90 protein-coding genes and 2 pseudogenes (1 of these 92 cut by a window edge) are annotated in these 107,073 nt (G+C 33.6%); 58 read left to right on the top strand and 34 right to left on the bottom strand.

Annotation, left to right across the window (positions count from 1 at the left end):
- From ACSSV5_RS03935 to ACSSV5_RS03925, 3 genes and pseudogenes are all read right to left on the bottom strand, one after another.
- Positions 1–347: pseudogene (locus ACSSV5_RS03935) on the bottom strand (IS1634 family transposase); the annotation flags it as partial.
- A 182-nt stretch (positions 348–529) separates the two neighbouring features.
- A complete protein-coding gene (gene secDF, locus ACSSV5_RS03930) occupies positions 530–3,574 on the bottom strand; it encodes a protein translocase subunit SecDF (protein WP_454244862.1) in 3,045 nt (1,014 codons plus the stop codon).
- 123 nt (positions 3,575–3,697) lie between these two features.
- Positions 3,698–4,540 carry a DUF2911 domain-containing protein gene (locus tag ACSSV5_RS03925; RefSeq protein ID WP_454244861.1) on the bottom strand — a complete coding sequence of 281 codons (843 nt, stop codon included), beginning with the start codon at positions 4,538–4,540 and terminating at the stop codon, positions 3,698–3,700.
- A 103-nt stretch (positions 4,541–4,643) separates the two neighbouring features.
- On the opposite strand from ACSSV5_RS03925, the gene ACSSV5_RS03920 reads away from it, so the two are divergent.
- Positions 4,644–7,403, top strand: coding sequence for a reprolysin-like metallopeptidase (locus ACSSV5_RS03920; protein ID WP_454244860.1), 2,760 nt, complete (start codon positions 4,644–4,646; stop codon positions 7,401–7,403).
- A 323-nt stretch (positions 7,404–7,726) separates the two neighbouring features.
- Here ACSSV5_RS03920 and ACSSV5_RS03915 read toward each other — a convergent pair whose 3' ends face one another.
- From ACSSV5_RS03915 to ACSSV5_RS03895, 5 genes are all read right to left on the bottom strand, one after another.
- Entirely contained in the window at positions 7,727–7,921 is a 195-nt protein-coding gene (locus ACSSV5_RS03915) for a transposase (protein WP_371815971.1), read from the bottom strand.
- A gap of 24 nt (positions 7,922–7,945) precedes the next feature.
- Entirely contained in the window at positions 7,946–9,448 is a 1,503-nt protein-coding gene (locus tag ACSSV5_RS03910) for a BCCT family transporter (protein ID WP_454244859.1), read from the bottom strand.
- A gap of 164 nt (positions 9,449–9,612) precedes the next feature.
- Positions 9,613–10,146 (bottom strand): DUF4136 domain-containing protein, encoded by a 534-nt coding sequence (locus ACSSV5_RS03905; protein ID WP_454244858.1) that lies wholly within the window; start codon positions 10,144–10,146, stop codon positions 9,613–9,615.
- A complete protein-coding gene (locus ACSSV5_RS03900) occupies positions 10,143–12,182 on the bottom strand; it encodes a urocanate hydratase (RefSeq protein WP_454244857.1) in 2,040 nt (679 codons plus the stop codon). The genes ACSSV5_RS03905 and ACSSV5_RS03900 overlap by 4 nt, the downstream gene beginning before the upstream one ends.
- A gap of 2 nt (positions 12,183–12,184) precedes the next feature.
- The gene (locus tag ACSSV5_RS03895; protein WP_211066112.1) at positions 12,185–12,337 is read right to left on the bottom strand and encodes a DUF5522 domain-containing protein; all 153 of its coding nucleotides are present in this window, start codon (positions 12,335–12,337) and stop codon (positions 12,185–12,187) included.
- Between the two features lie 78 nt (positions 12,338–12,415).
- On the opposite strand from ACSSV5_RS03895, the gene ACSSV5_RS03890 reads away from it, so the two are divergent.
- From ACSSV5_RS03890 to ACSSV5_RS03870, 5 genes are read left to right on the top strand one after another with little or no spacing between them, the layout of a single operon-like run.
- Positions 12,416–13,345: a 1-aminocyclopropane-1-carboxylate deaminase/D-cysteine desulfhydrase gene (locus ACSSV5_RS03890; protein WP_454244856.1), complete on the top strand. Its 930-nt coding sequence runs from the start codon at positions 12,416–12,418 to the stop codon at positions 13,343–13,345.
- 52 nt (positions 13,346–13,397) lie between these two features.
- On the top strand, positions 13,398–14,216 hold the full coding sequence (locus tag ACSSV5_RS03885) for a glucosaminidase domain-containing protein (protein WP_454244855.1): 819 nt from the start codon (positions 13,398–13,400) through the stop codon (positions 14,214–14,216).
- 40 nt (positions 14,217–14,256) lie between these two features.
- Positions 14,257–15,555, top strand: a complete 1,299-nt coding sequence (gene hemL / locus ACSSV5_RS03880; RefSeq protein WP_454244854.1) for a glutamate-1-semialdehyde 2,1-aminomutase — start codon at positions 14,257–14,259, stop codon at positions 15,553–15,555.
- A gap of 51 nt (positions 15,556–15,606) precedes the next feature.
- Positions 15,607–15,825 carry a hypothetical protein gene (locus ACSSV5_RS03875; protein WP_211066116.1) on the top strand — a complete coding sequence of 73 codons (219 nt, stop codon included), beginning with the start codon at positions 15,607–15,609 and terminating at the stop codon, positions 15,823–15,825.
- Positions 15,825–16,142, top strand: coding sequence for a type II toxin-antitoxin system PemK/MazF family toxin (locus ACSSV5_RS03870; RefSeq protein ID WP_454244853.1), 318 nt, complete (start codon positions 15,825–15,827; stop codon positions 16,140–16,142). The genes ACSSV5_RS03875 and ACSSV5_RS03870 overlap by 1 nt, the downstream gene beginning before the upstream one ends.
- A 150-nt stretch (positions 16,143–16,292) precedes the next feature.
- Here the strand turns inward: ACSSV5_RS03870 and ACSSV5_RS03865 are convergent, their stop codons facing one another.
- Positions 16,293–18,515 carry an NADP-dependent isocitrate dehydrogenase gene (locus tag ACSSV5_RS03865; protein ID WP_454244852.1) on the bottom strand — a complete coding sequence of 741 codons (2,223 nt, stop codon included), beginning with the start codon at positions 18,513–18,515 and terminating at the stop codon, positions 16,293–16,295.
- 121 nt (positions 18,516–18,636) lie between these two features.
- Entirely contained in the window at positions 18,637–18,987 is a 351-nt protein-coding gene (rplS, locus tag ACSSV5_RS03860) for a 50S ribosomal protein L19 (protein WP_371815934.1), read from the bottom strand.
- A gap of 124 nt (positions 18,988–19,111) precedes the next feature.
- Between rplS and ACSSV5_RS03855 the strand changes: the two genes are divergently transcribed.
- Together ACSSV5_RS03855 and ACSSV5_RS03850 are read left to right on the top strand one after the other, a co-directional pair.
- Entirely contained in the window at positions 19,112–19,630 is a 519-nt protein-coding gene (locus tag ACSSV5_RS03855; protein ID WP_454244851.1) for an adenine phosphoribosyltransferase, read from the top strand.
- 27 nt (positions 19,631–19,657) lie between these two features.
- A complete protein-coding gene (locus tag ACSSV5_RS03850) occupies positions 19,658–20,077 on the top strand; it encodes a PaaI family thioesterase (RefSeq protein ID WP_454244850.1) in 420 nt (139 codons plus the stop codon).
- A 16-nt stretch (positions 20,078–20,093) separates the two neighbouring features.
- On the opposite strand, the gene ACSSV5_RS03845 is transcribed toward ACSSV5_RS03850, so the two are convergent.
- Positions 20,094–21,068, bottom strand: a complete 975-nt coding sequence (locus ACSSV5_RS03845) for a carbohydrate kinase family protein (RefSeq protein ID WP_454244849.1) — start codon at positions 21,066–21,068, stop codon at positions 20,094–20,096.
- Between the two features lie 141 nt (positions 21,069–21,209).
- On the opposite strand from ACSSV5_RS03845, the gene ACSSV5_RS03840 reads away from it, so the two are divergent.
- Positions 21,210–22,697: a Gfo/Idh/MocA family protein gene (locus ACSSV5_RS03840; RefSeq protein WP_454244848.1), complete on the top strand. Its 1,488-nt coding sequence runs from the start codon at positions 21,210–21,212 to the stop codon at positions 22,695–22,697.
- 90 nt (positions 22,698–22,787) lie between these two features.
- Positions 22,788–23,594, top strand: coding sequence for a 3-keto-disaccharide hydrolase (locus ACSSV5_RS03835; RefSeq protein WP_211066121.1), 807 nt, complete (start codon positions 22,788–22,790; stop codon positions 23,592–23,594).
- 345 nt (positions 23,595–23,939) lie between these two features.
- Here the strand turns inward: ACSSV5_RS03835 and ACSSV5_RS03830 are convergent, their stop codons facing one another.
- The 3 genes from ACSSV5_RS03830 to ACSSV5_RS03820 form a co-directional block, all read right to left on the bottom strand.
- Positions 23,940–24,212 (bottom strand): type B 50S ribosomal protein L31, encoded by a 273-nt coding sequence (locus ACSSV5_RS03830; protein ID WP_211066122.1) that lies wholly within the window; start codon positions 24,210–24,212, stop codon positions 23,940–23,942.
- Positions 24,213–24,279: 67 nt separating this feature from the next.
- Positions 24,280–25,320 (bottom strand): methylmalonyl Co-A mutase-associated GTPase MeaB, encoded by a 1,041-nt coding sequence (gene meaB, locus ACSSV5_RS03825; protein ID WP_454244847.1) that lies wholly within the window; start codon positions 25,318–25,320, stop codon positions 24,280–24,282.
- 13 nt (positions 25,321–25,333) lie between these two features.
- Positions 25,334–25,900, bottom strand: coding sequence for a DUF2911 domain-containing protein (locus ACSSV5_RS03820; RefSeq protein ID WP_211066123.1), 567 nt, complete (start codon positions 25,898–25,900; stop codon positions 25,334–25,336).
- Between the two features lie 150 nt (positions 25,901–26,050).
- Between ACSSV5_RS03820 and ACSSV5_RS03815 the strand changes: the two genes are divergently transcribed.
- Complete coding sequence (locus ACSSV5_RS03815; protein ID WP_454244846.1) at positions 26,051–28,030, top strand: alpha-ketoacid dehydrogenase subunit alpha/beta; 1,980 nt, start codon at positions 26,051–26,053, stop codon at positions 28,028–28,030.
- 54 nt (positions 28,031–28,084) lie between these two features.
- Positions 28,085–28,774: an OmpA family protein gene (locus ACSSV5_RS03810; RefSeq protein WP_454244845.1), complete on the top strand. Its 690-nt coding sequence runs from the start codon at positions 28,085–28,087 to the stop codon at positions 28,772–28,774.
- On the opposite strand, the gene yidD is transcribed toward ACSSV5_RS03810, so the two are convergent.
- The 3 genes from yidD to folE are packed head-to-tail and all read right to left on the bottom strand — an operon-like array spanning position 28,775 to position 31,190.
- Positions 28,775–29,005: a membrane protein insertion efficiency factor YidD gene (gene yidD / locus ACSSV5_RS03805; RefSeq protein ID WP_211066126.1), complete on the bottom strand. Its 231-nt coding sequence runs from the start codon at positions 29,003–29,005 to the stop codon at positions 28,775–28,777.
- A gap of 18 nt (positions 29,006–29,023) precedes the next feature.
- A complete protein-coding gene (cysS, locus tag ACSSV5_RS03800) occupies positions 29,024–30,508 on the bottom strand; it encodes a cysteine--tRNA ligase (protein ID WP_454244844.1) in 1,485 nt (494 codons plus the stop codon).
- 4 nt (positions 30,509–30,512) lie between these two features.
- Complete coding sequence (gene folE, locus ACSSV5_RS03795; protein ID WP_454244843.1) at positions 30,513–31,190, bottom strand: GTP cyclohydrolase I FolE; 678 nt, start codon at positions 31,188–31,190, stop codon at positions 30,513–30,515.
- A gap of 132 nt (positions 31,191–31,322) precedes the next feature.
- Here folE and ACSSV5_RS03790 point away from each other — a divergent pair, with 132 nt between their 5' ends.
- The 17 genes from ACSSV5_RS03790 to rmuC all read left to right on the top strand — a co-directional run bounded on the left by ACSSV5_RS03790 (position 31,323) and on the right by rmuC (position 63,493).
- Positions 31,323–33,992, top strand: a complete 2,670-nt coding sequence (locus ACSSV5_RS03790; protein WP_454244842.1) for a T9SS type A sorting domain-containing protein — start codon at positions 31,323–31,325, stop codon at positions 33,990–33,992.
- A 12-nt stretch (positions 33,993–34,004) separates the two neighbouring features.
- Positions 34,005–34,319, top strand: coding sequence for a hypothetical protein (locus ACSSV5_RS03785; RefSeq protein WP_454244841.1), 315 nt, complete (start codon positions 34,005–34,007; stop codon positions 34,317–34,319).
- A gap of 28 nt (positions 34,320–34,347) precedes the next feature.
- On the top strand, positions 34,348–44,712 hold the full coding sequence (locus ACSSV5_RS03780) for a SpvB/TcaC N-terminal domain-containing protein (RefSeq protein ID WP_454244840.1): 10,365 nt from the start codon (positions 34,348–34,350) through the stop codon (positions 44,710–44,712).
- 2 nt (positions 44,713–44,714) lie between these two features.
- Positions 44,715–45,179: a hypothetical protein gene (locus ACSSV5_RS03775; RefSeq protein ID WP_211066177.1), complete on the top strand. Its 465-nt coding sequence runs from the start codon at positions 44,715–44,717 to the stop codon at positions 45,177–45,179.
- Positions 45,180–45,548: 369 nt separating this feature from the next.
- The gene (locus ACSSV5_RS03770) at positions 45,549–45,752 is read left to right on the top strand and encodes a hypothetical protein (protein ID WP_454244839.1); all 204 of its coding nucleotides are present in this window, start codon (positions 45,549–45,551) and stop codon (positions 45,750–45,752) included.
- 12 nt (positions 45,753–45,764) lie between these two features.
- Positions 45,765–46,652, top strand: coding sequence for an RHS repeat-associated core domain-containing protein (locus ACSSV5_RS03765; protein WP_454244838.1), 888 nt, complete (start codon positions 45,765–45,767; stop codon positions 46,650–46,652).
- 11 nt (positions 46,653–46,663) lie between these two features.
- Positions 46,664–47,326: a hypothetical protein gene (locus ACSSV5_RS03760; RefSeq protein ID WP_454244837.1), complete on the top strand. Its 663-nt coding sequence runs from the start codon at positions 46,664–46,666 to the stop codon at positions 47,324–47,326.
- 153 nt (positions 47,327–47,479) lie between these two features.
- Complete coding sequence (locus ACSSV5_RS03755) at positions 47,480–48,718, top strand: RHS repeat domain-containing protein (RefSeq protein WP_454244836.1); 1,239 nt, start codon at positions 47,480–47,482, stop codon at positions 48,716–48,718.
- A 644-nt stretch (positions 48,719–49,362) separates the two neighbouring features.
- Positions 49,363–51,507 carry an RHS repeat-associated core domain-containing protein gene (locus ACSSV5_RS03750; protein ID WP_454244835.1) on the top strand — a complete coding sequence of 715 codons (2,145 nt, stop codon included), beginning with the start codon at positions 49,363–49,365 and terminating at the stop codon, positions 51,505–51,507.
- A gap of 401 nt (positions 51,508–51,908) precedes the next feature.
- On the top strand, positions 51,909–52,409 hold the full coding sequence (locus ACSSV5_RS03745; RefSeq protein WP_454244834.1) for a hypothetical protein: 501 nt from the start codon (positions 51,909–51,911) through the stop codon (positions 52,407–52,409).
- 5 nt (positions 52,410–52,414) lie between these two features.
- The gene (locus ACSSV5_RS03740; protein ID WP_454244833.1) at positions 52,415–53,032 is read left to right on the top strand and encodes a hypothetical protein; all 618 of its coding nucleotides are present in this window, start codon (positions 52,415–52,417) and stop codon (positions 53,030–53,032) included.
- Between the two features lie 219 nt (positions 53,033–53,251).
- Positions 53,252–54,346, top strand: coding sequence for an RHS repeat domain-containing protein (locus ACSSV5_RS03735; protein WP_454244832.1), 1,095 nt, complete (start codon positions 53,252–53,254; stop codon positions 54,344–54,346).
- Positions 54,333–54,704, top strand: a complete 372-nt coding sequence (locus ACSSV5_RS03730; protein ID WP_454244831.1) for a hypothetical protein — start codon at positions 54,333–54,335, stop codon at positions 54,702–54,704. The genes ACSSV5_RS03735 and ACSSV5_RS03730 overlap by 14 nt, the downstream gene beginning before the upstream one ends.
- A 352-nt stretch (positions 54,705–55,056) precedes the next feature.
- Entirely contained in the window at positions 55,057–57,231 is a 2,175-nt protein-coding gene (locus ACSSV5_RS03725) for an RHS repeat domain-containing protein (RefSeq protein ID WP_454244830.1), read from the top strand.
- A gap of 2 nt (positions 57,232–57,233) precedes the next feature.
- Positions 57,234–57,626 carry a hypothetical protein gene (locus ACSSV5_RS03720; protein WP_211066171.1) on the top strand — a complete coding sequence of 131 codons (393 nt, stop codon included), beginning with the start codon at positions 57,234–57,236 and terminating at the stop codon, positions 57,624–57,626.
- Positions 57,627–58,435: 809 nt separating this feature from the next.
- A complete protein-coding gene (gene purL / locus ACSSV5_RS03715) occupies positions 58,436–62,119 on the top strand; it encodes a phosphoribosylformylglycinamidine synthase (RefSeq protein ID WP_454244829.1) in 3,684 nt (1,227 codons plus the stop codon).
- A gap of 6 nt (positions 62,120–62,125) precedes the next feature.
- Complete coding sequence (gene rmuC, locus ACSSV5_RS03710; protein WP_454244828.1) at positions 62,126–63,493, top strand: DNA recombination protein RmuC; 1,368 nt, start codon at positions 62,126–62,128, stop codon at positions 63,491–63,493.
- 65 nt (positions 63,494–63,558) lie between these two features.
- On the opposite strand, the gene ACSSV5_RS03705 is transcribed toward rmuC, so the two are convergent.
- Genes ACSSV5_RS03705 through ACSSV5_RS03690 form a run of 4 tightly spaced genes read right to left on the bottom strand, consistent with a single transcriptional unit; the run spans position 63,559 to position 68,176 of the window.
- The gene (locus ACSSV5_RS03705; protein WP_454244827.1) at positions 63,559–66,195 is read right to left on the bottom strand and encodes a hypothetical protein; all 2,637 of its coding nucleotides are present in this window, start codon (positions 66,193–66,195) and stop codon (positions 63,559–63,561) included.
- Between the two features lies 1 nt (position 66,196).
- A complete protein-coding gene (locus tag ACSSV5_RS03700; protein WP_454244826.1) occupies positions 66,197–67,024 on the bottom strand; it encodes a GLPGLI family protein in 828 nt (275 codons plus the stop codon).
- A gap of 32 nt (positions 67,025–67,056) precedes the next feature.
- Positions 67,057–67,845: a GLPGLI family protein gene (locus ACSSV5_RS03695; RefSeq protein ID WP_454244825.1), complete on the bottom strand. Its 789-nt coding sequence runs from the start codon at positions 67,843–67,845 to the stop codon at positions 67,057–67,059.
- 49 nt (positions 67,846–67,894) lie between these two features.
- On the bottom strand, positions 67,895–68,176 hold the full coding sequence (locus ACSSV5_RS03690) for a hypothetical protein (RefSeq protein ID WP_454244824.1): 282 nt from the start codon (positions 68,174–68,176) through the stop codon (positions 67,895–67,897).
- A gap of 471 nt (positions 68,177–68,647) precedes the next feature.
- On the opposite strand from ACSSV5_RS03690, the gene ACSSV5_RS03685 reads away from it, so the two are divergent.
- The 7 genes from ACSSV5_RS03685 to ACSSV5_RS03655 all read left to right on the top strand — a co-directional run bounded on the left by ACSSV5_RS03685 (position 68,648) and on the right by ACSSV5_RS03655 (position 73,997).
- Entirely contained in the window at positions 68,648–69,004 is a 357-nt protein-coding gene (locus tag ACSSV5_RS03685; RefSeq protein ID WP_454244823.1) for a helix-turn-helix domain-containing protein, read from the top strand.
- A gap of 393 nt (positions 69,005–69,397) precedes the next feature.
- Complete coding sequence (locus ACSSV5_RS03680; protein WP_454244822.1) at positions 69,398–70,279, top strand: sterol desaturase family protein; 882 nt, start codon at positions 69,398–69,400, stop codon at positions 70,277–70,279.
- A gap of 79 nt (positions 70,280–70,358) precedes the next feature.
- On the top strand, positions 70,359–70,937 hold the full coding sequence (locus ACSSV5_RS03675) for a hypothetical protein (protein WP_454244821.1): 579 nt from the start codon (positions 70,359–70,361) through the stop codon (positions 70,935–70,937).
- Positions 70,927–71,535, top strand: a complete 609-nt coding sequence (locus ACSSV5_RS03670) for an inorganic diphosphatase (protein ID WP_454244820.1) — start codon at positions 70,927–70,929, stop codon at positions 71,533–71,535. Before ACSSV5_RS03675 ends, ACSSV5_RS03670 begins: the two co-directional genes overlap by 11 nt.
- Positions 71,536–72,378: an alpha/beta hydrolase gene (locus ACSSV5_RS03665; protein WP_454244819.1), complete on the top strand. Its 843-nt coding sequence runs from the start codon at positions 71,536–71,538 to the stop codon at positions 72,376–72,378.
- 2 nt (positions 72,379–72,380) lie between these two features.
- On the top strand, positions 72,381–73,073 hold the full coding sequence (locus ACSSV5_RS03660) for a pseudouridine synthase (protein ID WP_211066191.1): 693 nt from the start codon (positions 72,381–72,383) through the stop codon (positions 73,071–73,073).
- Positions 73,074–73,172: 99 nt separating this feature from the next.
- Positions 73,173–73,997: a lysophospholipid acyltransferase family protein gene (locus ACSSV5_RS03655; protein WP_211066192.1), complete on the top strand. Its 825-nt coding sequence runs from the start codon at positions 73,173–73,175 to the stop codon at positions 73,995–73,997.
- Here ACSSV5_RS03655 and ACSSV5_RS03650 read toward each other — a convergent pair.
- The 4 genes from ACSSV5_RS03650 to ACSSV5_RS03635 are packed head-to-tail and all read right to left on the bottom strand — an operon-like array spanning position 73,994 to position 77,631.
- The gene (locus ACSSV5_RS03650; RefSeq protein ID WP_454244818.1) at positions 73,994–75,298 is read right to left on the bottom strand and encodes a dicarboxylate/amino acid:cation symporter; all 1,305 of its coding nucleotides are present in this window, start codon (positions 75,296–75,298) and stop codon (positions 73,994–73,996) included. The two genes, ACSSV5_RS03655 and ACSSV5_RS03650, sit on opposite strands and share 4 nt — an antisense overlap.
- A gap of 10 nt (positions 75,299–75,308) precedes the next feature.
- Complete coding sequence (gene aroC / locus ACSSV5_RS03645) at positions 75,309–76,373, bottom strand: chorismate synthase (RefSeq protein ID WP_454244817.1); 1,065 nt, start codon at positions 76,371–76,373, stop codon at positions 75,309–75,311.
- 12 nt (positions 76,374–76,385) lie between these two features.
- Positions 76,386–76,892, bottom strand: coding sequence for a KdsC family phosphatase (locus ACSSV5_RS03640; RefSeq protein WP_211066195.1), 507 nt, complete (start codon positions 76,890–76,892; stop codon positions 76,386–76,388).
- Positions 76,885–77,631 (bottom strand): Rossmann-like and DUF2520 domain-containing protein, encoded by a 747-nt coding sequence (locus ACSSV5_RS03635; protein ID WP_211066196.1) that lies wholly within the window; start codon positions 77,629–77,631, stop codon positions 76,885–76,887. The genes ACSSV5_RS03640 and ACSSV5_RS03635 overlap by 8 nt, the downstream gene beginning before the upstream one ends.
- Before the next feature lie 122 nt (positions 77,632–77,753).
- Between ACSSV5_RS03635 and ACSSV5_RS03630 the strand changes: the two are divergent.
- Positions 77,754–77,843, top strand: a pseudogene (locus ACSSV5_RS03630) (IS1595 family transposase); the annotation flags it as partial.
- Positions 77,844–77,984: 141 nt separating this feature from the next.
- Here ACSSV5_RS03630 and ACSSV5_RS03625 read toward each other — a convergent pair.
- Positions 77,985–78,758 (bottom strand): S1/P1 nuclease, encoded by a 774-nt coding sequence (locus ACSSV5_RS03625; protein WP_454244816.1) that lies wholly within the window; start codon positions 78,756–78,758, stop codon positions 77,985–77,987.
- 169 nt (positions 78,759–78,927) lie between these two features.
- Between ACSSV5_RS03625 and ACSSV5_RS03620 the strand changes: the two genes are divergently transcribed.
- The 11 genes from ACSSV5_RS03620 to ACSSV5_RS03570 all read left to right on the top strand — a co-directional run bounded on the left by ACSSV5_RS03620 (position 78,928) and on the right by ACSSV5_RS03570 (position 87,489).
- Complete coding sequence (locus ACSSV5_RS03620) at positions 78,928–79,533, top strand: LemA family protein (protein ID WP_454244815.1); 606 nt, start codon at positions 78,928–78,930, stop codon at positions 79,531–79,533.
- A 5-nt stretch (positions 79,534–79,538) separates the two neighbouring features.
- A complete protein-coding gene (locus ACSSV5_RS03615) occupies positions 79,539–79,979 on the top strand; it encodes a TPM domain-containing protein (RefSeq protein WP_211066198.1) in 441 nt (146 codons plus the stop codon).
- 1 nt (position 79,980) lies between these two features.
- Positions 79,981–80,781, top strand: a complete 801-nt coding sequence (locus ACSSV5_RS03610) for a TPM domain-containing protein (protein ID WP_454244814.1) — start codon at positions 79,981–79,983, stop codon at positions 80,779–80,781.
- Positions 80,782–81,222: 441 nt separating this feature from the next.
- On the top strand, positions 81,223–81,822 hold the full coding sequence (locus ACSSV5_RS03605; protein WP_247653596.1) for a DUF1016 N-terminal domain-containing protein: 600 nt from the start codon (positions 81,223–81,225) through the stop codon (positions 81,820–81,822).
- The gene (locus ACSSV5_RS03600; protein WP_454244813.1) at positions 81,803–82,207 is read left to right on the top strand and encodes a PDDEXK nuclease domain-containing protein; all 405 of its coding nucleotides are present in this window, start codon (positions 81,803–81,805) and stop codon (positions 82,205–82,207) included. The genes ACSSV5_RS03605 and ACSSV5_RS03600 overlap by 20 nt, the downstream gene beginning before the upstream one ends.
- An 89-nt stretch (positions 82,208–82,296) precedes the next feature.
- Complete coding sequence (locus ACSSV5_RS03595; protein WP_454244812.1) at positions 82,297–83,244, top strand: alpha/beta hydrolase; 948 nt, start codon at positions 82,297–82,299, stop codon at positions 83,242–83,244.
- Positions 83,241–84,059, top strand: a complete 819-nt coding sequence (locus ACSSV5_RS03590; protein WP_454244811.1) for a Cof-type HAD-IIB family hydrolase — start codon at positions 83,241–83,243, stop codon at positions 84,057–84,059. The genes ACSSV5_RS03595 and ACSSV5_RS03590 overlap by 4 nt, the downstream gene beginning before the upstream one ends.
- A 39-nt stretch (positions 84,060–84,098) precedes the next feature.
- Positions 84,099–85,412, top strand: a complete 1,314-nt coding sequence (locus ACSSV5_RS03585) for a DUF819 family protein (RefSeq protein ID WP_454244810.1) — start codon at positions 84,099–84,101, stop codon at positions 85,410–85,412.
- Positions 85,413–85,414: 2 nt separating this feature from the next.
- A complete protein-coding gene (locus ACSSV5_RS03580; RefSeq protein WP_454244809.1) occupies positions 85,415–86,116 on the top strand; it encodes a DUF4369 domain-containing protein in 702 nt (233 codons plus the stop codon).
- Positions 86,117–86,159: 43 nt separating this feature from the next.
- Complete coding sequence (locus tag ACSSV5_RS03575; protein WP_454244808.1) at positions 86,160–86,870, top strand: hypothetical protein; 711 nt, start codon at positions 86,160–86,162, stop codon at positions 86,868–86,870.
- Complete coding sequence (locus tag ACSSV5_RS03570) at positions 86,848–87,489, top strand: hypothetical protein (protein ID WP_454244807.1); 642 nt, start codon at positions 86,848–86,850, stop codon at positions 87,487–87,489. The genes ACSSV5_RS03575 and ACSSV5_RS03570 overlap by 23 nt, the downstream gene beginning before the upstream one ends.
- Before the next feature lie 317 nt (positions 87,490–87,806).
- Here ACSSV5_RS03570 and ACSSV5_RS03565 read toward each other — a convergent pair whose 3' ends face one another.
- From ACSSV5_RS03565 to ACSSV5_RS03545, 5 genes are all read right to left on the bottom strand, one after another.
- Positions 87,807–90,473: a restriction endonuclease gene (locus ACSSV5_RS03565; RefSeq protein ID WP_454244806.1), complete on the bottom strand. Its 2,667-nt coding sequence runs from the start codon at positions 90,471–90,473 to the stop codon at positions 87,807–87,809.
- A 9-nt stretch (positions 90,474–90,482) separates the two neighbouring features.
- The gene (locus ACSSV5_RS03560) at positions 90,483–90,911 is read right to left on the bottom strand and encodes a GxxExxY protein (protein WP_211066207.1); all 429 of its coding nucleotides are present in this window, start codon (positions 90,909–90,911) and stop codon (positions 90,483–90,485) included.
- A 27-nt stretch (positions 90,912–90,938) separates the two neighbouring features.
- Positions 90,939–91,829 carry a KilA-N domain-containing protein gene (locus tag ACSSV5_RS03555; protein WP_454244805.1) on the bottom strand — a complete coding sequence of 297 codons (891 nt, stop codon included), beginning with the start codon at positions 91,827–91,829 and terminating at the stop codon, positions 90,939–90,941.
- Positions 91,830–91,961: 132 nt separating this feature from the next.
- The gene (locus tag ACSSV5_RS03550; protein WP_454244804.1) at positions 91,962–93,938 is read right to left on the bottom strand and encodes a DNA methyltransferase; all 1,977 of its coding nucleotides are present in this window, start codon (positions 93,936–93,938) and stop codon (positions 91,962–91,964) included.
- Between the two features lie 4 nt (positions 93,939–93,942).
- Positions 93,943–94,140 carry a helix-turn-helix domain-containing protein gene (locus ACSSV5_RS03545; protein WP_454244803.1) on the bottom strand — a complete coding sequence of 66 codons (198 nt, stop codon included), beginning with the start codon at positions 94,138–94,140 and terminating at the stop codon, positions 93,943–93,945.
- Positions 94,141–94,534: 394 nt separating this feature from the next.
- Here ACSSV5_RS03545 and idi point away from each other — a divergent pair, with 394 nt between their 5' ends.
- The 5 genes from idi (at position 94,535) to ACSSV5_RS03520 (ending at position 97,757) form a co-directional block, all read left to right on the top strand.
- On the top strand, positions 94,535–95,074 hold the full coding sequence (gene idi, locus ACSSV5_RS03540) for an isopentenyl-diphosphate Delta-isomerase (protein WP_454244802.1): 540 nt from the start codon (positions 94,535–94,537) through the stop codon (positions 95,072–95,074).
- Entirely contained in the window at positions 95,071–95,478 is a 408-nt protein-coding gene (locus ACSSV5_RS03535; protein ID WP_454244801.1) for a 6-pyruvoyl trahydropterin synthase family protein, read from the top strand. Before idi ends, ACSSV5_RS03535 begins: the two co-directional genes overlap by 4 nt.
- Before the next feature lie 4 nt (positions 95,479–95,482).
- The gene (locus ACSSV5_RS03530; protein ID WP_454244800.1) at positions 95,483–95,935 is read left to right on the top strand and encodes a peroxiredoxin; all 453 of its coding nucleotides are present in this window, start codon (positions 95,483–95,485) and stop codon (positions 95,933–95,935) included.
- Positions 95,913–96,902 (top strand): type I phosphomannose isomerase catalytic subunit, encoded by a 990-nt coding sequence (locus tag ACSSV5_RS03525; protein WP_454244799.1) that lies wholly within the window; start codon positions 95,913–95,915, stop codon positions 96,900–96,902. The genes ACSSV5_RS03530 and ACSSV5_RS03525 overlap by 23 nt, the downstream gene beginning before the upstream one ends.
- Positions 96,903–96,977: 75 nt before the next feature.
- Entirely contained in the window at positions 96,978–97,757 is a 780-nt protein-coding gene (locus tag ACSSV5_RS03520; RefSeq protein WP_454244798.1) for a glycosyltransferase family 2 protein, read from the top strand.
- On the opposite strand, the gene ACSSV5_RS03515 is transcribed toward ACSSV5_RS03520, so the two are convergent.
- The 3 genes from ACSSV5_RS03515 to ACSSV5_RS03505 form a co-directional block, all read right to left on the bottom strand.
- Entirely contained in the window at positions 97,738–98,502 is a 765-nt protein-coding gene (locus ACSSV5_RS03515) for a lipopolysaccharide kinase InaA family protein (protein ID WP_454244797.1), read from the bottom strand. The genes ACSSV5_RS03520 and ACSSV5_RS03515 overlap by 20 nt on opposite strands.
- A gap of 255 nt (positions 98,503–98,757) precedes the next feature.
- The gene (locus ACSSV5_RS03510) at positions 98,758–98,916 is read right to left on the bottom strand and encodes a hypothetical protein (RefSeq protein WP_454244796.1); all 159 of its coding nucleotides are present in this window, start codon (positions 98,914–98,916) and stop codon (positions 98,758–98,760) included.
- Positions 98,906–99,442, bottom strand: coding sequence for a PIN domain protein (locus tag ACSSV5_RS03505; protein ID WP_454244864.1), 537 nt, complete (start codon positions 99,440–99,442; stop codon positions 98,906–98,908). The genes ACSSV5_RS03510 and ACSSV5_RS03505 overlap by 11 nt, the downstream gene beginning before the upstream one ends.
- Between ACSSV5_RS03505 and ACSSV5_RS03500 the strand changes: the two genes are divergently transcribed.
- The 5 genes from ACSSV5_RS03500 to ACSSV5_RS03480 form a co-directional block, all read left to right on the top strand.
- The gene (locus ACSSV5_RS03500; RefSeq protein WP_211066218.1) at positions 99,376–99,555 is read left to right on the top strand and encodes a DUF433 domain-containing protein; all 180 of its coding nucleotides are present in this window, start codon (positions 99,376–99,378) and stop codon (positions 99,553–99,555) included. The two genes, ACSSV5_RS03505 and ACSSV5_RS03500, sit on opposite strands and share 67 nt — an antisense overlap.
- Positions 99,555–99,965, top strand: coding sequence for an HYC_CC_PP family protein (locus ACSSV5_RS03495; RefSeq protein ID WP_454244795.1), 411 nt, complete (start codon positions 99,555–99,557; stop codon positions 99,963–99,965). Before ACSSV5_RS03500 ends, ACSSV5_RS03495 begins: the two co-directional genes overlap by 1 nt.
- An 88-nt stretch (positions 99,966–100,053) precedes the next feature.
- Positions 100,054–103,881 (top strand): efflux RND transporter permease subunit, encoded by a 3,828-nt coding sequence (locus ACSSV5_RS03490; RefSeq protein WP_454244794.1) that lies wholly within the window; start codon positions 100,054–100,056, stop codon positions 103,879–103,881.
- Positions 103,878–105,110, top strand: coding sequence for a TolC family protein (locus ACSSV5_RS03485; RefSeq protein WP_454244793.1), 1,233 nt, complete (start codon positions 103,878–103,880; stop codon positions 105,108–105,110). The genes ACSSV5_RS03490 and ACSSV5_RS03485 overlap by 4 nt, the downstream gene beginning before the upstream one ends.
- Before the next feature lie 2 nt (positions 105,111–105,112).
- A protein-coding gene (locus ACSSV5_RS03480; protein ID WP_454244792.1) for a copper-translocating P-type ATPase crosses the window boundary here: on the top strand, positions 105,113–107,073 show its 5' portion. 52 nt of this gene lie beyond the right edge of the window; 1,961 of the gene's 2,013 nt are visible here — the first part of the coding sequence; its start codon is at positions 105,113–105,115; its stop codon lies beyond the right edge, outside the window.

Here is a 107,073-nt window from a genome sequence, read left to right as displayed (position 1 = left end):
GGGTAGCAAAGTCTAGCAAGAACCAATTGCTTAAATAAATCATGATTAATTTGATTGAACCCAATCTGATTAAAAAGCTTTCCTAAAAGCAGTTCCGGACCATAAACAGATATTTCTTCAAGTCCTTGAAGAACAAGTTCTGTGTGCTGTCTATAATCGTTAAAATCTAATTCTTGTGCTCCCGTATAATTTTTTATCCATTGTTTACCTTGTTCATATAGATGGTCAACTTCAATTTTAGTAGCACTGCTGCCAATGGTCTTTAATAAGCGATACTTGCCACTACTTTTGTCAATGACTTGGACGCTAATTACACCGCTTTTATTTTTCTTTTTGCGAACAAACACAGTGCAAATTTACTAAAAAGACACCCTGGGACACCCAAAATGAAGTCAAAAATATCGTAACTAATACGCTTTGAGTAAGTTATGAAATTTAAGATTTTAAATTGTCGAAAACAGGAGATGTTGAAGTGAAAAAAAAAATCCTAAGTTTTGAGCTTAGGATTTTTGATATGATTTAAAAAATTTTAAGCTTTATTTTCTTCGTTCTCTTCCTCTTCTTCCTTTTTAGCATTTTTATCAGATAAATCAATTTTAGTTCTGCTGCTTGTGTCAAACATTATCGGGGTTGCAATAAATACAGAGGAATATGTACCAACGACAACTCCAACAATTAAGGCAAACATAAACCCGCGGATGCTATCTCCTCCAAAAATGAAAATGGCAAGCAATACTACAAGTGTGGTGAAAGATGTATTTAAAGTACGGCTTAAAGTTGAGCTTGCACCAATATTGATAATTTTTGATAAACTCCATTTAGGATGAATGTTGTAGTATTCTCTAATTCTATCAAATACAACCACGGTATCGTTAAGCGAATATCCTATTACGGTTAGAATAGCAGCAATAAAAGCTTGATCAATTTCTAAACTAAATGGCATAAGACCATAAAGAGCTGAGAATATACCGAGAACAATTAAAGTATCATGAATTACAGCAACGACAGCACCAACGCTAAATTGCCAACGTCTAAATCGAATTAGGATATATAAGAACACAACAATAAGCGAACCAATAATAGCATAAAACGAAGCTTCTTTGATATCATCAGCTATGGTTGGACCAACTTTCATTGACGACATAATTCCATATTCAGAATCGCTTCCTTCAGCTAATGAAAATGCATCTAATGATAAACCATCAGGTAAATATGATTGAAAAGCACTATACATTTTACTGACAATCTCTTGGTCAACTTCAATGCCTTCTTGATCGACTTTGTAATTTGTGGTAACTTTGACTTGATTATCTGATCCAAAAGTTTTGATATCTGCACTTCCTAATTCTTCAATTAAAGCAGATTCTAATTCGTTGGCATTCACAGCTTGATCAAATCTAATGGTATAAGTTCGACCACCTACAAAGTCAACGCCCTGATTTAAACCTTTTGTCGATAATAAAAATATACTGACAAGAATTAAAGCACCAGAAATGATATAAGCGACTTTTCGTTTAGATAAGAAATTGACAAAAACATCTTTTAGGAAATTTTTAGTTGCTGCGGTTGAGAATGCAAGAGCCTTATTATTTTTACCATAATTATCTAAAAACAATCGGGTAATAAAAATAGCGGTAAATAGCGAGGTTAAAATACCGATAAGTAAAGTGGTAGCAAAACCTTTAATTGGTCCAGTTCCAAACAATAAAAGGATAAGACCAGTTAAGCCTGTTGTGATATTGGCATCTAAAATTGAAGAAAGTGCATTTTTAAAACCGTCTTTAATGGCTTCGTATTGGGCTTTTCCAGCAGCTAATTCTTCCTTGATACGTTCAAATATCAGAACGTTTGCATCAACAGACATACCAATGGTTAAGACAATACCAGCAATACCAGGAAGAGTTAAAACCGCTTTGAGTCCCGCTAAAACACCGAAGATAAAAATGATATTGACTACCAGAGCAATATCGGCATAGATACCAGCTTTGCCATAATAAAACATCATCCATAGAAGGATTAAAACAAGTGCAATTAAGAATGAGTTGATACCACTGTCAATGGCTTCTTGACCTAAAGATGGGCCAACAATTTCACTTTGAATAATATCAGCAGATGCAGGTAGTTTTCCAGCTCTTAAAACATTAGCCAAATCCTTAGCTTCTGTAATCGTAAAGTCTCCACTGATTTGACTATTTCCTCCTGTAATTGGTCCATTAGAAACGCCTGGTGCAGAATACACAATATTGTCTAAAACGATGGCAATTTGTGTTTGGTTTTCGTAAGCTTTTTTGGTCATTTCTTCCCATATTTGAGAACCACGACCATTCATTTTCATACTGACTACTACCTCACCTGTTTGGGTGTATTCTTGTTTAGCGTCAACAATAACAGAGCCACTAAGTTGAGGTTTGTTTTTTCTATTGCCTTTGATAGCATAGAGTTCAACAACTTCGCTTCCTTTAGCAGGTTTGCCCCATTTGAATTTTAAAAATCGTTTTTCATTTTTTAATAAATTTCTTGCTTTTTCGTTATTCAAGTAAGAAGAAATAATTGCTGTATCGCTAATTTTAGCAAGGCCGAGAACTGCAGATTTTTGGTTTTGAGAAAGTTGAAGTTTAGAAAACAGCGGGTTGGTTTTGTTGAGTTGATTTTCTTCATTTTCAACATCTTCACTACTATCTAATAGTGCATCAAGCTCTTGATCGTTGCTTAAAGAATCTGTTTGGACTTCAGATTTTTCAGTGTCAGGTTTGTTGATAGAATCTTGAGCTGCAATACTTCTTGCGGCTAATTTATCGGCTTCTACAAAAAAGTTAACAAGATCGCCAATTTGATAAACTTCCCAAAACTCAAGTTGAGCAGTACTTTGTAAAAGTTTTTGGATTCTACTGATATCTTTAGCACCAGGCAGTTCAACGAGAATTCGACCAGAATCGCCGAGACGTTGAATGTTTGGTTGTGTTACTCCAAATTTATCAATTCGTTCGCGTATAACCTCAAAAGCTGAAACAATACTTTCGTCAATTTTTCGTCTAATGATAGGTTTAACCTCTTCATTAGTCATATTAAATTTTATCTCGTCTGATAAATCTTTGTTGGCAAAAATATTAGGTGAAGCTAATTTTGCCCCTTCAATTTTATCAAATGCTTCAAAAAACAAGTCGATGTATGAGTCTTGACTGTTTTTTTGTTTTTTTGTTGCTTCAGCAAGTGCTTTATTAAAGTCAGGATCATCAGAGCCATTAGCCATATTTTTCAGAATGTCTCTAACTGAAATTTGAAGTATAACATTGATTCCTCCTTTTAAGTCGAGTCCTTTATTAAGCTCTTTGTTTTTAGCATCTTCGTAAGTGATGCCCATGAAATAAGGTTCATTTTTGACAGAATCTAAATATGCATTAGCTTTTTCTTCTCTAAGGTCGGCGTAGTTTTTTTGGTCTTCTGAGATTTCAGCTTGAGCAAATTTTTCAGCATTATTTTCTATTTGGCTAGCTATATATGTATATGATAGTTGGTAAATACATACTAAGCCAAACAAAATGGCAAATAATCTTATAAGTCCTTTATTGTGCATTTTAATAAAATTAGGTGTGTCTAAAAAATCGCACAAATATAGGCTTTCATAAATAAATCACAATAATTTTGAAGCAAATATTTAAAAGTGATTCTTTTAATTAGAGGTTTAAAATTTAAATATTTAATATGCACCCCATTTTTTTAGAGAAGTTTTATTCATCTCAACATAATCTCTATTTCCAGCTTTTTTTGCGGCTTCAAGTGATTGTGTTGCTAGGCTAATAGCTTTATTTTTGAAACCTGATTTAGCATAAATGAGCGATTGCTGTCTCAACATCCAATAAGGTTTATCTTCTCGAAGTTCCATAGCTTTATCTATCCATTGCCTAGCTTGATTGATGTCTCTGTCGGTCTCTAAAAAGTAAACAGCAGCATTGAAATAGTCAGCTGATTTAGGATTTTTCATCGATTTTTCAATACTTTTCATAACCATTTCATCGGTTGGGACTTCAATAGGTATGTTTACAGCTGTGTTTTCCCATTTTAAAATTAAATGAGCTGAGGATTTAGTGAAATTATTAAACTCTATTGTAAAAGCTTCTGTTTGAGTCGGAAGTTGTTTTGATTCAACTATAGTCTCTGCTACGATTTTTGATTCATCCCATTCTTGAGGTGTTCCCCAGTTGTCTGTTGTAGAATATAGATAAACAATCCATTCTTTTTCTCCTGGTTTAGTGTATAATGAATAAGTTCCAGTTTTAACTTTCTCACCATTAAAATAAATATCTTGGTCAAAGCTAATTGTTGTGTTAGTATTAGCTCCAGTTCTCCACAATTTATCATAAGGAACTAAACCGCCAAAAATATCTCGTTTATTCATTGATGGTCTTGAATATTTAACTTCAAATTGAGTCAGCCCAACAACTTGTTTTAAGGTTGCTGAAGGACTAGGTTGAGGTGTTTGGACTTGGGCTTGAACACTTATGATAGCAAAAAATAATAAGCAAAAACTAATACGTTTCATAAATTAAGTTTTAAAATTTTATTGTTCAATATTAGGCTTTTATCAAAAAAAAACTTTAATTTGTAAACAAAAATTAAACTAAAGTTAACAAAATAATTAAATTATGACAAGACAACTATTGTTTTTGACTCTATGTATTTTCACATATAGTCTTTCAAACGCACAAAGAAATTTTTGGAACAATATTGGTAAAGAGTCCATTAACGTTAGTGCAGATGACATCATTGAATATGATATGGAAGTAAAAGCTGCGACTTATTATCAACTCGATAAAGATGGAATTTCTGCTTACCTTAATTCTGCTCCAAACAGAAATACATCTTCCAATAGTAATGTAGTCCTTGAGCTCCCAAATCAAAATGGTGGGATTGATATTTACGAAATGTTTAAAGTGAATACACTTTCTCCTCAATTAGCTCAAAATTATTCAGAAATTAAATCTTATGTAGGTAGAAGTACAAATCCAAGAGATGCTAGTCTATTAAGGATTACTATTACACCTCAAGGTTTTTACGCTATGGTACTGAAACCAAACGTTGGTCAGTTTTTTATCAACCCTTATGATAAGAATGCTGAAAACTATATAGGCTTTCTCAAATCAAATGCAACAGATATAACCCCAATGATTTGTGAATTTACGGGGAATGATAGTAGTTTAATAGGAGATGTTAATGAACAAAATTTATCATCAGTAGTAGATGATGGAACTTTGAGACAATATGATTTAGCATTGGCTTGTACTGGAGAATATGCACAATTTCATATCAATGAAGCTGGCTTGGGAACTGCTCCTCAGTCACAACAAATAACAGCAGTTTTAGCTGCTATGGTTGTCAGTGTTGATAGAGTAAATCAAATTTATGAAAGAGATTTAGGTGTTACATTACAACTTATTCCTAATAATGACCAATTAATCTTTTTAGATGCAGCTACAGACCCATATACAAACCAAAGTGGCAGTACAATGTTAGGAGAAAATCAAACAGAATTAGATGCAACAATTGGTTCAAATAATTATGATATAGGTCACGTTTTTAGTACTGGTGGTGGTGGTATTGCTGGTCCAGGTGTTATTTGTAATCCTTTACAAAAAGCAAGAGGCGTTACTGGATTACCTAATCCTGTTGGCGATGCTTTTGATATTGACTTTGTAGCCCATGAAATGGGACACCAACACGGTGCAAATCATACCTTTAATAATTTTTGTGGTGGAGCTAGAAATAATGCTACTGCTGTTGAGCCTGGAAGTGGAAGTACAATTATGGCCTATGCTGGTATATGTGCACCAAATGTTCAAAATAATAGTGACGCTTATTTTCATCAAATCAGTATAGATGAGATATTTAGTTATATCTCCTCAGGATTTGGCTCTACATGTGGGAACTTTATTTCGCAAGCCAATTCAGCACCAGTTATTACTCCTGTAGCGAATTACATAATTCCTAATGGGACTGCATTTTATCTTGATGTAGATGCAACTGATGCTGATAATGATGCACTTACCTATAATTGGGAACAAATGGATAATGAAATATCTTTTCCTAACACTCAACAGGAACAACCACCGTTACAAACTTCAACACAAGGACCTAATTTTAGGTCATTAATGTCAAGCTCAGACTCAAGAAGATATTTCCCTAATTTTAGTAGCGTGTTAAATAATAATTTAGCTCCAACTTGGGAAGCTATTCCAACCGTAGCAAGAGCAATGGATTTTTCTGTTACTGTAAGAGATAACAATGTTTTAGTCGGTCAATCTGCTACAGATTTTACAACTGTAAATTTTGCTAATGTTGGACCTTTTGAAGTCACTTCTCAAAACACAACAGGTATAAATTGGTTACCTGGTGAAACTAGGGCTATAACATGGAATGTAGCGGGAACTACAGCTAATGGTATAAATACAAGTAATGTCAATATCTTATTATCTACAGATGGCGGTCAAAATTTTGACACCGTATTAGCATCAAATACGGTTAATGATGGTATTGAAAACATTACAGTACCTTCAATGCAAGCACCGTTTTGCAGAATTATGGTAGAGCCTGTAGATAATATTTATTATGCTTTAAATCTTGAGGAATTTTCTATAGATATGAACGTTGTTAATGTTTGTGATACCTTTTCAAACTCAACGTCTCAAGCTATACCCGATGGTACTGGCACACCTCAAAATCCAGATTTTCAAACACCTATATTTAGTTCAATAACTATACCAAATGATATTACAAACATTTCAGACATTAATATTTCTATAAATGCTACTCACAACGAGGTAAATGATATGCTTTTTCAACTTCAAAATGCTGATCCTAACAATGATAGTTTTGTAAATTTATGGTTATTTAACTGTTCAGGTCAAAGTACTATTGATGTAACTTTTAACGATAATGGAACGCCATTGCCAACACCAGGATCTACTACATGTGGTAATCCTATTACTGGATTATTTGCACCTGCCGACACTAACACTAGTATTGCAGACGTTTTTGCAACGGGCACGCAAAGTGAATTTTTATTAGCTGCAGCTGACTTTATTTCTGGCGATACTGGTACTTTAAATTCTTGGGAAATTGAAATATGTTCTACAACCTTTTCTGTTGCAGATAACTCAATCAATGGATTTACTATTTCACCAAACCCTAATCAAGGGATATTTAATATTAGATTTAATCAACCCATTGCCGAGAATTCTAAAATCTCAATCTATGATTTTCAAGGAAGACTAATTGAAAATTTAGATTATTCTACAGGTTCAATTGAGCAACAAATTCAATTAAAAAATCAATATCAAAGTGGCGTATATTTAATTGAAGTCTCAAACGAAAATGGAAAATCAGTTAACAAACTGATTATTAAATAAATATTTTTAATGAGTAAAGTTAAACATAAAGCTACAAACAATTTTGTAGCTTTTTTAGCTAAAGTTTCGCAGAAGCAAACAGACTATAAAATGTTGAAATATGTTATTAAATAACAAACTATAAATTTAAGATTTCCTCAGAAAGTCAGAATTTAAAGTTATAGATTTCGGCAGGTTTTACAAGATTTGTTATAAATAGAATGGTTCCAATCCAACTATTTAAAACCGTTGAAACGCTTAGGAGTGTGCATTTTTCATAGCCCACGGTTTAAACCGTGGGCTATGGTTTACAAATATTCGATTGTGAATGATTTATCCATTTTCTATGATTTCAATTTCTTCTTGAGTCCATAAGCTTGTTTGACTTGCCCAAATTTCCCTTCTATTTGGTTTCTCTCATTATATTCTTCTATCTGTTTTCTTTTTTGATAATCGGTTAACTCTGGTTTTTCCCTTTTTGGAATTACTGTCATCTCGATATTTATTTCTTTAAACCACTTTTTTTGTCGTATTCCCACGAGAAACAAAACATAGGTCTTTTTTTATGATGTTTTTTTATTGTTTTTACGATTAAATAGCTCTTTTAAAAATCTGGTAATCATAAAAATACTAAGTATAGCAAAAGGCAACGATACTATAATAAGAACTTTGCTAACCGTAGATAATACATCTTGATTAGGCATTACAAAGCCGAGATATAACAACCCAATGCTTAGCAAAAAACATAATATTGCCCAAATAAGTTTATGTAGGTTAAAAGGATTTTGCTTGCCATGGTCAGAAAACATACTCAGCACAAAAATACCTGAATCAAGCGAAGTAATCAAAAAGCCAAACAATAATATTAAAACAACGATTTGAGTAAGAAAAGCACCACTAAACTGATTTAAAAAAATGGATATTGCTGTAAAAGCAGAATTAAAATCGCCAGTTTTAACCACCTGATTATTCACCATATCAATAGCAGTTGAGCCGAAGACAGAAAACCAAAAAAAACTAGCGATAGAAGGCACTAAAACACAACCCCAAATAATTTGTCTATAATTTCGTCCTTTTGAAATTCTAGCAATAAAGACTCCTGTAAAGGGAGCCCAAGCTAACCAAAACGCCCAATAATAATAAGTCCAATCGGTTAAAAATGTTTTACCTGGGTTGTAATTCCCCAAAGCTAAACTCAATGACACAAAATTTTTTATGTACTGCCATAAGGCAGAGCTAAACGTTTTTATAATGACTAACATATCGCTTTGAACAAATATGAAAATGAGCAAAAGTGTAGTCAGACCTATATTTAAGTTTGAAACAATCTTAATCCCTCTGTCAAGTCCGAGAATTGAAGAAAAGGTTGATAAAACATAAACAATCAAAACAAGCAATATACTTATATCAAAAGAGTAAGGTAAATCAAACATCAAATTTGCACTATCTTCAATTTGTTTTACGCCTAAAGCTACGGCAGATACAATACCCGTTATGGTAGCCAATATTGTTAGACCATTAATACTCGTTTTAAAAGTATTTGGCATTGATTTAGAAAACAAATTACTAAGTTGAACACTATCTTTTTTATTAAATAAAACATGACCTATGATGAGTGCAAAAACAGTATAAAAAGCCCAAGCCGTAAATCCCCATTGGAAAAAAGTATATTCAAGTGCCACAATTTTTGATGGGATTTCTCCTTGTATAGGATTGTTTTGATACATGAATACAGGCTCTTGAACTGCTCTAAATAAAACACCTGCTCCCATACCAGCAGAGTAGAGCATAGCCACCCAAGACCAAAAGCTATAATCAGGTTTAGAATTGCCTAAGCGTATTTTACCAAAAGGAGTGATGCCTATGAAAAGCATCAGTAAGACAAATAAAAATCCGATGATTAAATAAAACTGACCAAAAATATCTCTAACAGAAAGAGACAAGTTTTTAATAACTTCAAATGTTTCATGAGGAAAAACAAAACAAAAGATAATTAAAATAATGAGAAAAAAGCTGGTATAAATTAAACCCGAAGTTGACTTAAAGAGCTTTTTTATTTTGAGCATAATCTACCGCTTTAAAATCACGAAGTTACAAACTTCTCTTGCTTCGGGATAAACTAAGGTTAGATATGTTGATTTTTATTCAAGAAGATAAACAAAAGACCTTCAGAAAACTATTGGTTGAACTGAAGGTCTTTTGTGAACAAAACAAAATTGTAACTAAAAAATTACTTTTTGTCTTCGAGTTGCGGAGGATATTTTTTTAGAATTTCTTTTACAATTTCTTTGATTTTTTCTTCTTTGCGTTCCATATCTTGAGATAAAGCACCTGTGCCAAGTCCTTGCCAAACCAACTCATTGCGTTCAGCATCAATTAAATCAATAAAAAGTGTACCTTCGGTACTTGCGTAAGAACTGACTCGTCCAGCACCGCCCCAATAATAAGGACTCCAACCCCAACCATAGCCAAAATTGTCTTGATACACATTGATTTTCTCTTTTGTTTGAGTAAAAAAACTTACTAATATATCTGGATTTTCAGATTTGGTCATACCTTTTTGAGAAAGCTCAAAGTCAATAGCCCTTAATATACGCTTTTTATCTAAATCTGATATTTGAGCTTTGTCTATACCTGGTTTAAAGAATGCATAAGTATTGTATTGATCAAAATTGACTTCTTTATCGTAGTCTGTTGCAACATTAATAGTTGCACAAGAACTAAACAATAAACCAGTTAAACATAAAATTAAAAAATTTTTCATAACAATTTATTTATTTCATCTTCTTTGACTTGTTGAGCTAATGTTACCTTGAGTAAAGGTTCATCTTCCATTGCACGCTTAATGGCAAAAATAGCTCCATCATTTCTTGCCCAAGACCGTCGTGAAATGCCATTATTGACATCCCAATGCAACATACTTTTTAACCGACGTTCTGCTAGTTTATTACCATCAAGTACCATGCCAAATCCACCGTTGATTACTTCGCCCCAACCTACGCCACCACCGTTGTGGATGCTTACCCAAGTTGCTCCTCTAAAGCTATCGCCAATGACGTTTTGTATTGACATATCTGCTGTAAACTGGCTTCCATCATAAATATTTGAAGTTTCTCTATACGGCGAATCGGTACCCGAAACATCGTGATGATCTCTTCCTAATATCACAGGACCGATTTCTCCTGTTTTTATAGCATCGTTAAAAGCTTTAGCAATTTTCATTCGACCTTCGGCATCAGCATATAAAATTCTTGCTTTAGAACCTACTACGAGTTTATTGGCTTTGGCACCTTGTATCCAAGTGATATTATCTTGCATTTGCTGTTTGATTTCAATTGGTGCATTTTCAGATTGTTGCTGAAGGACTTCACAAGCTAGTTGGTCAGTTTTGTCTAAATCTTCATCCTTTCCACTGGCACAAACCCATCTAAATGGTCCAAAACCATAATCAAAACACATTGGTCCCATAATGTCTTGAACATAGCTAGGATAAGCAAATTTATCTGGATTTTTGCATTCAGATTTATTAATCATTTTTCCAGTCTCATTTTTATAAATCTTAGCATTAGCTCTAGAAGCTTCTAATAAAAATGCATTACCATAATCAAAAAAATACGTTCCTTTAGCGGTATGAGCGTTGATGGCATCAACTTGTTTTCTTAAACTGTCTTGAACTGCTTTTTTGAATTTTTCAGGATTTTTTGCCATTAATTTATTAGATTCTTCATAAGAATAACCCACAGGATAGTAACCGCCAGCCCAAGGATTATGTAAAGATGTTTGATCGCTTCCAATGTCAATTTTGATATTTTCTTGGTCAAATATTTTCCATACATCAACAATATTTCCTTTGTAAGCTAGAGAAACAACTTCTTTATTTGTTTTTGCTTGTCTTACCCGGTTGCAAAGTTCATCTAAATCTTCGTGAACTTCATCTACCCAACCTTGCTCGTGCCTCACTTTTATGGCTTTTGGATTAACTTCTGCACATACAGTCACACAACCTGCAATGTTTCCTGCTTTGGGTTGAGCACCACTCATACCGCCAAGTCCAGCAGTAACAAATAAACCGCCTCGTGGTGATTTATTGATTTTTCTAAACGCATTTAAAACGGTAATCGTCGTGCCATGAACAATGCCTTGTGGACCGATATACATATAGCTACCAGCCGTCATCTGTCCGAATTGCGTTACACCAAGGGCGTTGTATTTTTCCCAATCATCGGGTTTAGAATAGTTAGGTATCATCATGCCGTTTGTAACAACAACTCTTGGTGCTTCAGGATGTGATGGGAATAATCCCATAGGATGACCAGAATACATCACCAAAGTCTGCTCATCAGTTATTTCTGAAAGATATTGCATCGTTAATAAATACTGTGCCCAATTTTGAAAAACAGCACCATTCCCACCATAAGTAATTAATTCATGTGGATGTTGTGCTACTTTCGGATCAAGATTGTTTTGAATCATCAACATGATGGCTTTAGCTTGTTCAGAATGACCTGGATACTCGTCTATTGGTCTGGCATACATTTCATAATCTGGTCTAAAGCGATACATATATATACGACCATAAGTGTTTAATTCATCTAAAAACTCTTTAGATAGAACCTCGTGGTGTTGCGGTTCAAAATACCGTAAAGCATTTTGAAGTGCCAGTTTTTTCTCTTCTATATTCAAAATGTCTTTATGCTTTGGAGCATGATTGACACTGTCATCATAGGGTTTAAAAACAGGTAATTCATTTGGAATTCCTTGTTTGATTTGAGACTTAAAATCGAGTTTAACTTCAATCATAACTATTCAATGTTTTTATTATATCCATAAGGGCAATGCCGACATCCACTTTTACAGCAATAGCCACGTTTTAAGTGATATTGCTCCGTAAAACAACGGTAGCCTTGTTCTGTGATGTAATAATCGCCTTCTTCTAATGGAATTATTTTCTTCATAACTACAAAAATACATAATTAGAAAGTTTAGGTATTTTAATTAATCTTAATTTTGTGAGACTTTTTAAAAAATCTAACATGTCTTTTTTTGACGTTTCATATCACAGTGAAATACAAAATGTATTTTGTGACAAAACCCGACATATTTCTGTTGATATTAAACGCGAAGATCAAATTCATCCCTTAGTTTCTGGTAATAAATTCAGAAAACTAAAATATAACATCAAACAAGCTTTTTTAGAAAAACATCATACTATATTAACTTATGGTGGTGCATTTTCTAACCACATTGCAGCAACGGCATCAGCAGCTAAAATTTGCGGATTAAAAAGTATTGGTGTTATCAGAGGCGATGAAATTAAACATAGATTAGAAGAAAATCCAAATCACAATCCAACTTTATCATATGCTCAACAGCAAGGAATGCAACTCCATTTTATCAGTCGAAAAATCTATAAAACAAAAGATGAAACTGATGAAATAGAAAAACTAAGACAAAAATTTGGCTCCTTTTATCGTATTCCTGAAGGTGGATCAAATGCTTTGGCCGTAAAAGGCTGTGAAGAAATTTTATCTGATTCTGACAAAAAATATGATATAATTGCTTGCTGTGTTGGTACTGGTGGAACGCTTGCAGGAATTATTAACTCTAGCTACAAACATCAAAAAGTGTATGGGTTTTCTGCTTTAAAAAATCATAATCACCGAGAAATAAATCAATGGACTACAAAGAATAATTGGCAAATATTTCAAGAAGATAAGTTTGGAGGTTATGCCAAAGCTAATAAGGAATTAATAGGGTTTATCAATAGTTTTTATCGACACACATCTATTGAATCAGACCCGATATATACTGGTAAAATGTTTTATCGACTGTGCAAAATGATAGAACAAAATCATTTTCCTGTAAACACTAAAATATTAGCTATCCACACAGGTGGTTTACAAGGTGTAGAAGGATTCAATCAGCAGCAAATTTTAAAAAATAAACTTTGTATCGAGTTTTAAATTGCTTATCAAAACTTGAATAAGTATATTTACGCCAATAAAATATTTCACCTTGAAACATCTAAAATACTTAGTTTACTTTCTATTAACCGCTCTTATTTTATCATCGTGTGGTTCAAAGAAAAAAAGCGTCCAGACCAAAAGGTCACCTCAATCCATATCAAAAACCGAAGGTGTTACAGAGCAATCTAAAGTATATAATTCTGTGGGTCATGTAAAAAAACCTCCCAAAAACCTTTCGCAAACAGAATCTTACATTTATCAATACGCCGATATCGCTAAACAAGAAATGAGGCTTTTTGGAATACCAGCAAGCATAACTTTGGCTCAAGGCATTTTAGAATCTGCCAATGGTCAAGGTCAATTAACAAGAAGATCTAACAACCATTTTGGAATAAAATGTAATGGTTGGAGAGGTGCAAAAGTTTATCACGATGATGACAGATCTCAAGAATGCTTTAGAAAATACACACATGCAGAATATTCGTTTAGAGATCATTCATTATTTTTATTTAATAGAAGTCGATATGCTTTTTTGTTTGATTATAAAGTAACAGACTACAAAGATTGGGCTAAAGGATTAAAAAAAGCAGGATATGCAACCGATCCAAAATATCCTAAAAAACTCATCGGTTTAATTGAACGCTACGAGCTTTATAAATATGATGAAGAAGTTGTGAAAGGCAAAAAAAGTAAATTTTCAAAAACAAAAACCGATAAAGTTCCAAAAAAAGAGATTCATGTTGTCCAAAAAGGAGATACATTATACAATATTTCAATTCAATATGACATTAGCATTGAAAGGTTAAAAAAACTCAATAATCTTAACGGCAGTGAAATTTATATTGGTCAGCACTTAAAATTGAAATAAAACCTTAAATTTATTATATTAAACTGAAAAATAAGCATTTATGATTTATAAACGCAGTAGTGCACTTTTTAATGAAGCTAAACAATATATCGTTGGTGGTGTCAACTCACCCGTTAGAGCATTTAATGCCGTTGGTGGAGACCCTATTTTTGTTAAAAGTGCCAAAGGTGCTTATTTGTATGATGAAGATGATAGACAGCTGATAGACTACATTGCTTCTTGGGGTCCGATGATTCTTGGCCACGCTTTTGAACCGGTGGTTGAGGCTCTAATCGAAGCCACTAAAAAAGGAACATCATACGGCATACCAACAGAATTAGAAACTAAAATTGCCAAACTGGCTATTGAAATGGTGCCTCATATTGATAAAATTCGTTTTGTCAATTCAGGAACCGAAGCCTGCATGAGTGCAGTGAGATTGGCTCGAGGATATACTGGTAAAGATAAAATTATAAAATTTGCGGGATGTTATCACGGCCATAGCGACGCTTTTTTAATTCAAGCGGGTAGTGGAGCGGTAACTTTTGGAACGCCAAACAGTCCAGGCGTTACAGAAGGAACAGTAAAAGATACTTTATTAGCTGCCTACAATAATTTAGATGAAGTCAAACAAATTATTAAAGCTAATGAAGGTGAAATTGCCACTATTATCATTGAACCTGTTGCAGGAAATATGGGTTGTATTATTCCAGAAGAATCATTTATAAAAGGCTTAAGACAACTCTGTGATGAACACGATATTCTTTTGATTTTTGACGAAGTCATGACAGGTTTTAGGCTGGCTAAAGGTGGTGCACAAGAAACTTTAGGTATCAAAGCTGATTTGGTTTGTTTTGGAAAAGTCATCGGCGGTGGGTTACCTGTTGGTGCTTTTGCTGGATCGCAACATATCATGTCTCATCTTGCACCTGAAGGTCCAGTTTATCAAGCTGGAACTTTAAGTGGTAATCCACTAGCGATGACGGCTGGCTATGAAACTTTAAAACACTTAAATAATCATCCTGAAATTTACAATAGCCTAAATAAAAAAACCGAATATCTACATAATGGTATAGAAAAAGTTTTAAATCAACACAGCGTTGAGCATCAAATCAATCGATATGGTTCTATGATTTCGGTTCATTTTACTGATCAGCCAGTAAGCGATTTTGATAGTGCCGCCAAAGGCAATAATCAAAAATTTAAAGATTATTTTCACGGTATGTTAGAACAAGGCGTGTATTTGCCACCAAGTGCTTTTGAAAGTTACTTCCTCAATGATGCATTATCTTATAAAGATTTGGATAAAACTATTGAGGCATTAGGTAAAGTTTTGAATAATAATAAATCAAATTTTTAAAATTTTTTTAATTTAATTTTAATTTGATTATTTTTGAATAAATCGATTTAGATGAATAGACAGCTATTAATAGAAGATGCAGTAAAAAAAATCAATAAATTGCCTGATGTTAAGCTACAGGAAATAAATGATTTTGTAGATTTTCTATTGCGTAAAATTGACGATAAAATCATTCTAGAAAACATCCAAGAACTTACATCAAAATCAAATAATTTTTTAAATGATGAAGAAGACCTATATGATGAAAGTGATTTAAAAGAAAAATTTTAATGAAAAAAGGAGATATAGTTCTTATTCCATTTCCTTTTAGCAATTTGTCAGGCAGTAAAAAAAGACCAGCAACCGTCTTAATTGATTCGGAGGACGATGTTACAATTTGCTTTATTACTACTCAATTAAAATGGGAGTCAAGTTTTGATGTTATTGTATATCCATCAAAAATAAACGGATTAAAAAAGCCATCATTGATCAGATTAAATAAAATAGCTACTATAGACAAAAGTTTGATAATTGGGGTATTAGGCAATCTTGAAGAAAAATATTTGAAATCACTTGATGAAAATCTTTTAAATCTTTTAAAATTATAGAGTAATATTTCTAACCATCAAATGTTATTGAAAGTTACTTCCTAAATGATGCCTTAACTTATAAAGATTTGGATAATACAATTTCAGCATTAGAAGTTGTAGTTAATCAGCATCAATTTTAAAACACTTGTATTAATAAATTAAGCTAAACTAATTATCAATAATATTATTTAAAGTTTCGCTTGTACGCATATGTTTAGTGACCAGTCTTTCATCAGGTTTATAGTAGCCTTTGATGTCAACGGGTTTGCCTTGTGCATCAATAAAATCTTGAAGTATTTCAGCTTCAGCTTCATTTAATCGTCTGTAAATAGTTTCAAATTGAAGTTTTAAATCTTCATCTTTATTTTGTTGAGCTAAAGCATTTGCCCAAAATTTAGCAATATAAAAGTGCGTAGAACGGTTATCGGGTTCATTAACTTTACGCGAAGGTGCTTTGTTTTGTTTTAAATATTGAGAATTGGCATCATGCAGAGCTTCAGCAATGATTTTAGCTTTGGCATTATCGGTTTTTTCAGCGATATCTTCAAGTGAAACGGCGAGTGCTAAAAATTCACCAAGAGAATCCCAACGCAAGTGTCCTTCTTCTAAAAATTGTTGAACGTGTTTTGGTGCAGAACCTCCAGCACCTGTTTCATATAAGCCACCACCTGCCAAAAGCGGAACAATAGAGAGCATCTTTGCACTCGTGTTGAGTTCAAGAATAGGGAATAAGTCTGTCAGATAATCTCTTAAAACATTACCAGTTACTGAAATGGTGTCTTTTCCAGATTTTACGCGATCTAAGGTGTAATTCATCGCCTCATCTGGATTCATGATTTGTATGTCTAATCCAGAAATGTCGTGATGTTTTAAGTATTTTTTGACTTGTTGGCGTAGGTTGGCATCATGTGCACGGTTTTCATCTAACCAAAATATTGTAGGTAAACCTGTTTGTTTTGCTCTTGTAACTGCAAGTTTTACCCAATCTTGTACGGGTAAATCTTTGGTTTGGCACATTCTCCAAATGTCTCCCTTTTCAACTTCGTGAGCGATTAAAACTTCTCCTGTTTGATTGACAACTTCTACAAGACCTGATTCTGGAATTTCAAAGGTCTTATCATGAGAGCCATATTCCTCGGCTTTTTGTGCCATTAGCCCAACATTAGAGACATTACCCATTGTTGCAGGGTCAAAAGCTCCGTTGGTTTTACAATAATCTATAACAGTTTGATAAATTCCTGCATAGCTTCGGTCTGGTATAACAGCTTTCATGTCTTGAAGCTCGTTATTTTTATTCCACATTTTACCAGAAGTTTTGAAAGCTGCTGGCATTGATGCATCAATAATTACATTACTTGGCACATGAAGATTGGTGATGCCTTTATCAGAGTTTACCATAGCCAAATCAGGTTTATCTTTGTATAAAGCATCGATTTCAGCTTTGATTTTTTCAGCTTTTTCGGCACTGAGTTTATCCAACTTATCATATAAATCTCCAATACCATTTTTAGGATTAAAGCCGATTTGTTTTAATTCGTCTTGATAGTTATTTAGAATTTCTTTATAAAACACTTTAACCGCATGACCAAAAATAATAGGGTCTGAAACTTTCATCATCGTGGCTTTTAAATGTATTGAAAATAAAACCCCTTGAGATTTAGCATCTTTAACTTGTTGTTCTAAAAATTTGACCAAAGCTTTTTTAGATAAAACAGAAGCATCAATAATTTCGTGTTTTTTTAATACTGTGCTTTCTTTTAAAACTCGGATGCCATTTTTTGTTTTGAGTTGGATTTTTACATCATCAGCTGCGGATAAGATGACAGATTTTTCAGAGCTGTAAAAATCGCCATCATTCATATGAGCTACATGTGATTTTGAATCTTTATTCCATTCGCCTAGTTTATGGGGATGTGCTTTAGCAAATTCTTTCACAGCTTTTGCTACACGACGGTCTGAGTTCCCTTCTCTTAGAACAGGGTTGACAGCACTACCAAGAACTTTGGCGTATCGGGCTTTAATTTGCTTTTCTTCCTCGTTTTTTGGTGTTCTTGGGTAGTTAGGGATATTGTAGCCTTTATCTTGTAATTCTTTAATAGCAGCAATCAATTGTGGTTCTGATGCTGATATATTTGGAAGTTTGATAATATTTGCTTCAGGTTTTTTAACTAATTTACCAAGTAATGAAAGCGTATCTTCTTCTTGTAAATCTGAATCAAGCTTATCATTAAAAGTAGATATAATGCGAGATGCTAACGAAATATCTTTTGATTGCACTTTAATATTAGCAGCGTTTGTAAACTTTCTGATGATTGGTAGTAAACTGTAAGTGGCAAGTGCAGGAGCTTCGTCTGTTTTGGTATATATAATTTTTGCTTCGTGTTTTGGCATATTTTTGATTTTATAAGTCTTGCTAAAATAAGAAAAAAAACATGATGTTGGCGTTTAAAAAAAAACCATGTTAAAAAAAAAGCCTTCAAAATTAATGAAGACTTTTTGAATTGAAATTAGACTATTTCTTAATTTGCTCTTTGATACGAGCTTTCTTACCTGTTAGATTTCTAAAGTAATTAATTCGAGAACGTCTTACTTTACCTCTTTTGTTGATTTCAATTTTTTGAATAGAAGGCATATTGATTGGGAAAATTCTTTCTACACCAATGGTACCGCTCATTTTTCTGATGGTAAAAGTTTTGGTAAGTCCAGTTCCTTTGATTTGAATGACTGTGCCTCTAAAAAATTGAACTCTTGTTTTTTGCCCTTCTTTAATTTCGTAGTAAACAGTAATGGTGTCTCCACTAGAAAAATCAGGAAAATCCTTTTTTTCGATAAATTCGTCTTGAACGTATTGTAGTAAATCCATGATAAAACGTATTATTGTATAAGCTTAAAAACATTCACGATTTTCGTCAGAGGTTTTTAAGCGAGTGCAAATATATTTTATTTTTACGTTATAACCATACAAATAATATTAAATTGACTATTTTATGACAGATTTTAAGCAATATATTAGAGAAATAGAGAATTTTCCTAAACCAGGTATAAACTACAAGGACATTACACCACTTTTTTTGAGACCTCAAATTGTAAATTTATGTATAGAGTCTTTCATATACAATCTCCCTAAAAATATAAAAATCCATAAAGTCGTTGGTATCGAGTCGAGAGGTTTTTTGCTTTCTACTCTTTTAGCTCAAAGGCTTGATGCAGGGCTTGTTTTGATTAGAAAACCAGGAAAATTACCCTACAAAACCCATCAAGAATCTTATGAATTGGAGTATGGAAAAGACAGCCTTGAGATGCATATTGATGCTGTGAGTAAAGGCGAAAACGTGATTGTTCACGATGATGTACTCGCTACAGGAGGCACCGCTTTTGCTGCTAATCGGTTAGTCCAAAAAAGTGGAGGCCATATTATTCAAAATAGCTTTTTGATAGAGTTAAAAAATTTAAATGGTCGTTCCCAACTTAAAGATATAGATCTTTTTAGTTTAATCACTTACTAACTTTTACCCGAATTAAAGCATTATTAAATGAAATCACAATTGAACAACGAAATCCCTCACAAAATGTTATCCTTAGATCCATTTTCTCAATGGCTTGGTGTTGAAATTTTAGATGTTAAAATAGGATATTGCAAGCTGGGATTGCACATCAGAAAAGATATGCTCAATTCAATGCAAAAAGCTCACGGCGGTATAACTTACGCTTTAGCCGACACCGCTTTTGGATTTGCATCAAATACACATGGTCGGTTTTCAGTGTCTATCGAAACTTCTATCAACCATATTGAAGCTTTGTATGAAGGTGATTATATCATTGCAGAAACCCAATTGGATATCACCAAAAACAAACTAGGATTTAATTATGTCAACATATATTGTCAAGATAAAATAGTAGCAATTTTTAAAGGTGTGGTTTATCGCACATCTAAGGCTTGGGTAATTGATTAAACCAATGAATACCCAATTATTTGTTGTAGTAACGATTTAAGTAATTATCCGTATTTTTTTTGTTTTTGAATACATCAAAAGTTTTGCCTTGAGTTCTAAAAGCACCGAGAACGTTGGCATACTGACCCGCTTTTAAGGCATCATTGTAGTAGCTGAATCCGTATGCCAATCCGCCTGCAAAACTATCACCACAACCCGTTGTGTCTATCACATCTTTCATTTTTACAGATTTGATGAAATTCTTTTTAACAGTTTTATCCTTTGAAAGCGTGAAGTGTTCACAGCCTTGTGCATCTAATGTAATATATAAGTGTGAAGTTTTATGATTTAAAACAAATTGAGCAAAATCATCTAAATGTTCTCTTTGGCTATCATCATAAGATTTCATTTCATCTAAAGCATATTCAGTTTTAAACCAACAACATTGCGATTCTTCAAGATTCATTTTAAGGATATCAATATAGGGCAACCACTGTTCAATTTCAATCCAAAAGCGACGCAGTCTATCACCTTTGGTGGTTACACAAGTTGTAGGACCATGAGCATCAAAAATAATTTTAGCTTTAGAATGGGCTTTGATAAATTTTAAAGTTTCAAGTGGAACTTCAAAATCGCTGATAGGGACAAACACAAAGGCATCAACATCAAGAAATGCCTCAACGTCTTGTGGTAAAATAGGCGACATAAAAGCAGTTTGTTTTTCACGCCGATTGTTTTGATCGATAAAATCTAAAAATATCACGGTGCCAGAATCCTTTTCAGAAGAAATCCCAACTGTGTTTATGGCTGAATAATTTGCAAATAAAGACTCAACAGCCTCTTTATCTATTTTGTGAATGTGAGAAATAGGATAAACTTCTCCATCGTTTTCCATAAGTTTTGCTAAGGCAATACAAGGGTGAGAAATACAACCATATTTTTTTATAACCTCATTCTGATGTGTCTTGATAGTGTCTCTAGGTATAGGACCAACAACTGCGATTTTTTTCATATTTTTACTTTAAAGCATAAATTTAAAAATTTATTATAAACTACGTAAATTAAACCGAAATAAAGTAAGAATTGATAAAACAATAGTTCAATTTTTTTTTATACTTTTATAACGATATAATTTTAACTTAAAATAACATCAATGGATAAAATTAAAAAAAGTGATTTATCAAGACGTAAATTTATGAAAAATGTAGGCATAGCAACTGCAGGAGTTTCAATAGTGCCTAGTCATGTTATTTCAGGATTGGGTTACACAGCACCAAGCGACAAATTGAATATTGCTGGTATTGGTGTTGGTGGAATGGGTCGAGGCAACCTTAGAAATATGAATACGCAAAACATTGTTGCATTGGCTGATGTAGATTGGGCGTATGCCAAAAAATGTTTTGATGATTACCCCAAAGCCAAAAAATATAAAGATTATAGAAAAATGCTTGATGAAATGGATAAGGATATTGATGCAGTGATGATTGGCACACCTGACCATACTCATTATGTCAGTGCAAAGGACAGTATGTCTGCTGGCAAACATATTTATTTACAAAAACCGTTGACACATTCAGTTTATGAATCAAGAAGATTAGCTGAATTAGCTAAATCTACTGGTGTTGCTACACAAATGGGAAATCAAGGAAATTCTTCTGATGATATGCGAAAGGTGTGTGAATGGATTTGGAATGGTGAAATTGGTGAAGTTACAAAAGTTGATGCTTGGACAGACAGGCCTATTTGGCCACAAGGTCTAGAAAGACCAACAGAAAAATATCCAATACCTGATACATTAGATTGGGATTTGTTTTTAGGCCCAGCAGCTGAAAGACCTTACCATCCTTCATACACGCCATGGAATTGGAGAGCTTGGTGGGATTTTGGAACAGGTGCTTTAGGTGATATGGGATGCCACATAATCGATCCTGTCTATAAAGCTTTAGAACTCGGTTACCCTCATGCATTTGAAGCAAGTTCCTCTCAAGTCAATACAGAAAGTGCTCCAGTTGCAGAAAAAGTGACTTATTATTTTGGAAAAAGACCAAAAAAAGGTAAAATAAATATGCCTGCAGTAGAATTTACTTGGTATGACGGTGGTTTAAAGCCTGATAGACCAGAAGGCTTGAAACCAGGTATGTATCCAGGTGATCAACAAGGTTGGGGCGGTGCTATTTTTTATGGTACTAAAGGTACATTAATCTGTGGTACTTATGCTGCAAACCCATTTATTATCGGTCGTGAAGACAATCCACCTCCTACAACAGGTGAATTACGCAGAATACCAAATGCAATGTTAGGTGGCCATGAAATGGATTGGGTACGTGCTGCAAAAGAAAAAAAGAAAAACAGAGTAGAGACTAGCTCTAATTTTTCTTATGCAGGTCCATTAAACGAAGTTGTTGTTGCTGGAAATCTTGCCGTGAGATTACAAGATTTGAGAAGAAGATTAGAATGGGATGCTGAAAATATGACAATCACAAATATTGGTGATGAAGAAGAAATAAGAGTAGTCAGTACCGATAGCTTTAAAGTGATAGATGGCGATCCTAAATTTGATACAAAATATAAAACCATTAATGCTAAAAAAGCAGCTGAAGAATATGTGAAACACACCTATAGAAATGGTTGGTCTTACTAAATTAAAATCAAAGGCGGATCTTTTTTGATTGCTAAATTTTTACAAAGTCGAACTAAACAAACAAAACAAATAATTTAAAAACCATAAAAAATGAGAAAATCAATTTTATTTCTGTTTACCCTAACCTTAGTAATTGCCTGTGGCAAAGCAAAAAAAGAAAACAAAGAAGAACAAAAAGAAGTCGTTGAAAATACCGATAAAACTGATGTTGTAGAAAAACAAGAAGTTAATACTCTAACCGAAAAAGAAAAAAAAGAGGGTTGGAAATTACTTTTTAACGGAAAAAACAGTGATGGCTGGAGAGGTTATAATACAGATAAATTTCCAAGCGATTGGAAAATTCAAGACGGCACACTATTTATGGCGGGTTCTGGTAGAGGAGAAGCTGGTTCAGAAAACGGAGGAGATATTCTTTATGACGAAAAATTTGATAATTTTCACTTAAAATTAGAATGGAAAATTTCTGAAGGTGGTAATTCTGGAATTTTTTATCTCGGTCAAGAGTCAGATGATTTTGACTATATTTGGGAAACCGCACCTGAAATGCAAGTTCTTGATAATGAAAGACATCCCGATGCTATGTTAGGCACTGATGGCAACAGAAAAGCAGGTTCACTATATGATATTTATCCCGCTAAACCACAAAATGCAAAACCAGCAGGTCAATGGAATAAGGTTGAAATTATTGTGTTTAAAGGCACGGTAGTCCACAAACAAAATGGAAAAACAGTTGTAGAATATCATTTATGGACTCCAAAATGGGAAGAAGATGTGGCCAAAAGCAAATTTCCTTCCTTAAATGAAAACTGGGCTGATGTTGCCAAAGAAGGCTATATCGGATTGCAAGACCACGGTGATGATGTTTGGTTTAGAAACATAAAAATTAAAGAGTTATAAATTAAAATTATCCGAATAATTGCAATATCTTTTATGAAGATCCCTTTACTCGATTAATAAAATTAATTTGTTTTAACGTGAGTTCGATTTATTGAAATCTGTAAATCAAATGATTACATATTTTCATTTCGTACGAAGAATAAGGAGAAATCTCATCCTACCGAGATGTCTCGTCGCTCATGCTTCGCTCTTTCGACATGACAAGTGATTACATATCTGTATTTTATATGAATATATTTTATTGGAATTTATATCGAACTCATGTTGTTTTAATATAAAACTCATACTAAAATAAAAAACCCCACTAAAAAGTGGGGTTTAAAATTTATCAGATAAAGCAGTAAACTACTTTTCTTCTTTAGCTTTTTGTTTGTTGAATTTTTTATACTTGTTTTTGAACTTGTCAATACGCCCAGCAGTATCAACCAATTTGGTTTTACCCGTATAAAATGGGTGAGAAGTTCTTGAAATTTCTAATTTAACTAAAGGATATTCCACACCATCTATTTCGGTAGTTTCTTTAGCCTCAGCAGTTGATTTAGTGATAAACACGTCATTGTTAGACATGTCTTTAAAAGCAACTAATCTATAATTTTCTGGGTGTATGCCTTTTCTCATAGGTATTCAATTTTTTGGATTGCAAATGTAATGATTTTTTTTGATTCCAAAAAAATTGATCTAAATATTATTTTTCTTTTATTGAGTCAAGATAATATTGATAAAGCTGATCAGCAGCTTTAAACGATGAAATTTCTTGTTGTTCAATTTTATCGAGATAAATTTTTAATTTTGATTTTAACTTAGGATGATTGTAAAAATTTTGTTTCAACTTTTGGTTTAGGCTGTCAAATAACCAAAATTTTTGTTGCTCAAAACGATTCTGATTAAAAAAACCATTTTCGATAGTAGATTTTTGATAAGCCTTTATCATATCCCAAATTTCAGTAATACCTTTATTGTTAATTGAAGAAATACACTTCACTTTTGGTATCCATTGGCTGTTTTTTTCAGGATAGAGATGAAGTGCTCTTTTAAATTCCATTTGTGCTTTTTTGGCGGCTTTTTGGTTTTCTCCATCAGCTTTATTGATTAAAATAGCATCAGCCATTTCTATAATGCCACGTTTCATGCCTTGTAGTTCGTCGCCTGCACCTGCTAATTTTAATAATAGAAAAAAATCCGTCATACTGTGGACAGCGGTTTCGCTTTGACCTACACCAACGGTCTCAACAAGAATAACATCATATCCGGCTGCTTCACAAAGGATAATACTTTCACGTGTTTTTCTTGCCACACCGCCAAGTGAGCTACCTGATGCTGTTGGTCTAATATAGGCGTTTTTTTCTTTTACCAAACCCTGCATTCGGGTTTTGTCGCCTAAGATGCTTCCTTTTGAAACTGAACTCGTCGGGTCAACTGCCAAGACCGCAACTTGTTTTCCTTCTTGAATAAGCGTTTTGCCAAAGGCTTCTATAAATGTGCTTTTACCAACGCCAGGAACACCTGTAATACCGATTCTAATGGATTGCCCTGAATGTGGCAAACAGGACGTAATGAGTTCATCTACAGTTTTTTGATGTTTTTGCTGTTCACTTTCTATTAAGGTTATAGCTTGACTTAATGCAACTTTATCGCCATGGATTAACCGAGAAAACAGGGTTTTGACAGATCTACTTTTTCTTTTTTTTAACTTAGATTGATATTTAGGATTTATATAATTATTCAAAAGGACTAAATTTTTAAGTCTTAGCAGGTTTTATCGATACAGGAACAACAATATCATCCCAAGCCAGAAACATATTGATGTCACCAAACTGTTCATCAAAGTAAATGCTGAATTGCTCTATGGTTTTAAGATTTTTTGAAACAGGAACTTCAACCTTTAAAACGTCAAATTTCTCTACTCGCGAGGCTTTACCATCAGAAAAATTTACACCCCAATTATACATTTTATCATTAAAAATAACGACCCACGAGGTTTCGTTAGGAATTGTCCACAAAGTATATTTTCCTGCTTCAAGTAGCGAACCTTCAATCAAAAGGTCTTTGTTGGTTTTAAAAGTAGTGGCTTCGTTTGCACCCGTTCGCCATACTTCGTTGTATGCTACAATATTTCCAAAAATATCTCTTCCTTTTTTATAAGGTCTATTATAAAATACTTCAATTTTTAAACTGTCTTGTTTGAAAACAACAGTATCTTCTGGGCTGTGTTTTTTTGTGTTAAATCTCATAATATAAAAACCAGCAATAGCAACAATAATCAGTCCTGCTATGATGAAAAGTATAATTTTAAGCGCTTTAGGCATAGTTGATAATTTTTTGATGAATATAAGTCAAATATACATTTTTTATTTTTGAATAATTTGATAATATTTTTGCGACTTTATAACATTTTAGCTTTGATGCAATTTCTGTTATAAAATTCTTTTACTTTGTAAATCTGATTTTAAAAAACAATGAACTTCAACTCTACTGAAATTGATCAAAAAGATTATGTCAATTTATTTAAAAGCATTTTAAAACCTCGTTTAATTGAGGAGAAAATGTTGATTTTGCTGAGGCAAGGTAAAATTTCAAAATGGTTTAGTGGCATTGGTCAAGAAGCTATTGCTGTTGGTGTCACTTTAGCTTTGAAAGATGATGAATATATTTTGCCTATGCACAGAAATTTAGGTGTTTTTACAACTCGAAATATTCCTTTACACCGTCTGTTTTCTCAATGGCAAGGCAAACTTAGTGGATTTACCAAAGGACGTGATAGAAGTTTTCATTTTGGAACACAAGATTACAAAATTATTGGAATGATTTCTCATCTTGGTCCACAACTTGGCGTAGCTGATGGTATTGCTCTTGCTCAAAAATTAAGAAAAACAAATAAAGCAACCTGTGTGTTTACTGGCGAAGGTGGCACAAGTGAAGGCGATTTTCACGAAGCTTTAAACATTGCTTCGGTATGGCAATTACCCGTTGTGTTTTGTGTAGAAAACAACGGTTATGGACTGTCCACGCCAACTAACGAACAGTTTAATATTGAAAATATAGCCGATAGAGGAAAAGCTTATGGCATAGAATCTCATATTATTGATGGAAATAATATTGCAGAAGTTTATGAAAAAATGACCTATATTTTTGAAGAGGTTCGCAAAAGACCTAAACCAGTTTTAGTTGAATTTAAAACTTTTAGGCGTCGTGGTCATGAAGAGGCTAGCGGAACAAAATATGTCCCTAATCAGCTAATAAGTCACTGGAGTTCGAAAGATCCAATTGATAATTTAAAAAAATATCTTTTAGATAAACATATTTTAGATGAATCAGAAATAGAACGTATAAAGTCTGAAATCAAATCAGAAATAGATAAACATCTACAAATTGCTTTCAATGAACCGAAAGTCGAGTCTTCAATAAAGGGAGAATTAAATGATGTTTATGCACCAAATGATCAAAAAATCATAAAACCTAAACGCAATAAAACATCTGAAAAACGTTTTGTTGATGCCATTTCTGATGGCTTGCGTGAATCTATGCAAAGGCATGATGAACTTGTGATTATGGGTCAAGATATCGCTGAATACGGTGGTGTTTTTAAAATTACTGAAGGTTTTGTAGAAGAATTTGGAAAACATCGGGTGCGAAATACCCCAATTTGTGAATCTGGCGTGATTGAAGCAGCTATGGGTTTGAGTATTTGCGGTATCAAATCGGTAGTAGAGATGCAATTTGGCGACTTTGTTTCCTCTGGGTTTAATCCTATTGTTAATTATCTGGCAAAAACATATTACCGCTGGCAACAAAATGCTGATGTAGTGATAAGAATGCCTTGTGGTGCTGGTGTTGGTGCTGGACCATTTCACAGTCAAACCAACGAAGCTTGGTTTACCAAAACACCTGGCTTAAAAGTGGTTTATCCAGCCTTTCCAGAAGATGCAAAAGGGCTTTTATGTGCTGCAATCGACGATCCAAATCCAGTCTTGTTTTTTGAACATAAAGCTTTATATAGAAGTTTAAAAACACAAACCCCTGATGGGTATTTTACTCACGAAATTGGCAAAGCACAAACTGTAAATTTTGGTAACAAAATCAGCATTATCACTTATGGAATGGGTGTGCATTGGGCTTTGGCTTTACTTAAAGAATATCCTGAAAACACTATCGATATTATAGATTTAAAAACTTTAAAACCTTTAGATACAGAAGCCATTCTATCTAGTGTTAAAAAAACCAGTAGGGTAGTGGTTTTACAAGAAGACTCTGCCTTTGGTGGTCTTGCAGCTGAAATTGCTGCGTGGATTAGTGAACACGCTTTTCAGTTTTTAGATGCACCTGTCAAAAGAGTTTGCAGTATAGATACACCGATTCCATTTGCTGAAAATCTAGAAAAAAACTACTTAGCCAACTCAAGATTAAAAACAACACTTGATGAATTGCTCAAATTTTAATTTAAAATCATCCTAAAGTTTAATTTTTTGTATTTTTGAATGAAATTTATTCTCATGTCAAAATCTATTTTAATCTGTATATCTTTTTGCGTTTTCCTTTTTGCCTGTGGAAACTCAAAAAAAGCGGTTGAGAAAAAGCCAGCAAGAACTTCAGAATATATCAACCCTAAAAACGATATGGCAATTGCAGGTTCAGTCAATTTTGATAATAACGAAAGCTTGACTATCTATTCTGCCATTATAAAAAATATCACGGGAGATAAACCTGGTGCTTATATCGGTAATGAAATGGATAAATTGGCAGAACAATTGCAAAACAAATTAGATTATTCTGAATTACTTCGTGTTGGTGAAGGACTGATACTTGAATTTAATTCTAAGTCTAATTTTTATTTTAACACCGGAAAAACAAATTTGAATTCCGAATCAAGACAAAATTTAGATGTTATAGTTTCAACTTTAAAACAATATCCAAAGGTCAACCTGATTATTGAAACGCATACAGATGCTTCCGGTGATGAAGATGTTAATATGAAATTATCTCAAGAACGCGTTTTGTCTATTAAAAATTATCTATTAGAAAAAGGTATTGATTCAAGTCGAATTAAAACCAAAGCTTTTGGCGAAAATCAACCTAAAGTTAATAATGAGACCTTAGAAAATCGCCAGCTTAACAGACGTGTTGATTTTGGATTTTACGCCTCTGATGCTTTAAAAGAAGAAGCTATAAATAAGACTCAATAATTAGTTATCATCTGGCACTGGGTCATAACCTGATTGACCCCAAGGATGACATTTTGATAGTCTTAAAACAGTCAATTTAAAACCTTTAAAAACACCGTGTTTTTTGAATGCCTCATAAGCATATTGTGAACAAGTTGGCTGGAAACGACAACTTGAAGCGGTTAGTGGTGAAATAAGCCACTGATAAATTTTTATCAAGAATAAAAAAGGAAAAATCAATATGCGTTTCATAGTTTTCAAATCTCAATTTTATGGTGTGATTTCATAAGTCGTTCCTTCGGCAGTATCTTTGAGTTGAATTCCTATTTCAATCAAGCGGTCTCTGATTTTATCACTTTGTTCAAAATCTCTATTGGCTCGTGCTTGATTACGCAAATCGATTAAAAGCTCGATAAGCTTATCTTGTTTTTGATTGTTGTTATTGGTGCTACCTATCTTTTCTAAACCTAATACATCAAAGCAAAATGCATGTAAAGTTTTAGATAAAGATTTTATATCTTCTTTGGTCAATGCTAATTTATCATGTTTAGACGCATTGATATATTTTACCGCTTCAAACAATTGAGCTATTAAGACAGGCGAATTAAAATCGTCATTCATAGCATCGTAGCAAGATTGTCGCCATGATTTGATATCGATATCCGATGTCTCTGAAGGTTTTAAACTTTCTAAACTATTAATGGCATTCATTAATCTTTCAAAACCTTTTTCGGTAGAATTTAAAGCTTCGTCAGAAAAATCTAATACACTTCTATAGTTGGCTTGCAACATAAAAAAACGCACAACAGAGGGATGATAGCCTTTAGACAGATTTTTATTATCACCACTAAACAATTCCTCAGGTAAAATATTGTTGCCCGTGCTTTTGGCCATTTTTTTACCGTTTAAAGTCAGCATATTAGCATGCATCCAGTATCTCACTGGTTGTTTGCCATTAGCAGCTGTACCTTGAGCAATCTCACATTCGTGATGCGGAAATTTTAAATCCATGCCACCGCCGTGAATATCAAATTCTTCGCCGAGATACTTTGAGCTCATCACCGTGCATTCCAAATGCCAGCCTGGAAAACCAACGCCCCAAGGTGATGGCCAACGCATGATGTGTTGTGGCTCTGCTTTTTTCCACAAAGCAAAATCTTGTGGATTTTTTTTGTCAGATTGACCTGCAAGTTCTCTGGTATTAGCGATTAAATCTTCTATCTTTCGTTTGCTTAAAATTCCGTAATGCTCTTTTTCGTTATATTTTAAGACGTCAAAATACACGTTACCATTGACTTCGTAGGCTAAACCCTTATCTATAATGGTTTTGATAGCTTCAATTTGTTCAACAATATGACCCGTTGCTGTAGGCTCAATACTCGGAGGAAGATTATTGAATTTTTGAAGCGTATTGTGAAAATCAACCGTATATTTTTGAACCACTTCCATAGGTTCTAGTTCTTCTAATCTGGCTTTTTTAGCAATTCGATCTTCACCTTCTTCGGCATCGTTTTCTAAATGACCAGCATCTGTTATGTTTCTGACATACCTGACTTTATAACCTAAATGCTTTAAGTATCTAAAAATTAAATCAAATGAAATAAAAGTTCGGCAATTTCCCAAATGGACTTTGTTGTAAACCGTTGGTCCGCACACATACATCCCAATATGACCTTTAGTCAGAGGTTTAAAATATTCTTTTTCTCCAGTTAATGAGTTGTATATCTTAAGTTTTTGATTGTCGTATAATGCCATAAATTTAAAAAGTTGTATCTAATTTAATATAATCTAAAAACTCTTTTTTGACATCTTGATTTTTAAATTGACCACCAAACTCGCTAGTTACGGTGCTGCTTTCTATATCTCTAATACCGCGAGAATTTACACAAAGATGTTTGGCATCTACAATACAAGCTACATCTTCTGTATCAAGAGCTTCCTGCAAATCTTTTACAATTTGCATAGTCATACGTTCCTGAACTTGAGGGCGTTTGGCGTAATAATCTACAATCCGATTCATTTTAGAAAGCCCAACCACACGACCAGATGAAATATAGGCGATATGGGCTTTACCAACAATAGGCAATAAATGATGCTCGCAGGTGGAATAGACGGTTATATTTTTTTCAACCAGCATTTCGCCATAGCGGTATTTATTGTCAAAGGTTGACATTTTGGGTTTATGTTTTGGGTTTAAACCTGAAAACATTTCATTGACAAACATTTTTGCTACGCGTTGTGGCGTACCACTTAGGCTGTCGTCAGCTAAGTCTAAACCTAAAGTTTGCATAATGTTATTAACATTTGCTTGAATACGTTTGATTTTTTCTTCATCACTTAATTCAAATGCGTCTTTTCGCAAAGGCGTTTCGCTAGAAGTTCCAATGTGGTTATGACCCAACTCTTCAATTTCAGATAAATTTTCTTCTAAACTCATAGTCAAATAAATATTTGCAAAGATAGTTTTTTTTGAGTGTTTTGAAGTTTTAACCAACGAAAACTCATTTTATTGGCTATTGTTAACACGACTTTAGGAAAATTTTTTATATTTGGAAAAAATACCTCATTTATGAAAACTTTAACTTGTGTCTTATTACTATCATTCTCATTTAGTTTTTGTCAGAATTTTCCTGGTGGATTACCAAATTCAGAGATTTGGATTATAGGTAATCATGCAAATGTTGAAGAGCCAATTAATTTATCGGTTGATTCTAATATTAGAGTTTCGAATTGCGGCCAATCTGAAACTGATTATTTTAATTTCAACGAGTGTTTTTATAGTGCTGAAGGAATTTGTCTTAAATTCAACACAAAGCATGAGTACTCAAAAGGTAAAACTTATTTCTTTGTCGGAGAGCCAGATATTGAGGAAGAAACAAACCTTTCTCAATTACATACAATATGGTCTGAGTTTATTCCTAATAATATAACTTCAAATGTTATTAAAAATAGAACTGGTATTGCTTTGAATAACTCTTTGCAAGGGGATTTGTTTAGCTCTTATAACAATGAACCATCTTACATTAGTTATTATCATTGGAATAACTATCGACTAAATAAAATCTACAAGACATATGGGTTTATAGGTGAAACAGAATATAATGTTGGCAAAAATTTCTCGTTTTCTAATCAAAATAATAATATAGGAGCTGAAAATTTTGTAGGTTATTTTACTGAATTTATATCATTTCCATTTGAATTAGATGCGAATGAGAAAAATCGAGTTGAATCATATTTAGCGCTGAAGTATGGACTTACGTTGAACTCTGATTATAAAAGTTCTACTAATGTAAGGTTTTGGAATATTAACAGTGCTTTTAGTAATAACATATTCGGTGTTGGAAAAGATGATAAAAGTGGTTTATATCAATTAATTGCTGAAAGTAGAAACGAACAAGATTTGCTAGTTGCATCAGTTGGCCCCTATGCTGAAACAAACATTATTAAACAGCAGGAATTAGAATTAACAATTTCTGATAATCATTTTATTTTATTTGGCGATAATAATGGAAACCTTAGTTTAAATGAACCTAATGAAATGTTTGTATCAACTTTAGGAAGAAAATGGTTAAGTCAAAACACAGGTGAAGAATCTAAAGAATATCCAATTAATTTAAGATTTAAAGTAACTAATGAAATTCAAAATATTTTAAATGAAACAGATCTAAAATTATGGTTTTTGAGAGATCCTTTCGTAAATAATACTGAGATTTCTGATTTTCAAAGTGAATTTGTTGAATTTACTAAAATTGATGATATTCAAGAAGGTTATGCAACCGTAGAAGAGATATTTTTTGATATTGATGAAAATAAATTTGATCAGTACACCCTCGCCATTGGACCAGAAATGATTGTTCAAGTAAAATTTCATAGAACAGAATGTAGTAAATATAATATATCTCGAAACGTTGATATTGAAATTACAGGTGGTACACCTAAGTATTCTATCAAAGTTGAGTCTGAAAATGGATATTCTTTTCAAACTATAACTGAAAATACAGTAGTGACACTTGAAGATCTTAGCGAAGGTGTTTACATCATATATGTAGAGGATTCGAATGGCCTTTTTGTTAAAAGGGAGTTTGAAGTTATAATTTATAATATGTTTTTGAATCTTGGACCCGACCAAAATCTAAGTATAAACCAGCAAGAAATTAATCTTTTTGCAGGAGAAGGTATTGAAGATCCTGATGCAACGTATGAATGGTATTTTAATGGAGAGTTGTTAGAACACACAGATCCATTATTAGTGGTCAATGCGCCAGGTGACTATGAGGTGATTGTTACTGCTGGTGACAGATCTTGTTCTATATCTGATAGAATTACAATCACTAATATATTATCAGGATCTATAGATTATTCTCTAGAATGTGATGACGATGAGGCGAACTTTAATGTTAATATATTTGGAGGAATACCAAATTATAATATTCAAGTATTTGATTTGAATAATAATCAAATCGGTCCTGCTCTAGTTGCTAACAATGATTTTAATAGTGTAAATTTAACACTTCCATACGGTTCATATACTATAGAAATTACGGATAATTTAGATGAAACTATAAGTTTAAATGCTGATTTTACAGACCCATGGGAAGGTGTAGATGTAGATATTCATAGTCAAATTCAATGTGGAAATCCAATATTTGTTGTCGATTGTTTACCATTATTGATAGATCCCTCTTTAAATGTTACAGCCCAAAATGTTTCTTACGAATGGACCTATCAACTGATTGGTGAATCGTTTGACGGTATTGTTCACCAAATAAATACAAATAATAATGGGGTTTTAGAATTAATAAATTTAAATATTGATGACGATGGTCCAAGTGATGATGATCCTCCATGTCAAAGTGCGATAATGCGATATACCTTAGATATAGTTAACAATAACGGCTGTATTAAACAACAAAGCTTTATTGTTAGAAGCCTATGTCCAAAAACCATTAATTCATTGCTAAATAAATCAAGTGATAATCCTGATGATTTCAACATTACCACCAAAACCTATCCTAATCCAAGTGATTTGCAAAAAAACGCTAGTCACGAAGTGACGATGAACGAAGTCAAAGATGTGGAGATTAAAGTCTTTGATATTTTAGGAAGACAGGTCTTTGAAAAGAAATTATCGAATGAAAGTCAATACACTATCCCTTTAGAAATTAATGCAACAGGTGTTTATTTTATAATAACTACAACCAGTGAAAAGATACTAACCGACCGTTTAATCATCAAATAATACCCCAGTTTTATGCTTCTATTTAAATCTATCAGAAAAAGTAGTATATTCAGTACTGCAATTGCAAGTATTTTATGTAATGTCATGGTTTTTGGACAGCCAATTCAACAAATGTCTCAAAATACATCTTTACATAAGATTTTAAAATCTAAATTAAATTATCTTAGCCCTAGTTCTTCCAACGGATCAACTTATGTCGAGCCTAGTAATCCTACCGAGTCTAATATTTTTTATGCGGATGAACAATTTGGGCTTATAGGGGTTTTTGACGATCATAAAAGTGAGAAAATTAAAGATAATTTTTTTTACGGTTCACATACCAAATGAATATAACTTAAAGAACTATGATATAACCTTGTCATACGAGCTTTTTGGTTTAGAAGATGCTTCACAAACCACAAAAAGCATAAATGAGAGTAAAAGTTATGGAGGGTCTTTTATTTCTATAAAAGAAGAATGGAAGCATGTAAGTGAGCAAATACCTAATCATTTGATAAATTCAGGTAAAAACACAATTTTTTTTAACAGAAGAGAAAATAAAGATTATGGTTATAAAATAAAGAATCTACGTGTTAAGCTTACACCAGTTAAGTCTAAAGCACCAATCAAAAAATTAAATAGTTTTATTTACGGCAATAAGCTTTATTTGAATGGAATTGTTGATCACGATAAAGTAAAGTCTATACAATATAATGATGAAAATTTGAACTTGAATAATGGTGTTTTTAATAAAATCTTATCTCAAACTGATTTAGACAAAATTAAATTTAAAATCATTTTAAATGATAATACCCAAGCGCTAGTTAAAAAAAAATTAACACCTATTAACTTTAGCGAATATTTGTATTTCCCTAGAATTGATTCTGCTGTAGAGCATGAGGAATTAAGTCAGGAAAGTTCTTTTCTCAAAACATATGATAATGGTCACATACAAATTTTGAATATCGAAGGGCTTTTGTTTAGAGATAGTAAACCAACCCATACCTCTATAACAAATGTCACATACAAATATGCTTCATACCGATTAAATAAATCTCTGGATAGTACAAATCAGTCAATGCTGTATCTTAAATATGATAGTGATAAAATGCCTGTGGGCTATAGTCCAAAAGATATCCAAACATTTTATTTTAGTAATAAGAAAAAAGAATGGATTAGTCTTGAAAAAGATAGTATTGATTATAAAAATGAATTAATTATTACTAAAGTTAATGAAAAAACAGATTATATCAATGGCATAATTAAGCGACCTCAATCTCCTGAAATAGGAAATTATACTCCAACATTATTGACAGACCTCGAATATGCAGACCCAGCATCAGGTGTAGTTTCAATTTCACCTCCTCAACCTAATAATATGGGTGTTGCTTCTACATCATTTCCTTTAAAACTTCCATCGGGTAGAAATGGAATGCAACCCAATTTATCTGTCAATTATAATAGTGAAGCATCTAATAGTTGGATGGGTTTAGGGTGGAACCTTCAAGTACCCAGTATAAGTTTAAATACCAAATGGGGGACACCTGTCTTTGATTCAAATAAAGAAACCGAGCTTTATACATTTTCTGGAAGTGAATTGTTATTAAAAAATAATGGCGAATATACCCAACCGCACAGATCTAATGTTGACATCAACAGGCAAACTGATAGAGTTTTTTATCACAGGGCTGAAGGCAGTTATAGCAAAATAGTGAGACATGGAAGTAATCCAGGTAACTATTGGTGGGAAGTAGTAAATAAAAGAGGCACTACAAGCTATTATGGAGGAGACAATAGTGGCATAAATGAAACTTATGTTCTTAGAAACCTTAGTGGTAATATTACTCACTGGTCATTGCTCAAAACCATTGACGTATTTGGAAATAGGATTGAATATTTTTATGATAAAAATGAGAATATTGATTTGAATAACACTATTTCAGATAGTGGAAATATTAAAGCAACTTCTTGTTATTTGGAAAGTATTGAATATACTTTGAATGACGATAATACTAACTTGGATTATTATAAGGTTGAGTTTATAAGAAATAATTACAACCTTTCTGGTTTATCTGATCTTGACAGAAAAGATAAAATTTTGAACGCTAGAACTGGAACGTTAAGAATTACTGATGACTTATTAACTGAAATAAACATTACTTATCATAAAAATAGTGAAATTCAAAACGTGAGATCATATCAATTTGAATACACTGAATCCGTATTTAATAAAACCCTTTTAGAATCAATTGCAGAATATGACGCAAGTGGTGATTTGTTTTATAAAAATGAAATGGAATATTTTGAAGATTTCAATTCTAGTATAATAGATAACTCTACTGTAAATATGACTTCAAATATCACACCAACTATTGTAGATTCTAATCTTTTTAGCATGTTTAATTCAGATTATTTGTCAACAATTAATACTAGTGAATCCAATGGATATAGCGGTGGTTTAAGAGGAGGAATTGGTATAGGTTTAAACCCATCAAGTAATGTTAATACTTTTGGCCTAAAGGGTAATTATAGCAGAAATAACAGTAAAACTATCAATGATTTAATAGACGTTAATAGTGACGGTTTGCCAGATATCGTTTTCAAACAAAATGGAAATATTAAGTATGTTTTAAACAATTTAGGGAGTAACAATACTCCAAACTTTTCTGATAATATCTTCGATTTTGGGATAAGTAATTTAAAGGAATCAAAATCAAACACTATTTCTGGTGGTGGAAATGCAACCATAGGGATACCAGGAGTTGCTTCAATATCAGCTGGTAAAAGCTGGAGTAAAACTAATTCAACCACAGATGGTTATTTTATCGATTATAATGGTGACGGTTTTGTCGATTATATTAATAATAGCAGAGTGTATTTTAATGTAACAGAAAACGATGTAATAGAAGATCGAGACCTAAACTTCAATATCAACCAAACCGAAAACATAATCAACTCAGATGCCTTTAGTCCTGGTGACAATATGTTTGAAGGTATAAGTTTTGATACGTTAGATCAACTGCGAGATCAATATAATCAATACGACCATGTCAGTGCATGGGTTGCACCTTATAATGGTACCATTCAGGTTATTGGGAATGCCACCTTAGACAATTCAACCCCACATTATAGCAATGGAGACTCTGATTTAAATAGATTTGATTTAGCTATTGAATATTACGATTCTAACCTCAATACGGGCACTGGAAATCCAGTAGAGCTTAACTCAAAACAATTGAGCCAAAATAATTCTTCTGCAAGCATGAACTTATCCGGCATACCAGTAAATTCTGGCGATATATTATTTTTCAGAATTCACAATCATGATTATGGTAATGGTGGAAAAATAGAGTGGAATCCTCAAATTAACTATGTTTTCAATACGAATAACCCTTCTGAAATCAATACCTTTAAAAACAATCCATCACCGCTTACTACGTCAATTTTAAGCCTTAATGACGAAAACAACAAGTCATTAGCCAATTATAATATGGCACAAGATTTTATGCTCAATAATGGAAATCCCTGGACTTTAGATGATTTTGACAATAATTATACCATAGATTTAAATCTTAGTGCTATCAATATTCCTAATGTATTGACGGACGATATTACCTTTAATGTGATTGAAACTGCCATAGAAAAAGTACCAGGTTTAGATCAAAATGACGAGCCTTTAGAACCAATAATAAATGTAGATACTTATGAAGTAAAATATAACATTGAAACAGAAAGTTTTATTCCTAGTAATAGTTTAATTAGCCTTCCTTTAGGCTCGCAAGACGATGATTTTAGTTATAGTTATAATTTTACAGTAAGTAGTGATTCTAATGTTGACTGGAAAAATATTATTTGGCAACCGACAATCACCGATAACGATACATCTACTTCTGATATTAATCCTGCAATCACGTTTGAAACTTATGACAACGTTTTATCAGCCAATAAACATTGGGTAAATATATCTAACAAGATACCTGAACCTATTATTGATGATGATCAATTTAATGACGACCAAACTGAGTTTTTATCCGTAGGTTTAGATAATTTTAGTTTTCATCAGCTAGATGGTATCCCTAATGATGAGTTCCCTATTGAAGTCAATTTTGTGATTAAAGAGCAGTATATTGAACCTTCAACAGGTGATATAATCAGTAAAGTCCCATTTAAAAAAAATTTACTGATATTTAAGTTTGTTGATGATGGAGGAATATTTGGGAGCGATGAAATTTTTTATAAAGTTTCAGATGCAAATATTGAACCGAATCCTGTATTGCCAAGTGATTTCTTGGAATTAGAAGATGTCCAGCATATTTTCACCAAAGAAGATGTAGCTGATCTTCAAAGCCAAAATGCCAAAATTTATGCCGCACTTTATACAAATACCAATAATTTTAAAAGTGTTAATGATCATTATGAATTCTCTATACAATTTAAGTTAAATGAAGACCTAGAAAATTCTCCTACCGGAGATTTTGATGACCCTAACTGGAGTACTTTAAAATTTGCTGAACCTCCTATCTTCAGTAAAAACCCAAACTTTCAAGGCTTTACTTATAAAGGATGGGGGCAATTCTTATACAATGGAGGTTTACATATGCCAAGGCATGAAGATGGAGAAAACATGGGTGAATATATTGATTCTGCCACACCTACAGATTATGGTGATTTATTAATTGACGTTGATGAGCTTATTACAGACACAGATGATGACCTTGACCCTGACCCTGATCAACCAACTTTTGAAAAAATAAGATATACAATTTATAGCAATAATGGTCAATACTATTATAATCAAGATATGTATTTAGACACAGCTGATGATAATGTAATTAGTGCAAAATATGAATTGAACCAAAATGACATACCGGTTTTTTATGTCGGTCGTTTTGGAGAAAGCAATATTTATAATCAATACATTGACCCCAACAATTTTGGTAATACCGATGATAGCTTTGTTGGTTTTAAAATTAGATCCAGGTCCAAAGGGAAAACAAATTCTGGTGGACTAGATGTAGGAATTTATGATGCAGGTGTAAATGGGTCGAAAAGTGAAGCTAGAACAGAAGTATTATCAGAATATATTGATTTAAACGGAGATAGGTATCCAGATTTTGTGACCAAAACTAAGATTCAGTTCAGTTCAATGAAAGGTGGGTTAAGTAATAATATTAAAACCCAAGAAAACATATCTGAGTTAAATTCAAATTTTTTTAGAGGCTCTAGCAATAAAGATCAATTTCATGGAGCATCAATATCTTCTTCTACCTTTACATCAAACAATCAAGGTAGTAGCAATATAGATAACCCTAATATTCCTAATATAGAAGCCAGTTTTGGACTTACAGAAGGTTACACAGAATCTATACAACAATGGCTAGATATTAATGGTGATGGGTTAACAGATAGAGTTGAAATCATACCTCAAACTGATGCAGTTATTGATCAAACAACTACAAGCATAGAAGTACAGCTAAATACAGGGTACGGTTTTTCAAAAAAAATAAATTGGGCAGATCAACTCTCTTCCATACCTACTACACCTTACATTAGTGAAAGAGAAAGTGATAATTCTGGGATAGGCAGCGGTTTTAATACCTCTCAAACAACATCATTTTCATTCGGAATAGGTGGAAGCGTAAATACTTCGACAAGTAGAATCAAGTTGGTTGATGTAAATGGAGATGCTCTTCCTGACCTGTTACTTGACAATGGTACATACTACATAAATAATGGAACAAATTTTGATGCAAATCCTAAAAGTTTTTATAACGATGCCACTGATGTCAACAAATCCTCTAGTCTTACACTTAATGGTTCATATACATCAGGAACAGCATTTTGGGTGGTTTGGATCCCTGTAAAAGTGACAGGAACAGTTTTGGCTACTACATCAATAAGCAAGAATCATATAGCTGTTTCTCTAAGGGATATCAATGGTGATGGCTATGTTGATGATATTCATGATACGAGTTCAGGTATGAATTTAAATGTAAACTTGAGTAAAATTAAAAAAACACATTTGCTCAAAAAAGTGACAACACCATTTGGTGGTAGTTGGGAAGTAAGCTATGCCAGAGCTGGTAATACCTCATCTTTACCTCAAAATAAATGGGTATTGGATGAAGTAACAACATTTGATGGCTATCCTGGTGATAATGATTTATCAGTAGATGAAACTAAACAAACATTTGAATATTCAAATCCCTTTTATGATAGGCATGAAAGAGAGTTTTATGGTTTTGAAATCTTAAGAATAAATAGCTTTATCAAAGAAAATCAAAGTGATCAGTGGACTTTATACAACTATACCTTAAAAAAAATACATAATGATAATTTCTATTTAAAAGGAAAAATAAACGATGTGTCTTCTTTTACAAGCCAAGATCAACCTTTATCTCAAACGCAGTATTTTTATAAGGCTTTTGATCATAACACTTCTACTGATGGCTCCTCAAGCACGCCAACATTAAATACCGACCCCAATGACAATTTAGATTTGTCATTGTCAAACCAAGAAAAGTACTCTAGGATTTTTGTGGCTTTATCAAAAAGAATATCCTTGACTTTTGAAGAAGGTAGTAGTCTATCTTTGATTGAACGCTTCGAAGAATATGATCAATTTGGTAATCTTACAAGCTATACCAATTTCGGAAATGGCTCAAGTAATGATGCATATAGAACCGAAATAGAATATGAAAACCCAAACTTTTTCAGCTCAATCAATAACCCATTCTTAGGTTTTCCCAAAAAAATTCAAGTATTTCAAAATTCAGACAATACACTTTTAAGAGAAAGAATAGCCAATTACTATTCAAATGGTAATCTCGCAGAAATTACAACAAAACTTAATTCTAGTGAAACAACAAATATAATTTTCAATTATAACACTTATGGCCTGTTGACCAGCATTGTAGAGCCTGATAATACAGCAGAAAATAATGCTTCATTGGGCTTTACAAAATCTATTGAATATGATGAAAGTGTAAAGACTTATCCAACTACAATTACAAATTCTTATGGCTATCAGTCATCTACAGAATATGATTTTAGGTTTGGAATACCTTTCCATACTACTGATATTAATAATAAGGAAATGAAATTGAGATATGATGATAGAGGCAGAATTGTTGAATACACAGGCCCCAACGAAGTAGAAAATCCTCAAAATATTCAAAATCTTTGGACCATTCGCTACCAGCATATGAATGAATCTATCAATAACGATTCAAGCCAAACAATGATAGACGCTGCTCATGCTTTTGAACCCACATCAAATGATGAAACACACTATGCTATAACTAGACATAAGGATACTCAAATTGATAACAACGGCGATTATGTTAATTTAAATAATGAGTTTTATACCATCAACATCATCGATGGCCTGGGAAATGCTATTCAACAAAAAAAGACCCTATATTCTCAAAGCGACGGCAGCACTTCCTCTAGTTTAAAGTGGCTGGTTAGCGGTAGGCAAAAAACAGATGCTTTAGGTAGGGTGCTTGAAGAATATTTACCCAATACACAAAATTTTAATAGCATTAATGATACAGACTTTTTCTCAAGTTCGGGAGATTTTTTAAATAGCTGTCTCTACGATCATAAGAACAGAAAAGTCGAGGTCAGCCAAGTCGATGATAGTGGTAATAAAACAATGAGCTATTCAATAAACAATGGAAACCTTGTGAGTGAAGTAGTTAATGAAAAAAATCAAAAACTGGAAACTTTTACAGACGTTAGACAACGTAAAACTAAAACCATTCAGGAAGGTTTAACAATTCAATATGAATATAATGCTATAAATGAACTCACCTCTATTGTCCATCATAATCAGACCAAGACAAATTACTTATATGATTTAGCTGGAAGGAAAGTTGAAATTCAACAACCTGAACGCGGAGTTATAAGCATGAAATATGACAAGGCCAGTCGTTTGATCGAAAAACAAAATTCAAATCTCATGTTGGATTCTCAGCAAAAAATCAATTACACATATCATTACAATCAGCTTTTATCAGTCGAATACCCTAAAAACAAAGAGAATAACATCTATTATATTTATGGCTACCCTAATGAAAGTCTTGCCGATGAACTTAATGCGGTAGGTAGAATAATGATTCAAAAAGATGCCTCTGGTATGCAAATTCTAGGGTATGGCAATATTGGAGAACTTACACAGAGAACAAGAGCTGTAAATGTTGAAGGCGAAAGAACCTATTGGTTTGAGACTGAATGGATTTATGATAGTTGGAATAGAGTACAAGAAATTGTTTACCCGGATGGGGAACGTATATTTTACAATTACAATCTTGCAGGAGATCTTCAAAGTGTATTGAGTGATTTACCTGTTACCATAGATAGTGGTAATCAAGATATTGTAAACAATATTACCTATACCGATTATAATGAGCGCAAAAGTATAACCTATGGTAATGGCACTACGACGTCCTATACCTATGATAGTCAACGCAGAATGCATACCATAAAACATCTCTTTGGTACAGGAGCAAATATTCAAAATGAATACACTTATGATGACTTAAACAATATCAATAGCATATCAACGCTATCACCTGAGCAAGCACTTCCTAGCTCAACGACAAGTGATCTTATCGGTCCGGTTAATTATAATTTTTCTTACGATAATTTCAACCGACTTACCTCTGCATCCGGAAGTTATACAGGGCCAAATGATGTAGTCAATACTCAAAGTCAAGGTGGCAACCCCTTTCTTAAACATGAATATAATCTTGATTTAACCTACGATGCTCAAGATCCGAGTAGAAACTTCATAAACAAAACACAGACCCACCTAAATAAACCGGTAAGTGATCTCAATGAACCGATGGAAAATGCTAGTGTAGTAAAGAATAACAGCTATCAATTAGATTATACCTACGACGACGATGGAGGTCTCATAGCGGGTTCTAACTATGGTTACACTCAACCACATGCCGTGAGAGAAATAAAAGAACAACCCACAGGAGTAAATTGTTGCGGCAGTCAAGATGACCCAAGAATAAAAAACCAAAACATAAAACATGACGCCAATGGTAATCTTACAAAAGTGATAGAAGGTGTGGGAGAAGAAGAAATCACAAAAATTCATTACCTTTGGGATGAAGAAAATAGACTTATGGCTGTAGATCTTAATCCGTATTCTGAAGAAAGTGACCATCCTATTGCCACTTATACCTACGATGCTGGTGGAGAACGGATTATTAAATATCTATATCAACAAGTTGATATTCATAGCAACGCAAAGGACGTTGGCAATGCGCGTAAAACGGAGACTTACATCTATCCGGATGGGATGATTACGGCCAAGGTCTTAAAGTTTATAGTTAGAGATCAAGCCTTGTCTTATACTAAACATTATCATATAGGTAGCCAAAGAGTGGCTAGTAAAATTGGAACCAGTGAGCAATTTGGTTTTTATTCAGAACAAATCATATCCCTTGCCAATTTAGCCAATGCCGATGGAATAAACCTGATAGATGTTTTACAAGACCCCGATGAAGACGGGCAGAATTTTAACCATCTTAATGAAAGAAGAAACCGTATTTTACAAGCCTTTGATATACAACCACTTGAAAGTGAAACGGATGACATATCAGAAGATGAAAATATCACACCGGGTTCAAATAATTTTGCTCACGGCTATGCCGGCGACCTGCAACATGTAGAAGTGTTTTATTTTCACAGTGACCATCTCGGTTCTTCAAATTATGTATCAAATTACGATGGGGACATCAGCCAACACGCCGAATATTTGCCATTTGGTGAGCTCCTCACCGATGAACACCTCAATTCCCACAATACCCGTTACAAATACAACGGCAAAGAATTTGACCAGGAAACGGGCAACTATTATTACGGCGTCCGCTATTATAACCCCAAAACCAGTTTATGGCTGAGTGTTGACCCCTTAGCAAGCACAATGCCTTCTTGGTCACCATACAATTTTGTATTCAATAATCCACTTCGTTTTGTAGACCCACTGGGGCTTGCTCCTGATGATTGGGTAAAAAGAAAAGATGGAAGTATTTACTGGGACAAAAACGCAAATGACCAAGCATCTACTAAAGCAGGAGAAACCTATTTAGGAAAAACACTAACATTTACATTTAATAGCTACATTGATGCAGACCTTTGGGATGGACCTAACCCACCTTTATTGCCAAGTCCTGCTGGAGATAAATTAACATCTACAATAAAACTAACAGGAAATGAGAATAGTAGTGGAGAATTGACAGGAATCACAGCTACTAAAAGCATACAAATTGGAAAAACCCCAATAGGAAAAGCGAGAGATTACTTTGAAGGCTTAGGAGCAGACCAAAATAAATTCTCATACAGTCAGACTAAAAATGCAGATGGAACATTAGCCACCTATAATTTAAACTTTGAACAGCACGCAAGTGTGTCTCCAAGTGAGGAGTTTGGTTTAAATATGATGGGATTTGATATTGTGAATGTGGCACAACAAGCTAATTTTAGTCTATCGGGCAATAATTTATCTGTTACAGGTGCTACTGACATATTCCCATCAGCGACCTTGTCTGTAAACGGCTCTCAATTATTTAAGTATAATCAGCCATCATTTAGAAATACTCACGGTATAATTAAAACACAGACAGGAGTAAGAATACCAAGAAACCCAATGGATGATGGATTTATTCCTGTTTACGATTACAAGCATTTGAGACCAGCTCCTTCATTTTATAAACGCTATTGATTATGAAAGGAAAGTATAAAATAGTGGTTGGAACCGTAGCTTTAATATTGATAATTTATTTGATGTTTAAATTGTTTTATCCAACGAAATTGACAATTACAGTTCCGAAAAATTACCAAGGACAAATTACATTAGTTCTATCTAATGTGAATAAAGATATTTTGAAAGTTGACGAAAATGGTATAGGGTATATAACTAAACAAACTTTTGAAAAAGCTCACTCAAAACCTATTGTTGTTGAGTCAGATGGAACAAATGTAAGTGACAGAATTGTAGGGTTTAATCCTTCAACTTTCTGGGCTATCGGTAAATCTTCATACGCTACAGAGGAGAATAGTTCTACTAAAGAATTAGAAGTTCAATTTTTATCTTTCGAGCTTGTCCCAAAAGATAAGAAAGGAGAAAAGCAATATTATAGTCCAGATTTAATTGAGCTAATAGATAAAACAAGACTATACGGAAAATAGCAAAAGCCCCTTAACTGGGCTTTTTCATTATACGTTCAATCCTTTAAGCTTTACATTGTTAATCATTGCATCAATGGTATAGAGAATACAATTTTTGTCGTTCTCTGGAAATTTAGCAATATCATTTAAACGCCTAAGCATTGTAGGGTCTTTTAACAGCTCTCTTTCTTCTGTCTCGCCAAGTAGATAATCCCGCTCTGCGAAGTCTGTGACTTCGAAGCTTTACAACTACGTAAGAAGCATAAATCATCATAGGAGTCTGTAACGACTTCACATATTAGCTATTTTAAAGAATTCATTAATTTGCTTATATTGCCATCATGTTCAGCAATGAAGGCTACAAAATACGAAACTAAAACGGTACTGAAGATGGTAAAAGAAGCGGGTATGTATTATATGGAGATAAATCAGGTTTATCACTCTAATCGGAGTTTAAAACTTAACACAACAAGTTCAAATAATTTTGCTCACGGCTATGCCGGTGACCTGCAACATGTAGAAGTGTTTTATTTTCACAGTGACCATCTCGGTTCTTCAAATTATATGTCAAATTATGATGGGGACATTAGCTAACACGCGGAATATTTGCCATTTGGTGAGCTCCTCACCGATGAACACCTCAATTCCCACAATACCCGTTACAAATACAACGGCAAAGAATTTGACCAGGAAACGGGCAACTACTATTACGGCGCGAGGTACTTCAATCCAAAGACAAGTTTATGGTTGTCCGTCGACCCAATGGCGGAGAAGTTCCCGGGATGGTCGCCTTATGCTTATGCGATGCACCGCCCTACGGTACTCGTTGACCCTACAGGGATGAGTGCGGAAAGCCCTGATGATTGGGTTTATGACAAACAGAATGACAAGTATGTTTGGAAAGAGGAAGTAAATGAGGCTGCGGACATTACCAATACAAATAGATACGAATATGTAGGGGAAAGCAAAGGAGATATAAATCAACATTTTGATAAAAATCTTTCTAATTTTGATAGGTTCAAGAGAGCAATTGGTGGCAGTGTTAGACCTAATGTAGATGAAGGGTCTTATATTTCTGCAAAAGTAACCCCAAAATTAGAGGAGGCTATTCATAAACAACGAACGGCTAACCAACGTTTTTCGGAATCTGACCCAAATGACGATTACGCTTCTATGTCAATTTACCCTGCAATAGACCTTAATATTGAAGGATATAGTAGAAAATCCGGAATCTTATCATCAAATACATATTCATTTAAATCCACATTAAATATTGACGGTGAGAATATTCCTTTTACAGGTAATTACACAGTTAGAAACAAAAATGCAAACTATATAAACCAAGTGGACGCAACTCAAAATAGTTTTGCGACCCCTTTCGGGCAACTTTACAGTAACCCTGTTATTTTTAGTGGAAAAGGACCAACCGTTATAATTAACTTGGGAAATAAGTCGGCACAGAAAAGGATAGATAATTTTATGTGGGACTTTTAAAAAATGATAGTATGAATAAACTATTCACAGTTGTAATATTTTTATTGTTTATTTCCTGTAATGATTTTGATGAAAGCATACAGGGTATTTGGGTAAGTTCTTATCTTCAACGTGCAGATGAAAATAAACGGTTGCCTATTCCTGCAAAAAAGGTAATAGAGTTTATAAATGACTCCGTGTATATCAAGGGGGTGAAAAATTTTCCAAATAGTAATTATGGAGGGATATATACGGTAAAAGGGAAAAAGCTGATAGTTGATGACACTATTACATTTAATGTGATTAATAGGTCAAAAGATAGTTTGGTTTTTGAAGATTATGACGGGACAAAAATGGTGTACAAAAAGCTGTCAGATTCCCTAAAAAATATATCAAAAAAGAAAATACCTTTAAAAGGTAAGTCATTCCGTGTTGATTACCAAAAACTAACGGATACCGTAACATTTTTAAACAGTTCGGTTCTTGTAAGCAAACACTATGGAAACCTTAAAAGAAATTGGGAATTGATAAACTATAAGGGTTATGATTTTTTAATGATTGATGATAGTTTTGATTTGCCTTTAATAGTGAGAAATATCCAAGAAAAGGAGGGTATCATAAATTTCACATCATTATACGTAAATTCAGAACCGATTAAAATGATTGAATTAGATAGCGTTTATGAAAACAAATAAATCCCGATGGTCGTGCACCTGAATGGGTTCCCGATAGTGAAGGAAATTTAATTGCAGAAAAGGGAGATAATGCACAGACATTAGCAGATTTTCAAGGAATATCTTATTCAGAAGCAGAAAAACAACTACAAGATCAAGGATATATTGATAATAATGGAAAACCCGCTCTGCGAAGTCTGTGACTTCGAAGCTTTACAACTACGTAAAAAGCATAAAGCATCACAGGAGTCTGTAACGACTTCACATATTAGCTATTTTAAAGAATTCATTGATTTGCTTATATTGCCATCATGTTCAGCAATGAAGGCTACAAAATACGAAACTAAAACGGTACTGAAGATGGTAAAAGAAGCGGGTATGTATTATATGGAGATAAATCAGGTTTATCACTCTAATCGGAGTTTAAAACTTAACACAACAAGTTCAAATAATTTTGCTCACGGCTATGCCGGCGACCTGCAACATGTAGAAGTGTTTTATTTTCACAGTGACCATCTCGGTTCTTCAAATTATGTATCAAATTACGATGGGGACATCAGCCAACACGCCGAATATTTGCCATTTGGTGAGCTCCTCACCGATGAACACCTCAATTCCCACAATACCCGTTACAAATACAACGGCAAAGAATTTGACCAGGAAACGGGCAACTATTATTACGGCGTCCGCTATTATAACCCCAAAACCAGTTTATGGCTGAGTGTCGATCCTCTCGCACACGAATATCCATTAATATCACCATATGCATATGTGGCTAACAATCCAATAAATGCAATTGATCCTGATGGTAGAAAAATTATATTCATTAATGGTAAGCTAGGAGGCGGTTCACCTTCAGGAGGTAAAGCCTATTGGAACAATAGTTTTGTACAAGGAGCTAAAGACTATTTGTATGATGATAAAGCTTATTTTGTAAATACTGATTATAGCTACTTTTCATCTGCAAGTGGTAGAACAAACCAAGGTTATGAGTGGGCAAAAAATAACTATGAAACTTTAATTGAAGGAATGTCTGAGGGTGAAGTTTTTAATATGGTATCACATAGTATGGGTGGAGCCTATTCAAAAGGAGTAGAGAAATATTTAGAAGAGAAAGGCTGGGAGGTTCAGACTAATGTAATGATTAACACCTTCCAAGTTGATGATATTGAAGTAGGTGATAATGATGCTACTTATAATATTGATTATCAAAATACAGATGACCCTGTTTTGTTTTGGTTTGATACAAATTTAGGTTATGGGGAATTAGAAAATGCAAATGCTACTATTAGAGAGGAATCAGGAGAAGAAACTACATCTTTTAAACACAGGAGTCCGATAGATGGTGGAAGGAAGTTTTGGGATAATTTAGACCAAAAAATTATAGAATCAGAGAAAACAAAACAAGAGTAAAATGAAATTAATAGTCAAAATTTTAATAGTGTTAATTCTAGTCTATTCGATTTTTTTCAAGATGATTACAGGCTTTTTTGACTTTTTAAATAAAAATAGGGATATGGGGTTTTGGACATCCTTTTTTGAAAGTGACCTGCCTAATATAGTGGGTATTCTGTCAATGATTTACTTATTATGGCTTTTAATAAAACCTAAAAAACAATCAAATTAAAAATCAAGGCCTTGCAGGAATGCAGGGCTTTTTTGCTTTTACAAAGCTGCTACATTTTTATTAAAGAAATCCTTGAACTTACTTTTGGTAAGCATTCCATCAATAATGCGAAAAATAGCATTTTTATCTTCTTCGTCCAGTTGAGCAATTAATTTAAGGCGTTCGTTAGTAGACTTATCTACAATGGTAATTTCATCAGGAACTTTATCCCGCCCCGCGAAGTCTGTGACTTCGAAGCCTCAAAATTACCCCGCTCTGCGAAGTCTGTGACTTCGAAGCTTTACAACTACGTAAGAAGCATAAATCATCATAGGAGTCTGTAACGACTTCACATATTAGCTATTTTAAAGAATTCATTAATGTATCATTCTGGGGGAGGAAAATCTCTCGCCTTTAGGCGAAGACTTTAGTTTTTTTATATTTTTGATATGTGCAAAATTACAGAAAAACATCACACACAACATATGATTGTAAATATCATATAGTTTGGATAACGAAGCCTAGCTCAACGACAAGTGATCTTATCGGCCCTGTCAATTATAATTTTTCTTACGATAATTTCAACCGACTTACCTCTGCATCCGGAAGTTATACAGGGCCAAATGATGTAGTCAATACTCAAAGTCAAGGTGGCAACCCCTTTCTTAAACATGAATATAATCTTGATTTAACCTACGATGCTCAAGATCCGAGTAGAAACTTCATAAACAAAACACAGACCCACCTAAATAAACCGGTAAGTGATCTCAATGAACCAATGGAAAATGCTAGCGTAGTAAAGAATAACAGCTATCAATTAGATTATACCTACGACGACGATGGAGGTCTCATAGCGGGTTCTAACTATGGTTACACTCAACCGCATGCCGTGAGAGAAATAAAAGAACAACCCACAGGAGTAAATTGTTGCGACAGTCAAGATGACCCAAGAATAAAAAACCAAAACATAAAACATGACGCCAACGGTAATCTTACAAAAGTGATAGAAGGTATAGGAGAAGAAGAAATCACAAAAATTCATTACCTTTGGGATGAAGAAAATAGACTTATGGCTGTAGATTTTAATCCGTATTCTGAAGAAAGTGACCATCCTATTGCCACTTATACCTACGATGCTGGTGGTGAACGGATTATCAAATATCTATATCAACAAGTTGATATTCATAGCAATGCAAAGGACGTTGGCAATGCGCGTAAAACGGAGACTTATATCTATCCGGATGGGATGATTACGGCCAAGGTCTTAAAGTTTATAGTTAGAGATCAAGCCTTGTCTTATACTAAACATTATCATATTGGTAGCCAAAGAGTGGCTAGTAAAATTGGAACCAGTGAGCGATTTGGTTTTTATTCAGAACAAATTATACCCCTTGCCAATTTAGCCAATGCCGATGGAATAAACCTGATAGATGTTTTACAAGACCCCGATGAAGACGGGCAGAATTTTAACCATCTTAATGAAAGAAGAAACCGTATTTTACAGGCCTTTGATATACCACCACTTGAAAGTGAAACGGATGACATATCAGAAGATGAAAACGTCACAACGGGTTCAAATAATTTTGCTCACGGCTTTGCCGGTGACTTGCAACATGTAGAAGTGTTTTATTTTCACAGTGACCATCTCGGTTCTTCAAATTATATGTCAAATTATGATGGGGACATTAGCCAACACGCCGAATATTTACCATTTGGTGAGCTCCTCACCGATGAACACCTCAATTCCCACAATACCCGTTACAAATACAACGGCAAAGAATTTGACCAGGAAACGGGCAACTACTATTACGGCGCGAGGTACTTCAATCCAAAGACAAGTTTATGGTTGAGTGTTGACCCTCTTGCAAGCGAGTTCCCCAGCTGGTCACCGTACAACTTCACGATGAATAACCCAATTAGGTTTATTGACCCTGATGGTCGTGCACCTCAAGATATAATCGTAACCACAAGTGGCGGAAAAGAGTTGTTTAGGTTAAATGATGGCAAAACAGAGATTACTCGTATGACTGCTCGTCAAGTTTATGGCAGAGGCATTCAATGGTTTGAATCTTCTGCGGATAACTATATGCCATTAATTTCTAAAGCACAGGGATTATCAACATTTTCTGAATTAAAGCATTTCTCTTGGAATGAGATAGCGGAGTTTGCAGAAACGGATAGATGGATGTTAAGTTATCGTGCTGGTGGCTCAGGGGATTGGAAAGCTGATGGAAAGCCAGGGGATGGCTACTTAATGGTTACAGTTGACGGTGAGCCATATTGGACAGATGCAGTAGGACAAATTCCTTTTGCTGTTGACAAGTTTACAGATGAGCTTGAAAGCACCGGTAATGCCAGTACTGCAAGGCAGAAAACTATTGAAGCTGGTCAAACATTTGGTGATGGTAATGTAATAGGAGGTGAATCAGATAACACCAATAGCTACGATAATGCAATGATTAAACGTGCTATTAATTGGGCAGAGAAAAGATACAAAGTTATCAAAGGAAGTGGCTGGTTTGGAGGTAACTACGACCTTCAAAAAACGAATCATTCGCCTTCTAATCTTTCAAAGCAATCAGATGAAAAGCAATAGTTTTTTAATACACATAGGAAAGCTTTTTGCGGTAGTTCTATTAGGTTTTTTGTTTTATTACCTATCATTCAAATTGCTTTTTCATTATACTATTCCTAAAGTAGGGCATAGAATTTCTTGGGGTATAGGCGTATATTATAGCTACTTTGCTTTTTTTGCAGTACTCTGTGGAGTTAGTTTTTCAAGTCTACTTAAGAATAAAGCATATCATTTAGTTATAAGTATAGTTTCTTTTATAGGATTTTTAATTTACTGGAAGTCAGTATTTAAAATATACCCAAATCGTACACTTTTTGTATTGTTGGTAGGATTAGGTATTTGTATTGTTACTTATCTTATAACTCGGAAGCTAAAGTATAAGAAATAATCTAACAGGAGTATCGCTGGGCGGTTCTGATGGAATGGGCAATAGAGGTGGTGCTATAGGAGTGGTTACACTAAATAATAATGCAAACATAAATTTTGATTTAAATATTGAAGGCGCAGAAGGCCCGCTTGGTATGACAATGGTAGATGGACAAACTAGAATCACAGGGATAGATATTTCAGTCATCCAATCTTCTGGTACCAGTGCACCAGGTCTACAACTAACACATATTGGAGGAAATTTTGGGCTCAAAAACTGGACTCCTATGGGATACATTAATACAACTAACAGCTCAAATTTTGATTCGTTATCATACCCGACTTTGAGTGATAACTCAACTCACACATCCGGTACAGCGACAATGCATATTCCGTTAGGACAATACAGAATCATGTCAAGAAATTTTTCACAGGCACCTAATTTAAACATAGGGATTAATTCTACAGCTGGCTTCCGTATGCAAACAAGTCCAGATTGGAACACCCATAAATTAAGTACAAGATTTTTTGATACTTCGAAAAACTTTAGATTTTAATTATTATGAATAAGGCTATTTATCTACTTTTTACTATAGTTTTTCTATCTTGCAATAATAAAGATCATGATACCAATATCAAAGATGAAAATTGCAATGGCTATTATGCAAAAAAATACTCAGAATTTTTCAATAAATGGTCTATGAACCGAGAAGATAAGCAAGTAGTAGATTCCACTCTTTATTACCTTGACAAGCAAATGAGTTGTGATCCTAAAAACATTAGTATTATCCAAGAAAAAGCTAATTTTTTGATTTATAACGAGTTATATGAAAAAGCAATAATTGAAATTGACTCTGTTTCCAATACAGATCCGTTTTTTAAGATGATGAAAGGTACTTTATCACTCAAATTAAATAAGAATGATGGTGAAAAGTTATTGAGAGAGGCTCGGAATGAGTTTACTCATTACATCCAAGAATATAATAATCCAAACGATGTTTCTTGGAAAATAATTTTGGACAATTATTTTGAAGGAAAAGAATATGCTCTCAGACAGTCTGCTAAAGTAAAAAAGAACTTCAAAGAGGATTACCAAAAAACAAATATTCAAACTATTGAGCAAATGTTAAAAGAAATGTCTAAGAAAGAAATTTTATATCATTTATTCAAAATTAAATAAAAGAAACCCTCATGGTCGCCATATAACTATACAATGAATAACCCGCTCTGCGAAGACTGTGACTTCGAAGCTTTACAACTACGTAAGAAGCATAAATCATCATAGGAGTCTGTAACGACTTCACATATCAGCTATTTTAAAGAATTCATTGATTTGTTTATATTGCCATCATGTTTAGCAATCTAGGCTACAAAATACGAAACTAAAACGGTACTGAAGATGGTAAAAGAAGCGGGTATGTATTATATGGAGATAAATCAGGTTTATCACTCTAATCGGAGTTTAAAACTTAACACAACAAGTTCAAATAATTTTGCTCACGGCTTTGCCGGTGACTTGCAACATGTAGAAGTGTTTTATTTTCACAGTGGCCATCTCGGTTCTTCAAATTATATGTCAAATTATGATGGGGATATTAGCCAACACGCCGAATATTTGCCATTTGGTGAGCTCCTCACCGATGAACACCTCAATTCCCACAACACCCGTTACAAATACAACGGCAAAGAATTTGACCAGGAAACGGGCAACTATTACTACGGCGCCAGGTATTATAAACCTAAAACCAGTTTATGGTTGAGTGTTGACCCGTTAGCGGAGAAGTTTCCTGGTTGGAGTCCGTACAATTTTGTGATGAACAACCCCATAAACTTCATAGACCCCGATGGTCGTGCACCTGAATGGGTTCCCGATAGTGAAGGAAATTTAATTGCAGAAAAGGGAGATAATGCACAGACATTAGCAGATTTTCAAGGAATATCTTATTCAGAAGCAGAAAAACAACTACAAGATCAAGGATATATTGATAATAATGGAAAATCTACATTGAAAATTGGAGATAAAGTTGAGTTAGATAATGTTTATACGAGATCCATTGAAAATTCTACAAGCGATCTTACTTTAGATAAGGCAATTGCAGGAACAAGTACGACAGGAGCTACGCCTGAAGACAATTATAACTGTTGGGGTTCTGCTTGTGCGGGAAGTCAAGGGAAAGAAATAAAAGTAGGGGTTGGTATACCTGTAGGAAGCACATTTGACGCAAATTTAAAGAGTGATTATACTTCTACAACAGAGCCAAATGCTCAATTCGGCAAGACTGTATTACGTTTTGCTGATGGAGGAAATAACGTGCAGCACGGTGCAGTGTTTTATGGCAGAAGCCAAGATGGTACGCCTTATGTTTATACAAAAAATGGATGGTATCTTAAACCAGAGGTGATGAAACTTTCAGATTTACAATCAAAAATTCCAAGTTATGGTACAGTTCAAGGCATTAATACTGGTCAGTCTGGTTATTATGACCCTAAATAGTTGTAGTGGTCAGAATAAAAATAGTAAGGCAACACAAACAGAAGAAACAGTCAAAAAGGTTATGAATGATACAATATTTATTTCAAAGGCTCAATTTCAAATAATGACCAATAAAATGGGGGTTTTGGATATTGAAGTTATAGGAGACAATCTTATTGCTAAAATTGCAAACAGTAAAAATCCTATTCTTAAAATAGAACTGGGAGATAATTATATCATAGCAAAGGGGAATAACATCTTTAACTCGTCAGTTCCGAGCGAGTGCGATTATTTTTATCCATTGAGTAATGACAATAAGATAGTTACAAAAGGTAAACACACAATAAACCTTAGAAAGATTGATAAGGTCACCGAATAGGGGGCTTTTTTTATACGTTCAATCCTTTAAGCTTCACATTATTAATCATTGCATCAATGGTATAGAGAATACAATTTTTGTCGTTCTCTGGAAATTTAGCAATATCATTTAAACGCCTAAGCATTGTAGGGTCTTTTAACAGCTCTCTTTCTTCTGTCTCGCCAAGTAGATAATCCCGCTCTGCGAAGTCTGTGACTTCGAAGCTTTACAACTACGTAAGAAGCATAAATCATCATAGGAGTCTGTAACGACTTCACATATTAGCTATTTTAAAGAATTCATTAATGTATCATTCTGGGGAGGAAAATCCCTCGCCTTTAGGCGAAGACTTTAGTTTTTTTATATTTTTGATATGTGCAAAATTACAGAAAAACATCACACACAACATATGATTGTAAATATCATATCAACGCTATCACCTGAGCAAGCACTTCCTAGCTCAACGACAAGTGATCTTATCGGTCCGGTTAATTATAATTTTTCTTACGATAATTTCAACCGACTTACCTCTGCATCCGGAAGCTATATAGGACCAAATGATGTAGTCAATACTCAAAGTCAAGGTGGCAACCCCTTTCTTAAACACGAATATAATCTTGATTTAACCTACGATGCTCAAGATCCGAGTAGAAACTTCATAAACAAAACACAAACCCACCTAAATAAACCGGTAAGTGATCTCAATGAACCAATGGAAAATGCTAGCGTAGTAAAGAATAACAGCTATCAATTAGATTATACCTACGACGACGATGGAGGTCTCATAGCGGGTTCTAACTATGGTTACACTCAACCGCATGCCGTGAGAGAAATAAAAGAACAACCCACAGGAGTAAATTGTTGCGGCAGTCAAGATGACCCAAGAATAAAAAACCAAAACATAAAACATGATGCCAACGGCAATCTTACAAAAGTGATAGAAGGTGTAGGAGAAGAAGAAATCACAAAAATTCATTACCTTTGGGATGAAGAAAATAGACTTATGGCTGCAGATCTTAATCCGTATTCTGAAGAAAGTGACCATCCTATTGCCACTTATACCTACGATGCTGGTGGTGAACGGATTATCAAATATCTATATCAACAAGTTGATATTCATAGCAATGCAAAGGACGTTGGCAATGCGCGTAAAACAGAGACTTATATCTATCCGGATGGGATGATTACGGCCAAGGTCTTAAAGTTTATAGTTAGAGATCAAGCCTTGTCTTATACTAAACATTATCATATTGGTAGCCAAAGAGTGGCTAGTAAAATTGGAACCAGTGAGCGATTTGGGTTTTATTCAGAACAAATTATACCCCTTGCCAATTTAGCCAATGCCGATGGAATAAACCTGATAGATGTTTTACAAGACCCCGATGAAGACGGGCAGAATTTTAACCATCTTAATGAAAGAAGAAACCGTATTTTACAAGCCTTTGATATACCACCACTTGAAAGTGAAACGGTTGACATATCAGAAGATGAAAACGTCACACAGGGTTCAGATAATTTTGCTCACGGCTATGCCGGCGACTTGCAACATGTAGAAGTGTTTTATTTTCACAGTGACCATCTCGGTTCTTCAAATTATGTATCAAATTATGATGGGGACATTAGCCAACACGCCGAATATTTACCATTTGGTGAGCTCCTCACCGATGAACACCTCAATTCCCACAACACCCGTTACAAATACAACGGCAAAGAATTTGACCAGGAAACGGGCAACTATTATTACGGCGCCCGCTATTATAACCCCAAAAACAGTTTATGGCTGAGTGTTGACCCGTTGGCGGAGAAGTTCCCGGGGTGGAGTCCGTACAATTTTGTGATGAACAACCCCATCAATATGATAGACCCTGATGGGAGAGCACCTATGTCTGTTGATGGTGAATATGAAATTACTCACGATAAAGACGGAAATGAAGTTAAAACAAAAGTATCGACACTAGGAGATGATGTCGGTATAGATTTTAACCATCATCTAGATGGCGATAAGAAAGGGCAAACTGAAATAGTAAATACCAATAATGGTTTTACTAATTGGATTTCTGACTCAAGATTTATGAGAGGATACACACAAAGAGATGAAAGTACTAACTGGGAGTCTGTATATGATGAATGGCAATCAGGTACAGGACCTGAGAATAGTCTGTTTTTTGGTAGAGATAACAATATGATTAAAGATATTAGAACAAGTAATCTTTATCACGGAGCAAGAAACGATTATTTAAAAGCCAAAGCTTGGGATTTTGATAATAAGATTTCAAAAAAATATATTCCAATAGATTTTGGACTTTCTGGATTGTTGCTTTCAGGAACTAATATGACTATGCAAATGATGGGTTCAGGAGGAGCTAGTTTTTATGATATAGGAAACAACCAACGTTTAACAATAATAACAGACCAAAAGACAAAGGAATCATTCTATTATCATTTACCTTGGATAAATAATATAAATCGAACTGGTTCAGGCACACAGCCTAAGCAAAGTACTACAAATCAAACATATATATGGATAGATAATAATGTAGAAGATTAACTATGAGAAATTTATTAGTTTACTTGTTGTTCTTGCTTATATTTTTTGGGTGTAGTTATTCAAAAAAAGATTTAGTAGGTATTTATGTTAAAACCCCATCAGTAAATACAAATGATACGCTTTACTTGTATGAAAATAATGAGTACACTCAAAAAATATATTTTAAGACAGGAGAGCTTTTTGGAGTAAATGAAAACAAATGGTCTGTAAAAGGTAACAAAATTGATTTTATGAATTTGTATTTAAATTATGATTTTGATTTAGAAGATTTAGCAAAACCAAAGGATGGCAAATTTAATCAAACATCACTTATGCCTAGTTTGTTGCCTTTTGATGGAAATAAAATCATAATAGACAAAGACAGAAAGGTGTTTTATTTAAAAATAGAAGATTAATAAAGAAAAGCCACCCCACTCTGCGAAGTCTGTGACTTCGCAGCTTTACAACTACGTAAGAAGCATAAATCATCATAGGGTCTGTAACGACTTCACACATCAGCCATTTTAAAGAATACAGTGATTTGTTTATATTGCCATCATATTTAGCAATCTAGGCTGTAAAATACGAAACTAAAGCAAACCGCATTATGTTACTTTTACAATAGTCGATTGGATAGACGTCTTTACAAGAAAGCGCTATAAAGATATTGTTGTAGATAGTTTTACATACTGCCAAAACAATAAAGGAATGGTGTTGATTGGTTATGTGATTATGTCAAATCACATCCATGCCATTATACAAAGTAAAAATGAAGATCTGTCGGGTCCCACCCAGCTAGCGCTCGTTTATAACGAGTGCAAAGATTCCCGCTCTGCGAAGTCTGTGACTTCGTAGCTTTACAACTACGTAAGAAGCATAAATCATCATAGGAATCTGTAACGACTTCGCACATCAGCCATTTTAAAGAATACAGTGATTTGTTTATATTGCCATCATGTTCAGCAATTTAGGCTGTAAAATACTAGACTAAAACAGTATTGAAGATGGTAAAAGAAGCCTATATGTGTTATATGTAAATAAATCAGGTTTACCAGCCTGAGCAAAGTTTAAAACTTCACTCAACAAGATATTTTTAGTTTTATAATTAAACTTACTTTGGTTTTGTAGCTTCATTCTTTTTTCAAATTGAATAACTTTAAATTAGAATTCTTCCATTATAAATTTATCGTATTTTTGTGGCTTAAAGCCCTAAGCTGATTTTTTTATGATTTCTTTTTTTTCAAGTGATTCAAAACTATTTTTTGCAGTTGTTCACAACAAAGCCTTTTCAAAGGCAGATTTAAAAAAATTATATTGGTTATTTGCTGAAGCCGAACCTGTTGTAAAATTTCCCGATGATAAAAAATTTATCGGTCCTCGCGCCAATATGATTTCACCCTGGTCAACCAATGCTGTGGAAATCTCCAAAAACATGGGCTTAAACGACATTGAGCGGATAGAAGAATTGACAGCAGTTGCTCTTGATTTTGATGATTTTGACCCCATGTTATTTCAAAGTTACGAGCATTTAAGTCAAGATATGTTTGATATTCATATCCAACCTGAATCAGTGAAAGATATCAAAAATATTTCTGTTTACAATAAAGAAGAAGGCTTAGCACTAAGTGAAGAAGAAATTACATATTTAGAAAATCTGAGCAAAAAACTCAAAAGACCTTTGACCGATGCTGAAGTTTTTGGATTTTCTCAGGTCAATTCTGAACATTGCCGACATAAAATTTTTAATGGTCAATTTATTATTGATGGAAAGTCAAAAGAAGAGTCTCTTTTCAGTTTAATTAAAAAAACTTCTAAAGCGTTTCCAAATGAAATTGTCTCAGCTTATAAAGATAATGTTGCTTTTATCAAAGGACCAAAAATCAAGCAATTTGCCCCAAAACAAGCTGATAAAGCTTCTATTTATCAAAACAGAAGTGTGCAATCTGTGATTTCTTTAAAAGCAGAAACCCATAATTTTCCAACAACAGTAGAACCCTTTAATGGTGCAGCAACAGGTAGCGGTGGAGAAATTAGAGACCGTATGGCTGGTGGTCGCGGTTCAATTCCTTTGGCTGGAACTGCCGTTTATATGACGTCCTACTCTCGTGTCAGCAAGAATAGACCTTGGGAAAAAGCTTTTAAAGCCAGAAAATGGCTATACCAAACTCCGCTTGATATTTTAATTAAAGCCTCAAATGGCGCTTCAGATTTTGGTAATAAATTTGGACAGCCACTGATTTGTGGATCTTTATTCACTTTTGAACACGCTGAAAACGACAGATTTCTCGGCTATGACAAAGTAATAATGTTGGCTGGTGGCGTTGGTTATGGACTTGAAAAACAAGCTCAAAAAAACGTGCCAAAAAAAGGCGATAAAATCATCATTCTCGGTGGCGATAATTACAGAATTGGTATGGGCGGTGCAGCCGTGTCTTCTGCCGATACCGGTCAACAAGACAGCAGTATTGAACTCAATGCCGTACAACGTGCCAATCCTGAAATGCAAAAACGTGTTTCTAATGCCATAAGAGCTTTGGTTGAAAGTGCTGAAAATCCCATCATTTCAATTCACGACCACGGTGCTGGTGGACATCTAAATTGTTTGAGCGAACTTGTAGAAGAAACTGGTGGCTATATTGATTTAGACCAACTGCCTGTTGGTGACAAAACCCTTTCTGCTAAAGAATTGATTGGTAATGAATCTCAAGAACGCATGGGATTAATTCTTTCTGAAAAAGATACAAAAACCCTTGAAAGAATTGCGGAAAGAGAACGTGCACCTTTTTATATTGTGGGTGAAATCACAGAAGATCATCAATTTGTTTTTAGAAGTGGAACCACTGGTGAAACTCCAATGAATCTCAAGATAGAAGATTTGTTTGGCAATTCGCCAAAAACCATAATGAAAGATAAGACCGTAAAGCAGTCTTACGATAAAGTTGAATACCAAACAGACCTCTTAAACACTTATCTCAAACAAGTCTTACAACTCGAAGCCGTGGCTTGTAAAGATTGGCTAACCAACAAAGTTGACCGTTGTGTTTCTGGTCGTGTAGCCAAACAACAAACCGTCGGCAAACTTCAATTACCACTAAATAATTGTGGTGTTGTTGCGTTAGATTATGAAGGTCAAAATGGCATTGCGACTTCCATTGGTCACTCGCCTATTTCAGGATTGATAGATCCTAAGGCAGGTTCACAAAACTCTATAGCAGAAGCTTTAACCAATTTGATTTGGGCACCACTTGACAAAGACTTAAAATCCGTAAGCTTATCAGCCAACTGGATGTGGCCTTGCAAAAATCCTGGTGAAGATGCCAGGTTATACGAAGCTGTAAAAGCGGCTTCAGATTTTGCTTTAGATTTAGGTATTAACATCCCAACAGGTAAAGATTCGTTGTCTATGAAGCAACAATACAAAGACAAAAATGTATTGTCACCTGGTACGGTTATCATTTCTGCTGCAGGTCATTGCAGTAATATTTCACAGGTGGTTGAACCTGTAATGCAAGTCAATGGTGGTAGTTTATATTATATCAATTTAAGTCAAGATAAACTTAAACTTGGCGGTTCTTCTTTTGCACAAGTTTTAAATAAAATCGGACAGCAAACGCCACAAATCAAAGATGCCGAGTTTTTTAAAAAAGCCTTTAATGCTATACAACATCTCATTAAGAAGGATTTAATTCTCGCAGGTCACGATATTTCATCAGGCGGATTGATTACTTGTCTTTTAGAAATGTGTTTTCCTGATAAAAATATTGGTGCTGACATTGATTTATCAAGTTTTAAATCTTCAGATATTATTGAAACGCTTTTTGCAGAAAATGCTGGAATTATAATTCAAGCAGCAAATGACAAATCAGTTGAGAATTATTTAAAGAAACAAAACCTCAGCGTTCATAAAATCGGTAAATGTCAAAGACAGCGGTTTTTAAATATATCACATCAAAATCAAGACCATCAATTTGATGTGGACAAATTGAGAGATGTTTGGTATCAAACTTCTTTTGAATTTGACAAAAATCAAACGCCCAAAACTTTAGCAGAAGAACGTTTTAAAAATTATAAAACCCAAAGCTTACAATATGTATTTCCACAGAATTTTGTAGGCAAAATAAAAAAGTCGATTAAAGAGAAACCTCAAGCAGCAATTTTAAGAGAAAAAGGCTCAAACTCAGAACGTGAAATGGCAAAGGCGTTAGATTTGGCAGGATTTGAAGTCAAAGATATTCATATGACTGACCTCATTAGCGGTGCTGAAAATCTTGAGGACATACAATTTTTGGCTGCTGTAGGTGGATTTTCAAACTCAGATGTTTTGGGCAGTGCCAAAGGTTGGGCAGGAAGTTTTTTATATAATGCAAAAGCCAAAAAAGCTTTATACAATTTCTTTAAACGAGAAGACACTTTGTCTCTTGGCGTTTGTAATGGTTGTCAGCTTTTTATCGAACTCGGTTTGCTACATCCTGAAGACGATGAGAAGCCAAAAATGCTCCACAACGATTCGCATAAGTTTGAGTGTCAATTTACGTCCGTTGAAATTCAAAACAACAATTCTGTGATGCTGTCTAATCTTGCTGGGATGAAACTCGGCATTTGGGCAGCACATGGCGAGGGAAAATTCTCATTCCCTTATGCCAAAGAAAATTACAATATTGTCGGTAAATATGCTTACGATGCTTATCCAGCCAATCCCAATGGCTCAGAATACAACACGGCAATGCTAACGGACAAAAGCGGAAGACATTTGGTGATGATGCCACATTTAGAACGCTCTATTTTTCCGTGGAACTGGGCGTATTATCCCAAAGACAGAACTGAAGACAAAATCACGCCTTGGCTTTTGGCCTTCGAAAACGCCGTTCAATGGCTAAAAAATAGTAATATTTCTAAATACGAAAAATAAATTTTTATGGACATTTGGATTCCGATTGTAACAATTTTAATAGGTCTTGCCATTGGTTTTTTTATAGGTCAATATATTTCTAAGACCAATAGAAAAGCTGAACTCAATCAACTTGAAGAACAAAATAATCAATTGAACAACCAACTGAGTTATGTTGAAAAACAAATTGAAAGTTTAAAAACCGAACACCAACAAGAGATTGACGATTTGAAAACTGAAAGAGAACGCATTCGTCAAGCTAAAGACAATGCTCAAAACCAACTCACAAAAACCGAAACTGAATATAAAAATCTTCAAGAAAAGTTAGAGACTCAAAAGCAAGACATTGAAAACTTGCAAGAAAAATTTACCAAAGAATTTGAAAACTTGGCCAATAAAATCCTCGACCAAAAATCTCAAAAATTCACGACATCCAATAAAGAAAATATTGAGCAAATTCTCAATCCATTAAAAGAAAAAATCAAAACCTTTGAAGAAAAAGTTCAAAAAAATCAAGACAACTTTAATGATAAAAACTCTCGCTTAGATGAAGTCATAAAACGTTTAAATGAAGAAAATCGCAAAATGAGCGAAGAAGCTGAAAAGCTCACCAAAGCGCTTAAAGGTGAAAGCAAAACCCAAGGCAATTGGGGCGAACTCATTCTGGAACGCGTTTTAGAAAAATCGGGCTTAACCAAAGGCAGAGAATACGACGTACAACAATCTTATCAAGACGACAGCGGTCAACGTTTTATGCCTGATGTGGTGATTAATTTGCCTAATGACAAACAAATGGTGATTGACTCTAAAGTGAGCTTAACTGCCTATGAACGCTACGTTAACGCCGAAGATGAAAAAGAACAAGCACTTCATCTTAAAGCACACATCAATTCTTTAAAAACCCATATCAAACAGTTGAGTGCTAAAAACTACCAAGATTTAGGCTACAAACAATCGCCTGATTTTGTATTGATGTTTATTCCCGTTGAACCAGCCTTGTATTTGGCACAAAACGAAGACCAGAATTTCTATTATTCAGCCTTTAAAGACAATATTTTACTGGTAAGCCCTACGACTCTACTGTCAACTTTACGCACCGTTGATATGATTTGGAGCAACGAAAAACAGCAGCAAAACGCCAATGAAATTGCCCAACACGCTGGTAGTTTATACGATAAATTCAGTAATTTACTCGATGAGTTAGAAACCCTTGGCAACCGCATTAAATCTACCGACAAAGCTTACACCTCAGCGATGAAGAAATTAACCGGTAACCAAAATTTAGTCAAAGATGTGGTTAAACTTCAAAAACTCGGTATCAAAACCACCAAAGACATCAGTCCGAAATGGATTAAAAAAGCGGAAGTGAATCAGATTGAAGATGGGGAAGGTTGATAATTCTAAGAGCATTATTTAGTATTATTGACGCTATTAAAAATACAATTTACAACATTTTTGTATTATAGAGAAAATCTGATTTTAAATAAAACTTGCCTTGGTCTAAGTCTAAAACTGGACTCAATATAACTGAATTCATCAATATTTATAGTTCTGTAATTTTTGGCGTTAAAGATATTACTAAGTTGTATTTCAAAATCAATATCTTTTTTTTGCCAAGTCAACCGATACAAAAAATCAGTAAAAATATTTGAGGTGTTTTCTGAAAACAAATCATTTCTAATGTATTCATTTTTTAAAGCTACATATTGATTATCTTTAGGATAAATATTTAGGTTAAACTTATGAGATTGCTGAGTTATAGTTTGGTTTTCTCTATTTTGAATTTCATTATTAGAAAATTGAAAAACGGACTCTAATTCAGTATTAAACCAATCAGTTATATCTGTATCAATTTTGCCACTTATTGTCAAATTTTGATTAGATATATCTGTTATTTGATTATTTAAAATTTGTTTTAAATCTATTAAACTATATATAGTATTGAATGTCAAGTTAGTGTTGAACTTGCTAAAATATTTACTTATTCTTGCTGAAAAATTATCTATATAGCGATTGTTGTTTTGCTCTATAGCTTGAAGCTCTATTGCACCGTTATTTAAAATATTATTATTGTAGAGCAAGTTGTTTTCGGTTATTGTTTTACCATAACTCAATCTTAAAAATAAGGCTTTAATAGGATTTCTATACTGTAAAGATGAAGAGTAATTAAAATTTTGTATTTCTGGTAATGGAGCATCAATACGTTGAAGATTTCTGTAATTTGTAAGAATATAATTGAAATAAATTTGGTTAATATTCCCAAACTGATTACTCAGATTAGCACTGGAATTAAGACGCCAAAATGAGTTGAGTTCATAACTGATAGAAGCACGAGGCTCAAAAGTGACTCTATTTAATCTTTCTTTGCGTTGCAAAAATTCGTCCTCAATCTGATAGTTATGGTAGTATACAGGTGTTGACATCTCCATACGCCAATTGTTATATTTATATTGCGTTTTCATCTTAAAATAAAATTTTGAGCGTGTCCAATCTAAGTTATTTTCGAAAGTATTGTTTTGATTGAGGTTTGAGGTTAATATTTGACTTTCTAAATCTTGCTTTTCAAACTGAAACCCAATTTTTGGGCTAAAACTAAAATGCTTCCAACCTTTTGTAATACCTATATTGTTATTGGTATAAAATGTATTGAGTTCAATATCTTGAGTCAATTCATCAAAAGTTTCGCCATTATTGAGTATGCCGTTAAACTGCCCTGGTTTGACAACCAAAGTTTGTGGTGTTTTATTAATACCAATATAAGATTTTAATGTTGCGATTTGTTTACCTAAAACAAATAAAGTTTTTAAGTCATTAGATAGCTTAAAATACTCATTACTCAACTTTTGGTTAATGTTTCCATCTGTGAGCTGGATATTGCCACGTTCACCATTCCAAAAGCCACTAAATTTTAAACTGTTTTTAAAATAATTATCCGAAGTGTTTTTTTGAAGTGTTAAATTAGTTTCCAAATTATTGATGTAGTGTTGATTAAATTTATTTTCAAACAAAACTATGGTGTCATTAGCTGTAAAATATTGGGTATTGGTAAAGCCATTTTGTTGTTGATAATCATTGAGGTAAGACAAATTTAAACGCAACTCATAATCTTTTTTAAGCTTTTCAAGGTAGTTTATAGAAGCCAGATGAACATTATTATCAATCCAACGTTTTTCCGAAAAATTAGGCGTGTTCAAGTGTTGAATAGACAGCCAATCTTGCTTTTCATCATTGCTTTCAAATTGTTCTAAAAGGTCTTCGATTGTTAATGTTTTAAGTTGAGTGGCAACATTATTGCCAGAATTATTAGCTTGATATGAACTAAGCATTTGGCGTTTTTTTGAAAACAGCATTGGTGTAACATTTACATCCCAAAGCCCTGGCGAAAAACCAGCACCTAATTCGGCTTGACCTGTAAAGGTATATGCTTTTTTGAGTTTAATATTAAGAGCCGCTTTATCAGAGTAAACAAGGCTGTCTAAGATTTTTACAGGTTGATGGTTTTCTAATATCTGTACTTTTGTAACTTCTTTATGTGGTAAGTTTTTGTTGGCAAGATTGTATTTGCCTTCTAAAAGGTCTAAACCTTCAATATAATATTTGTTGATAGGTTTACCTTGGTAGAGTATTTTACCATTATCTAACACCTCAATGCCAGGCATATTTTTTAAGACATCGCCAATTGTTCTATCATTTTGCTTTGAAAAAGATTTAACAGAATAATTAATGGTATCACCGCGTTTGCTTATGGGGTAAGATTTTAGTTTTACCTCTTTCAACTCAGTGACTTCTTCAGTTAAAGTAAAATCGAAAGTTTGGGTTTTGTTATCTATAATTTTAGCTACTTCTTTAAAGCCAATAGATCTGATATTTAGTTTAAATTTAGAAGTTGATTCGTAAATTGATATATTGAAATAACCATTTTCATCTGAAATGTCATATTTCAATATATTGTTTGTTTCAATATCGTATAAAATAATAGTAGCTCCAGAAATATTTTCGTTTTTTTCTGACTTAAGATGACCATCAATTTTAGACTGACTAAAACATGTTAAGCAGGTTAAGAAGAATACAAAATATAGTAGCGAACTTTTAACCAACTTAATATTTAATTTCTATCACGTTATTTCTTGACTTTTGAACTCTTTGCTTTAGATTTCTTGAGTTGGATGACTGTATCTCTATTCCTCTATTCTCAAGTTGTGCTATAAAATTTTTCTTGAATGGATTATAAGCTTTGAAATATTCTTTTTTGGTAACCCGAATTCCTTTTGATTTGTCAAAAGTAAAATTAGTAATGTCTTTTTGAAAAGAAATGAGTTCAAAATTATAGTGATTTCTGCTATCAGTTATAGAAATAATCAAACCAGGCAAGCCTTTAAATTTGTATTGTCCATCTGATATAGGAATTTCATTGGTAAACCAAGCATTATATTGCCTTCCTGCAAAACTTGTTTGTGCCAAAGTGCAATTGTAACCACTGACTATTTTAGTTTTATTCGTAATTTTCCAGTTCAATTTTTCCTCATCCTCGTAGATGAGTTTATCATTAAAATAAGAATCATACGTCAAGGTTTCTGTTTTGCTTTTTAATATTCTAAAGTTAAAACGATTTTTTTTTCTATTAGACATCACAAGATTTACTGATTCTGATGCACTAAGTCCTTTTTTAAAAATAGCTTTTTTTAAAGAGTCATTATACTTGTTTGAATAACTCTCAAATATTGAATAGTTATTTCCAATTAGTAGAACCATTTTTTCGTCAAATTTTGTCGTAATATCGGTAGAATCTTTCTGAAAGTTTAGATTATATATTGCCTTGTATTGTGTTTTTACACTTATTTTTTCTTGACTTAGTACTTTACTTACTATGATAAAAAAAATCAAAACAAAACTAATATAATCTCTTTTCTTATAATTAATAAGCATATTTAGTTTTTAAACAAAAGTTAATATCAATTCTATTTTAATTCTATTTTATTATTGGCTTTATTGTTTCTCTCTCTATACCGTTGTCTTATGATTCTTTTTGTTTTCTCATCAAATACCATCCCTTGGCTTTCTAAATGTGGTATAGGATTTTCTAAAAAAGAATAATAGGCTTTGTAATAATTTTCAATTGTTGTGTTTTGAGCATCAATATCATAATCCACTATAATTTCTTTTTCTCGATTTAACTTTTTAAAACCTACTAAAGAAAAATTAATTTCTTTTTCAGTATCAAATATTTTAATTATTAACCCTGGCAAACCTTTAAATTTATATGGTCCATCAGAAATTGGTATTTCTTCACTATACCAAGCTATATAATCTCGACCTCTAAAATTTGTTGTTGCTTTTTTTACTTTCAAACTATTTATGGTATCAGTTTCGTTTATCAATTTCCAGTTTAAATCAACATCATCTTCATATTTGTAAACTTTTGTCATAAAAGCATCATATACAATGATATTTTTGGATGTTTTAAAAATTCTTTTATTAGATGATGGTTTTGGTAAACTCATTAATTGATTTAAATCGCCTACGCTTGCATTATTGTATATTAATGTGTCTAGCCTTATTCTATGCTCACTAACAAAAAATGTTTGATTATTGGATATGTAAAGCTTAAAATTTTCAGTTTTTGTTTTAGAACTGACATCTAAAGAGTCGCTTTGCCATTCTAAACTATAATCAACAATCACGTTAAAAGACATTTTATTTTGGGAAATCAATAATGTTGGTATAAAAAATAATATTATAAGTTTCATAAAAAAGGTTTATAAAATTGGAGGCAGATTAGCTGCCTCCAAATGAATATTAGTCAATGACATTGATATTAGTACCGCATACTGAATTGTTCATAGCTATTACACTATTAATAAGTTGCGTTGTCGTTCCCGTGAAGTTTGTAATATCATATTCAACACCACACGATAATGTGACATGAATTGATCTTTTCAACAAAGCTTCTGCTTTTTGATTTGAAATCTCTGTTCTATTTTCTGGAACAGGATTAATTTTGTTGGTAAACGTACTATGGCCAGCAAAAGAAAAAGTAGTAACCAGCATAAAAGCCATACTTAAAATTAAAGTTTTCATAATTTTAAAATTTAAAAGATTAATTGCCAACTTTAGCCGTTCAAGTCTGGCAATTGGCACACAGATTTTCTGTTTTCAGACTATGAAATCGTCCTATTTCTACCACTGCAAAATCAAATTTACTATTTTTTTTGTTATTCCGTAAGTCGGATGGGCTTTAAATTGTTTTGGGACGGTAATAAATATTTGTATTTCATACTACTAAAGTATAGAGATGAATTAAATTCTTGTTAAAAAATCTATGTGATAAACACATATTTTATGCGAATTTTTGTTTTGAATCCAAATTATTCATTAGAACTTGTTCAAATGAATAAACGAATAAGAAAAGTCTACCATATCGATGTTTTTGCAAAACACCAAAATGGTGATTTTCTAACTCGGGATTAAACCCAACTAATGCAAAAAATTCGGCTCATTCTTTACCTCTTTTTGCATAACTTGGGTTGAATATTTTTCTATATTTGTGCTATGAATAAAATCATCGGTAAACGCATCAAACAATTTCGTCATCAAAAAGGCTATTCTCAAGAGCATTTGGCACATGAGCTTTGTATTTCACAATCGGCTTATGCCAGACTTGAAAACGGCGAAACCTATACTTGGGCAAGTCATTTAGAAAAACTTTGTGAAATCTTTGAAGTTCAACCCGAAGATATTGTCAAACAAGAAAGTATTGTTATCAATGACAATCAAAAAGGTGGACACTCCAATAATGCTTACATCATTAATCAATTATCAGAAAAACTGATTGAGCAATATGAAAAACGCATCCAAGAAAAAGATAAGTTGATAAATCAGCTTAATGAGAAGCTTAAAAAAGGTTAATGCTGAGTGTTATCCTTCTTGATGATAATTTTTAGTTATATTTTCATACAAGACCTCACAGGTCTTTGAGACCTGTGAGGTTTAAACATTTAATAACAAGTGACTTAAATTTAATTTTGTGTAATCTATTTAGCCCAACAACCGTTCAACAGAAACATCTTCGTCTAAATCATCCCAATGAATACCTTTATCTTCAGAAAAGAGATAAACCCAAACATTGGTATTGATAAATATTTTATCGTTCATTAGCTAAGTTTCTATCAAATTTAAAATCTTTGGGCAACGAATATTTATATTTATTTATTGAACAGAAGAAATCATTTGTTTTTGATTTTTATTTCTTAAAATATAGCTGAAACATTTTTGTATTTGTAGTTTCGCATTAAAAAAAATATGACAGGCAAAACCTTGAGTTTAGAAGATATTCAAAATTATGATTTTACAACCATTATATTGTTTGTAGCACCATTGATGTTTTTCTTTGTCGGTTTAGAATACTATTTGAGCAGAAAACAAAACAAAAACTTGTATTCATCAAAAGATTTTCTTGCGTCACTATCAATAGGGTTGGGCAATATTTTTTTGAATGGATTTATGAAAATCGGGGTTTTTATAGTGTTTTTATTTTTTTATAATTTAGCTCCAATCAAAATACCCATTACGTGGTGGTCTTTTATTTTATGCCTAATTGCTCTTGATTTTTGTCGATATTGGGCACATCGCTTAGCTCATGAACAAAGGTTTTGGTGGTCAACTCACGTGGTTCATCATTCTTCAGAATATTATAATTTTTCAGTATCTTTCCGTTTATCTTGGACACAAAACCTTAAAATTGTATTTTTTCTTCCTGTAATTCTTATGGGGTTTCATCCACTTGTTTTTTTAATTGTGCATCAAATTGAAGTTTTGTATCAATTTTGGCTTCATACAGAATTGATCAGAAAACTGCCTAAACCCATAGAGTATGTTTTTACGACACCATCACATCATCGTGTGCATCACTCTACTAACGAAAAGTATATTGATAAAAATTACGGTTCAACTTTTATTTTTTGGGATAGAATGTTTGGCACTTTTCAATTAGAAGAAGAGCAACCGGTTTATGGCATCACAAAACCTGTAAATTCTCATAACCCTTTTTTCTTAGTTTTTCACGAATGGATTGAAGTTTTTAAAGATTTAAGCAAATCAAAATCAGTTAGAGATGTATGGCAAATATTATTTGGTAGTCCTGTTGAAAAACACAAAGAAGACTTGAGACAAACCGAAGGGTAGTAAAGTTTTATGATTAAGAAAAGTGTAGCTTCAATTTTAACTTTTAAATACTTTTAAATTTTTATTTTTGAAAAAAATTATGATGAAATATATTTCGCTTTTATGGCTATTGTTTTTAGTGTCAAGTTGCCAAAAAGACAACAATTTTCTCATTGCCAAAAACCAAGTTGGTGATTTAAATAACACAACAAAAATATCTGAAATCAAAACGCTTCTAGATTCAGATTCTGTCGTCTTGATTAATGCTAAAAAACCTTATAATCAATCTAATCGTTCCAACATTAAAGAAGTAGAAGTTTATGATACTTCAGGTCAAAAACAGCTATTGATAAAAGTCAACCATAGTTTAGATTCTGTTTCACTAATTGAGAATATTCGCATTTTAACAGATAAATATAAAACTCGAAATGGTATAGGTTTAGGTTCAACTTATGCTGAGTTGAAAAAACATCACCATGTCTCAAGCATTCAAACTTCTCTAAAATCAGTTATCCTTACCTTAGAAGATTTAAATGCTTTTGTCTCTTTTGATAAAAAAGTTTTACCAAGCAATGTCCGTTTTGATTTAGATGCCAATATCAAACCAACCATGATACCTGATGGAGCTCAAATCAATAGATTTTGGATAAATTTTAAGCCCGATAAAGATGCAAAATAATAGCGTTTTCCTAAGTTTTATTCTATTATCATTAATATCATGTAGTTCCAAAACCATCAATTATGAAGAAATTAGTAGCTATAATGCTAAAGGTTTGCTTCAAGCTGTTATAGAAATACCAGCTGGAACTAATGATAAAATAGAATACAATTCTGATAAAAATCAATTTCAACAAGACACTATAAATGGAAAACCAAAGATAATTCAGTTCTTGCCTTATCCTGTCAACTATGGGTTTATACCATCTACAAAAATACACAAATCCCAAAAAGCTGATAGTGAGCCTTTAGATGTGTTGGTTTTGGGTAAACCTTTAAAAACAGGTCAAGTTGTTAGTGTAAAACCAATTGCTTTATTAAACATGAAAAGCAATAATGAATGGGATTATAAAATATTAAGTATTCCCATAAATAAAAAATATCAAAACATTGATATTAAGGATTTTAAAGATTTGTCATTAAATTATCCTTTTTTAAGACAAATGATAGGGAAGTGGTTTGAGCATTACGATAAGTCCGCAGATGTTAAAATTTTAGGTTGGACAGACGAAACATCTGCACATAATGAAGTTGAAAAATGGCAAATTAGAACAAAATAAATGGTCAAAACACTCATAAAGTCTTTTTTGCCAAAACTGATGGGTTTGCGTTTGATGACATTATATAAAATCAAACCAGAAAAAGCTATTCGTAAAGCATTTCTATTGTTTTGTACCCCGAGAAAAGGGTTTATAAAACCCCATCAAAAAGATTTTTTAAAAGCTCATCAAGCGGACAAAATAGGGTTTAAAAAAATCAAAATCCAAACCTACCGCTGGCCAGGTCAAGGGCAAAAAGTTTTGCTTGTTCACGGTTGGGATAGCCATAGCTTCCGTTGGAAAGCTTTGATAAACAAATTACAAGCTAAAGATTTTGACATCACCGCTTTTGATGCACCAGCTCACGGATATTCAGAAGGCAATATTTTAAATGTTCCTATCTATCATGAAGTTTTACAATTGATGATAAAAGAGTATTCACCAGATATTCTTATCGGTCACAGTATCGGTGCTATGACTTGTATTTACAATCAATATGAAGCTAAAAACCGAGCTATAAAAAAAATAGTTTTGTTAGGATCACCTTCTGAGATGCAAAGATTTATGAGTGGTTTTCAAAAGATATTAGGCTTGAGTCACAATTTTATGCAAGCCATTGAGAACTATTTTGAAAATCGCTACAATTATAGTTTTGAAGCATTTTCTGTAGCCAAGTTTGCAACCACAATAGATACAAATTCTTTAATTATCCATGATAAATTTGACAAAATTGTGCCATATAAAGAAGCTATTGAAATCAACAAATCTTTAAAAAACTCAACTTTAATGTTGACAGAAGGTGCTGGTCATTCCTTAAATAACGAAAATATAAACACGGCTATTTTAAAATTTATCTTAATCTAATAATGGAGTTTCCAATTCGTATCAATAAATACCTAAGTCAAGTTGGCTATTGTTCTCGACGAGAAGCAGATAAACTTTTAACCCAAAATGCCATTTTAATCAATGATAAATTACCTGAATTAGGCACCAAAGTCCAAAGTGGCGATATAGTGAAAGTCAACGGTAAGGTGATAACCGCTCAAGAAGATAAAAAGGTTTATATGATTTTTAATAAACCTAAAGGTATTGTTTGCACAACAGATTCTAGTGTTGAGAAAAATAACATTATTGATTATATCAATTATCCTACGCGAATTTATCCCATAGGTCGTTTAGATAAAATGAGTGAAGGTTTAATATTTTTAACCAATGATGGCGAAATTGTCAACAAAATACTACGTGCAAGACATTATCACGAAAAAGAATATATAGTCAAAGTGAATAAACCTATCAGTAAGGCTTTTTTAAATGAAATGCAAAACGGGGTAAAAATATTAAACACCAAAACAAGACCTTGTAAGCTTAAAAAAGTGAATCAAAACACCTTTAAAATCATTTTAACTCAAGGTTTAAACAGACAAATAAGAAGAATGTGTGAAGCTTTAGGCTATCGAGTTATTGCTTTAAAACGTATAAGAATTATGCATATTTCTCTTGACATTCCAGTTGGACAATACCGTATGTTTACCGATGAAGAATTAAAAGAATTTCAGTAAGAACTTTAATTTTTTAAAAAAACAAAAGACAAATCTTCCTTTTCATTCAAGGTCTTGTATTTGTTAAGGTTTAGTATATTTGTCATCCAATATTTTAATATGGGTTTATTTAAACAAAATCCTTTTGGGCATTACCTTGTTTTAAAGAAGTGGTTAATTCGTTTTATGGGCATTTTAACCCATAGAAGATATTCTGGGTTCAATCAACTTAAAATAGAAGGTTCAGAGATTATAAAAGATTTGCCAGATACTAATGTGCTTTTTATATCAAATCATCAAACATATTTTGCTGATGTTGTGGCGATGTACCACGTTTTTAATGCCAGTTTGAGTGGGCGAGTGGACACATTAAAAAATGTAGGCTATTTATGGAATCCGAAATTAAATATATACTATGTAGCTGCAAGAGAAACTATGAAAGGAGGTTTTTTACCTAAAATATTAGCTTATGCGGGTTCGGTGAGTATTGATAGAACTTGGCGTGCCGCTGGAAAAAAAGTCAACAGACAAGTTAAGCTTAGCGATATTTCAAATATTGGCAAAGCCCTTAACGACGGTTGGGTTATCACATTTCCTCAAGGCACTACTAAACCGTGGAAACCTATTCGTAAAGGCACAGCTCATATCATTAAAAAATATAAACCTATTGTTGTACCAATTGTAATTGATGGTTTTAGACGTTCGTTTGACAAAAAAGGGATTAATATAAAAAAACGTGGCATTTTACAATCTATGCAAATTAAAGAACCTCTTGAGATTGATTATGATAACGAAACTACAGAAGAAATTGTTGAAAAAATTGAATATGCTATTGAGCAACATCCGTCTTTCAAAAAAGTTATTTCTGAAGAAGAGCTTAAACTTCAAGAAGAGCTCAATCAACAAAGACGATATAGTGCTAAAACAGAAAGAAAAAAAGACTAATCTTTTTTATAATTATCGTCCCAATTTTTCACATCAGGATCTCCAAGTTGATTTTGTGATTTTGCAATTAGCATAGACACGGTAGCATCGCCTGTAATATTTACAGATGTCCTTAGCATATCGAGTGGTCTATCCATAGCAAATATAAGTGCTAAACCTGCTTCAGGAATACCTGCTTGACCTAAAACAATCACAAGCATTACCATGCCAGCACCTGGAACAGCTGCTGATCCAATCGAAGCCAAAGTTGCTGTTGCAATAATGCCTATTTGAGACCCAAACGATAAATCCATACCAAAAGCTTGAGCTATAAACACCGCAGCAACAGCTTGATATAGACTTGTACCATCCATATTGATGGTTGCTCCTATAGGTAATACAAAGCTTGCAACTTTAGGATCAACACCCAAATGCTCTTCTACGCGTTCCATGGTCAGAGGCAATGTTGCGGCACTTGAACTAGTAGATATCGCTAAAAGTTGGGCTGGTGAAATTCCTTTCAAAAAAAAAGAAGGCGATTTTTTAGTAAATATCCATACTAAAAGAACATAAAAACCTATCATTATAATCAAACCACTAACTACAGCAGCAGAATAGTATAGGAGTGCAAAGAATAAATCAGAAGACGGAGCTTCTACAACTAAAGCTGCCATTAATGCCAAAACACCATAAGGTGCAGCCAGCATGATGATGTCTATCATTTTTAGAATAACTTCATTAAAACCATCAAAAAAATCTTTTACAGGCTTTGATTGTTTTTCAGGGATTAAAATTAGCCCTATACCAAAAAAAATAGCAAAGAAAATCACTTGTAGCATATTGCTATTATCTGAAGCTGCACCAAAAATATTGTCAGGCACTAAATCTTCTATAGCTTTTAATGGACCGTTTTCTTTTTGCATTTGAGCATCTACTTTTTTAGATTCTGCATCACCAGCATAGGCATCAAGAAGCTCTTGTCGAGTATTCTCATCTATCGAACTTCCAGGTTGAATAATATTAACAATCAATAACCCAATACTTACGGCAATTACAGTGGTTAAAATATATGTTACAATAGTTTTTAACCCCATTTGAGATAAACTGGAAATATTTTTTAAATCTGAAACCCCTTTGATCAAAGAAGCTATAATCAAGGGCACAGCTATTAGTTTCAGGGCATTGATAAAAATATTTCCGAAAGGTTTAATCCAATCTGTTACAAAATTGACACCCCAATCAAAATTGGTAAAAACTAACCCAATCAATATACCGAATGCCATACCAATAAGAATTTGCCAATGTAGTGCTAACTTCTTCATAAATTATGTTTTATAGGGTTGATGTTTTGTTTAATAAATAAGCGTCAGCCAAGACCATAGCTGCCATAGCTTCTACAATAGGAATAGCTCTTGGCACTACACAAGGGTCATGCCTGCCTTTACCTTTAAGCGTGACTTTTTGATGCTGATTGTCAATACTTTTTTGGTCTTGAATTAGAGTGGCAACAGGTTTAAAGGCAACATTGAAATAAATATCCATGCCATTTGAAATACCGCCTTGAATACCGCCGCTAAAGTTGGTTTTTGTTGTTCCATCCACCAGAAATTCATCGTTATGTTGGCTGCCAAGCATGGTTGTACCTTCAAAACCACTACCGTATTCAAAACCTTTGACAGCATTGATCGAGAGCATAGCTTTACCCAGTTCGGCATGTAGTTTATCAAATACTGGCTCACCTAAGCCAATTGGTACATTTTGTATAACACAAGTTACTATGCCACCAATAGTATCTCCTTGTTTGCGAATGTTTTTGATAAAAGACTCCATTTCTTGAGCTAAATTTTTATCAGGACAACGCACAGGGTTGTTTTCAATACAGTTGAAATCTAAATCTTTATAATATTTATTTAGCTTTATGTCTCCAATTGCACTAGTAAAAGCTGTTATTTGAATGGGTTGAATAAGCTGTTTAGCTATTGCTCCAGCAACAACTCGAGATACCGTTTCGCGAGCACTTGAGCGTCCGCCACCGCGATAGTCTCTGTGTCCATATTTTTTAGTATAGGTGTAATCGGCATGGCTGGGTCTGAATTTGTCTTTAATATGATCATAATCTTTTGATTTTTGATCAGCATTAGAGATATTGAATCCAATTGGTGTGCCAGTGGTTTTGCCTTCAAAAACACCAGAGAGAAAATCAACTACATCAGATTCCTTGCGTTGAGAAACTATGGCAGATTGACCTGGTTTTCTGCGGTCTAAATCTGTTTGAATCTTGTCAAAATCTATTTCTAAATTAGCAGGACAACCTTCTATTATGCCACCAATGGCTTTGCCATGAGATTCTCCAAAAGTTGTGAGTTTAAATAATTTTCCAAAGCTATTTCCAGGCATAATATTATAGATTTATAACCAATTGTTTTGGACTTTTAAAACTTGTTCTATGATGTCTCTCACACAAGCATCTCCACCATTTTTATGTGAGATATAATGCGATATAGCTTTGATTTCTGAAACTGCGTTTTGTGGACAAGTAGCCAAACCCACAGCATTCATCACTGCCAAATCAGGAATATCATCACCCATATAGCACATGTTTTTAAATGGAATATTATAGATATCAGAAAACTCTTCTAAGCATTTCATTTTATCATCAACACCTAAGTATATATTTGTAATGCCTAAGCCTTGTAATCTGAATTTTACCGCTTGATTTTTTCCGCCTGAGATAATACAAATTTCATAGCCTCTATCAATAGCATGTTTCAGAGCATAGCCGTCTTTTACGTTCATTTCTCTAAGCAGTTCTCCTTTTTCAGAAATATGCAATTTGCCGTTGGTCAAAACACCATCAACATCAAAAATAAAAGCCTTTACATGGTTTAGCAATTGCTTATAATTGGTTTCACTCATAGGTTTTTTGTATTGAAGTGGTCAAATATCGGTATAATTCTTTGTATTTAGAGTTTTCTAACTGCTTTAGATGTCTATTGATGGTGCTTAAATCATTGCGTATAGCTGGACCTGTCTGTGCTTTTTGTGGAATTGTATAATTTATTTTATCTGCAGTTTCATTGATTAAGGGTTTCAAAATATCAAAAGGTAAATTTTTTTGTGAACAAATTTCATAACCTATATGATAAAGATAATTCACAAAATTGCACACAAAAACCGCAACTAAATGTAGCTCTTGACGTTGAGAGGTATTTACTTCATAAACTTTTGCATTGATATTTTCAACTATAACCTTTAAAGTGTGTATGTCTTTTTTATATTCAGTTTCAATGCAAATTGGTAAATTTTTAAAACTCAAACTTTTATTTTTAGAAAAGGTTTGCAACGGATAAAATACGGCATTTCGGCAGGGTGCATTTAGCAATGATAGACTTCCAGAAGTATGGGCGACAATTGACTTGGGTTTATTTAGAGCTGTAATCAATTTTTCGATTTTGTCATCATTTACACAAACCAAATAAAAATCTGCATTCTTAACCTTATCTAGCTCAGTAGTAGTTTCAATGTTTTTAAATTTTTTGAGACTTTCTGGCTTGTGATTATAAATTTGAATAAGCTCAATATTATTTGCTTGTTGAAATGCTTTTGCGAAATGGGTAGCTACATTGCCTGAACCTAAAATAACAACTTTAATCATATTTCAAATGTATTAAAATTCAACGAAATACTTTTTAAACCTAAGCTTTCATTTTTTCATAATATTGTTTTTTTAGTTAGTCTCATGATTTCCGAAATTTGCACTCAATAAATATAAGGGTTATGGAACAATTTAAAAGGCAAAACATACTAAACTTTATCAAAGAACTACCAACTGATGACGCTTGTAAAGCTTTTTTGGCAAAACTAAAAAGTTGCCATAGCAATGTGTATCTTAAATGGCTAAGTCGTGGGAATTAAAAGTAAAAGTTTTAAATATCACAACTAAAAAACATAGTGTTTTGCTTTTTTGCTCGCCCTGAAAGTCACAATTCACCGTTAGACATCTAAACGTTAACCAAAAATATTGTTCAAAACTTTAGCCAAACGAATGCCTGCTTTGTGAAGTTGAAGATTTAAAGTATCATACCAATCATACATATAGCGATAGCCCAAATTTTCTCGATGTTCAGCTGAGTTGTAAACTTGTTTTGTTAGTTTTCGCGTATCTTCAACCCAATCAATTAAATCGCCTTCAGCATATTTATGTATTTCCTCTAACGATAATACAGCTTTATTTTTAACCATTTCAGTATAACTCATACCATGAGAATCTATCATTTCAGAGTCCCAAACCTTATGAAAATTTGAATTATCGCCAAACCAATCTACATAAAACCGATTAGCTCCCAAATCTTCTTTAAGCCCAAAATGCAATGGTTGATGCAAATCGCCCATCAAATGAATCAGCATTTTTAAGTAAAACGTCTTATCTTCTTCATCACTTGTGCTGTCTTTTAATACGTTTATACAATATTGAATCCCAATCACAATATCACCATCTTCATTTTTGTCAGCTTCAAGATAGGTTTTGTCAAAAGGCACATTAGCATAATGCCAAGGTTTAAATTCATCATACTGTTCGTCAGATTTTATTTCATCAGCATAAGTAGAAGCCACCGCCAAACTCTGTCCATGCAAAAGCAAATTGATGTTAGCTTTTGCTTTTTCGCTTAAATAGTGGTTAGCAATTTCAGCAACCGTTCGATGTCCAGTTTTTCCCCAATCGTTATTTGAATAAAATTGAAATGTGACTAAAAAAGAAAGCACAATTAATAAAGATTTCATAGTTTATTTTTTTTGCAAAAGTAGAGTTTTACTTCATGTTTTTAAGCAATTAATATCATTAAATTGTTATAAAAAATCAGTAAATATTGTAACATATTCATCTTAATAAAGACCTATTAATCGATGAATTAAACTTAAATTTGTAAAACTTAAAACTAAATTGATAAAAATGAACAAACATTTAAAATGGATTATTCCAGTTGGAATCATTCTGATTTTAGGAATAATTTTATACAATATGACTGCTGGTTTTAATAACAAAGCCGTAACCTTAGAAGAAAATGCCCAAACCGCTTGGAGCAATGTAGAAAGTGCCTACCAAAGACGAAACGACTTGATTGGCAATTTGGTTAAAACCGTGCAAGGTGCTGCCGATTTTGAACGCAAAACTCTAACCGAAGTTATTGAAGCCCGTTCAAAAGCGACTTCAGTCAATGTCGATGCATCAAACCTCAGTCCAGAAAGCATCAAAGCTTTTGGTCAAGCTCAAGGTGGCGTGAGTTCGGCTTTGTCAAGATTATTGGTGAGTGTAGAACGCTATCCTGATATCAAAGCCAATCAAAACTTTCTCAATCTGCAAGCTCAACTTGAAGGTACAGAAAATCGTATTAATGTCGCCCGTAACCGATATAATGAAGCAGTAGGTAATTTCAACATTTTAATAAGAAAATTTCCTAACAATCTTTTTGCGGGACTATTTGGATTTGAACCTTTAACCCGTTACGAAGCTGATGCTGGAGCAGAAAACGCACCTGATGTTGAATTTGAATTTTAAAACTGATGCCAAAACTTAAAGAATATATTTCAAAAGACGACGAAAAAGAAATTATAGAAGCCATAAAAGCTGGTGAAAAACAAACTTCTGGAGAAATACGCTTGCACATTGAAATGAAATGTCCTGTTGAAGATGCTTACGACAGAGCTTTAGGCGTTTTTGAAGAATTGGGAATGCACAAAACGGAATTGGCTAATGGCATTTTAATCTATGTCGCTATAGAAGATCATAAACTCGTGTTGTGCGGTGATAAAGGCATTAACGAGAAAGTAGGACAAGGCTTTTGGGAATCTACCGTGAAGTTGATAACGTCTTATTTTAAAAAAAATCAATACAAAGAAGGCTTAGTTAAAGGCATTGCAGAAGTGGGGCAAAAGTTGAAACAATACTTTCCGTATCAAAGCGATGATACCAACGAACTTTCAGATGATATTTCAAAAGGATAATATGACATTTATAAAAATTATTGCGTCAAGTTTAGTGCTGTTTTTTAGCTTATCAAGCTTTGCACAAAAGAAAATTCCACCTCAACCTGACAAACAAAAAGCGGTTTATGATTATGCCAATATGCTATCTGACAATGAAGAAGTCGCTTTAAGGCAAAAGTTAGAAACTTACGCAGACACGACTTCAACCCAAATCGTTATCGTTACTTTAAACTCTCTTGAAGGCGAATACATCGCCACCTTTGCTACTGAATGGGCACAACAATGGGGCATTGGTCAAAACAACAAAGACAATGGTGCCATCATTATGGTTAGCCAAGACGAAAGAAAAATCACCATTCAAAACGGCTATGGTTTAGAAGAGTATCTAACGGATTACAACAGTAAAACCATCATCGACCAGATTATGCAGCCTGCGTTTAAAAAAGGTAATTTTTATCAAGGATTGGATGAAGCCACAACCGCAATGTTTCAATTGCTTGCTGGACAATTTGATGCTGAAACTCTCAACCAGAAAAATCAAAAAAGTCTTTTATCTTATGTGATTCCAATTTTATTTATCGTCATTTTCATTATTTTGGTATTGAAAAGACGTCGTGGCGGTGGCGATGGAAAAGGCGGTATGCGTCGTGGCGGACCAGATTTGTTTGACATTTTAATTTTAAGTAGCCTTGGCGGAAGTCATCGTAGCGGTGGTTTTGGCAGTGGCTCATCAGGCGGAAGTTTTGGCGGTGGCGGTGGATTTAGCGGCGGTTTTGGTGGTGGCGGTTTTGGTGGCGGTGGAGCTGTTGGTGGTTGGTGATAATAAATAAAAGTTCTTATTAACCTTAGCGAACTTCGCGAAAACTTAGCGTTCCTTGCGGTTTAAAACAAACATTATGAAAAAACTATTTTTTTATAATTGTAATACCAATTTGACTTAATAATGTCGCTAATAATCTGCTAAAGGTATAATGCCGACGTAACATCCTGCTGTGGCCATTGAGTAGAACCGAAATGCTGGCAGGTATTTTAAGGAACCGTATATACGGGAGACATTTAAAATAACATTCTGTATAAATATTTATAGGCAGGTTACTTCAAGTAATCAAGCTTATAATTTCTTGCTATTTTTTAACAATAAAATATTTCTACAAAAAATTTTCATTTCATTAAAATTACCCTAACAATTATTACAGAAATTTGCTTCTAAAACTCAACATTCGATTTTAAACAATAAATTTGCAATAAATAAAATTAAATAATGGAGCAAGAATTTGCTGATATAATTCGATTGATAAAAAAATCTAAAGCGAATGCTATTAGATTGGTAAACGCTGAATTGATAACGCTTTATTGGAATATAGGAGAATATATCAGTAATAAAATTGAAAAATCCGAATGGGGTGAGTCTGTAGTTTCCAAATTAGCAAAATATATTCAGCAAAATGAGCCAGAGATAAAAGGTTTTTCTGATAAAAATATTTGGAGAATGAAGCAATTTTATGAAACCTACAAAGGGTTTCCAAAACTCTCAAAGCTGTTGAGAGAAATTAGTTGGTCTCACAATTTGACCATTTTTTCAAGATGCAAAACAATAGAAGAAAAAGAATTTTATCTAAAATTATCAAAACAAGAAGGCTATAGTTATAGAGAACTGGATCGACAAATATCATCTGGTCTATTTGAAAGAACAATGATAGGAAACTCAAAACTCTCAACAGTGTTGAGAGAAAGCAAGCAAGACCTAAAAAACACTTTTAGAGATAGTTATGTGTTTGAGTTTTTGAATTTGCCTAACCAATATAGTGAAAACGACTTACAAAGTGAGCTTATTAAAAAAAATGAAAACATTTATTCTTGAACTTGGAAAAGACTTTTTGTTTATCGATCAAGAATATAAGTTGCAAGTGGGTAATAACGACTTCTATATAGAACTTCTTTTTTACCACCGTGGACTCCAGTGTTTGGTAGCCTTTGAACTTAAAAATGATAAATTTAAGCCCGAACATTTAGGGCAACTAAACTTTTATTTAGAAGCCTTATATAGAGATATAAAAAAACCTAACGAAAATCCAAGTATTGGAATTTTACTTTGTAAAGATAAAGATTATGAAGTTGTTGAATATGCCCTGAGTAGGAGTCTTTCTCCGACAATGGTTTCAGACTATAGAACCCAACTTCCTGACAAAAAAATATTACAACAAAAACTGCACGAAATTTTTGATAATAATACTGATGATAGGTAGAATATACAATAACATAAAAAATTAAGACAAAAGAAAACATAGCGAACTTCGCGAAAACTTAGCGTTCCTTGCGGTTTAAAACAAACATTATGAAAAAACTAATCTTTATTGTTGTTCTATTAATTTGGTCATTGCCAAGCTTAGCTCAAAACCCGATTTCTGAAAATTTAGAAATCAATCAATTGATTGATGGAACTTTACTTCAACCAGAAGGGAAAAATTCTAAAACCTTAGCCATTATCATTGCAGGTTCGGGACCGACAAATCGCGACGGCAATCAAATTGCTATGAAAAACAACAGTTTAAAACAGCTGGCTTATTTTCTTGAAGAAGAAGGTATTGCAAGTTTTAGATACGATAAACGGATTTTTAAACTTGTAAAAAATCAAATGTTAGATGAATCACAAATACGTTTTGATGATTTTGTTAAGGATGCCACTGATGTGGTCAACTATTTTAAACTTTATGACGGTGTAAAATATGGTTTTGATAAATTTTTATTAATCGGACATAGTCAAGGTGTTTTGGTAGCACAACTGACAAGCCTTAAAACAGCAGTTGAAGGCTTAATTTTACTTTGTGGTCCTGCAAAACCCATAGATGAAGTTATGATAAGCCAAATCAGTAAGCAAGCCCCATTTTTATACAAAGATTTAAAAGAGTCATTTGATTCTATTAGAAAAGTAGGCTATGTCAAAGAATATAATCCGCTTCTAAAAACAGTTTTAAGAGAAGAAACCCAAGCTTTTTTTCAATCTTGGATGAAGTATAACCCAACAGAAATTGCACAAAAAATAACGGAACCAACCTTAGTCATTGGTGGCACAACCGATATTCAAGTGCCTGGTGAAGATGCTAGAATATTAGCTGAAAACTTTCCCAATGCCACGTATGCCATTATAGAAAATATGAATCACGTGCTGAAAAAAGTTGAAAGTATAGGTCTTGAAAACCAAAAATCTTATAATAATCCTAATTTGCCATTGCATAACGAATTAAAATCTGAAATTGAACAATTCATTCAAAACTTCAAATGATGTATCAACTTATTGCAATTGACATAGACGGCACGCTTTTAGATAAAAATAAAGGGGTTTCAAATCAAACCATAAAAACTATTAATGCACTAAAGCAAAAGGCTAAAATTGTTTTGATTTCAGCACGAATGCCAAAAGCGATGCGACATTTGCAAGATGATTTAGGTATTTCAAATTTTCCGATTGTAGCTTATAACGGTGGCTTGGTTTTGCATCAAGACAAAATTTTATCACATACAGGTATTGATTTTAATACTTTTAGAGAAGTTTTAAACGCCAATCAAGATTTGAACTTGCATATTAGTTTATATCACAATGACGAGTGGTTTGCACCGCAAGAAGATGAGTGGTGCAGAAGAGAAGTTGCCAATACAAAAGTCCATCCAGAATTCAAATCCAACAATGCTGTTTTTGAAGATTGGAAAATTCACAATAAAGAACCTCACAAAATTATGTGTATGGGCGATGAACGCAAAGTTGAAGAATTTTACCAACGTCTATCTCACCATCTTCAGGATAAATTGCATTTATACCGCTCAAAACCAACCTATATTGAAATGGCACCTATGCAAATTTCTAAATTGTCAGGACTTCAAGTTTTGTTACAAAAAATATACAAAGACATCAACCTTGAACAAGTTGTTGCGTATGGCGATAATTACAACGATATTGAAATGATAGATAAAGTTGGCCTTGGCGTTGCTGTTGACAATGCAAGGTTAGAAGTAAAAGCCGTTGCAGATGATATCACACAAAGCAATATTGATCACGGCGTTGCTAATCACCTCCAAAAAATATTTGACATAAAGCTTTAGGTTCTTTTAGTAATCTCTATTTTTATACCAAAATTTTATATGGAGAATCTGAGACCTGAACCTTTTTTTACTAATGATGCCGTTGTTTTAGGACTTCTGTTATTGGTTTTGGGCTTAATTTTTTACACCTCTGATTTAAAACATAAATACTGGTCTCGATTTTATAAATATGTGCCTGCTTTGTTGCTGTGTTACTTGATTCCAGCCATATTGAATTCACTGGGTTTAATTTCTTCAGAATGGGATGTTGTGGACAAGGCAGGTGAAGTGACCAAAGAAAAATCTCAACTCTATTTTGTTGCTTCAAGATATTTATTGCCAGCATCTTTAGTGTTGCTAACCTTAAGTATAAATTTAAAAGCCATAATCAATCTCGGTTGGAAGGCTTTATTGATGTTTTTTGTAGGAACGCTGGGCATTGTCATTGGCGGTCCTATTGCTATTCTTTTGATGTCTTATATTTCGCCTGAAACGCTTGGCGGAAGTGGATCTGATGCTGTTTGGCGGGGTTTATCTACTTTAGCTGGCAGTTGGATTGGCGGCGGTGCTAATCAAGCAGCGATGCTCGAAATTTTTGCATATAACCCCAGGAAATATGGAGCTATGGTTTTGGTGGATATTGTTGTGGCCAACCTTTGGATGGCATTAATTTTATTGGGAATTGGTCAGCACAAGAGCATTGATAGATGGTTAAGAGCCGACAATTCTGCCATAGATGATTTAAAAGAAAAAGTCTCAGCTTATGAAAAAAGCATTTCTCGTAAATCGACTTTATCTGATTTGATGGTAATTCTGGCTATAGGTTTTACTGGTGTGGCACTTGGACATTGGTTTTCAAAAGAAATATCTACTTTTTTAATTTCTAATTTTGAAATCTTTAGTAACAAATCTTCAGCCTTGAGTTCGTTTGCAGGCGAGTTTTTTTGGATGATTACCATAGCCACAGCTTTTGGTATTGCTTTATCATTTACTAAACTTAAACGCTTTGAAGGCGTTGGCGCAAGCAAAATAGGCTCAGGGTTTATTTACATCTTAGTGGCTACGATAGGAATGAAAATGGATTTAACTACTGTCACAGAAAATCCTGGATTAATAGGAATAGGTTTGATTTGGATGAGTATTCACGCCATACTTTTAATATTAGTAGCAAAGTTGATCAAAGCTCCTTATTTTTTCTTAGCGGTTGGGAGTCAAGCCAATGTTGGTGGCGCGGCTTCGGCACCAGTAGTGGCATCGGCATTTCATCCGTCTTTGACCAGTGTTGGTGTGCTTTTAGCCGTGTTTGGCTACGCCGTGGGAACTTATGCGGCGATTGCTTGTACTATTTTAATGGAAATGGCTTCAAAATTTTAAATATGAAAATGAAATTTTTATTCTTACTTATTGTTATCGCAGTTTTGAGTTGTGAAACAAAAAAACCTGATTTAACCATAACAGGGCAGATTGATGGTTTAAAAAAAGGAAAAATTTATCTGCAAAAAGTAAAAGATTCTACTATTGTAAATTTAGACTCTTTAGAGCTTTACAATACCAATCAGTTCAACTTTGATGTTGAACTCAACCAACCTGAAGTGATGTATTTGCAATTAGAAAAAGACACGATAGATCAAACTGATAATTTTATAGCTTTCTTTGCTGACAAAGGAAAATTAGAAGTCAAGGCAAAATTAGATGAATTTAGCTATGCAAACTTAAATGCCGATTACAAAAACCAACAAAAATTTCAAGAATACAGTCAAAATATCAAACGATTTGCTGACCAAAAGTTAGATTTGATTAAAGCCGAGTTAGAAGCCAGAAAAGCCAATAATCAAGACCGTTTAGATAGTATTAATAAGGTTTATAATTCTATGACCCAAAGACGCTATCTCTATGCCATCAATTTTGCTATGAATCATCCTGATTTAGAAGTTTCGCCTTATGTTATTCTAAATCAAGCAGAGTTTATCACTCCTAAATATTTAGATTCTGTTTATCAATCTTTTGACAAATCCATTCAAAAATCTTATTACGGGCAACAACTTAACAATTTGGTAACGCAACGTCAATCAAAATAAAACATCTTGTTTATATATTTAAAATTTGATTAACCTTATTGTTATGAAAACGTACTTCAAACTCTTCTGTTTAATAAGTATATTGGTTTGTTGGTCTTGTGAAGATATTGCTAATAACCGACGGTTGATTTTTACAGGAAATTTAATAGACGAAAATAATCAACCCATTCAAAATGCACGTTTGATTTCAACACTAAGTGCTAATGTTGGTTTTGAAGAAGCCGAAAACAGAATAGGTTTAGGACAAACCAATACAAGTGGTTTTTTTGAATTCGCATCTCTAGTACCTTTGTCTTCAAGCGCAGGCTTACAAATTATTCCTGAAGAATCCGGTGTTATAGCTGAAGAATCTGATAAATTTGCAAATGTAGTTTTATCTTTTACAAATGACGTTTTTGATAATGTCAACCAAGTCGAACTTAATGATTTTAAAATTCCAAGGAAAGCTATATTAGAGCTCAACATTCAAAAAACTTCTACAGAACCAGTTTTTTTAGAATGGACTATCGAACGGAAAACAGCGCAATGTTTTATTACAATTTCTGAATTAAATGAATTAGAAAACATTGAATTTTGCAATACTTTTTTTAGTATTTCAGGCCAAAATAATTCAGAAAACCCTAACGAACAACGAACAATTCAAAGCCTTCGTAATTCTACAGTTTTCTTTACTTTCAGCATTAACAACGCCCCCAATCAAGTTATAGAAATTACATTAAACAACCCTAGCAATGTCTTTGAGTTTACTTACTAAAACTTTTATTTTTTTATTTTTTATCTACTGTTTTACGCTTCAAGCTCAAACTTCAGATACTTTAGAGAATAAAACTAAACAAACTAAAACTCATCTCAATGTCGAGTTTTCTGGTATTTTACCAATAGCTGTTGGTGAGAACTTCGCAGCAGATGGTATGGACTTTAACTATGGATTAAGTTTTAGTTTTAAAGGTTATTTTAATGATCATCTATTTTTTGGCTTAAAATTTCAGCACTTAAGAGCTGATGTTGCCGATGAAACTCTGGTTGGTGTTTTTGAACACAGTAATGTCAACTCTTATTTAGCTGTTGGTGGATACCGATTTATTTTGGATGAACAATTTAATATAGAATCTTCATTAGGAATTGGAGCTACGGTTTACAATAATAAAAAAACAACAACAACTTTTAATGAAAAAATAGACTTTGAAGATGATGCAACAACTATGATTATTTCTGTTGCAACAAGTTATCGAATAACAAATCAATTAAAAGTATTTATAAAACCAGAATACCGTATAGATTTTATGCGAATTGATACTGCACCTATCCGTCAAGATTTTTTCGACGAAGCCCATTTTTTAAACATTTTGTTTGGAATAAGATTTGGCTATTAGGTCTTTTAATACTGAATGTTATTTTAAATATCGTTTAGTATATGAAAAGTAGGCGGTTTCGAAGCACTAAACTTTTGTTTAAGCACAAGGATTGATACGAACTAAAAGCCTTGATTACAGAACTATTGCGCCTATTTTTTATATACATTGTTACCTGCTGGCTTTATTTTTTCGTTCGTCTGTCAGCGTTGGCAAAGACATACTCTTTTGCAATTTTTGGCTTGTGTGTCGGCTGGTGCGAAACGAAGTTCACGAACTCTATTAACAAAATAAAGATACGTGAGTAATTGCAAATGTGTATGGCTTTTAGCGTTGGCTTATTCAATCAATTGTCCGACTTTATTTACCACTTTATATTCTAATTCATCAAATTCGTTAAAGTGTGCTTTTCCGCATTTGATTTTCAATTGTTCATCACCGCTTAGTTTTGCTAAATCTACCTCTGGTGTTCCTGTATCTTTAGTTTCAGCTACAAAGTAGATTTTCTTGTCGTCTTCAAATACCAAAGCCCAATCTGGATTGTAATTGCCAATAGGTGTAGGGATTTTAAACCAATTCGGAAGTTTAAAATAGAACTTAATTTGGTCGCTTGATTCACAGTCCTTTGCAAACTTGCTTTCAACTCCCGAATCTAAAGGAACAAACTCTTCATAAATGGTTTTAGAACTGTCTGTCACTTTAAATGAAAAGTCATTTAGATACACTTCTAATTCCTGAGCTTCAAAAAGTGCCATTTCATATGCTGCTCCGCCAATTTTTTGGTACTTGATTCCGTCAATCATTAAGTCGTACAAAGTCCGTTTTATGGCTTGGGTTGTTAAGTCCAAAAACAATTGTGGATTGATTAAAATATCTCCAATTCTGTCGGACTTACTTAATATCTCTTGAATGGTTGAACGAGTTAATTCTGTTTTACTTTGGATATAGCCCAAAACGTCGGGGATTTTCCAAGAATAGCTGTCGTAAGATTCTACTTTGTCTCCTGCGTACATTGTTTCAACTCTTTCGTCTGTCATATTGATGTTGACTTTAGTTGAACGAATAGAAGGTGCTTTGATTTCGGGTAAATCTTTAACCGCTTTTGCTGATAATGTGATTAACTCGTCAGTTTTATAATCAACTCGGTAAGTCGTTTTCTTTTTGAGGTTTTCCCAAATCTCCAAGAATTTTGGGTCAGCTTCAAATCCTTTTCGATATTTAATTGCGGTACGTTCTCTCTTGTTCTTAATTCTGCCTTTAAATTCAACGCCACAATCATCTTCAATTTCTTTTTGCAAGGTCTTTGCAAAATCATCATACGATTCATTGGCGATAACTGTCAAGCGATTTATGTTTTGGTCATAAGTTCTTTCCAACTTACCATCATCTGTTTTTCTAACTGCTAAACGTAATCCTCGTCCAATTTCTTGACGTTTTTTAATGTCAGATTTGGTTTCGTTTAGTGTGCAAATCTGAAAGACATTAGGATTGTCCCAACCTTCACGAAGTGCTGAATGTGAGAATATGAAACGAAGCGAATTATCTACATCCAATAACTTCTCTTTGTCTTTCATTATCAAGCTATAAGTATCATCATCTGCTTGGGTTTCGCCTGAAGTGTCTTTGAATTTCCCCTTTTTGTCTTGAGAAAAATATCCGTTGTGTATTTCATTAACTGGAAACCTATCCAACTCTTTAAATGCAGGTTTTGAAACGAACTCTTGGTAAATTTCTTCAAACCATTCTGCAAATTTCCCTTTGTTTGGATTTCCTGCTGAATCATAATGACGGTAATTTGCGACTTTATCAATGAAGAAAAGCGAAAGCACTTTTATTCCTAATTTGTTGAGGCGTTTTTCTTTTTTTAAATGTTCTTCAACCGTTTTACGGATTTGAAATTTCATTACTTCATCATTCAATCCGCCTTGACTGTCTCCTTTGTATAAAAGATTTCCGTTTGAAATAGAAATACAGTTGTTCGTTGCGTCTATTTCTTCAATAATATAACCATCTGCATAAATTTCTCGTTCGTTGGATAGTTTGTATAAATCGTCTCCAACTTTAACGGAAAGGGATTTCTTTTTTACGCCTCCTTTGTCATTTACGTTGATTGAAACTTTTGCGGTAACTTTTGTCTTTGTTGCCTTAATAGAATCTACTTGAACAAAAGCATCATTAAACGCATTTTCTTCAACAATAGAATCTACTTCAATCTGTTTTACCAAGCCTAAATCGTAGGCTTTTACTGGATTCAAACTATACGTAAGATTGTATTGATTTCTGTGTGTTGCAGAATAACGAAGTGTACAAAGTCCTTTTAAATTTTCAATAGCCGAAATACGTTTTTCGGTTTCCATATTTTGTGGCTCGTCCACAATAAGAATTGGATTTACCGACTGAATAAACTCAATGGGTTTTCTTCCATTGGCTCTGTAATGCGGTTGATTGATTATGTTTTGGTCTTTGGCAAATGAATCTATATTTATTACCAAAACTTCAATGTTGTTGTTCGTTGCAAAACCTCTTAAAGTTGAAACTTTTGAACTGTCATACACTTGAAAATTCAATGGATTATTGTCGTACAAGTTTTGAAAATGCTCGTGCGTGATTTCCAAGTTTTTTAAAACACCTTCTCGAATGGCAACAGAGGGTACAACTATCACAAACTTTTTAAAACCGTAGGCTTTGTTTAGTTCGTAAATGCTACGCAAGTACACATAGGTTTTTCCTGTTCCTGTTTCCATTTCTACAGAAAAGTGCATTCCGTCCAATGCTTTGCTTTGCTCAATCTCGTTTTGTTCTTGAACAGACTGCAAGTTTTTAAGGATTTGTTCTTCTGATAGAATTAAGTTGTTACCAACGCCATTGATTAAATCTAAAGTGCCTTCTTCCTTTAGGTCAAATTCCATAATAGAATCTTCCAAAGGTTGTCCTTCAAATAAGTCTGTTATAGACTTTATAGCGTCTTGCTGATATTGTAGGTTAGAATCAAACGTTAACTTCATCTGTCTGAATTAGGATTTGTTGGATTTTTGGATTCTAGGATTGTTCTCGACATATTCCTTATTCTCAGGGTGATTTACATTATAAACTCGCTTAAACTCCATACTTTTTGAACCAAAATTTATAAGTAACCCAATTGGCAAATTATAGGCTTGGCAATAATTCATTGCCTGAGCCAAGTGAACATCTTCTAATTTGATTAAAGCTTTTAGCTCAACCATAATTAGGTCTTCAACAAAAAAATCTACACGTCTAGTACCTATATCGATCCCTTCATAAAATATGCTCATTTCCATTTCACGTTGATAACCTAGTCCTTGTTTTTCCATTTCAATTGCTAACGCTCTTTGATAAATCACTTCTTGGAATCCATTACCTAAAGCTGAGTGTACTTTCATTGCACAGCCTATGATTTTATGTGTTAATTCTTCATATCTCATAATCTAATCATCCTTTAATCTTAAAAATCATAATTCTGACGGTTTATTTGAATCTAAATATACATCATCCGTCGTCTTCTTAATGGACTTCAAAAAATCCTGTTTGTCTAATATTTCTTTTTGATAATGTGCAATTGTGTAGAGCTTTTTAAAACGATCTCGTTTGCTTAATCCTTCTCGAATCATATCTGCGTTGGCAGATTCTAAATTCGATAGAATAGCCAACTCGTTAATACTGGCAATATCTCGTAAATTTTTACCTTCTAAGGTCAATTGCGGATTGGCTTCTCGCCATTGTTTAGCTGTACACTTGAATAATGCTACATTCAAAATATCGGCTTCTTCTGCATAGGCGAGCCATTCTGTTTCTTTAGTATAATTAGACTGTGGTAAAATGTAGTCTTTCACAGCATCTGTTTGAATGCTGTAATTAACCTTGCTCAATACACGCTTTACATTCCATTCTAAATTGTATTGGTTGTTTTCAATTTCTTTAAGGCGTTGGTACTCTTTAATTAAATACAGTTTGAAAACTGGGCTTATGGCAGAACCAAATTCAAAGGCTATGTCTTTGTGGGCATAAGTTCCTCCATACTTTCCTTTTTTTACTAATAATCCAATAGCATTGGTGGTCTCTATCCAATTCCCTGGGCTTAAAACAAAGCTGGGTAATCCTGCCTGTGTTTTAAAGTGGTCGAATTCGACCACTTTAAAATTAGGGTTGTTCATTTGCTCCCACACGCCTAAAAACTCAAGGGTAGAGCGGTTGCGTATCCAATTTTTGATAATATCGGCAGCTCGTCCGTTACCTTCCTTACCTTTTGCCATATCTGTAAGCGAGATATAGTCTTCGCTTTCTATTTGTGAAATAGTGATTGGCAGATTTTGTACCTGTATGGTTGTATTCTTTTTACTCATTTAAGTTGCATTTTATAAGCATCGATTTCGAAGCGTTAAACCTGTCGAATTCGACACCTTTTTAATTAAGGCGATTTCGCCCCATTTAAAACCATTTTTCAAATCACAATTTCTCAATCTTAAAATCATAAATCAAATGGTTTTAAATTCTATACCTGCATCTTTCATCTGCAAAGACGCATTGGTTTTCAATTGGTCGTTGCCTTTAAAAAGCTTGTCTAAAGCAATTACTTTTTGTGGCTTGTTGGCAATTACTGCATCAATGATTTCTTGATTGGCTTTTTCCAAAATCAATACAAGTTCGGTTTCATTGATTGCATAAAAACCGTCTTTTGCTTTAATGGTGCTGTTTAGGTCTTTACCACTTTTTAGCAGAAGTTCGTACACCATATTTTCGATTGTGGCGTTTTTTGCAACTGGGTCAACAAACAATTTCATTTGCTCTTCCAACGCTTGTTTGTCTTTTCCCGTAATTTGTTGCCATTGCTTGAAGTTGCTATCTGCAAGTTTTAGCACTTTGAATCCTAAATCTTGATTTTCTAATTCTTCAATTTTGCTTTTCAGACTTTCTATTTCAGCTTTTGTTTCTTCTGTAGGTAGTTCGCTTTCCAACTTCTTGATTTCAGCTTGTAATTCATCAATCTGTTTACCTAAATCTTCCTCAATTTTTTTGCCTGCTCTTCTAATCCGTTCTTTGGCAATATCGGATATTGTTTTAAAGCCGTCTTTATATGCGATACTATCTTTTTGAGTAAGTTCTGGCAATTGAACTTGAATATGTTTTCTTTTTAGGTCATCCTTAGTATTTAGCCTTAATGCCGCATCTGCGGTTGTTCCTGAACCTGAAAAGAAATCCAAAATAATTTCATCCTCAGTTGTAACCCTTTCTATAAGATATTGAATTAACTCGTTTGGCTTTGTGTAGTCAAAGTAATTCTTTAAACCAAGTCTATCTAAATATTTTGAAGCTTGTGTACTTGAATAGCTTTCAATTACAGAATATGGTCGTTGCGTCCTTTCTATCTTATTTCCTTCATTATCACAATTCAAATATTGTTTCGTGTATACAGTCCAAATATCCTTTGAATCTTTTTTTATTTCAATAAAACCATTTTCTAATCCCCATTTTAATTTTTCTTTAGACCATCTCCAACAAGCTTGTTTCCCACTATTATTATCCTTTGGGTAAACCTGATTGCCGTCAGGTGTTTCTATTGGATAATCAAGGCTTTCTGAATATTGAATTGAACCCATACCAAGTTTTTGTAAATAATATGGACCTCTTTCTTTGACGAATTCATCTTCACTTTTGTATCTATCCCTGTTAGATATATCTGTACCAATAATCTCAACGGATTCCTTAGATTTTCCGTAGCATAAAATAAATTCACGTTTTACTCTGAAATATTTGCTATCTGAACTTCCTCCACCTTCTTTATTTAGCCACACTATGTTTGCTATGAAGTTTTCTTCTCCAAAAATCTCATTCATTAACAAAGTCAGATTATGTACTTCATTATCATCAATAGAGATAAAGATTACTCCATCTTGTTTGAGTAGATTTTTGGCTAAATAGAGGCGAGGCATCATCATATTGAGCCAATTACTGTGGTATTGTCCGTTTTCTTTACTGTTCTTTTTGAACATACCGTCTTTGGTCATATAGCCTTCTTCGTCTTTGTCGCCAACACGTTTTTCGTAGTCTGCTTTAGTTTCAGAGAATTTGTCAGGATAAATAAACGAGTCTTTTCCTGTGTTGTAAGGTGGGTCTATGTAAATCATTTTCACCTTACCGAAATAGCTTTTTTGAAGCACTTTCAGCACTTCCAAGTTTTCACCTTCAATAAAAATATGTTCGGTATCGTCAAAGTTTACGCTTTCGTCTTTGGCCGGTACAAGCGTTTTTGTAGTGGGTGCTTGCAACACTTTAAAGGCTTCACTTTTTCCTGCCCAATTCAGCACGTAGCGTTCATTAGAGAAGTTAATATCTTCTCCAAGCGTAGCTTTTAGTTTTTCCCAATCTACTTTGCCTTCGGTAAATACTTCAGGCAACACTTGTTTTAAAGCGTTTAGTTTTTCCTGTTCTGGTGTTAGACTTGCTCCGTCCATATATTTATAATTCTTTTCTGTCCGTTAGTAATTCCTTGGCTTCTATATTCAAGATTTCCGCAATCTTGTATAAGTCCTCTAAACTTGGTTGTCGTCTATTTTGAGCATAAGAATTAACCATATTATAACTCTTACCAAGCTTCTCAGCCAACCAAATTTGCTTAATTCCCTTTTTTTCTAAAACCTCTTTTATTCGGTTCATTTTTGAACTTGTTTTATAGTCCGCTAAAATAGGAAAAATTATTTATTATCTCACTAAATGAGTATTTAAATAACCATTCTGTTTGGGTGCGGTGGGTAAGGGCAAGCTCTTTTGGTTTTTTCAGCGTTGGCTTTGCGTGACGGCAAAAACCAAATGTGCTTGACCGTGCGGTGGCTTTTCAGCTTGCAGGTAACTCCAGTATATACAGGATCCTTAAAATACCTGCCAGCATTTCGGTTCTACTCAATGACCACAGCAGGCTGGTACGTCGGCATTATACCTGTAGCACATTATTAAGTCAAATAGGTTTAACTTTATTAAAGTAATACTAAATCTTTATTTTTCATAGGCAAGTTAAAAGAGTTTTATTTTATTTACAGTTATTAATCTTTATATGAAAAATACCGACGATAAATACGTGATTTTGGTTGATGAGAACGATAATCCCATCGGCAAAATGGAAAAAATAGAAGCCCATGAAAAAGGACTTTTACATCGTGCGTTTTCAGTGTTTGTTTTTAATGATAAAGACGAATTGCTGTTGCAACAACGAGCGTTGACCAAATATCACACACCAGGATTGTGGACCAATACCTGCTGTAGTCATCAAAATGAAGGAGAAAGCAATATAGAAGCAGGAAAACGTCGCTTAGAAGAAGAAATGGGGTTTTCTGTGCCTTTAGAAGAAGTGATGTCTTTTACCTACAAAGCTCCTTTTGCAAATGGCTTGACCGAGCACGAATTTGACCATATTCTAATTGGATATTACAACCAAGACCCTAAACCTAATCCTGATGAAGTTGCAAATTTTAAATGGCGAACTTTAAACCAAATCAAATCAGATATCGCCAATCATCCTGAGCAATACACAGCTTGGTTCAAAATTATATTTGATAAATATCTCACCGCCATTGCACAAAACAAAATGATATGAAAGTTACGGTTCACAGAAAAGCACATTTTAACGCTGCCCATCGTTTGTATCGAAAAGATTGGACAGATGAGAAAAATGATGCCGTTTTTGGGAAATGCAGTAACCCACATTTTCACGGTCACAACTATGAATTAGTGGTTTCTGTGACAGGTGAAGTTAACCCTGAGACGGGTTATGTTATTGACATAAAAGAGCTTAAAGATTTAATCAAATCTGAAGTTGAAGACGAATTTGACCACAAAAATCTCAACGAGCAAGTTGAGGTTTTTAAAACATTAAATCCTACGGCAGAAAATATCGTGGTAGTGATATGGCAAAAGTTGAGAAAACGTTTAGATAAGCATCTCGAACTGAGCGTGACTTTATACGAAACGTCAAGAAATTTTGTAACCTATAAAGGCTAATACAATGAAAGTAAACGATAAATTGAAAGCATTTACTGCCAAAGATCAAAACGGAGATGAATTTGATATTTCTCAATATCTCGGTAAAAAACCTTTAGTCATTTTTTTTTATCCCAAAAATTTTACGCCAGGTTGCACCAAAGAAGCTTGTAGTTTTAGAGACAGCTATCAAGATTTTAAAGACCTCGGTGCTGAGGTTATCGGCATAAGTGGTGACAGCGAAAGTTCACACCAACGCTTTGCTAAAAAACACGATTTGCCTTTTACATTGCTTTCTGACCAAGATGGTAAACTCAGAAAGCAATTTGGTGTAAAAAAAAGCTTGCTGGGCTTGTTACCAGGTCGAGAAACCTTTATTTTTGATGACAAAGGCATTCTAATTCACCGTTTTAATAGTATGGATGCCAAACCACATATCAGAAAAGCCTTAAAAGTTGTCAAAGAAATCAAATCTTAAACCAAAACTTTATCCTTTAAAGTTTAAACCCATTTTAAAAGAAAAAATATGGGGTGGACATCATTTAAATTATAAAGATTCATCCATTGCAAAAAACACTAAAATTGGAGAGTCTTGGGAGATTAGTGGCGTTGAAGACAGCATATCAGTTGTTGATAACGGAGATTTAAAAGGTCAAAAACTGAAGGCTATTTTAGCTGATTATAAAGAACAATTAGTTGGCCATTCGGCTTATAAACGTTTTGGAAACGAATTTCCTTTGTTGATAAAGTTTATCGATGCTAAAGACAATCTCTCCGTGCAGCTTCACCCTGATGATAAGATTGCTAAAGCCAAGCATAATTGTCTGGGGAAAACGGAAATGTGGTATATCATAGAAGCTGAAAAAGATGGTTTTATTATAGCCGATTTTAATCGAAAGATGAATCGAGAAGAATATTTTAAAGCCGTTGAAAATAAGACGATAAAAGACGTTTTGAACCACATTAAGGTCAAATCTGGTGATGTGTTTTTTATCGCTCCAGGCTTAATTCACGCCATTGGTTCAGGGGTTTTACTCGCCGAAATTCAACAAACTTCAGATATCACCTATAGAATTTACGATTGGGATAGAGTAGATGATCAGGGGAATTCTCGAGAGCTTCATCAACAAGAAGCTTTAGAGGCGATAGATTTTACTTATAGAGAGTCCAAAGTGAAATATGATAAAATAACAAATTCACCGAATGAAGTTGTTCACAATGAACATTTTAAAACGGATTATCTCAAAGTAGAAAACAGATTAAATTTAGATTTGACTAAATATGATAGTTTTACAATCCTTATGAATGTTGGCAAGGATGCTAAATTATATTATAACGAAAATACCTTTACGTTTAACGCGAAGGAAACTTATCTGATTCCAGCAAGCATTTCAAATATTAGTATTGAAGCAAAACAAACAGAAGTTTTGAGGGTTCATATATAATTCTAAAATAATTATTCATTAAAAGCTGAATAATTCACGAGCCTTTGTATTTTTGACACGGTTTACACCAGAACTATGACCCAAACCAAACCAAAAATTACTGGCCTTATCATTACACTCAATGAAGAGAAAAATATTGGTAAAGTCATTGAAAATATAGATTTTGTAGATGAAATTATCGTTTTAGATTCTTTTTCTACCGACAAAACTGTTGAAATTGCAGCGTCTTACAATCAGGTAAAAGTCTATCAAAATAAATTTGAAAACTTTACCGACCAACGCAATTTGGCTTTAGATTATGCTACTCATAATTGGATCTTATTTTTAGATGCAGATGAACGCCTAACACCAGAATTAAGAGAAGAAATACTTGAAACGGTAAAGCAAGATGATACAGCAGAAGCTTATTATTTTTATAGAAAATTTATGTTCAAAGACAAGCCTTTACATTTTAGTGGATGGCAGACCGATAAAAACATTCGTTTGTTTAAAAAGGATGCCGCACGATATTCTAAAGAGCGTTTGGTTCACGAAATTCTAAGGGTTAAAGGTCGAACGCGAACAATGAAGTATAAACTGATTCATTACTCATATATCGATTATCACAGCTATAAACAGAAAATGATCAGCTATGCCAATCTCAAAGCAAAAGAGCTTTATATGAAAGATGTAAAACCGAATTTTTTTCATTTTTACATCAAACCAGCTTATAAATTTCTTTATACTTATTTGATACGTCTTGGGATATTAGACGGTAAGCGAGGCTTTATTATTTGTTATCTAAACGCCTTAAGTGTGTATTATCGTTATCCTTACTTAAAAACACTTTATCGCTCTAAGAAGACTTTAATTTAAACTTTTTCTTAAATCTTTTTTTACGATGAAATTTCTTTTGAAATGCTGATGTGGCTTCCCATAACATTTTAAATAATTTCTCTGAATTTTCACCGCTTAATTTGGCATATTCATCCGCTATAATACTCACCATATCGAGTTTTGGAGTTAGGCGTCTTAAATTGAACATTCGTTGCTGAAGTGTCAAACTATCGTGAAATGCCATCCGATTAAGGTCAACGAGATAAAACTCATAATGGCTATCACTTACTTTTTTAATCAAAGTATTGCCAGGAGAATGATCTTTAAATTCAATGCCGTTTTCGTGTAATTTAAAACAAAACTGTGTGAATTGTCTTAAAATAACTTCGTGTTCAGGCCACTCAGAATCAGTGACTAACTCTCTGAACATCAAGTCGTATTTTAAGTGTTCTGATACATAGTAACTGCTCGTTAAACCAATTAAATCTTTATCTTCAACATAAGCTATAGGTTTTGGCGTGCCTATATTTTTTGCGATGAGATGTTGAGCAAAGTTGTAAGAACGCTTAGCCTTTGATTCTCTAAAATATGTATAAATGATTTTTTTAATAAAATTAGGCTTTTGAAAAGCTTTGATATTTATGGTTAAACCATCAATTTCAAAAGTCTTAATACTATTTCTACTGCCGCCATAAATCAATTGACCTTGCTTATCGAAATTTACTATGCAATTTAATATCTTATCTTGATAGGGGTTAAAATCTGGATGAATTTTTATAATCATTTATAAAATAAGTCTTATTGCAAAATTAAGAATATATTTTTCATAGGCTGTGTAATTTTATGCCATTGTAAGTTTTACAAGTTTTTAATGTTTTTAAATTAAAAGCAAAAGAAAACTTAAAAGTTGAATTTAACGTAAAGGCTATATACAGTATTGTGAAAAAAATTCCACCACTTTTTAACTATTCAATAAATTTAGCAACAATCCTTTAACTGCAATTAAATTGGCAATACAGCATAAATTATAGTCTTATTTTTAGGCATCGGGTTTTATTCGTCCTCTTTCGATGCTTTTGCTTTTTAAATATTCCAAAATTTCTTCTTTTGTCATTGTCGAGAAGATTTTGTCTAATCTGTCTTTTTGCTCTCTTGCAAATTTTACTGCATCAAATTTTTTTTTTGTTTTAGTTTCCATATTTCATCAATTCTCTTGGTGAGCGAATGTCCAATTGTTTATAACCATTTTTTAAGTTTATAGAATTATAGCCCCGTATTCGCTCAACATTTACTATATGCTTAAAATTCCAACTAAAAAGTATGTCAGCTTGATAAATTGTTGCAAGTGCAATATCCAAACAATCTGCATAACTTGTTTCTCCAACTACTTTTTGGTCAATATATTCAGTCGCTAAATTAATGACCTCATCTTTATCTTTAAGAAACTCAGTAAAATTATTACCTAAATTCGCAAATAGATTTTTAATATGTTTTGGTGCAAATTCTAATTCCTCATCCAACATAGTTGATAATAAGACCGTAAATTCACCGTTATTTATTCGTTTGAATAGGGGTTTAGTCCACTCCTCAAATTCAGTGTCAAAATAACCGCCAAATACGGAAGTATTCAAATATATCCGTTGAACATATTCTAAATTTGTTAGCCTCTGGATGGAGTGAAAATCAAATCTTGGAAAATTATCCCAGATTAAAAAAGAAGACATACAGTCAGTTTTTGCTTTCTTATAAGATATTTTTAAAGATAATATCAGACAGAGAAAATATTGATAAATTAATAACACGATTTATTAAAAAATACCATATATTTGTAATGTGATGAAATCAATTTTCAATCAAATATTGAGTGTTTTAATGGCTGTTGTTGTGATGTGTTCAACCCTATCAATGACGGTAAGCACACACTATTGCGGTAATATTATGGTTGATAAATCCATCATAAAACCCGCAAAAAAATGTGTGTTATATGAAAATGAAACACAACAAAATAATGGCATTACAAAAAGCAATTGTTGCAATGATGAGGTCAAAATCATAAAAGGACAAGATCAATTAAAACTTCAATCTACTGATTTTGAATTGCCACATCCCATTTTTGTTCAAGCTTTGGTTTATACATTTTTTGTAAAACCTATTTTTCAGACCAATACAACGCCTTCACATTACGAATATCCACCGCCTTTATACGAAAGGAACTTTCAAGCTTTATACCAGGTTTATCTGATTTGATATATTAAAATTTAACACAATTCTTTCTTCTGATTTTTTTTCAGATTGAAAACCAATAATCGTGTATATATTTTAATATCAAATCTTTATGCTTAATAAAATCATTAAATATTTTTTAGAGAACAAGTTAGTTACTGTTCTAGTGCTTATAGTTTTTGTGACTTGGGGAGTTGTTACAGCACCTTTTGGCTGGGACACAGGTGTATTGCCTTCTGATCCTGTACCTGTAGATGCCATACCCGATATTGGCGAAAATCAACAAATTGTATTTACCGAATGGAAAGGGCGTTCACCACAAGATATCGAAGACCAAATATCTTATCCATTAACAACTTATTTGTTGGGAATTCCTGGTGTAAAATCTATCAGAAGTACATCAGTTTTTGGGTTTTCAAGTATTTTCATCATTTTTTCAGAAGACGTAGAGTTTTACTGGTCGCGATCTCGTATTATAGAAAAACTCAATGCTTTACCTTCTGGTCTTCTGCCTAATGATGTTCAGCCAGCACTTGGTCCCGATGCCACAGCTCTCGGTCAAGTCTATTGGTACACCATTGAAGGTAGAGATAAAAACGGCAACCCGACTGGTGGTTGGGATTTACACGAAATTAGAACTGTTCAAGATTTTTATGTCAAATACGGTTTAAACGCCACCGAAGGCGTTTCTGAAGTCGCTTCTATTGGTGGTTTTGTAAAAGAATATCAAATTGATGTCAATCCCGATGCCTTAAAGGCTTATGATATTCCACTGCACAAGGTAATGCAAGCTGTTCAAAAATCTAACAGAGATGTAGGTGCTAAGACTATCGAGATTAATCAGGCAGAATATTTAGTGCGTGGCTTGGGTTATGTCAAAAAAATAGAAGACATTGAAAAAGCGGTGGTTGCTGTGCAAGATAATGTGCCTGTTAGAATTGAAGATATCGGGGTTGTTACTTTAGGACCAGCTACTCGCAGAGGTCTGTTAGATAAAGACGGAGCAGAAGTTGTAGGTGGAGTAGTAGTGGCAAGATATGGAGCTAATCCACTACAAGTTATCAATAACCTCAAAGACAAAATCAAAGAAATTGCTCCTGGCTTACCCAAGAAAACCTTAGCAGACGGTAGAGAAAGTCAGTTAACTATCGTCCCATTTTATGACCGTTCTGAATTGATTTACGAAACCTTAGGTACGCTTGAAGAAGCCTTGTCTCTTGAGATACTCATTACTATTCTGGTAGTCATTGTGATGGTTTATAACTTAAGAGCTTCATTTTTAATTTCCAGTCTTTTACCCATAGCAGTGCTTATGGTTTTTATTGCGATGAAGTATTTTGATGTTACAGCCAATATTGTGGCTTTATCTGGTATTGCCATTGCCATTGGAACTATGGTCGATTTAGGCATTATCCTTTCAGAAAATATTATCAAACACTTAGATGAAGCTCCGCCAGGTCAAAAACTGATAGATAGCATTTACAACGGTGCATCTGAAGTAGCAACTGCCATTTTAACAGCCGTATCGACCACCATTGTTAGCTTTATCCCTGTATTTACGATGCAGGCTGCTGAAGGCAAACTCTTTGGTCCTTTAGCTTTTACCAAAACTTTTGCTTTAGTGGCGGCTTTGTTGGTTAGTTTATTAATTATGCCAACGTTAGCACAGTGGTTTTTTGGGTTTAAAATAAAAAATAAAAAGTTTAAGCAATATGGTAATTATATTCTGATCTTGCTTGGAATTGTAGCACTTTTCTATAATCAAGAATGGGCTGGTGTATTGCTCATGTTATTTGGAGCTATCAGCATCCTAAAAATGTATTTTCAAGATAAGAAAGATAAGTTTTCTAAGCCATTATTATTTTGTTATAATTATGCTGAATTAATTGTGGTGCTTTTTGGTGTAGTCTGGCTATTAGCTCAATATTGGTTACCACTTGGTGCGTCTAAATCTCTATTTATAAACTTAGTGTTTGTCGTCTTATTAGTCAGTATAATTCTCGGACTATTTAGACTTTTAGAGTACAAATACAAAAGCCTTCTTATCTGGTGTCTAAATAATAAAGTTAAATTTTTACTGCTTCCAGCATTACTCATACTGCTTGGTGCCAATATATGGTTAGGTTTCAACACCATCTTTGGATTTGTGTCCAAAGGGTTTGACAAAATCGGGGTAAATATCAACGACACAGAAGTTTGGTCAAGTTTAGCTAAAACATTTCCTGGCATAGGAAAAGAGTTTATGCCAGCCCTTGATGAAGGCACTTTTCTGTTGATGCCTACTTCAATGCCACATTCGGGAATTGAATACAACAGAAAGGTTTTAGGGCAATTAGATATGCTGATCACCAACATCCCCGAAGTTGAATTAACGGTTGGAAAATTAGGACGCGTTGAATCGGCATTAGATCCAGCACCAATTTCAATGTATGAAAATATCATCAATTACAGACCTGAGTATATTCTTAACAAAAAAGGTCATAAGCAACGCTTTAAAGTAGATGATAAAGGTCGATTTATTACCAAAAACAAAGATACATTGACCAATAGCGAAGGTTTAAAACAAGGCATTGAAGCCGATCAGCTTATTGGCGATGACGACGGAAAATACTACCGCAACTGGCGTGAGCACATTCAATCGCCAGATGATATTTGGAACGAACTCATCAAAAAAATCAGTTATATACCTGGAATCACATCTGCACCAAAATTACAGCCTATAGAAACGCGCTTGGTGATGCTTCAAACGGGAATGCGAGCACCTATGGGAATCAAAGTGTATGGACCAGATTTAAAAACCATTGAAAACTTTGGGTTACAATTAGAAAATATCCTTAAAGATGTTCCTTCGGTTAAAAAAGAAGCTGTTTTTGCTGATCGAATCATTGGTAAACCTTATCTACATCTCAATATTAACCGAGAAGAAATTTCACGCTATGGTCTCAACATTGAAGATGTTCAACAAACCATAGAAACGGCTATTGGTGGTATGAAAATAACTTCCACCGTTGAAGGTAGAGAGCGTTTTCCTGTTAGAGTTCGTTACCCTAGAGAATTAAGAAACGACCAAGAAAGCATTGGTAAAATTTTGATATCAACGCCAACTGGATCCCAAATCCCTTTATCTCAAATCATTGATTTTGAGTATGTCCGTGGACCACAAGCTATCAAGAGTGAAGAAACTTTTTTAGTGGGTTATGTGCTTTTTGATAAACGTGATGGTTTTTCAGAGGTTACGGTAATAAATGATGCTCAAAAAACCATAAACGACAAAATTGACAGTGGTGAGTTGAATGTTCCCTCTGGTGTAAGTTATAAGTTTTCAGGAAATTACGAAAATCAAGTTAGAGCCGAGAAACGCCTGTCTATTATCGTCCCTATAGTGCTTGTTATTGTTTTTCTTATACTTTACTTCCAATTTAAGTCTGTAAGCACATCTCTTATGGTGTTTACAGGAATTGCAATAGCTTTTAGTGGTGGTTTTATTGTTTTATGGCTCTATGGTCAACATTGGTTTGCTGATTTTTCGCTTTTTGGAACAAATTTTAGAGACTTGTTTCAAATACATACCATCAATTTAAGTGTGGCCGTTTGGGTTGGTTTTATTGCATTGTTCGGCATAGCAACTGACAATGGGGTTTTGATAGCAACTTACTTAGACCAAAGCTTTAAAAGAAATAAAACCAAAAGTCTTGAGGCCATTAGGTTTGCCACTGTAGAAGCTGGTCAACGTAGAATTAAGCCAGCTGTAATGACATCAGCCACTACCATCATTGCTTTATTGCCTATTCTTACATCAGCTGGACGTGGCTCAGATATCATGATACCAATGGCTATTCCATCAATTGGCGGGATGGTTTTTGCAGCCATTACCTTCTTTATCGTTCCCGTTATTTATTGTTGGAGAGAAGAGCGTAAACTTTCAAAAACACAATTATGAAAAAGTATATCCTTATTTTAATAGCTGTCATAGGCATACATTCAGTTGGCATAAGTCAATCGTTAAATGATTATTTCAAAATAGCTGCTGAAAACAATCCTGGCTTACAGGCTAAATACAAATCGTTTGAAGCAGCTATGGAAAAAGTGGCTCAGAGCAGCAGCCTTCCTGATCCTAGTTTATCATTTGGTTATTTTATTTCGCCTGTTGAAACACGTGTTGGCCCACAGCAAGCCAAGTTTTCATTAACACAAATGTTTCCGTGGTTTGGCACTTTAAAAGCACAGGGAGATGCTGCTACGTTTTTTGCTGAAGCCAAATACCAAGCGTTTTTAGATGCCCGAAATCAATTGTATTATAAAGTAGCAGCAGCTTATTATCCGCTTTATGAATTAAATGAATTTATAGAAATTGAATTAGAAAATCAACGCATATTAAAGTCCTATAAAACCATTGCAACAACCCAGTTCGGTAACGACAAAGGAACTATGGTTGATGTATTACGTGTTGATATTATGCTGAAAGATGCTACAACAAATCTTTCTGTTCTTAACAAAAAAATAAAACCACTTGAAACTCGATTTAACAAGTTGCTCAATAGAAATGAAACTTCAAAGATCCTTATTCAAGATACTTTACAAGTTATACCGATGAGCAATAATTATAGAAAGGATTCTCTTTTAGTAGCTAATCCTATGCTTGAACAATTGGATTTAAAAGTCAAAGCCAGTGAAGCTCAAGAGCAAGCAGCTGTCAAACAAGGATTGCCCAAATTTGGCGTGGGAATTGATTATGCCATTGTTGAAGAACGGTCAAATGTTTCTCTCTCTGACAATGGTCAGGATGTTTTAATGCCTATGTTAAGTTTGAGTATTCCTATTTTCAGAGGAAAGTATAAAGCTGCCAAAAAAGAAGCCCAATTGATGCAAGAAGCCTACAAATTACAAAAAGAAGACCTTACAAATAATTTGATAAGTTCTTATGATTTAACTTGGTTTGAAATTCAAAAACAATTGGAATTCATAACTTTATACCAAGAACAAATACAAACATCAAAACAATCCTTGCGTCTTTTATTCAGAGCGTATAGCGATTCAGGTAAAGAGTTTGAAGAAGTGTTGCGTATGCAACAACAAATCTTGAAGTATCAAAAAATGAAAGTTAAAGCTTTAGCTCAATACCATACTGCTTTAGCTCAATTAGATTATTTAACTGCTAAAACACAATAATTATGGAACCTAAATCTCATAAACATTCATCATCAAAAAACGGTCATGAAAATCATGACCATCACGACCATCATGCTATGATGATTAAAGATTTCAAAAAACGTTTTTGGATTTCTTTAGTCTTAACTCTACCAATAGTTGTACTCGCTCCAATGATTCAAGGATTGTTGAATTATGAGCTTCGTTTTGAAGGCGACCGATATATTCAATTTGCCTTGTCAACTATCATCTTTTTCTATGGTGGTTGGCCTTTTCTAAAAGGACTATTCGATGAAGTTAAAAAGAAAACACCAGGCATGATGACACTCATTGCTCTCGCTATCTCAGTAGCGTATTTCTACAGTTCGGCTGTCGTATTTGGTCTTGAGGGTAAGATTTTCTTTTGGGAATTGGCTAGCTTGATTGTTATTATGCTTCTCGGTCATTGGATAGAAATGAAATCGGTTATGGGAGCATCTAATGCTCTTCAAGAACTCGCCAAAATGATGCCTTCTACTGCGAGAAAAATTAACAAAAATGGTGATCACGAAGATGTCTCTATTGAAGACTTACAAGCAAATGACACTATCTTGGTTAGACCAGGTGAAAAAATTCCTGCAGATGGTGTTGTATTAGAAGGCGAAAGCCATGTCAATGAGTCTATGCTTACGGGCGAATCAAAACCTGTAGCAAAACAAAAAGACGATCAAGTAATTGGTGGCTCTATTAATGATAAAGGGACATTAAAAATCAAAGTCAAACATACGGGTGAAGATTCTTATTTGACTAAAGTAATTGGTATGGTCAAAGAAGCCCAAAAGGTCAAATCTAAAACTCAAAACTTGGCCGATAAAGCTGCAGCATGGCTATTTTATGTTGCTCTTGGTGCTGGTATCACCACGCTTATTGTTTGGCTAAGCCTTGGAAAAGATTTTGTATATGCCTTGGAACGTATGGTTACGGTAATGATTATTTCGTGTCCACATGCCTTAGGTCTTGCAGTTCCATTGGTTGTAGCTATTTCAACTGCAGTTTCTGCTAAAAACGGATTGCTGATTCGCAACAGAACAGCTTTTGAAAATGCACGTAAATTAACGGCAATTATATTCGACAAAACAGGAACTTTAACTAAAGGTGAATTTGGCGTAACGCGTTTTAAAAGCACGTCAGATAAACTATCAGACAAAGAACTGCTACAAATGGCTGCATCAGTCGAAAACAGTTCTGAACATCCTATTGCTGGCGGTATTGTCAAAAAAGCAAAATCAGAAGAATTGTCATTAAACGAACCTGAAAACTTTCAAAATATCACAGGAAAAGGAATAAAAGCAACGCTTAATGATCAGCAAATACAAATTGTAAGTCCAGGTATGCTGAAAGAATTGAACATAGATATGCCATCAGAGGCTTTTAAAACAGAAGATGAAACGGTAGTCTTTGTCTTATTAGATGACAACTTGGTTGGTTTTATTGCCTTAGCTGACGAAATTAGACCTGAATCTATGTCTGCCATTCAAACTTTGAAAGATAGAGGTATAAAAGTCTTTATGGCTACTGGAGATAACGATAAAGTTGCAAAAGCAGTCAGTCAACAATTGTCCTTAGACAAATACTATGCTGAAGTGCTTCCAGAGGACAAACAAAACATCATTAAAGATTTACAAGACAAAGGAGAGTTTGTTGCCATGACAGGTGATGGCGTAAACGATGCTCCTGCACTTGCTCAAGCCAATGTTGGTATTGCTGTTGGTTCAGGCACCGATGTCGCTGCTGAAACCGCGGATATTGTTTTGGTCAATAGCAATCCTAAAGACATTGCCAACTTGGTAGTGTTTGGTGCAGCTACATACAACAAGATGCTACAAAACCTTTGGTGGGCAGCTGGTTATAATATTTTAGCTATACCATTGGCAGCTGGTGTTCTAGCAAGTATAGGCATTATTTTAAGTCCAGCTATTGGAGCCGTTTTAATGAGTTTAAGCAC

The organism is Psychroflexus sp. MBR-150 (assembly GCF_053628795.1).
The sequence above is the reverse complement of the archived record's forward strand: the minus strand, read 5'-3'. Positions and strand labels throughout refer to the sequence as shown.

What these genes read in the sequence shown, in the direction of transcription:
- secDF (WP_454244862.1), bottom strand. Translation starts at nt 3,574, where the DNA reads ATGCACAATAAAGGACTTATAAGATTATTTGCCATTTTGTTTGGCTTA.
- ACSSV5_RS03925 (WP_454244861.1), bottom strand. Translation starts at nt 4,540, where the DNA reads ATGAAACGTATTAGTTTTTGCTTATTATTTTTTGCTATCATAAGTGTT.
- ACSSV5_RS03920 (WP_454244860.1), top strand. Translation starts at nt 4,644, where the DNA reads ATGACAAGACAACTATTGTTTTTGACTCTATGTATTTTCACATATAGT.
- ACSSV5_RS03910 (WP_454244859.1), bottom strand. Translation starts at nt 9,448, where the DNA reads ATGCTCAAAATAAAAAAGCTCTTTAAGTCAACTTCGGGTTTAATTTAT.
- ACSSV5_RS03905 (WP_454244858.1), bottom strand. Translation starts at nt 10,146, where the DNA reads ATGAAAAATTTTTTAATTTTATGTTTAACTGGTTTATTGTTTAGTTCT.
- ACSSV5_RS03900 (WP_454244857.1), bottom strand. Translation starts at nt 12,182, where the DNA reads ATGATTGAAGTTAAACTCGATTTTAAGTCTCAAATCAAACAAGGAATT.
- ACSSV5_RS03895 (WP_211066112.1), bottom strand. Translation starts at nt 12,337, where the DNA reads ATGAAGAAAATAATTCCATTAGAAGAAGGCGATTATTACATCACAGAA.
- ACSSV5_RS03890 (WP_454244856.1), top strand. Translation starts at nt 12,416, where the DNA reads ATGTCTTTTTTTGACGTTTCATATCACAGTGAAATACAAAATGTATTT.
- hemL (WP_454244854.1), top strand. Translation starts at nt 14,257, where the DNA reads ATGATTTATAAACGCAGTAGTGCACTTTTTAATGAAGCTAAACAATAT.
- ACSSV5_RS03875 (WP_211066116.1), top strand. Translation starts at nt 15,607, where the DNA reads ATGAATAGACAGCTATTAATAGAAGATGCAGTAAAAAAAATCAATAAA.
- ACSSV5_RS03870 (WP_454244853.1), top strand. Translation starts at nt 15,825, where the DNA reads ATGAAAAAAGGAGATATAGTTCTTATTCCATTTCCTTTTAGCAATTTG.
- ACSSV5_RS03865 (WP_454244852.1), bottom strand. Translation starts at nt 18,515, where the DNA reads ATGCCAAAACACGAAGCAAAAATTATATATACCAAAACAGACGAAGCT.
- rplS (WP_371815934.1), bottom strand. Translation starts at nt 18,987, where the DNA reads ATGGATTTACTACAATACGTTCAAGACGAATTTATCGAAAAAAAGGAT.
- ACSSV5_RS03855 (WP_454244851.1), top strand. Translation starts at nt 19,112, where the DNA reads ATGACAGATTTTAAGCAATATATTAGAGAAATAGAGAATTTTCCTAAA.
- ACSSV5_RS03850 (WP_454244850.1), top strand. Translation starts at nt 19,658, where the DNA reads ATGAAATCACAATTGAACAACGAAATCCCTCACAAAATGTTATCCTTA.
- ACSSV5_RS03845 (WP_454244849.1), bottom strand. Translation starts at nt 21,068, where the DNA reads ATGAAAAAAATCGCAGTTGTTGGTCCTATACCTAGAGACACTATCAAG.
- ACSSV5_RS03840 (WP_454244848.1), top strand. Translation starts at nt 21,210, where the DNA reads ATGGATAAAATTAAAAAAAGTGATTTATCAAGACGTAAATTTATGAAA.
- ACSSV5_RS03835 (WP_211066121.1), top strand. Translation starts at nt 22,788, where the DNA reads ATGAGAAAATCAATTTTATTTCTGTTTACCCTAACCTTAGTAATTGCC.
- ACSSV5_RS03830 (WP_211066122.1), bottom strand. Translation starts at nt 24,212, where the DNA reads ATGAGAAAAGGCATACACCCAGAAAATTATAGATTAGTTGCTTTTAAA.
- ACSSV5_RS03820 (WP_211066123.1), bottom strand. Translation starts at nt 25,900, where the DNA reads ATGCCTAAAGCGCTTAAAATTATACTTTTCATCATAGCAGGACTGATT.
- ACSSV5_RS03815 (WP_454244846.1), top strand. Translation starts at nt 26,051, where the DNA reads ATGAACTTCAACTCTACTGAAATTGATCAAAAAGATTATGTCAATTTA.
- ACSSV5_RS03810 (WP_454244845.1), top strand. Translation starts at nt 28,085, where the DNA reads ATGTCAAAATCTATTTTAATCTGTATATCTTTTTGCGTTTTCCTTTTT.
- yidD (WP_211066126.1), bottom strand. Translation starts at nt 29,005, where the DNA reads ATGAAACGCATATTGATTTTTCCTTTTTTATTCTTGATAAAAATTTAT.
- cysS (WP_454244844.1), bottom strand. Translation starts at nt 30,508, where the DNA reads ATGGCATTATACGACAATCAAAAACTTAAGATATACAACTCATTAACT.
- folE (WP_454244843.1), bottom strand. Translation starts at nt 31,190, where the DNA reads ATGAGTTTAGAAGAAAATTTATCTGAAATTGAAGAGTTGGGTCATAAC.
- ACSSV5_RS03790 (WP_454244842.1), top strand. Translation starts at nt 31,323, where the DNA reads ATGAAAACTTTAACTTGTGTCTTATTACTATCATTCTCATTTAGTTTT.
- ACSSV5_RS03785 (WP_454244841.1), top strand. Translation starts at nt 34,005, where the DNA reads ATGCTTCTATTTAAATCTATCAGAAAAAGTAGTATATTCAGTACTGCA.
- ACSSV5_RS03775 (WP_211066177.1), top strand. Translation starts at nt 44,715, where the DNA reads ATGAAAGGAAAGTATAAAATAGTGGTTGGAACCGTAGCTTTAATATTG.
- ACSSV5_RS03770 (WP_454244839.1), top strand. Translation starts at nt 45,549, where the DNA reads ATGGTAAAAGAAGCGGGTATGTATTATATGGAGATAAATCAGGTTTAT.
- ACSSV5_RS03760 (WP_454244837.1), top strand. Translation starts at nt 46,664, where the DNA reads ATGAATAAACTATTCACAGTTGTAATATTTTTATTGTTTATTTCCTGT.
- ACSSV5_RS03755 (WP_454244836.1), top strand. Translation starts at nt 47,480, where the DNA reads ATGGAAAACCCGCTCTGCGAAGTCTGTGACTTCGAAGCTTTACAACTA.
- ACSSV5_RS03745 (WP_454244834.1), top strand. Translation starts at nt 51,909, where the DNA reads ATGGGCAATAGAGGTGGTGCTATAGGAGTGGTTACACTAAATAATAAT.
- ACSSV5_RS03740 (WP_454244833.1), top strand. Translation starts at nt 52,415, where the DNA reads ATGAATAAGGCTATTTATCTACTTTTTACTATAGTTTTTCTATCTTGC.
- ACSSV5_RS03735 (WP_454244832.1), top strand. Translation starts at nt 53,252, where the DNA reads ATGGTAAAAGAAGCGGGTATGTATTATATGGAGATAAATCAGGTTTAT.
- ACSSV5_RS03730 (WP_454244831.1), top strand. Translation starts at nt 54,333, where the DNA reads ATGACCCTAAATAGTTGTAGTGGTCAGAATAAAAATAGTAAGGCAACA.
- ACSSV5_RS03725 (WP_454244830.1), top strand. Translation starts at nt 55,057, where the DNA reads ATGTGCAAAATTACAGAAAAACATCACACACAACATATGATTGTAAAT.
- ACSSV5_RS03720 (WP_211066171.1), top strand. Translation starts at nt 57,234, where the DNA reads ATGAGAAATTTATTAGTTTACTTGTTGTTCTTGCTTATATTTTTTGGG.
- purL (WP_454244829.1), top strand. Translation starts at nt 58,436, where the DNA reads ATGATTTCTTTTTTTTCAAGTGATTCAAAACTATTTTTTGCAGTTGTT.
- rmuC (WP_454244828.1), top strand. Translation starts at nt 62,126, where the DNA reads ATGGACATTTGGATTCCGATTGTAACAATTTTAATAGGTCTTGCCATT.
- ACSSV5_RS03700 (WP_454244826.1), bottom strand. Translation starts at nt 67,024, where the DNA reads ATGCTTATTAATTATAAGAAAAGAGATTATATTAGTTTTGTTTTGATT.
- ACSSV5_RS03695 (WP_454244825.1), bottom strand. Translation starts at nt 67,845, where the DNA reads ATGAAACTTATAATATTATTTTTTATACCAACATTATTGATTTCCCAA.
- ACSSV5_RS03690 (WP_454244824.1), bottom strand. Translation starts at nt 68,176, where the DNA reads ATGAAAACTTTAATTTTAAGTATGGCTTTTATGCTGGTTACTACTTTT.
- ACSSV5_RS03685 (WP_454244823.1), top strand. Translation starts at nt 68,648, where the DNA reads ATGAATAAAATCATCGGTAAACGCATCAAACAATTTCGTCATCAAAAA.
- ACSSV5_RS03680 (WP_454244822.1), top strand. Translation starts at nt 69,398, where the DNA reads ATGACAGGCAAAACCTTGAGTTTAGAAGATATTCAAAATTATGATTTT.
- ACSSV5_RS03675 (WP_454244821.1), top strand. Translation starts at nt 70,359, where the DNA reads ATGATGAAATATATTTCGCTTTTATGGCTATTGTTTTTAGTGTCAAGT.
- ACSSV5_RS03670 (WP_454244820.1), top strand. Translation starts at nt 70,927, where the DNA reads ATGCAAAATAATAGCGTTTTCCTAAGTTTTATTCTATTATCATTAATA.
- ACSSV5_RS03665 (WP_454244819.1), top strand. Translation starts at nt 71,536, where the DNA reads ATGGTCAAAACACTCATAAAGTCTTTTTTGCCAAAACTGATGGGTTTG.
- ACSSV5_RS03660 (WP_211066191.1), top strand. Translation starts at nt 72,381, where the DNA reads ATGGAGTTTCCAATTCGTATCAATAAATACCTAAGTCAAGTTGGCTAT.
- ACSSV5_RS03655 (WP_211066192.1), top strand. Translation starts at nt 73,173, where the DNA reads ATGGGTTTATTTAAACAAAATCCTTTTGGGCATTACCTTGTTTTAAAG.
- ACSSV5_RS03650 (WP_454244818.1), bottom strand. Translation starts at nt 75,298, where the DNA reads ATGAAGAAGTTAGCACTACATTGGCAAATTCTTATTGGTATGGCATTC.
- aroC (WP_454244817.1), bottom strand. Translation starts at nt 76,373, where the DNA reads ATGCCTGGAAATAGCTTTGGAAAATTATTTAAACTCACAACTTTTGGA.
- ACSSV5_RS03640 (WP_211066195.1), bottom strand. Translation starts at nt 76,892, where the DNA reads ATGAGTGAAACCAATTATAAGCAATTGCTAAACCATGTAAAGGCTTTT.
- ACSSV5_RS03635 (WP_211066196.1), bottom strand. Translation starts at nt 77,631, where the DNA reads ATGATTAAAGTTGTTATTTTAGGTTCAGGCAATGTAGCTACCCATTTC.
- ACSSV5_RS03625 (WP_454244816.1), bottom strand. Translation starts at nt 78,758, where the DNA reads ATGAAATCTTTATTAATTGTGCTTTCTTTTTTAGTCACATTTCAATTT.
- ACSSV5_RS03620 (WP_454244815.1), top strand. Translation starts at nt 78,928, where the DNA reads ATGAACAAACATTTAAAATGGATTATTCCAGTTGGAATCATTCTGATT.
- ACSSV5_RS03615 (WP_211066198.1), top strand. Translation starts at nt 79,539, where the DNA reads ATGCCAAAACTTAAAGAATATATTTCAAAAGACGACGAAAAAGAAATT.
- ACSSV5_RS03610 (WP_454244814.1), top strand. Translation starts at nt 79,981, where the DNA reads ATGACATTTATAAAAATTATTGCGTCAAGTTTAGTGCTGTTTTTTAGC.
- ACSSV5_RS03605 (WP_247653596.1), top strand. Translation starts at nt 81,223, where the DNA reads ATGGAGCAAGAATTTGCTGATATAATTCGATTGATAAAAAAATCTAAA.
- ACSSV5_RS03600 (WP_454244813.1), top strand. Translation starts at nt 81,803, where the DNA reads ATGAAAACATTTATTCTTGAACTTGGAAAAGACTTTTTGTTTATCGAT.
- ACSSV5_RS03595 (WP_454244812.1), top strand. Translation starts at nt 82,297, where the DNA reads ATGAAAAAACTAATCTTTATTGTTGTTCTATTAATTTGGTCATTGCCA.
- ACSSV5_RS03590 (WP_454244811.1), top strand. Translation starts at nt 83,241, where the DNA reads ATGATGTATCAACTTATTGCAATTGACATAGACGGCACGCTTTTAGAT.
- ACSSV5_RS03585 (WP_454244810.1), top strand. Translation starts at nt 84,099, where the DNA reads ATGGAGAATCTGAGACCTGAACCTTTTTTTACTAATGATGCCGTTGTT.
- ACSSV5_RS03580 (WP_454244809.1), top strand. Translation starts at nt 85,415, where the DNA reads ATGAAAATGAAATTTTTATTCTTACTTATTGTTATCGCAGTTTTGAGT.
- ACSSV5_RS03575 (WP_454244808.1), top strand. Translation starts at nt 86,160, where the DNA reads ATGAAAACGTACTTCAAACTCTTCTGTTTAATAAGTATATTGGTTTGT.
- ACSSV5_RS03570 (WP_454244807.1), top strand. Translation starts at nt 86,848, where the DNA reads ATGTCTTTGAGTTTACTTACTAAAACTTTTATTTTTTTATTTTTTATC.
- ACSSV5_RS03565 (WP_454244806.1), bottom strand. Translation starts at nt 90,473, where the DNA reads ATGAAGTTAACGTTTGATTCTAACCTACAATATCAGCAAGACGCTATA.
- ACSSV5_RS03560 (WP_211066207.1), bottom strand. Translation starts at nt 90,911, where the DNA reads ATGAGATATGAAGAATTAACACATAAAATCATAGGCTGTGCAATGAAA.
- ACSSV5_RS03555 (WP_454244805.1), bottom strand. Translation starts at nt 91,829, where the DNA reads ATGAGTAAAAAGAATACAACCATACAGGTACAAAATCTGCCAATCACT.
- ACSSV5_RS03550 (WP_454244804.1), bottom strand. Translation starts at nt 93,938, where the DNA reads ATGGACGGAGCAAGTCTAACACCAGAACAGGAAAAACTAAACGCTTTA.
- ACSSV5_RS03545 (WP_454244803.1), bottom strand. Translation starts at nt 94,140, where the DNA reads ATGAACCGAATAAAAGAGGTTTTAGAAAAAAAGGGAATTAAGCAAATT.
- idi (WP_454244802.1), top strand. Translation starts at nt 94,535, where the DNA reads ATGAAAAATACCGACGATAAATACGTGATTTTGGTTGATGAGAACGAT.
- ACSSV5_RS03535 (WP_454244801.1), top strand. Translation starts at nt 95,071, where the DNA reads ATGAAAGTTACGGTTCACAGAAAAGCACATTTTAACGCTGCCCATCGT.
- ACSSV5_RS03530 (WP_454244800.1), top strand. Translation starts at nt 95,483, where the DNA reads ATGAAAGTAAACGATAAATTGAAAGCATTTACTGCCAAAGATCAAAAC.
- ACSSV5_RS03520 (WP_454244798.1), top strand. Translation starts at nt 96,978, where the DNA reads ATGACCCAAACCAAACCAAAAATTACTGGCCTTATCATTACACTCAAT.
- ACSSV5_RS03515 (WP_454244797.1), bottom strand. Translation starts at nt 98,502, where the DNA reads ATGATTATAAAAATTCATCCAGATTTTAACCCCTATCAAGATAAGATA.
- ACSSV5_RS03510 (WP_454244796.1), bottom strand. Translation starts at nt 98,916, where the DNA reads ATGGAAACTAAAACAAAAAAAAAATTTGATGCAGTAAAATTTGCAAGA.
- ACSSV5_RS03505 (WP_454244864.1), bottom strand. Translation starts at nt 99,442, where the DNA reads ATGTCTTCTTTTTTAATCTGGGATAATTTTCCAAGATTTGATTTTCAC.
- ACSSV5_RS03495 (WP_454244795.1), top strand. Translation starts at nt 99,555, where the DNA reads ATGAAATCAATTTTCAATCAAATATTGAGTGTTTTAATGGCTGTTGTT.
- ACSSV5_RS03490 (WP_454244794.1), top strand. Translation starts at nt 100,054, where the DNA reads ATGCTTAATAAAATCATTAAATATTTTTTAGAGAACAAGTTAGTTACT.
- ACSSV5_RS03485 (WP_454244793.1), top strand. Translation starts at nt 103,878, where the DNA reads ATGAAAAAGTATATCCTTATTTTAATAGCTGTCATAGGCATACATTCA.